We start from the raw sequence: 113418 nt of genomic DNA, 5'->3' as shown, positions 1-113418 counted from the left end.
CAGCGCACCGACTCCTTCAACATGCCCGACTCGGTGGAGGCCTCGGCCTACCAGCAGTCCGACGGCTCCGACTCCGGCGAGCAGGCCGACCCAGCGGACCTGGTGGTGGGCCTGGTCGACCCCGCGGGGTGACACCCACCGTCTGACGCCGAAGGCCGGGCACCGCGGATGCGGTGCCCGGCCTTCGTGCTGCTTCAGCAGCCTCGGCTTACTTCCTCGGCCTACTTCGAGGAGAGCCGCTTCATGATGCCGCGCGGGCGGGCGGCGATTCCGCCCTTCACATGGGCCTCGATCGCGGAAAGGCGGTCCTCCTGCTCGGAGATCTGCGTTTCCAGCTTCTTGATGCGGGCGGCCTGGGCGGCAGCCTTCTTCTCCGCCTTGGCCGTCGAGTCCACGAGCTGTTCCCGAAGCAGCGTCATACGGAAGAACAGATCGGCCTCGTCGTGGTGCTCGGTGCGCCGGTACGGCTCGGTGAACCGCGTGGCGGCGACCTTCCGGTCGTATTCCGCGCCGCCGTCGCCGTGCTCGTAGGCGTTCTGGAAACCGTTCTTCGTCAGGAAGGCGAGCAGCCGCTGGAAACCCTCGTCATAGTGCTCGTTGAACGCCGAGTAGTCGGTCTCGGCGTAGAGCTTCGCGACATTGACGTCGGCGGGGATGTCGGTGAGGACCTTGTGCGGGATGTGGTGGTACCGGGCCAGCTCAAGGGTCCGCGAGTCATGGGCGAACACATACGCCGGAGTTCCGGCGGCCAGCGCGGCGATATTGCCGTGAATTCGCGTGCCGACGGCGAAGTCGTACTCCTTCAGCACGTCGATCCAACTGTGCGGCTCCAGCGGCAGGCACACGTCCGCCGAGCGCATCAGCGGGTGGGAGGCGAAGTCGGGCATGGGCGCGTGCCGCCCGCCGACCACCGAGGTGTCGCCCCAGTACAGGGTGTTGAGGTCCCGGCTCTCCTGCGCGAAGTACGTCAGGTCGGGGTGCTGCTCCAGGATGGCGGCGTTGATCGCCGCCGCGTGCTCGGCGTTGGCGAGCCGCAGGGCGGTGGACAGCCCGATCCTGGCGTTCTCGGGCAGCGCCCGGCCGACGGGATTCTCCATCCGGAACTTCGGGCCGCGGAAGTACACCGACGGGCAGCCGATGACGTCGACGTCCTTGAAGCCCAGTTCGCCGAGGTAACGCTTGGTGAACTCACCGCGAACACCGATTGACGCGGAATGGTCCAGGACGGCGCCGATGAACCGCTTCACGGCGGAGTTGACGGGCGCGAGGAATTCGGTGTCGTAGCTCAGGGTCGCCTGGGCGCCGACGCCGATCACGACCACCGGCACCTTGAGCTTCTTGATGAGGTCGGCCAGGATGCCGAGGTGCCGGACGAACTTCTTCTTGAAGGCGTTCGCCATGGGAATGACGAAGATGTCGCACTCGGCGTTGATTCGACCGGCGTCCGCGACCGAGAGTTCGGCGAAGGGTGTGGTGTCGATCTGGATCGTCGTCTTGCCCGGCACATAAAGGTGCTTGTAAGCGGCATTCGTGTACATCAGGTTGCCGACGTTGCCCCGGATGTGGTTGCGCACCAGGGTGCTTTCGAGCGTGGGTACGCTGAAGGGGTCGTTACCCGCCTGTATGAGAATGCGCTTCATGTTCTGTCCTCTGCTTTGACGGAGAAAAGCAGTCGCAACGGAGCAGAGGTTAAACTCATGTGTTGGCAGTCGCATTGAAACAGCCCAACATTCCTCAACTACTGCGACCAGCACGCGGGATCCTAGCACGCACGCGCGTGCGAGCCTGTTTGTGGAATTCCGCCCCGAACACTTCCGCCAAGATCAAAGCCGGTCGCGGTGGCCGCCCTGCGTCGCGTAGATTGCCCGCAGGGTCAGCCGGAGCGACGCGAGGGGACGAAGAGCCAGTGGCAGGGGCAAGGCAGGCCGTGAGCGAGGCCCGCAGGATCGTCGTCAAGGTGGGGTCCTCGTCGCTGACCACCGCGTCCGGCGGCCTGGACGCCGACCGCGTCGACGCGCTCGTGGACGTGCTGGCCAAGAGCCGCAGCGGCGGCGAGCGGGAGATCGTGCTGGTCTCCTCCGGTGCCATCGCCGCCGGACTCGCCCCGCTCGGGCTGCGCCGCCGCCCCCGGGACCTCGCCCGCCAGCAGGCCGCCGCCAGCGTCGGCCAGGGCCTGCTCGTCGCCCGCTACACCGCCTCCTTCGCCCGCTACGGCGTCCGCGTCGGCCAGGTCCTGCTCACCAGCGACGACATGAGCCGCCGCGCCCACCACCGCAACGCCTCCCGCACCCTCGACAAGCTCCTCGCGATGGGCGCCCTGCCCGTCGTCAACGAGAACGACACCGTCGCCACCGACGAGATCCGCTTCGGCGACAACGACCGGCTCGCCGCCCTCGTCGCCCACCTCGTCCGCGCCGACCTCCTGGTGCTGCTCTCCGACGTCGACGGCGTCTACGACGGCGACCCCAGCCAGCCCGGCACCTCCCGCATCGCCGAGGTGCGCGCCCCCGCCGACCTCGACCACGTGGAGATCGGCAGCGCGGGCAAGGCGGGCGTCGGCACCGGCGGCATGGTCACCAAGGTCGAGGCCGCCCGGATCGCCGCCGCCGCCGGTATCCCCGTGGTGCTCACCAGCGCCGTGCACGCCGCCGACGCGCTGACCGGCAAGGACACCGGCACCTACTTCCACCCCACCGGCAAGCGCTCCGCCGACCGCCTGCTCTGGCTCCAGCACGCCTCCGCCCCGCAGGGCGCGCTCACCCTGGACGACGGCGCGGTGCGCGCGGTCGTCGAGCGCCGCACCTCACTGCTCCCGGCCGGGATCGCCGCCGTCGAGGGCGACTTCAGCGCGGGCGACCCCGTCGAACTGCGCGACGGGCACGGGCACGCCGTCGCGCGCGGGCTGGTCAACTTCGACGCCCGGGAGATCCCCCGGCTGCTCGGCCGCTCCACCCGCGAACTCGCCCGTGAGCTGGGACCGGCGTACGAGCGGGAGGTCGTCCACCGGGATGACCTGGTGATCCTGCACGGCTGAGGCGTACGCGGCCCTGCCCCGGCCTGCGCGGCCGTCGCCCGTCCTGCGCGGCCGTCGCCCTGCCACCGGCCGAAAACAGGGAGAACGGCCCGTAAAGGGACCCGCCCTGAGGTGGACGTTCCGCGAAAGTGCCCCGCGAGCCCTTGCGGCCTGCTCAACTTTGTCTCAGGGACACATTCCGCCGACGTCCCGCGGACACCGCGGGACACCGCACGAAGGAGGCCGCCGTGAGACGAGTGCGCCCGGGGGCAGCGGCCTCCCGTGGCGGTGCCGGAGGGGGCCTCGGCCGCGCGCGCGGTGAGGAGCGCGCCCTGACCAGTGTCGCCGCGGGCGACCGGTACGACGGCGGGGGCACGGGCGGCTCGGACGGCTCCGGCGGCACGGGCGGCCCCGGTGGCTCGGGCGGCGAGCGGCCCGAGGACACCCCGCGCCTGTGGCACGTCACCCTCAGCGTCTCCGGCGAGGCCGCCCCGCTTCCCGAGGTCCGCCGGGCCCTCGAACAGCTCGCCCACGACCACCCCTTCCTGCTGACCAGCCGCTACGCCCGCGACCACGCCGAGATCCGCTACTGGGAGGAGGCCCGCGACCTGCACGACGCCGCCGCCGTCGCGCTGCGGCTGTGGGGCGAGCACCGGCAGACCGCGGGGCTGCCGCCGTGGGAGATCGTCGGCCTGGAGGTCATCGACCGCGCGACCTACCACCAGCGCGTCGCCGAGGGCTACGGCCCACCCCCGGCGTCCCCGGTCGGCGTACACCCGTTCTAGGGCGTTCCCCGAGGTGCCCCAGGCTGTCCCGGGGTGTCTCGGGGTTTGGGATGGGCCGGAATCGGCCCGTATCGGCGCACTACCCTTCCCCCATGACCACGCTCTCGCCGTACGACTCCATGTCCCCGGTCACCCAGGCCGCCTACCGGGCCAAGGGCGCCGCCGCCGACCTCGCCCCGCTGCCGCGGGCCGCGAAGGACGACGCGTTGCTCGCCATCGCGGACGCGCTGGAGGTCCGTACCAGCGAGGTGGTCGAGGCCAACGCCAAGGACGTGGCCAGGGCCCGCGAGGCCGGGACCAGCGAGGCGATCGTCGACCGGCTCACCCTGACGCCGGAGCGGATGCGCGCCATCGCCTCCGACGTCCGCGACGTCGTCGCGCTGCCCGACCCGGTCGGCGAGGTGGTGCGCGGCTCCACGCTGCCCAACGGCATCGACCTGCGCCAGGTCCGCGTCCCGCTCGGTGTCGTCGGCATCATCTACGAGGCCCGCCCCAACGTCACCGTCGACGCCGCCGCGCTCTGCCTGAAGTCCGGCAACGCCGTCCTGCTGCGCGGCTCCGCCTCCGCCTACGAGTCGAACACCGCCCTCGTCCGGGTGATCCGGGACGCCGTGGGCGGCGCCGGGCTGCCCGCCGACGCCGTGCAGCTCGTGCCCGGCGAGAGCCGGGACAGCGTGCGCGAGCTGATGCGCGCCCGCGGCCTGGTCGACGTACTGATCCCGCGCGGCGGCGCCTCCCTGATCCGCACCGTCGTCAGCGAGTCCACCGTCCCGGTGATCGAGACCGGCACCGGCAACTGCCACGTCTACGTCGACGCGCACGCCGACCTCGACATGGCCGTCGACATCCTGATCAACTCCAAGGCCCAGCGGGTGAGCGTCTGCAACGCCGCCGAGACGCTCCTGGTCCACCAGGACATCGCCGCCGAGTTCCTGCCCCGCGCGCTGGACGCCCTCGCCGACGCCGGGGTGACCGTGCACGCCGACGAGCGGGTGCTGGCGTACGCGAAGGACTCCCGGGCGACCGTCGTGGAGGCGACCGCCGAGGACTGGGAGACGGAGTACCTCTCCCACGACCTCGCCGCCGCCGTCGTCGACTCCCTCGACCGGGCCGTGGAGCACATCCGGCTGTGGACCTCCGGTCACACCGAGGCGATCGTCACCACCTCGCAGCAGGCGGCCCGCCGGTTCACCCAGCTGGTCGACTCCACCACGGTCGCCGTGAACGCCTCCACCCGGTTCACCGACGGCGGCCAGTTCGGCTTCGGCGCGGAGATCGGCATCTCCACCCAGAAGCTGCACGCCCGTGGCCCGATGGGCCTGCCGGAGCTGACCAGCACCAAGTACATCGTCACCGGCGACGGGCACGTACGCCGCTGAACCGGGGCCGGGCATATGCGCTCGGCACGTGGATGAATTTCCATACGGTCTGCCCAAATTGACCCCCCAGGTCTACTCTGGACCCGTGCCGGAGGACGTGGGGGGCACGCCGTCTCCTGACGGCTGGATGCCCGACGACGACCACGACCGCGGGGTGTCGGACGAAGAGTTCGCCTCCGTGGTCTTCGACGAGGACTTCGTACGCGCGGCGGCCGTCCACGAGCCGACCGCCGTCGAACGCCTCCTGGCCGCGGCCGAGGCGAGAGCCGAGGCCACCGAGGCCGAATCCCGCCGTGGCCGCCTCAGAGGCGAGCACTACGACGACGTCTACGGCCCGAGCGGTTTCGGCCATGATCCGGAGTACGACCCGGACGACCCCGACCTCTTCGAGGACGGCCACTACGGGCCCGGCCGCTTCGGCCCCTACGGCAAGCACGCGCGCTGGCACCGCCCCGTCGCCTGGGTCCTCGCCCTGGTCATGGGCGTCGGCATGGTCGTGCTGGCGTTCGCCGCGGTCTACCGCGGCGCCTCCGCCAGCCGGGACGAGCAGCCCAGCCCGCCGCCCGCCTCGACCGGCCCGGAACAGGGCGGCGCGGTCGCGCCCTCCGTCCCGGCCGAACACTCCCAGCCACCCGTCTCCGCGGTGCCCCGCACGCCCTGACCGGCCCGGTCGGACACGGCGCGCGGAAAGCGACCGGAACCCGCCACAAGTTGGCGCGTAGCCAGGCGTTTACCGTGCGCTCCGCAGACCTACCCTGAAGGTATGGGTGGGCCTGGAGACCAGCCTGAGGGGACGCCCGACGGGGTACCCCCAGGCACGGAGGACGAGTACCGATCCGTCGTCTTCGACGAGTCGTTCGTCCGCGCTGCCCGCCTCCAGGAGTTCTCCGCGCACGAGCGGACCACCGAGCACGCCCCGGCCGTCGCCCTGCGCAGCCGCGCGCACGTGCACCGCAGCCTGTCCCGGCAGGCGCTGATCCTGGTGCTGATGATCGCCATCGCCCTCAGCGCCGCCCTCTACATGGGCGTCCGCAACCCCTACGGCAACCCCGAGACCGCCCGCACCCCCGTGGAGCCGCTGCGCTCCACCGTCGTGCCGCTGGCGCCCCGGGGCGAGGTGCCCGGCACCGCCGACGTGGATCGGCTGTTCGCCAGCAGCCCCGCCGCGCAGTTCCGGCTCGGCGCCGGGGGCATAACGCTGCCCGCCTCGCGGCGCACCGCGAACTTCTCCGAGGGGCAGGTCGTCAACGCGCTGACCACCGCCAAGGACTACATCGTGCGCTCCTCGCTCTACCCGGAGGTGCTCTCCGGGGAGCAGGTGCGGCCCGTGCGGATCCTCGTCGACGGGGACCAGCTCGACCAGTTCGACCGCAGCTTCCAGCACCCGACCGCCGACGGGCGGCACGCGCCGACCGGCTGGCTGGTCCGCTTCGACCCCGCCCTCGCCGAGCTGGCCGACGACGAGATCCGGGTGCGCGGCAGCCTGCGGGTGAGCGAGGCCGACTCCGCCACGCTGGAGGTCGTCTCGGACCACACCTTCGTCTACGCGCTGCGGCCCGCGGGTGCCGACGCGGACGCCGAGGCGTCCCTGTTCACCGTCCGGCGTGAGCTGCACTTCCGCTTCGACCGCGACGACCTGCGTCTGCACCAGACCCAGCTCGTCGGCTCCGCCACCCAGGCCGGGCCGCTGGCCTGCGCCGCCGACTCCGCCGACCACCTGCGCCCGCTGCTCGCGGGCGAGAAGGCGACCGGCGGCGCCCCGGCGGGCACGGACCCGTACGCCACCGGCGGCACGACGGCGCTGTGCGGGACGCTGGCGGACCAGGCCCAGCCGAAGGTCTGAGGGCCGCGGACCAGCGGCGGATCTACTGAGGGACCCACAAGCGGCCGGACACGGGGGTCACTGCTCGTCGCGCGGCGGCTCGTCGTCCCTGGGCGGGGCCTCCGTCGTGCCGGTCCTGCCCGTGCTGCCGCTCGTGCCCGTGGCGCCGCCGGAGCCCGTCGAGCCGGTGCCGGTGAAGCCGCCGAAGCCGCGCCGCACCCGGCTGCCCAGGTCTCCGGCGCCGCCCGCGATGTCGGTGACCAGCTTCATCAGCGGGTCCTTGGAGTTGCGGACGTGACCGGCGTAGTGCGCGGCGGACTCCCGGAAGGAGTCGGAGACCTTGGCGTCCTTGTCCTCATCACGGCGCGGGTAGTGGCCGTCCATGATCCGCTGGTAGTCGCGGGAGGCCGCCCACTTCTTCAGCTCGGCCGCGCGGACCGTGGTGAAGGGGTGGGAGCGGGGCAGCACGTTCAGGATCTTCAGTACGGAGTCGCGCAGGTCGCCGCCCGCCTCGTACTCCTCGGCCTGCTCCAGGAACGCGTCCACGTTCATCTCGTGCAGGTGGTTGCCGCCCGCGATCTTCATCAGGCCGCGCATCGACGCCTGGAGGTCCTGGCCGACCAGCAGCCCGGCGCGGTCGGCGGACAGCTCCGACTTGCGGAACCACTCCCGCAGCGCGGTCACGATCGCCATGATCGCGACGCTGCCCAGCGGGATCCACGCCACGCGCACGGCGAGGCTGGTGAGGAAGAGCAGGATGGTGCGGTAGACGGAGTGCCCGGACAGCGCGTGGCCGACCTCATGGCCGATGACCGCCCGCATCTCCTCCTCGTCGAGCAGCTCGACCAGGCCGGTGGTGACGACGATGATCGGCTCGTCCAGACCGATGCACATCGCGTTGGGCTGCGGGTCCTGGTTGACGTACATCGGCGGGACCTTCTCCAGGTCCAGGATGTAGCAGGCGTCCCGCAGCATGTCGTTGAGGTGGGCGAACTGCCGGTCCGAGACGCGGACCGAGTCGGAGAGGAACAGCAGCCGCAGGCTGCGCTCCGGCAGCAGGCCGCTGAGCGCCTTGAACACGGTGTCGAAGCCGCTCAGCTTGCGCAGGGCGACCAGGGCGGAACGGTCGGCGGGATGCTCGTAGGCGCGCGAGGAGATTCCGGGGAAGCGCCTGCGCTGCCTGCTCGGCACGTGCTCGTGCCCGTCCTGCTGGTGGCCGTCGTCGGACATGTCTTCCCCCAAGCGTCTCAAGTGCTCTGGCTGCCCCCGAGGCAGTGCCCAGCCTAGGCGGAGTTACCGTGGACGGGCACCACACCGAAGGAGCCCGCGCCATGGACCACACCCCCGCCGCCGCCTGGCTCGCCCAGGCCGCGAACGCCGCTGAGCAGCAGGGGGCCGGAAATCTGCTCCGGGTCGTGCTCGTCGTGATGGTGCTGGGCTGTGCGCTGACCGCGTGGTTCCTGCTGCGGGGCTACAAGCAGAAGGACGACTGAGCCGACGCGAAGGTTCCCCACGCCCGGCACGACGTCCCGGTGGCACCCCGCCGACGTCCCGGCGCCGATGGCGGAGTCGCCGTGATCGCCGCCGTGGCCGACGCTTACGATGAGCCGACGTCTTTATCCCGCCCACACCGGATAGGTCCTGCCGAAGATGAGCTTCTACAGCCACGCTGCCCAGTTGGTCACCCTCGCCGCCGAGGGCGAGGAGCACGGGGGCAACCACGAGAGCCTCAGCCCCCTGGTCACCGGCGGCGGCGCCTTCCTCGCCCTGATGCTCCTGCTGTGGATCACCACCCTCTTCAACCGCGACCGCTGACCGGCAGCCAGCCCGTCCGGGCCCCCACAGGCCGGGCCGGTAGTGTCTGCACGCATGGGAGAGCAGGACATGCCTACCGGTCCGGCGAGTGACACGAGTGGCGGGAAGCGTCGTCTCGGTGTCATGGGCGGAACGTTTGACCCGATCCACCACGGGCACCTGGTGGCGGCCAGCGAGGTGGCGGCGCAGTTCCACCTCGACGAGGTGGTGTTCGTCCCCACCGGCCAGCCGTGGCAGAAGAGCCACCGCACGGTCTCCCCGGCCGAGGACCGCTACCTGATGACGGTCATCGCGACCGCCGAGAACCCGCAGTTCTCGGTGAGCCGCATCGACATCGACCGCGGCGGCCCCACCTACACCGTGGACACCCTGCGGGACCTGCGGGTACTCAACCCCGACACGGACCTGTTCTTCATCACGGGCGCCGACGCCCTCGCCCAGATCATCACCTGGCGGGACTCGCCCGAACTGTTCTCCCTCGCGCACTTCATCGGCGTCACCCGGCCCGGCCACCACCTCAACGACGCCGGGCTCCCCGAGGGCGGGGTCTCGCTGGTCGAGGTCCCCGCGCTCGCCATCTCCTCCACCGACTGCCGTGCGAGAGTCGCCAAGGGCGACCCCATCTGGTATCTGGTGCCGGACGGAGTCGTGCGCTACATCGCCAAACGTGAGCTGTACCGCGGCGAATGAGCCGAGAGGGGCACCGGTGAACGACCGATACGACGCTGGTTACGGGGGCGACCAGTACGAACTCGTCGGCTACGACGAGTACGGGCAACCCGTGTACCGGCAGGTACCGGCCCAGCAGACCCCGCAGCAGGCGTACGACCCCTACGCCCAGCAGCAGGGCTACGGCTACGACCCGTACACCTCCGGCGGCGGAACGGGGTACGACCCCTACGGCACCGGGCAGCAGCCGCCCGTGCCGCCGTCGTACGGCACCCCAGACCCGTACGACCCCTACGGGCAGGCCGCGGGCACCGGCCAGCAGCCCCGGGTCGCCGAGCAGACCGCCTACATCCCCCAGCAGGCGGGACCGGAGCAGGACTACCCGCGGTACGCGTCCGGGCCGGGCGAGGACCCCGACGACCACCGCGACGGTCAGGACGACCGCGACTACCGCACCGAGCAGTTCGCGTTCGTCGAGGAGCCCGACGGCGACTCCGAGGACGTCATCGACTGGCTGAAGTTCACCGAGAACCGCACCGAGCGCCGCGAGGAGGCCAGGCGCCGCGCCCGCAGCCGCGTCGTCGCCCTCGTCGTCGTCCTCGCGCTGGCCGCCGTCGGCGGCGTCGGCTACCTCTGGTACGCCGGGAAGCTGCCCGGCGTGTCCTCCTCCGACGACAAGACCGGCACGACCACCGCCACCGGCGCCCAGAAGCGGGACGTGATCGTCGTCCACCTGCACGACACCAAGAAGGGCGGCACCTCCACCGCGCTGCTCGTCGACAACACCACCACGAAGCAGGCGACCACCGTCCTGCTGCCCAACTCCCTCGCCCTGACCGGCGAGGACGGCACCACGACCACCCTCGCCAAGTCCGTCGAGGACGACGGCTCCTCCGGCACGCGCGAGGCCCTCGACTCCGCCCTCGGCACCGACATCGAGGGCACCTGGCGCCTCGACACCCCCTACCTCCAGAACCTCGTCGACCTCGTCGGCAACATCGACATCGACACCAACGCCGACGTCCCCGACCCGGCCGCCAAGAAGAAGGGCACCTCGCCGCTGGTCAGCAAGGGCGAGGACCAGACCCTCAGCGGCAAGATGGCCGTCGCCTACGCCACCTACCGCGCCTCCGGCGAGGCCCAGAACGCCCAGCTCGAGCGGTTCGGGCAGGTCATGCAGGGCGTGCTGCGCAAGCTGTCCTCGGACCAGCAGGTCGCGACGGTCACCGTGCAGACGCTGGCGCAGATCCTCGACCCGTCCCTCACCGACAAGGACCTCGGCGCCTTCCTCGCCAAGATGTCCGAGCTGGCCAAGGGCGGCGACCACAAGACGGCGCTGCTGCCCGTCCAGGACGACGGCACCCTCAGTGCCGAGGCCAGCGACAGCGTCGTCAAGGACGTCCTCGGCGGCACCGCCAAGAGCCCCGACCAGGGCGCGGCCGTGCGGGTCTCGGTGCGCAACGCCAGCGGTGAGAAGGACAACACCGAGAACGCGCGCGTGGTCCTGCTCAACGGCGGCTTCACCTTCCTCGGCGGCACCACCGAGGAGACCACGCAGGCCACCTCCAAGGTGCTCTACGCCGACGCCGCCGACAAGGCCGACGCCGAGGAGGTCGCCAAGACGCTGAACCTGCCCGACAGCGCCGTGGCCAAGGGCGACGTCGCCGCGAACGCGAGCGTCTCCGTCGTCCTCGGGCAGGACTACGACCCGGCGTCGTAGTACCCGCCGGTCAGGGGCGCCCCGGAATACCCGGGGCGCCCCTCGCCGTCCGTGAGACCCTTGGTGTCAAGTGACCACCGACGGAAAGCCATGCAGTGACCGCTACCGACCGCTCCCTGAACCTCATCAGCACCGCCGCCCAGGCAGCCGCTGACAAACTGGCGCACGACGTCATCGCCTACGACGTCAGCGACGTCCTGTCGATCACGGACGCCTTCCTGCTGGCCTCCGCGCCCAACGACCGCCAGGTCAAGTCGATCGTCGACGAGATCGAGGAGCGCCTCCAGAAGGAACTCGGCGCCAAGCCGGTGCGCCGTGAGGGCGACCGCGACTCCCGCTGGATCCTGCTCGACTACGTCGACATCGTCGTCCACGTCCAGCACAGCGAGGAGCGCGTCTTCTACGCCCTGGAGCGGCTGTGGAAGGACTGCCCCGAGCTGGACCTGCCCGCCGACGCCAAGGCCACCCGCGGCAAGGCCCAGGAGCACGCCAAGCTCCAGGCCGCCGAGGAGGCCGCCGAGACGGGCGGTGAGTGGCGATGAGCACCACCGGAGGGGCCGCCGGGGCCACGGGGTCCGCAGGGTCCACTGAGTCCCGGCCCTCCGGCCGGGGCCGCCGCGTCATCCTGTGGCGGCACGGGCAGACGTCCTGGAACGTCGACCGCCGCTTCCAGGGCACCACCGACGTCGAACTCACCGAGACCGGCGTCGCCCAGGCCCGCCGCGCCGCCCGGCTGCTCGCCTCGCTGCGGCCGGACGCGATCGTCGCCTCCGACCTCCAGCGGGCCGCGGACACCGCCGCCGAGCTGGCCGCCCTCACCGGCCTCGACGTCACCCACGAGGAGGGCCTGCGGGAGACCTACGCGGGCGTCTGGCAGGGCCTCACGCACGACGAGATCATCGCCCGGTACGGCGAGGAGTACGCCGCCTGGAAGCGCGGTGAGCCGGTGCGCCGCGGCGGCGGCGAACTGGAGACCGAGGTCGCCGAGCGCGCCGCCCCCGTGGTGCTCCGGCACGCCGAGAAGCTCCCCGAGGACGGCACCCTGGTCGTCGTCAGTCACGGCGGCACCATCCGCACCACCATCGGCCGTCTGCTCGGCCTGGACTCCCGGCACTGGGAGAGCCTCGGCGGCCTGTCCAACTGCTGCTGGTCCGTCCTCGGCGAGGGCGCCCGCGGCTGGCGGCTCCTCGAACACAACGCGGGCACGCTGCCGGAGCCGGTGCTGGGCGACGACGACTGAGCCCTGGACAGGCACCGGGCCCGGGACCCGGATTTCACTTTCCGGCAGGTCGCAGGCTAAAGTTCTTCTTGTTCGCCCGGCCGACCGGGGAGCACCCGGGGCTATAGCTCAGTTGGTAGAGCGCCTGCATGGCATGCAGGAGGTCAGGAGTTCAATTCTCCTTAGCTCCACACCCGGTGAAGATCCCGTCCCCGCAGGGGGCGGGATCTTTCGTTTCCCGTTGAGCACGTGGGCCGTGAGAGGCGTATACCTCTGTGCGGGCGCTCCCGGTGGCTGCCGTGTCCGGACTGGAACCCAGGCGTCGCTGACCGTGTTGGTCCGCTCGTGGCAGAATCAAACGGCCGGAAGGGGACGCGGCCCGACGGGAGGGAGTAGCGATGCCTGCGAGCATCCTCGGGGAGGTCGGCCACCTCCCTGGCGAAGCGGCGTTGACGCGGAGCACGGCCACCCGGCTCCGCTGCCCTTCCTGCGGTTCCGCCCATGTCGCCCAGGTCCTCGGCGACAACGGTGGGATCTCCTACGTGTGCACGGCCTGCGGCCACTGCTGGAGCTGATCGATGGGTGCACACAGGCGGAAGTGCGACTGGTGCGGCAGCGGTACGCCGATCGTCCGCGACATGGAGCCGGTCAACCCCGACTACCAGTACTGGTGCGAGGAGTGCGCGCGGGCGCTGATCATAAAAGGCGACCCGATCGAGACCTACCGCGAACTGGAGGGAGAGCCGATCTACGGGCGGCTCCTGGAGGAGCACTGCACGCTCAAGCGGTTCTACTCGTTCGTGACGGCCTGACGGCCTGACGGCCTGACGGACCCGACGGAAACGATTTGGTGCTCCACCGGGGGGACCTGTAGTGTTGGCGTCGCCGCCGGGGAGACCGGGCGGAACAGCAAGGGGCTATAGCTCAGTTGGTAGAGCGCCTGCATGGCATGCAGGAGGTCAGGAGTTCAATTCTCCTTAGCTCCACAGGACAGCAGGAAGATCCCGCCGGATCAGTACGATCCGGCGGGATCTTTCACGTTGCGGACCCTCCCGGGCCCTCCCGTTCAGCGGCCGAGCGCGCGGCGGCCCCGCCCCTGCGAGAGCACCGGCAGGTTGTTGCGGGTGGCCTCCTGCGCGCGCGTGTCCTCCTCGATGCGCAGGGCGAGGGCCGGGCAGCGGCGCACCGCGCGCATCGCCTTGGCCTCCGCGTAGCGCGGGACGGACGCCTGCGCCACCGTGGGGAAGCCGTCCGCGCCCAGTTCGAAGACCTCCGGCAGGATGTCCGCGCACAGCCCGTGGCCCCGGCACAGCGTCCAGTCGACGTGGATCTTCTGACGGCTGGGGCCGTTGTCCTGGGACTCGCCGCCGCCCGGGATGCCCGTGGGGGCCCTGCCGCCCTCGAACAGCGGCAGGACGCCCGCCACGCGCCGTCCGCAGCCGTTGCCGAGGACATGGGCGGCCAGGTCGTCGGTGAACGCCTTCAGCGTCGACTCCAGGAACATCGCGGAGCCGTCCGGGTGGGAGCAGGCGCCCCGCCGCTTGACGTTCCTCGCGACCTGCTTGACCGCCTCCAGGGCGGCCGGGCCGCCGCCGTTGAGGATGTCCTCCAGCCCGCGGGCGGCGGCGGGCAGGCCGAGGTAGCAGGGGCCGCACTGGCCCGAGCTCTCCTCCGCCAGCCACTGGGCGACCCGCAGCGACTCGCCCAGCGGACAGGTGTCCTGGCTGATCGGCAGGATCGCTCCCGCGCCCAGCGAACCGCCCACGGCGTCCAGGGAGTTGCGGGAGACGATCGCCTCGTTGACGGTCGCCGCGTCGATCCACTTGCCGTGGTAGCCGCCGGTGAGCACGCCCTGCGGCACCGGCGGCGCGCCGGCGAGCTGGAGGACGTAGCGCAGCGGCACCCCCGTGGGCACCTCCAGGACCATGGGGCGGGCGACCGCGCCGGAGACCGTGAGCATGACGGTGCCCGGCTCGTCGTACAGGCCCGTGTTGCCGTAGCGCTCGGGGCCGATGCGGGCGGCGATGGCGAGCTGGGCGAAGGTCTCGGCGTTGGACAGCAGGGTGGGCGCGCCGCCGACGCCGCTCTTGGAAGCGCTGATCTTGCGGCCCGGCGGGATGGCCGGGCCGCCGTCGATCGAGCGGATGAGGGAGGCGGCGGCGCCGGTGACCATCCGTACCGGATTGCGCTGCACGCGCGCGCGGAGGGCCGATCGGCGGCCGTTGCTGAGGCCGCGTTCGGCGAGCGCGGCCTCCATGGAGCGCTGGGTGGACTCCCGGGTGACCCCCACCACGAGCGTGCGGGCGCCCAGGGCCTCGGCGCACAGCAGCGCGCCGTCCAGGATGAGGTGCGGGGCACGGTTGATGAGCACCGTGTCCTTGCGGCAGGCCGGTTCGTCCTCACTGCCGTTGACGACCACGACCGGCCGGACGCCGCGCTTGATCGCCGACTCGGCGACCGCGCGCAGCTTCTTGTGGAAGGGGAAGCCCGCGCCGCCGCGGCCCTTCAGGTTGATGTTCTCGGCGAGCTTCGCGAGTTGTTCGCCGCCCATCGGTTCGAGCGGCCCGTGCACCTTGAGGTGCATGGGCAGGTCGAGTCGTTCCACAAGGTCGAAGCCCGACGTGAGCTGAGGAAGGCCGACCACGCGGACTTCTGGGACGTCGGGCAGGGCCTCGTTCACTAAAAGCCTCCGGACGGGGTGTTCCATGGTTCGCCCGAACCCGGTGCGTCGAAGTCGTAGGACGCACCGGTGGGGAGTGTTTCTGTGGCGGGACCGCTGTTGTCGTACGTGTCGCTGGGGATGTACGTGCCGTAGAGGGTGTTCGTCTCACCGGTGTCGTACACATCACTCGACGCGTAGCCCGTGGTGCCCGGATTGTCGTAGGTCGGGATGTTGTATCCGGTGTCCTGGAGCGGGTCGTAGGCCGAGGGCGGGGCCTCGCCGACCGGTGGCGGGGAGGGCACCGGCCAGGAACCGGTGGCGCCGCCCTGCTCGACGCGCGGCACGGTCTGGGTGGGCTGGAGGTCGGGCAGCGGCAGGGGCGCCGTCTGGTCGGCGGGACCGGCGGCGAAGGGCTCGCGCGCGCGGGAGGGCCGGGAGACGGCCCGGTAGGCGGCGGCGAAGCCGTGGGCGGGCTCGGGGGGCGGCTGCCGGGGCGCTCCGGCGCGCTGGTCGCCGTAGCCAGCGGGGGTGCTGTCGTAGCCGGAGGGGGTCTTGTCGTAGCCGGGCCGGGTGCCTTCGTGGCCGGGGAGCGCGGTGGCGTCGGCGGTCGCGCGGGTGCGGCTGGCGTCCAGGTCGTCGCGGGCGGGCTGCTGCTCGGCGTCGAACAGGGCGGTGATCTTGTCGGCCACCCGGCGCTTGACCGGGCGGGGCGCGGCGCGCAGGGCGAGCGCGCCGCCGACGAACACCACGGACAGCGCGTACAGGGTCATGAACAGCGGTGCGGCGGCTCGACCCGCGTAGAGCCCGTGGACCAGACCGGCGCACCAGGCCGGATAGGCCAGCATGTGCATCGCCCGCCAGCGGGCCGCGACGGGCGCCGGGGAGGCGAACCGGTTGCGGACCAGGCCGGTGACGGCGACGAAGGCCATGAGCAGGGCGGCCAGGGTGCCGAGGCCGATGAGGAAGGTCCGGCCGGTGGCCACCTCGTCGTCGGTGAACGCCAGCCCGAACGGGATGAACGCGGCGATCAGCGAGGTGTGGTCGAGCATCAGCTTGACCACGATGTGGATCACCAGGAAGACGAGCGAGGCGAGCGCGGTGGTCCGGTGCACCGCCTGCGCCAGGATGCGTCGCCGGGCGTCCAGCAGGATCCGGTCCTGTGCGACCAGGCCCCAGATCACCGAGCAGCTCAGGCAGACGAGCGACAGGACGCCCGCGCCGAAGTTGAGGTACTCCACTATCCGGTCGTCGACCGTGCTGTCCGTCGTCATGACGTGCCTCCCCGGCTGACGACGGGCGAGGTGCCCCGTTGGGGGAGGGGGCGGGTACTACGAGGAGGGTTCATGGGGGCAACTCCGAGCGGTATCGGGAAAGCGGTCCCGCTGCCGCACTCTAGGTCGCGCCGTACCGATGGGTACGAGGTTTGAGTTATTGCGTTGTTATCAAGGGGTGATCGGGTTGTGGTGATGTGCGGGTGTGGGGTGTTACGCGAAGTAATATTTGACTTCCGTTCAGCGTCCGGTGCCGTCGCGGGCGCCTCGACGGCTGCGGTACCCTGACGCCATGCGTGCCGTACGCCTTCTGCTTAGCGAGCCGCGCTGACCAGCACCGGCCACCGTCGGAACGAGTGGCCGGACTCGGCGCGGCGTCCCCTCCTATGCGAGGGGATTTTTCGTTTCCGGACCCCTCCGGACAACCGCAGCAGTTGGCGAAGACGATCGATGGAGCTTTGAGGACGATGAGCGAGACGAACCCCGCTGTCACCGCAGAGGTGGCCGCGCCGCACCGCTACACGGCCGCCGTCGCGGCCGAGATCGAGGCACGCTGGCAGGACTTCTGGGACGCCGAGGGCACCTACGCCGCGCCCAATCCGAGCGGCGACCTGGCGGGCGACCCGGAGCTGGCCGCCAAGCCCAAGAAGTTCATCATGGACATGTTCCCGTACCCCTCGGGTGCGGGCCTGCACGTCGGCCACCCCCTGGGGTACATCGCCACCGACGTCTTCGCCCGGTTCCAGCGCATGACCGGCCACAACGTCCTGCACACCCTGGGCTTCGACGCCTTCGGCCTGCCCGCCGAGCAGTACGCCGTGCAGACGGGCACGCACCCGCGCGTGTCCACCGAGGCCAACATGGAGAACATGAAGGCCCAGTTGCGCCGCCTGGGCCTGGGGCACGACAAGCGCCGGTCGTTCGCCACGATCGACCCGGACTACTACAAGTGGACCCAGTGGATCTTCATCCAGATCTTCAACTCCTGGTACGACCCCGAGGCGAGGAAGGCCCGCCCGATCTCCGAGCTGGTCGCCCAGTTCGAGTCCGGTGAGCGCGCGGTGCCCGGCGGGCGCTCCTGGGGCGCGCTGAGCGCCGCCGAACGCGCCGACGTCCTGGGCGAGTACCGGCTGGCCTACGCCTCCGACGCGCCCGTCAACTGGTGCCCCGGGCTGGGCACCGTCCTGGCCAACGAGGAGGTTACCGCCGACGGCCGCTCCGAGCGCGGCAACTTCCCCGTCTTCAAGGCCAAGCTGCGCCAGTGGAACATGCGCATCACCGCCTACGCCGACCGGCTGCTGGACGACCTGGAGGAGCTGGACTGGCCCGAGGCCATCAAGCTGCAGCAGCGCAACTGGATCGGCCGCTCCGAGGGCGCCCGCGTCGACTTCCCCATCGACGGTGAGCGCATCACCATCTTCACCACCCGCCAGGACACCCTGTTCGGCGCCACCTACATGGTGCTGGCGCCCGAGCACCCGCTGGTGGAGAAGTTCACCCCCGACCAGTGGCCCGAGGGCACCCACGAGGTGTGGACCGGCGGCCACGCCACGCCCGCCGAGGCCGTCGCCGCCTACCGCGCGCAGGCCGCCTCCAAGTCCGACGTGGAGCGGCAGGCCGAGGCCAAGGACAAGACCGGCGTCTTCACCGGCGCCTACGCCACCAACCCGGTCAACGGCGAGAAGATCCCCGTCTTCATCGCCGACTACGTCCTGATGGGCTACGGCACCGGCGCCATCATGGCCGTCCCCGCGCACGACACGCGTGACTTCGCCTTCGCCCGCGCCTTCGAACTGCCGGTGCGCTGCGTCGTCGAGCCCACCGACGGCCGGGGCACCGACACGTCCGCGTGGGACGACGCCTTCGTCTCCTACGACGCCACGATCGTCAACTCCGCCGGTGCGGACGTCTCCCTGGACGGCCTGGGCGTCGTCGAGGCCAAGGCCCGCATCACCGAGTGGCTGGAGCGCTCCGGCATCGGCGAGGGCACCGTCAACTTCCGGCTGCGCGACTGGCTGTTCAGCCGCCAGCGCTACTGGGGCGAACCCTTCCCCATCGTCTACGACGAGGACGGCACCGCCCACGCCCTGCCCGAGTCGATGCTGCCGCTGGAACTGCCCGAGGTCGAGGACTACTCGCCGCGCACCTTCGACCCGGACGACGCCGACACCCAGCCCGAGACGCCGCTGTCGCGCAACGCGGACTGGGTCAACGTCACCCTGGACCTGGGCGACGGCCCGAAGAAGTACCGCCGCGAGACCAACACCATGCCCAACTGGGCCGGTTCCTGCTGGTACGAGCTGCGCTACCTGGACCCGCACAACAGCGAGAAGCTGGTCGACCCGGAGATCGAGCGGTACTGGATGGGCCCGCGCGAGGGCCAGCCGCACGGCGGCGTCGACCTGTACGTGGGCGGCGCCGAACACGCCGTACTGCACCTGCTGTACGCCCGCTTCTGGTCCAAGGTGCTGTACGACCTGGGGCACATCTCGTCCGCCGAGCCGTTCCACAAGCTGTTCAACCAGGGCATGATCCAGGCGTACGTCTACCGCGACAGCCGTGGCATCGCCGTACCGGCCGCCGAGGTGGAGGAGCGCGACGGCGCCTACTACTACCAGGGCGAGCAGGTCTCCCGGCTGCTGGGCAAGATGGGCAAGTCCCTGAAGAACGCGGTCACGCCCGACGAGATCTGCGCCGAGTACGGCGCCGACACCCTGCGCCTGTACGAGATGGCGATGGGCCCCCTGGACGTCTCCCGGCCGTGGGACACGCGCGCGGTGGTCGGCCAGTTCCGGCTGCTGCAGCGGCTGTGGCGCAACGTCGTCGACGAGGCGACCGGCGCCGTCACGGTGGTGGACGCGGAGCCCGACGAGGACACCCTGCGCGCGCTGCACAAGGCGATCGACGGGGTGCGCGGCGACCTGGAGGGGATGCGGTTCAACACCGCCATCGCCAAGGTCACCGAGCTGAACAACCACCTGACCAAGGTGGGCGGCCCGCTGTCGCGGTCCGTCGCCGAGGCGCTGGTGCTGCTGGTCGCGCCGCTGGCCCCGCACATCGCCGAGGAGCTGTGGCGCAGGCTGGGCCACACCGACTCGGTCGTCCACCAGGACTTCCCGGTCGCCGACCCGGCGTACGTCGTCGACGAGACCGTCACCTGTGTGGTGCAGGTCAAGGGCAAGGTCAAGGCGCGCCTGGAGGTGCCGCCGGGGATCTCCGAGGCGGAGCTGGAGAAGGTCGCCCTGGCGGACGAGAAGGTCGTCGCGGCGCTGGGCGGGGCCGGGATCCGGAAGGTGATCGTGCGGGCGCCGAAGCTGGTGAACATCGTTCCGGCGTAGGTGCCAAGCCTTCGAGGGGACTCGGGGTAGTCCCCTACGGGCAGGTTCGGGGTTTTTCTGGAACTCCGGGCCTGCCCGTTCCGTTTACCGTTGAGAAGTGGCGCGGTTGACGCCAGGGCCGGTCGGAGGAGGAGCACCGTGGAAGCAGTGATCGCCGTCTTCGCCCTGCTCTTCGTGATGTTCATGGTGCTCGGCGCCTACGCCACGGTGAAGGCCGTCGGCGCCGCCAAGCGCGGCGTGGACCGCACCCTCACCCAGGCCCGCCGCACCGTCGAGGACCACACCCTGCGCGCCAAGTCCTTCGCCCAGCCCGGCCCGGTGGGCGAGCTGGCCCAGTTGCGGCTGAGCCTGCGCACCTCGATGCGGGCCACCAAGGAGGCCCTCCAGACGGGCGCCGCCGAGGACGAGTCGCTGAAGGAGGCCCTCAGCCTCTTCCAGCGCCTCAGCGCCCACGGGCACGAACTGGACGACGAGCTGCGGCGCCTGGAGTCCGAACCGGACCGCGCCACCCTCACCGAGCGGCTCCCCGCCCTGCGCGAGCGCACCCGCCGCATCACACACTCCGCCGACTCCCTGCGCTGGGCCGCCCGCGACCGGGCCCGCCACTTCGCCGAGGACGACCTGGACTCGCTCAGCGCCCAGATAGACATGGAGAGCGGCGCCCTGCGGCACTGGACGACCACGGACACCCCGACGACGACTTCGGCCACACCTCCGCGGCAGGAGGCCGCCGACGCCGGTACGGCGGCCCGCCAGACCGGGGCGGAGACACCGCGCGCACGCGCCGCCGAGGAGCCGACGCGCCCCGCGATCACCCCGCCGGGCCCTCGCCTCACCTACCCCTGGCAGAAGAAGACCCGCCCCGAGAGCACCACCTGATCCCGCCACCGCGCTCCGGGCGGACCGGCCCGGACTGCCGCGCGGGCACTACGGCAGGTAACCTCCAGCTCATGTCCCGCCATGTCGCGATCGTCACCGATTCAACGGCCTACCTGCCGCCACGGACGATGGAGCGGCACGGCATCACGGCGGTCCCCCTGACCGTCGTCCTCGGCGACCGGGCGCTCGAAGAGGGCACCGAGATCTCGACCCGCTCCCTGGCCCAGGCGCTCCACAAGCGACGCCCGGTCACCACCTCGCGCCCCAGCCCCCAGCTCTTCGCCGAGCACTACCGCAAGGTCGCGGAGTCGGGCGCCAGCGCCATCGTCTCCCTGCACCTGTCCGCCGAGCTGTCCGGCACCCATGACGCGGCCCTGCTCGCCGCCCGCGAGGCGCCCGTGCCGGTACGGGTCGTCGACACCGGCATGATCGCGATGGCGCTCGGCTTCTGCGCGCTGGCCGCCGCCGAGACCGCGGAGGCGGGCGGCACGGCGGACGAGGCGGTCACCGCCGCGGAGAAGCGGGCGTCCGGCACCTCCGCCTACTTCTACGTCGACACCCTCGACTATCTGCGCCGGGGCGGCCGGATCGGCGCCGCGCAGGCCCTCTTCGGCTCCGCGCTCGCGGTGAAGCCGCTGCTCCAACTGGCGGGCGGCCGGATCGAACCGCTGGAGAAGGTGCGCACCGCGTCCAAGGCCATCGCCCGCCTTGAGGAGATCGCGGCCGACCGGGCGGGCAACGCCGAGGTCGACATCGCCGTCCACCACCTCGCCGCCGCCGACCGGGCGTCCGCGCTGGCGGACCGGCTGCGGGCCCGGGTGCCGAGGCTGGCGGACCTGCATGTGAGCGAGGTGGGGGCGGTGATCGGGGCGCATACGGGGCCTGGGTTGTTGGGGGTTGTGGTGTCGCCGCGGTGACGGTGCGTCACGCGTTTCCGGTGCTTCACGTGCTTTACGTGCTTCACGCGTGTGGGTGACGGTGTTGTCCACAACCGGGCGGTAGTCCACGGAACTTGGGTGAGGCCGTCGCGGGTGGGGGTGGGCGGGTGATGCTCGGTGCATGGAACTTCGATCACTTTCAGGTACGCCTGCCGGGACTCGTGTGCGGCGCGCTGCCGCGGCTTGTGGTCCGGGGCGGGGGCCCGCGTCTGATGGGCGGGTGCGGCACAGGTGGGTACCGGCTTCGGCTTCGGCTACGACGTCGGTTACGGCTGCGGTTACGCCTTCCGCTACGACTTCGGCCGCTGAGGAGACGCGGCGGCGCGCTGAGGCGATGTTCGCGCAACGGGCCGGGGAGCGGCGGGAGTCGGGGAGCGGGCCGCCCGAGCCGGAGCCGAGGTCTGGGCCCGCGTCGGCGCGGGTGGGGCTGGCCGTGCGGGAGCGGATGCCGGTGTGGCTTCAGGCGCGGTGCGGCCTGCGGCCGAGGAGCGTCGTCGCGCTGACCGTGCTGCTGGTCGCGGCGGCCGTCCTCGCCGTGCAGCACTTCTGGACCGGGCGGACCCAGCCCGTGCGGGCGCCGGAGGTGGTGCGGGCGGCGGAGCCGTTCGAGTCGGGGGTGCCGAGGGCGGTCAGCTCTGCGGGTGCGTCCGGTGCGTCCGGTGCGTCCGCGGGCGAGATCGTTGTCGACGTCAGCGGCAAGGTGCGGGAGCCCGGGGTGCACCGGCTGCCGCCCGGTTCACGGGTGATGGACGCCTTGGAGGCGGCCGGAGGGGTCCGGCCGGGTACGGCCACCGAGGGGCTCAACCGGGCGCGGTTCCTGGTGGACGGCGAGCAGGTGGTCGTCGGGGGGCCCACGCCCGCTCCGGGGGTCGCCGGGACTGGGGGCGGCGCTGCCTCTCCGGGAGCCGCGCCCGTCGCCCCGGTGTCCCTGAACACGGCCACCGCGGAGCAGCTCGACACCCTGCCGGGCGTCGGCCCCGTGCTGGCCCAGCACATCATCGACTACCGCACCCAGCACGGCGGCTTCCGCTCGGTGGACGAACTGCGGGAGGTCAAGGGCATCGGCGACGGGCGGTACGCCGACCTGCGGGACCTCGTACGGCCATGAGCCCCCACGAGCGGGTGCTCGCGCCTCCCGCCCGCCAGCCGGTGCACGCGGCCTCGGGCAAGCGGCTCGGCGCCGCCAACCCCAGGCAGGAGGGCCCGACCGACCTGCGTCTCGTGCCGCCCGCGCTCGCCGCCTGGGCCACGGCGGCGCTCACCCTGCACGCACCACCGGGCAGGGTGGCCGGTGCCGTCGCCGTCTGCGTACTGGTGGCGGTGGCGGTGCTGCTGTGGGTACGGCGCCGACGCCGGTACGGGACGCCCGGCGCGGACGGCGGCTCGATCGCCGTCGCGGTGGGGGCGACGTTGCTCAGTGTCGCCGCGGCTGCCGCGTCGGCCGGGCTGCACGGTGCCGATCTGCGCCGGGGACCCGTGCCGGGGCTGGCGGCCCGGTACGCCACGGTGACCGCGGAGGTCGAGGTCACCTCCGACCCCCGACTCTCCCGGCCCCGGGTCACGGGCGACCGGATGCCGGAGCGCAGGGTGCTGGTCGGCGCGCGGGTACGGGGTGTGGCGGTCTCGGGCGGGGCGATGACGAGTGGGGCCATGGCGGTGACGCGGACGCCGGTGTTGCTGATCGTCGACGCGGACGCCCGCCTCTCAGACGGCGGCGGGTCGGCGCGGGCGGCCTGGCTCGGGCTGCTGCCGTCGACCCGGGTGCGGGTCACGGGGCGGCTGGCGCCACCGCTGACGGGCGGCGACCGGATCGCGGCGGTGCTGCGGGTCGGCGAGCGGACGGCACCCCGGGTGACGGGGGAGCCGTCGGGGCCGCAGCGGCTGGCGGGACGGTTGCGGGCCGGGCTGCGGGCGGCCACCGACGGGCTGCCCCCGGACGCGCGGGCGCTGCTGCCGGGGCTGGTGGTCGGGGACACCTCGCGGATCACGCCCGAGCTGGACGAGGCGTTCAAGGAGACCGACCTCGCCCACACGCTCGCCGTGTCCGGCAGCAACCTGACGATCGTCCTCGCCCTGCTGCTGGGACCGCCTGGCCTGGCGCAGCGCAGTGAGCGCCGGGGGCTGGCGCCACGGCTCGGCGTCTCCCTGCGGACGACGGCACTGCTCGGCGGCGTGCTCACGCTGGCCTTCGTCGTGGTGTGCCGACCGGACCCGAGCGTGCTGCGGGCGGCGGCCTGCGGGACCGTGGTGCTGCTCGCCCTGGCGACCGGACGGCGCAGGTCGCTGATCCCGGCGCTGGCGACGGCGGTCCTGCTGCTGGTGCTGTACGACCCGTGGCTGGCCCGGAGCTACGGGTTCCTGCTCTCGGTGCTGGCCACCGGCGCCCTGCTCACCCTCGCCCCGCGCTGGAGCGCCGCCCTGCGACGGCGTCGGGTGCCGCCGAGGCTGGCGGAGGCGGTGGCGGCGGCTGCCGCGGCGCAGGCGCTGTGCGCGCCGGTCGTGGTGATGCTGTCGGGGCGGGTGAGCCTGGTGGCGGTGCCGTGCAACCTGCTGGCGGAGTTCGCGTTGGCACCGGCCACGGTGCTGGGCTTCGCGGCGCTGGCGGCGGCACCGCTCGCGATGCCGGTCGCCAAGGCGGCGGCGTGGCTGGCGGGTTGGCCCACGGAGTGGCTCGCCCAGGTGGCGCGCACCGGGGCGGCGCTGCCGGGCGCGGGCGTCGACTGGCCGGGCGACTGGACGGGGGCGGCGCTGCTGGGGCTGGTGGTCGCCGTGGCCGTGCTGGTCGGACGGCGGCTGTCACGGCACCCCTGGCTGTGCGGTGTCTGCGGGCTGCTGCTGGTGCTGGCGGTGGTGCGGCCACCCCCGCTGACCAGGGCGCTCACGGGCTGGCCGCCGCCGGGCTGGCGGCTGGTGATGTGCGACGTGGGGCAGGGCGACGCGGTGGTGCTGGCGGCCGGGGGCGGCGCCGGGGTGGTCGTGGACGCCGGGCCCGACCCGGGCCTGGTGGACGGCTGCCTGCGGGACCTGGGCATCACCAGCGTCCCGCTGGTCCTGCTCACGCACTTCCACGCCGACCATGTGGCGGGGCTGCCGGGGGTGCTGCGAGGCCGTTCGGTGGGGGTGATCGAGACGACGGGACTGGCGGAGCCGGCGGACCAGGCGGGGTTCGTACGACGGGAGGCCAGCGCGCGTGGTGTGCCGGTCAGGACGGCCGTCGCGGGGGATCGGCGGCGCGCGGGGGTCCTCTCCTGGGAGGTGCTGTGGCCACCGCGGCAGATGGACTCGATGAGCGGCCCGCACGACCTTGACGGACCCAACGACGCCAGTGTCACCCTCCTGGTCAGTACGGCAGGACTGCGGATCCTGCTCCTCGGGGACCTCGAACCCCCGGGCCAGCGGGCGCTGTTGCGGAGCCCGGCGGCTGCGGCGCTGGACGGGGTGGATGTCGTGAAGGTCGCGCATCACGGCTCGGCGTACCAGGACCCGGAGCTGATACGCGCGGTGGCGCCGCGGTTGGCGTTGGTCTCCGCGGGCGCGGACAACCCGTACGGGCATCCGGCTCCGGCGACGGTCGCGGCGTTGCGGGCGGGCGGGGCGTGGGTTGCGCGGACGGACCGGGACGGGGCGGTGGCGGTGGCGACGGAGAAGGGAGAACTGCGGGTGGCGGACGACGGAGACTGGGGTCATGAATTCCGCGCAGACTGACGCCTACCTCGACCGGCTCGGGGCCGAACGCCCCGCCCGGCCCACCGCCGACGCCCTCCGCACCCTGCATCTGCGGCACCTGGAGACCGTGCCCTTCGAGAACCTGTCGATCCACCTCGGTGAGGAGATCGTGCTGACGGAGGAGCGGCTGCTGGGCAAGGTGCTGGGCGGGCGCCGGGGAGGGTTCTGTTACGAGCTGAACGGGGCGTTCGCGGCGCTGCTCACCGCGCTGGGCTTCGAGGTCACGCTGCTGGCGGCGCGGGTGCACGTACCGGGCGGCGGGCTCGGCGTCCCGTACGACCACCTCGCGCTGCGGGTGGGCACGGTGGACGGCGGGGAGTGGCTCGCGGACGTCGGGTTCGGTGGGCTCAGCAACGGGCCGTTGGCGTGGCGGGAGCGCGGGGAGCAGGTGGACGCGGCCGGGGTGTTCCGGCTGGTGGACGTGGCGGAGGGGGACGTGGACGTGGTGAAGGACGGTACGGCCCAGTACCGGCTGGAGGTACGGCCACGGGCGCTGGGTGACTTCGTCGCCGGGGCGTGGTGGCACCGGACCTCGCCTGAGTCGCACTTCACGCGGTCCCTGGTGTGCTCCCGGCTCACCGAGGACGGTGGGCGGGTCACGCTGAGCGGGCGGAAGCTGAAGGTGACGGGCGTGGACGGGGCGGTGTCGGAGGCGCGGGAGCTGGGTGACGACGGGGAGGTGCTGGCGGCGTACCGGGAGTGGTTCGGGATGGAGCTGGCGCGGGTGCCGCGGGTGCGGGGGACGGAGAATGGCGGGCGTGAGTGATGTGAGACATGTGCTGGTGCTGCCCGACCGTGACGCCGCGGAGGAGGTGGCCGAGGCGCTCGCTGAGCGGTTCGGGGTGACGGAGGAACCGCGCCTGGTGCGGGACGCGCTGGCCGGTGAGGACGACGCCGAGGACGCGCAGTGGCTGGTGCTGCTGCGGGACGAGGGGGGTCGGCTGGACGCCGGGAAGCTGGACGAGTTCGCGGGGGAGTGGGAGGGCTGGCGGGAGGAACCGTAGGCGACCGCGCCCGCCCGGCGCTCCGCCGTGGTCGTCCGCGCCCGCCCGGCGCTCCGCCGTGGTCGACCGCGCCCGCCCGCCGCTCCCGCTCGCACGACCATGGTTCCGCGTTGGCCCACTCCAGGTGACCCCGGCCGCCTCCGCCGGGGGCGTTGTCGGTGGGGCGTGGGATGCTGGGCGCGATGGCCAGGAAGACTGTGAATGACGATCCCCTCGCGTCGGTGACTCTTGCCGTGGGGCAGGAGGAGCTGCTGCTCGACCGTGCCGTGCGGGAGGTGGTGGCCGCCGCGAGGGCCGCCGACGCGGACACGGACGTGCGGGAGCTGACGCCGGAGCAGTTGCAGCCGGGGACGCTCGCGGAGCTGACCAGCCCGTCGCTCTTCGCGGAGCGCAAGGTCGTGGTGGTGCGCAACGCGCAGGACCTGTCGGCCGACACGGTCAAGGACGTGAAGGCGTATCTGGCGGCGCCCGCCGAGGAGATCACGCTGGTGCTGCTGCACGCGGGCGGCGCCAAGGGCAAGGGGCTGCTGGACGCGGCGCGTAAGGCGGGGGCGCGGGAGGTGGCCTGCCCGAAGATGACCAAGCCCGCGGACCGGCTGGCCTTCGTGCGGCAGGAGTTCCGGGTGCTCGGCCGGTCCGCGACGCCGGAGGCGTGCCAGGCGCTCGTGGACGCGATCGGCAGTGACCTGCGGGAGCTGGCGTCGGCGGTGTCGCAGTTGGTCGCGGATGTCGAGGGCACCATCGACGAGGCGGTCGTCGGGCGGTACTACACGGGGCGGGCCGAGGCGTCGAGCTTCACCGTCGCGGACCGGGCGGTGGAGGGGCGGGCGGCGGAGGCGCTGGAGGCGCTGCGGTGGTCGCTCGCGACCGGCGTGGCCCCGGTGCTGATCACCAGCGCCCTCGCGCAGGGCGTCCGCGCGATCGGCAAGCTGTCCTCCGCCCGTGGCGGACGCCCCGCCGACCTCGCCCGTGAGCTGGGTATGCCCCCGTGGAAGATCGACCGGGTCCGCCAGCAGATGCGCGGCTGGACCCCGGACGGCGTCGCCCTGGCCCTCCGCGCGGTGGCCGAGGCGGACGCCGGGGTGAAGGGCGGCGGCGACGACCCCGAGTACGCCCTGGAGAAGGCGGTCGTCACCATCGCGAGGGCGGCACGCTCCCGGGGCCGTACCTAGCTCCAGCGGCGGCATCTCCCGGCCCGGAGGAGAATCGGACACATCAGCCAAAATCGCCGAGTCAATGGAGAGGTGGCGGTTCCGGTGGCTGAACATGTGCACGCTCAACTCGTCCGCAAGGGCTACGACGCCTTCGTACGCGGGGACATGGACACCCTGCGCGGGCTGCTCGCGGCGGACTGTACGCATCATGTGCCCGGCAGCCATCCGCTGGCCGGGGACTTCAAGGGGCAGGACGCGATCATCGACATGTACGGCAGGCTCGCCGAGGAGACCGCCGGGACGATGCGGGTCGAGATGCTCAACGTGATGGTCGACGGCCGGGGGCACGCCGTCGCCCTGCACCGCTTCCAGGCCGAGCGGGGCGGCCGGAGCTACGACGAGACGGGATGCCTGATCTTCCGGATCGTCGGTGAGAAGGTCACCGACATCGACGAGTGCGTCACCGACATCGACGCGGCCGACGAGTTCTGGGCGTGAGGCCCATGCCGGAGGCCCCGGTGCCCGCCCTGGGGAAGGGCGCGGCACCGGGGCCTCCGGGTGAAGCGGTAGAGCCGCCCCCGCGTGGCGAACGCAGGCCGCGGGCGGCTCGGAGGTGCCGGTGGGGAGCGGATGAGAGAGGGCCCGCCCTATGTCCCGCCGACGGTCAGATCAAAGGAGGTTTCAGCCCTTGAGGGACGCGACCTTGTTGGCCAGCGCCGACTTCTTGTTGGCGGCCTGGTTCTTGTGGATGACGCCCTTGGAGACGGCCTTGTCGAGCTGACGCGCGGCAGCGCGCTGGTACTCGGTGGCCTTCTCGACGTCACCCGCGGCAGCGGCCTCACGGGCCTTGCGGATCGCGGTCTTCAGAGAGGACTTGACGGCCTTGTTGCGCAGCCGGGCCTTCTCGTTGGTCTTGTTCCGCTTGATCTGGGACTTGATGTTCGCCACGAATGAGCCTTTTCAGGTTCAGGTACGGAGGCGCCGGGCAACCCCGTGCGTCCCGTACCAGGTGATTTTCGAAGACGTGCCTCGCGCTGAGAGGGCATGAGACACAGCCCCCCACACTACCAGCGGCCCGTTGAGTGGCCCAAACCCGCTCCCGGTCGCCGCCCGTGGGACCATGGAAGCTACGTATCGATCCGACCCGAGGCATAAGGCGCCTCAAGAGACAGGACCCTGCGTGCCCGCGACCCCTAACAATGTGCCCGAGCCGAGCCGTACCGACCCGGCTCTGATCCGCAACTTCTGCATCATCGCGCACATCGACCACGGCAAGTCCACGCTCGCCGACCGGATGCTCCAACTGACCGGGGTGGTCGAGCAGCGGCAGATGCGCGCTCAGTACCTCGACCGCATGGACATCGAGCGCGAGCGCGGCATCACGATCAAGTCCCAGGCGGTGCGTTTGCCGTGGGCCCCGACCCATGACAAGGGCAACACGCACATCCTCAACATGATCGACACCCCGGGGCACGTCGACTTCACCTACGAGGTCTCGCGGTCCCTGGCCGCCTGTGAGGGGACCATCCTCCTCGTCGACGCCGCCCAGGGCATCGAGGCCCAGACCCTCGCCAACCTCTACCTGGCGATGGAGAACGACCTCACGATCATCCCCGTACTCAACAAGATCGACCTCCCGGCCGCGCAGCCGGAGAAGTTCGCCGAGGAGCTGGCGAACCTGGTCGGCTGTGAGCCGGACGACGTGCTGAAGGTCTCCGCCAAGACCGGGCTCGGGGTCGAGGCGCTGCTCGACAAGGTCGTCCAGGAGATCCCCGCGCCGGTCGGTGTCAAGGACGCCCCCGCCCGCGCCATGATCTTCGACTCGGTCTACGACTCCTACCGCGGTGTCGTGACGTACGTCCGTGTCATCGACGGCCAGCTCAACAAGCGTGAGCGGATCAGGATGATGTCGACCGGCGCCACGCACGAGCTGCTGGAGATCGGCACGAACTCGCCCGAGATGCTCCCGGCCGACGGCCTCGGCGTCGGTGAGGTGGGCTATCTGATCACCGGGGTGAAGGACGTCCGCCAGTCGAAGGTCGGTGACACCGTCACCAGCCAGCACAAGGGCGCCACGGAGGCGCTCGGCGGGTACAAGGACCCCAAGCCGATGGTCTTCTCCGGCCTGTATCCGCTGGACGGCTCCGACTACCCGGAGCTGCGCGAGGCCCTCGACAAGCTCCAGCTCAACGACGCCGCCCTGGTCTACGAGCCGGAGACCTCCGCCGCCCTCGGCTTCGGCTTCCGCGTCGGCTTCCTCGGCCTGCTGCACCTCGACGTGATCCGCGAGCGGCTGGAGCGCGAGTTCGGCCTCGACCTGATCGCCACCGCGCCGAACGTGGTCTACCGCGTGATCATGGAGGACGGCGAGGAGCACACGGTCACCAACCCGAGCGAGTTCCCCGAGGGGAAGATCGCGGAGGTCTTCGAGCCGGTCGTGCGGGCGACGATCCTCGCGCCCACCGAGTTCATCGGCGCGATCATGGAGCTGTGCCAGACCCGGCGCGGCACGCTGCTCGGCATGGACTACCTCTCCGAGGACCGCGTCGAGATCCGCTACACGCTCCCCCTCGCGGAGATCGTCTTCGACTTCTTCGACCAGCTCAAGTCCAAGACGCGTGGCTACGCCTCGCTGGACTACGAGCCCACCGGCGAGCAGTCCAGCTCCCTCGTCAAGGTCGACATCCTGCTGCACGGCGACAAGGTGGACGCCTTCTCCGCGATCACCCACAAGGACCAGGCGTACGCGTACGGCGTGCGGCTCGTCGCCAAGCTGAAGGAGCTCATCCCGCGGCAGAACTTCGAGGTGCCGGTGCAGGCCGCCATCGGCTCCCGGGTGATCGCCCGCGAGACCATCCGCGCCATCCGCAAGGACGTCCTCGCCAAGTGCTACGGCGGTGACATCTCCCGTAAGCGGAAGCTGCTGGAGAAGCAGAAGGAAGGCAAGAAGCGGATGAAGATGGTGGGTTCCGTGGAGGTTCCGCAGGAGGCGTTCATCGCGGTGCTCTCCAGCGATGACAGCGCGGGGTCGGGCAAGGCCAAGAAGTAACCGGGCCGCCCCACGGCAAAACGGGCGCAACAGGGGCCCGTCGTACGAAAGTGCGGCGGGCCCCTGGTCACGTCCATGGCGCCGTCCGGAGGAAGTCACAGGGCGCGGGCCCTTACGTCACGGCCGGTCGGGCCTTACCCTGATCTCCACTCGCAGGTTACTCGTGAGTTAAACAAGTGCCCTGAGAGTGCTACGAGCCCACTGATCCAGCCGCACCGTCGCGGGCCCCGGAGGATGTCGTGAGCGACACACAGACCCTGATCGAGAACCGTCCGCCGTCCGTGGCCGGCCTCTTCCTGGAGCGGGTGGCGGCCACCCCGGACGCCGAGGCCTACCGCTACCCGGTGCCCGCGGCCTCCGGCGAGGGTCCCGACGACTGGAAGTCGCTGAGCTGGGCGCAGGCCGCCGAACGGGTGTTCAACATCGCGGCCGGACTGATCGAGCTGGGCGTCGAGCCGGAGCAGCGGGTCGCGCTCGCCTCCGGCACCCGCCTGGAGTGGATCCTCGCCGACCTCGGCATCATGTGCGCGGGCGCCGCGACGACCACCGTCTACCCGCAGACCAACGCCGACGAATCGGCGTACATCCTCTCCGACTCCGAGAGCCGGGTGCTGATCGCGGAGAACGCCGAGCAGCTCGCCAAGGCGGTCGAGAAGCGCGCCGAGCTGCCCGAGCTGACGCACGTCGTGGTCGTCGACGGCGACGGCGTGGAGAGCGGCGACTGGATCCTGACCCTCGCCGAGCTGGAGAGCCGGGGCGCCGCCCGCCTGGAGAAGGACCCCGACCTGGTCAGGGACCGGGTCGGCGCGATCACCAAGGACCAGCTCGCCACCCTCATCTACACCTCCGGCACCACCGGCCGACCCAAGGGCGTACGGCTGCCGCACGACAACTGGTCGTACATGGCGAAGGCGATCGCCGCGACCGGGCTGGTCGGCCCGGACGACGTGCAGTACCTGTGGCTGCCGCTCGCGCACGTCTTCGGCAAGGTGCTCACCTCCGGCCAGATCGAGGTCGGCCACGTCACCGCCGTGGACGGCCGGGTCGACAAGATCATCGAGAACCTGCCGGTGGTGCAGCCGACGTACATGGCGGCCGTGCCGCGCATCTTCGAGAAGGTCTACAACGGCGTCGCGGCGAAGGCCCGCGCGGGCGGCGGCGCCAAGTACAGGATCTTCCAGTGGGCGGCCGAGGTCGCCCGCGAGTACGCCAAGGTCAGCCAGGACAACTTCCGCCGCACGGGCACGGCGTCCGTCCCCTTCGGGCTGCGCGCCAAGCACGGCGTCGCCGACAAGCTCGTCTACGCCAAGATCCGCGAGGCGTTCGGCGGGCGGCTGCGCGCCTGTGTCTCGGGCAGCGCCGCCCTCGCGCCCGACATCGGCTACTTCTTCTCCGGCGCGGGCATCCACATCCTGGAGGGCTACGGCCTCACCGAGTCCTCCGCCGCGTCCTTCGTCAACCCCGGCGAGGCCTACCGCACCGGCACCGTCGGCAAGCCGCTGCCCGGCACCGAGGTCCGCATCGCCGACGACGGCGAGATCCTCATGCGCGGCCCCGGCATCATGCAGGGCTACCACAAGCTGCCCGAGAAGACCGCCGAGGTGCTGGAGCCGGACGGCTGGTTCCACACCGGCGACATCGGCGAGCTGTCGCCCGACGGCTACCTGCGCATCACCGACCGCAAGAAGGACCTCATCAAGACCTCCGGCGGCAAGTACATCGCCCCGGCGGAGGTCGAGGGGCAGTTCAAGGCGGTGTGCCCGTACGTCTCCAACATCCTCGTGCACGGCGCCGACCGGAACTTCTGCACCGCGCTGATCGCGCTCGACGAGCCGTCGATCCTCCAGTGGGCCGGGGAGAACGGCCTGGCGGGGAAGTCGTACGCGGAGGTCGTCGCGGCGCCCGCCACGGTGGAGCTGATCGACGGGTACGTGCGGGAGCTGAACCAGGGGCTCCAGCGCTGGCAGACCATCAAGAAGTTCCGGCTGCTGCCGCGGGACCTCGACGTGGAGCACGGTGAGCTGACGCCGAGCCTGAAGCTGAAGCGGCCGGTGGTGGAGCGGGAGTACGGGCACCTGATCGAGGAGATGTACGCCGGGGCGCGCGAGGCGTAGGGGCGGGCGCGGGGGCGCGAGCGTCGGTCCTCGTGCCCCTTCCGATCAGAATCGGCCAGCTTAGGACTCGTGTACTACAGCTCCCTCACCCCCGTTGGCTCACTTCGGTAACTCCGTGCGTATGGGCGCCGTCTTTCTGTCACCCTGTCGGCATTGACTGAGGTCTGTCCGTCCGAGTGTCCGGGGAGCCGTCCATGGGGGCCATTCCCACGCAACGGGAGACCGTCTCCCTGGCCGCCGAGGGGCCCGCGGACACGGCCACCGCGGCACACCTGCGCGCCACCCTGTCCGGCGGTCCCCTCGCCCCCGGCACCGCGCGCGGGCTGGTCCGCGCCGCGCTCGGGGAGTGGACCGACCGCGGCCTGCCCGGCACCGAGAAGATCAGCGGGCGGCTCGCGCACGACGCCATGGTGGCCGTCAGCGAGCTGGTCACCAACGCCGTCGTGCACGCCGGGACCGACGTGGTGCTCGCCTGCCGCCTGGAGCCCGGCACCGGTGCGCTGGTCGTGGAGGTCACCGACCGGCACCCCGCACGCCCGCCCCGCGAGGCGCCGGAACACGGGCGCGGGCTGCGGCTGGTCGCCGCCCTCGCGGACGCCTGGGGCGTCAGCTACCAGCGCGACGCCAAGACCGTGTGGGCCCGGCTCCCGGCCGAGGAACGCGACGGGACCGTCGGGACGGCCGACCTCGGCCTGCGCGTCGCCGAACTGCTCGCGCCCGAGCCGCGCGCCTCGGGCGCCGACCGGGACTGGCTGGGCCGGGGCGCCCTGTCCTTCCTCGCCGAGGCCTCCGACCTGCTCGCCGGACAACTCGACGAGAACCTGGTCGCCGCGCTCACCGGCCAGCTCATCGTGCCCCGGCTGGCCGACTGGTGCGCCGTCTGGCTGGAGGACGAGGCGATGGGCCGGGGAGGCGGCTGGGGCAGCGGCGGCGGCGACGGCGGCGGACCGACCGGTGCCCGGCTGTCCGGCGCCCGGCTCGCCCGCGTCTGGCACCGCAGCGAGGAGCACCTGGAGGAACTCCGCCGCGTCCTGGAGAAGGACCCGCCGCAGCCGCCCGACGCCCTGCGCTCCGGACCCGTCCCCTACCCGTGGCCCGGCTCCGCGCTCGGCCCGCGCGGGACGCACGGCGCCGCCCTCGCCTACCGCCTCGCCGCGGGCGGACGTCCCCTCGGCACCCTCGTCATCGGCCGGGCCGGGCTGCCCCGCTTCCCCGACGAGATCACCGGCCTCGTCGAGGACCTCAGCCGCCGGGTCGCGCTCGCCATCGGCGCCGCCCGCCAGTACGCCCGGCAGGCCACCATCAGCGCCGTGCTCCAGCGCGGACTGCTGCCCGGCGCGGTCGCGGAGATCCCCGGCGTGCGCAGCGCCCTCGTCTACGAACCCTGCGACCAGGGCGGACCCAGCGGCGACTTCTACGACCTGTTCCCGGCCGGGGACGGCCGCTGGTGCTTCGCCATCGGGGACGTCCAGGGCAAGGGGCCCGAGGCCGCCGTCGTCATCGGCCTCGCCCGGCCCTGGCTGCGGCTGCTGGCCCGCGAGGGCTACCGCGTCGCGGACGTCCTGGACCGCCTCAACCAGCTCCTCCTGGACGACGCCACCGAGGCCGCCGACGCCGCCGCCCGCGCCCTGGTCGGCCCCGTCCCGCCCGGCGAGGGCCCGCAGACCCGCTTCCTCTCCCTGCTCTACGGCGAACTGGTGCCCCTCGACGTCGGCGGCGTCCGCCTCACCCTCGCCTCCGCGGGCCACCCGCTGCCGCTGGTGCTCCGCCCCGACGGCACCGTGCGCACCGCCGCCCGCCCGCAGACCCTGCTCGGCGTCGTCGAGGACGAGACGTACACCAGCGAGACGGTCGAGCTGGCGCCCGGCGACAGCCTGCTCTGCGTCACCGACGGGGTCACCGAGCGGCGCAGCGGCTCCCGCCAGTTCGACGACGAGGACGGCCTCGCGACCGCGCTCGCCGGATGCGCCGGGCTCGGCGCCGACCTGATCGCGGAACGCATCCGGCGCCTGGTCCACGACTTCGGCGGACGGCCGCCCGAGGACGACCTCGCGCTGCTGGTCCTACAGGCGGAGTAGCGTCCGGCGCCGATGCCGGACAATGGGGTACATGCCTTCCGCACTCCCCGACGGCGAGCCCGTCCCCGCCGACGGCGCGCTGCCCGCGTCCGCGCTCGCCGGGGCGGCGACCCGCCCCCTCGGGTTCTACCTGCACGTCCCGTACTGCGCGACCCGCTGCGGCTACTGCGACTTCAACACCTACACCGCGACCGAGCTGCGGGGCACCGGCGGTGTCCTCGCCTCCCGCGACAACTACGCCGCCACCCTCACCGACGAGGTCCGCCTCGCCCGCAAGGTCCTCGGCGACGACCCGCGCGAGGTGCGCACGGTGTTCGTCGGGGGCGGTACGCCGACGCTGCTGGCCGCCGACGACCTCGTACGGATGCTGGGGGCGATCCGTGACGAGTTCGGGCTCGCGGCGGACGCGGAGGTCACGACGGAGGCGAACCCGGAGTCGGTGGACCCGGCGTACCTCGCGGCGCTCCGCGAGGGCGGCTTCAACCGGATCTCCTTCGGTATGCAGAGCGCCCGGCGGCACGTCCTGAAGGTCCTCGACCGCACCCACACCCCCGGCCGCCCCGAGGCGTGCGTCGCGGAGGCCCGCGCGGCGGGCTTCGACCACGTCAACCTGGACCTGATCTACGGCACCCCGGGCGAGTCCGACGACGACTGGCGGGCGTCCCTGGACGCGGCGCTCGGCGCCGGGCCCGACCACGTCTCGGCGTACGCGCTGATCGTCGAGGAGGGCACGCAGCTCGCCCGCCGCATCCGCCGCGGCGAGGTCCCCATGACCGACGACGACGTGCACGCGGACCGGTACCTGATCGCGGACGAGGTGCTGTCGGGGGCGGGCCTCGACTGGTACGAGGTCTCCAACTGGGCGACCTCCGCCTCCGCCCGCTGCCTCCACAACGAGCTGTACTGGCGCGGCGCCGACTGGTGGGGCGCGGGCCCCGGCGCCCACTCCCACGTCGGCGGCGTGCGCTGGTGGAACGTCAAGCACCCGGGGGCGTACGCGGCGGCGCTGGCGGACGGGCGGTCACCGGGCGCGGGCCGCGAACTGCTGTCCGACGAGGACCGCCGCGTCGAGCGCGTCCTGCTGGAGCTGCGGCTCCGGGAGGGCGTACCCCTGTCGCTGCTGCGGGAGGCGGGGCTCGCGGCGGCGGGGCGCGCGCTGGCGGAGGGCCTGCTCCAGCAGGGCCCCTACGACGAGGGGCGGGCCGTGCTGACGCTGCGCGGGCGGCTCCTGGCGGACGCGGTGGTGCGGGACCTGGTGGACTGAGGGGTCACCCCCGCTTCGGCGGGGAGCAGGAACTGCTCGGCCGTGTGGACGAGCTGATCGACGGACCACCTCCGCAGCGGCGGAGAGCAGCCCACCAGGCCCGGTCTGTCAACGGCCGGACGACGTTCAGGACACGGTCACGTGATCGATGAGCCGTTCCACGCTGCCCAGCAGCTCCGGCTCCAGGTCCTTGTAGGACGTCACCCGCTTCAGGATCTGCTGCCACACCGCGCCCGTGTTGTCCGACGGCCAGCCCAGCGCCCGGCACACCCCCGTCTTCCAGTCCTGGCCGTGCGGCACCCGCGGCCAGGCCGGGATGCCGAGCGACGACGGCTTCACCGCCTCCCAGACGTCGATGTACGGGTGGCCGACGACGAGGGCGTGCTCGCTCGTCACCGCTTCCGCGATGCGCCACTCCTTCGAGCCCGGTACGAGGTGGTCGACCAGGACGCCCAGGCGGGCGTCCGGGCCGGGGGCGAAGTCCTCGACGATCCCCGGCAGGTCGTCGACGCCCTCCAGGTACTCCACGACCACGCCCTCCACGCGCAGGTCGTCGCCCCAGACCTTCTCCACCAGCTCGGCGTCATGGCGGCCCTCGACGTAGATCCGCCCGGCGCGGGCGACGCGCGCGCGGGCGCCGGGGACGGCGACCGAGCCGGAGGCGGTGCGGGTGGGCCGTACCGGACCGTTCGCCGGTCGCACCAGGGTCACCGGCTCGCCCTCCAGCAGGAACCCGCGCGGCTCCAGCGGGAACACCCGGTGCTTGCCGAAGCGGTCCTCCAGGGTCACCGTGCCCGCCTCGCAGCGGACCACCGCGCCGCAGAAGCCGGTGCGCGGCTCCTCCACCACCAGACCGGGGTCGGCCGGGACCTCGGGCACCGGGCGGGGCTTCTTCCAGGGTGGGGTCAGGTCGGCGGAGTACTGGCGCATTCGGATGACGATATGGACGCCCCCGCGCGCCCTCAGCGCGACACGCCGAAACGCGCCGCCAGCGCGTTCCGCTGCGCCCGCACGAACGCCGCGTCCACCACCGCCCCGTGACCGGGCACGTACACCGCGTCCTCACCGCCGAGGGACAGCAGCCGGTCCAGCGCCTCCGGCCACCTCGCCGGTACGGCGTCGGGTCCCGCCTGCGGTTCCCCCGACTCCTCGACCAGGTCGCCGCAGAACACCACCTCCGGGTCGCCCGGCACCAGCACCGCGAGGTCGTACGCCGTGTGGCCGGGCCCCACGTTGGCGAGCAGCACCTGCCGTCCGCTGCCCAGGTCGAGCGTCCACTCGCCGGAGACGTGGTGGCGGGGCACGGGCAGGATCTCGGCGGCCTCCGTGGCCAGGGGCTCGGCGAGGCCGTGCCGTACGGCGTCCGCGCGCAGCTCGGCGCGGCCCGACCGGGAGCCGAGGACCGCGTCCACGCCGACCGCGCCGTACACCTGCGCGCCCGCGAACGCCGCCGCGCCGAGGACGTGGTCGAAGTGGGGATGGGTGAGCGCGAGATGGGTCACACGGTGACCGGCGAGCGCCTGCGCCCGCGTACGCGACCTGGCGCCCTCCGCGAGGCTCGACCCCGCGTCGACCATCAGGGCCGCGCCCGCCCCGACCACCAGCCCCACCGTGCAGTCCCACCCCGGCAACCGGCACCGCCCGACCCCCGGCGCCAGCCGCTCCCACCCCAGCTCTTCCCAAGTCACCGTCATAACCGCGACGCTAGCTGTAACGCCCGTTCACGCACGCCGTCGTGGTACCGGCCTTGCCGGGGGCGTACCCGACCGCCGTACACTGGGCCGGGTAAGGCTGGCACTCGTAGGCCGCGAGTGCCAGGGGGAGCGTCAAGGGGACGACCGCTGGAGGTGTGCGCGATGCTCAGTGAACGAAGGCTCCAGGTGCTGCGCGCCATCGTCCAGGACTACGTCGGCACCGAGGAGCCCGTCGGTTCCAAGGCGCTCACCGAGCGGCACGGCCTCGGGGTCTCCCCGGCCACCGTGCGCAACGACATGGCCGCCCTGGAGGACGAGGGGTACATCGCCCAGCCGCACACCAGCGCCGGGCGCATCCCCACCGACAAGGGCTACCGGCTCTTCGTCGACAAGCTGGCCGAGGTGAAGCCGCTGACCGCGCCCGAGCGGCGCGCGATCCAGAACTTCCTCGACGGCGCGGTCGACCTCGACGACGTCGTGGCGCGCACGGTGCGGCTGCTGGCGCAGCTCACCCGGCAGGTCGCCGTCGTGCAGTACCCGTCGCTGACCCGGTCCACGGTGCGGCACGTGGAACTGCTGGCGCTGGCCCCGGCGCGGCTGATGCTGGTGCTGATCACGGACACCGGGCGGGTCGAGCAGCGGATGGTCGACTGCCCGGCGCCGTTCGGTGAGACGTCGCTGGCGGACCTGCGGGCGCGGCTGAACAGCCGGGTCGCGGGCCGCCGCTTCACCGACGTGCCCACCCTCGTCGAGGACCTGCCCGAAGCCTTCGACGTCGAGGACCGCGGCACGGTCTCGACGGTGCTCTCCACCCTGCTGGAGACCCTCGTCGAGGAGAACGAGGAGCGGCTGATGATCGGCGGCACCGCCAATCTCACCCGCTTCGGACATGACTTCCCCCTCGTGATCCGGCCCGTCCTGGAGGCCCTGGAGGAGCAGGTCGTGCTCCTCAAGCTCCTGGGCGAGGCGAAGGATCCGGGCATGACCGTCCGTATCGGTCACGAGAACGCCCACGAGGGGCTCAACTCCACGTCGGTGGTGTCGGTCGGCTACGGTTCGGGCGGCAGGGCAGTAGCCAAACTCGGCGTGGTCGGACCGACCCGCATGGATTACCCGGGAACGATGGGAGCGGTACGAGCGGTGGCACGGTACGTCGGACAGATCCTGGCGGAGTCGTAGGTGGCCACGGACTATTACGCCGTTCTCGGCGTGCGTCGCGACGCGTCGCAGGAAGAGATCAAGAAGGCCTTCCGGCGGCTCGCGCGCGAGCTGCACCCGGACGTCAACCCCGATCCGAAGACGCAGGAGCGGTTCAAGGAGATCAACGCCGCTTACGAGGTGCTGTCGGACCCGCAGAAGAAGCAGGTCTACGACCTCGGCGGCGACCCGCTGTCCCAGGCGGGCGGCGGTGGCGCGGGCGGCTTCGGCGCGGGCGGCTTCGGGAACTTCTCGGACATCATGGACGCGTTCTTCGGCACGGCGTCGCAGCGCGGACCGCGCTCGCGCACCCGCCGCGGCCAGGACGCGATGATCCGCATCGAGGTCGAGCTGGACGAGGCGGCCTTCGGGACCACCAAGGACATCCAGGTCGACACGGCCATCGTCTGCTCCACCTGCAACGGCGAGGGCGCCGCGCCGGGCACCAGCGCGCAGACCTGTGACATGTGCCGGGGCCGCGGTGAGGTCTCCCAGGTCACCCGGTCCTTCCTGGGCCAGGTCATGACCTCGCGGCCGTGCCCGCAGTGCCAGGGCTTCGGCACCGTCGTGCCGACCCCGTGCCCGGAGTGCGCCGGTGACGGCCGGGTCCGCTCGCGGCGGACGCTGACCGTGAAGATCCCCGCCGGTGTCGACAACGGCACCCGCATCCAGCTCGCCGGTGAGGGCGAGGTCGGCCCCGGCGGCGGCCCCGCCGGTGACCTGTACGTGGAGATCCACGAGCTGCCGCACCCCACCTTCCAGCGCCGCGGCGACGACCTGCACTGCACGGTCACCCTCCCGATGACGGCGGCGGCCCTCGGCACGAAGGTGCCGCTGGAGACGCTCGACGGCATGGAGGAGGTCGACATCCGCCCCGGCACCCAGTCCGGGCAGTCGATCCCGCTGCACGGGCGCGGTGTGACGCACCTGCGTGGCGGCGGGCGCGGTGACCTCATCGTGCACGTCGAGGTGCAGACGCCGTCCAAGCTGGACGTCGAGCAGGAGCGGCTGCTGCGCGAACTGGCCAAGCTGCGCGGCGAGGAGCGCCCGCAGGGGCAGTTCCAGCCCGGCCAGCAGGGCCTGTTCTCCCGGCTGAAGGACGCCTTCAACGGTCGCTGAGGGACACCTTCGGCGGTCGCTGAGGGACACGTTCGACGGTCGCTGAAAGGCGCCCCTGACGGCCGCTGGGCCCGCTGCTGGCGCCTCGCTGACGTGCGGGGTCTTCCCTAGGCATATGCCTGCGGAAGACCCGATTCGGACTGCCGCGGAGGACGTGACAACATGCGGTCATGTCCTCCGCACTGACCGATCTCCTCGCCCTTCCGATCGTGCAGGCCCCCATGGCGGGCGGCGTCTCCGTGCCGCGCCTCGCCGCAGCCGTGTCCGAGGCGGGCGGGCTCGGCTTCCTCGCCGCCGGGTACAAGACCGCCGACGGGATGTACCAGGAGATCAAGCAACTGCGGAGCCTCACCCAGCACCCCTTCGGCGTCAACCTCTTCATGCCGCAGCCCGAGTATGCCGAGGCCGCCGCCGTCGACGTCTACGCCCATCAGCTCGCCGGTGAGGCCGTCTGGTACGAGACCGAGCTGGGCGACCCCGACAGCGGCCGGGACGACGGCTACGAGACCAAGCTCGCCGTGCTCCTGGACAACCCGGTGCCGGTGGTGTCGTTCCACTTCGGCGTGCCCGCCCCCGACGTGCTGGCCGCCCTGCGCCGCGCCGGGACCGTCACCCTGGTCACCGCCACCACCGTCGACGAGGCCGTCGCCGTCGAGCAGGCCGGGGCGGACGCGGTGATCGTGCAGGGCGTCGAGGCGGGCGGCCACCAGGGCACCCACCGTGACCTGCCCGAGCGGGACGGCGCCGGGATCGGGCTGCTGTCCCTGCTCGCCCAGGTGCGGGAGGCGGTCAGCGTGCCGCTCGTCGCCGCCGGGGGCATCATGCGCGGCAGCCAGATCGCCGCCGTGCTCGGCGCCGGGGCGAGCGCCGCGCAGCTCGGCACCGCGTTCCTCGCCACCGACGAGTCCGGCGCCCACGCCGTGCACAAGGAGGCGCTGACCAACCCGCTGTTCGTGCGCACCGAGTTGACCCGGGCGTTCTCCGGTCGGCCCGCGCGCGGCCTGGTCAACCGGTTCCTGCGGGAGCACGGGCCGTATGCGCCCGCCGCCTACCCGGAGGTGCACCACCTGACCTCGCCGCTGCGGAAGGCGGCGGCGCGGGCCGGGGACGCGCAGGGCATGGCGCTGTGGGCGGGGCAGGGCCACCGGATGGCCCGGCAACTGCCCGCCGGGCAGCTCGTGGAGGTCCTCGCCGCCGAACTCGACGCGGCGCGGACGGCGCTGTCGACGGGAGGGCGGGGCTGATGACCGCGCCGGTGTTCGTGGCCGACCAGCTCGACGCGGTCGGCGCCGAGTTCGTCCTCGACGGGCCCGAGGGCAGGCACGCGGTCTCCGTGAAGCGGCTGCGGCCCGGTGAGGCCGTCGTCCTCACCGACGGGCGCGGACGGTTCACCGAGGGCGTCGTCAAGGCCGCCGAGGGCAAGGACCGGCTCGTCGTGGCGGAGTTGACGGCGGTGCGGGAGGAGCCCGAGGAGGGGCCCCGGATCACGGTCGTGCAGGCGTTGCCCAAGGGCGACCGGGGCGAACTCGCCGTGGAGACCATGACCGAGGTCGGTGTCGACGCGATCGTGCCGTGGGCGGCGGCCCGCTGCGTCACCCAGTGGAAGGGCGAGCGCGGCGCGAAGGCGCTCGGCAAGTGGCGGGCCACCGCCCGCGAGGCGGGCAAGCAGTCCCGCCGGGTCCGCTTCCCCGACGTCGCGGACGCGGCGACGAGCAGGCAGGTTGCCTCACTTCTGGCCGACGCGGACTTCGCCGCCGTACTCCACGAGAGCGGTGACGCGCCGCTGGCCACCGCCGAACTGCCCACCGAGGGTGACATCGTGCTCGTCGTCGGCCCCGAAGGGGGCGTGTCACCGGACGAGTTGGCGCTGTTCACGGCGGCCGGGGCGCGGCCCTACCGGCTGGGCCGCAGCGTGCTGCGCACCTCGACGGCGGGCACGGCGGCGACCGCGCTGCTGCTGGGTCGCACCGGCCGCTGGGACTGACGGGCCGTCTCCCGGTGGCCCTCAGGCCAGCGCCTCCCGGCCCCGTACCACCGCCCGGAACAGCTCCCAGCCGTCCACCTCCACCGTCCCCGCGCCCGGCTCCGCCAGCAGCCCCCGCCGGTCCGCCTCGTCCACGAACGCCCGCACCACGCCCGGCTCGTGCAGGTTCAGCAGGTTGCCCCGGCCGTCGGTGACGGAGCCCGAGTACCAGTACCCCTCGGCGACGTAGCGGCCCTCCCCGGAGCCGAAGACGATCCGGGTGACCGTGCGCGGGTCCCGGTAGAGCGTCAGTGTCTCCCGGCAGCCGCCGTCGGGGGCGTGCGAGTGCCGCAACGTCCAGTCGTACGCCGTGTGCTCGTCGACGACGAGCCTCCTCAGCCTGTGGTCGTTCCCCATGACGGTCACGCTATGACGTCGAACGTCCGTTTCGCTCGGGATTTCACGGTGTCCGTATGCGCCCTTCCGTGACCGGCGTGACGGTGGCACGCTGCCTGCCATGGGGGTGTCGCGACGGATGGCAGGGATGGTGGGGCTCGCGGTCGTCGCCGTGGGCGGTCTGGTGGCCTGTGAGCCGGGCCAGCTCAGTTCGACGTCGGTGGCGTTCACGACCGACGAGCTGATGACCCGGGAGCTGGAGCGGCGGGACACCGGCGTGCAGTGGCTCAACTGCACCGCCAGCTTCGGCAACGGCGACAACACCACGCCGACCGCCAGCGAGGACACCGTCGCGGACGTCGACTGCCAGGGCCGCACCGACAGCGGCAAGGAGATCACCGTCGACGGCAACGTGACCCGCGCCGTCAACAACGCCTGCGTACGCGGCCAGCTCACCGTCAAGGTCGACGGCAGGGAGCGGTTCCGCGTCACCGGTCTCGGTGACTGCGACGCCGCGCCGAGCACCCCGCCCGTGGGGAACCCCGGCGGGCAGCAGCCGGGGCCGACGGTCACCGTGACCGTCACGAAGACCGTCTACTGCCAGCAGGCCCCGCGGTGCTGGCCCGACGGCAAGTGACGGAGCGGCGAGTGGTGGGGCGGCAAGTGATCGAAACCGCTGTTCGCGGACACCTCACCTGCATAGGGTTGCTCGGGTGACTCAGTCAGCAGCGTCCGCCGCACCGGCGTACCTCCGCTTCCCGCATCCGCACGGCGAGTTGGTCGCGTTCACCGCCGAGGACGACGTCTGGCTCGCGCCCCTCGACGGCGGCCGTGCCTGGCGCGTGAGCGCCGACAACGTGCCGGTGAACCACCCGCGCATCTCGCCCGACGGCACCACCGTCGCCTGGACCTCCACCCGCGACGGCGCCCCCGAGGCGCACATCGCGCCCGTCGACGGCGGCCCCGCCCGCCGCCTCACGCACTGGGGCAGTTGGAAGACCCAGGTCCGCGGCTGGACCCCGGACGGCGAGGTCCTCGCCCTCACCACCCACGGCCAGGCCAGCCTGCGCCGCTCCTGGGCGCACGCCGTCCCCCTCGACGGCGGCCCGGCGACCCGGCTGCCGTACGGGCCGGTCGGTGAGGTGGCGTACGGCCCGGCCACCGTGCTGCTGTCGGCGCCGATGGGCCGCGAGGCCGCCTGGTGGAAGCGGTACCGGGGCGGTACGGCGGGCAAGCTGTGGATCGACCGGGACGGCGACGGCGAGTTCGTCCGGCTCCACGAGGACCTGGACGGCAACCTGGAGTACCCGTTCTGGGTGGGGGAGCGGATCGCGTTCCTCTCCGACCACGAGGGCACCGGCGCCCTGTACTCCTCCCTCGCCGACGGCTCCGACCTGCGGCGGCACACCCCCCTCGGCGGCTTCTACGCCCGGCACGCCGCGACCGACGGCACCCGCGTGACGTACGCCAGCGCCGGGGAGCTGTGGCTCCTCGACGACCTCGACGGCGCCGAGCCGCGCCGCCTCGACATCCGGCTCGGCGGGCAGCGCGCCGACCAGCAGCCCTACCCGGTCAGCACCGCCCGCTGGTTCGGCTCCGCCTTCCCGGACCACACCGCGCGGGGCAGCGCGGTCGCCGTGCGCGGCGCCGTGCACTGGGTCACCCACCGCTCGGGACCGGCCCGCGCGCTCGCCGCCGAACCGGGGGTGCGGGCCCGGCTGCCGCGCACGTTCCGCGTGGACGGCGAGGAGTGGGTGGTGTGGGTGACGGACGCCGAGGGCGACGACGCCCTGGAGTTCGCGCCCGCCACCGGCCTCGCCCCGGGCGCCACCCCGCGCCGCCTCGCCGCCGGACAACTCGGCCGGGTGCTCGACCTGGCGATGGCGCCGGACGGCAGCCGGGCCGCCGTCGCCGCGCACGACGGGCGGGTCCTGCTCGTGGAGCGCGACTCCGGGGAGATCCGCGAACTCGACCGCAGCGAGGACGGCGACGCCACCGGCCTGGTGTTCTCCCCGGACTCCACCTGGCTGGCCTGGTCGCACCCGGGCCCGCGCCCGCTGTGCCAGCTCAAGCTGGCCAACACCACCGACCTGTCCGTCACCGAGGCGACCCCGCTGCGCTTCCAGGACTACAGCCCCGCCTTCACCCCGGACGGCAAGCACCTCGCCTTCCTCTCCAACCGCTCCTTCGACCCGGTCTACGACGAGCACGTCTTCGACCTGGCGTTCGTCGTCGGGGACCGGCCGCACCTGATCACCCTCGCGGCGACCACGCCGTCCCCGTTCGGCCCGCAACGGCACGGCCGCCCCTTCGAGAACGCCGACAAGGACGAGACCCCCGACGGCGAGGGCGCCCCGGCCACCCGCATCGACCTCGAAGGGCTCGCGGACCGGATCGTGCCGTTCCCGGTGGAGGCGGGCCGCTACTCCAACCTGCGTGCCGCCAAGGACGGCGTGCTGTGGCTGCGGCACCCGGTGCGCGGCGTCCTCGGCGTCTCCCGGGCCACCCCGGACGACCCCGACCCCAAGAGCGAGCTGGAGCGCTACGACCTCGCCCAGCACCGCCTGGAACACCTCGCCGCCGACGCCGACCACTTCGAGGTCAGCGGCGACGGCAAGCGCGTCCTGCTGTGGAGCGACGGCCGCCTCAAGGTCGTCCCCAGCGACCGGCGCGCCGCCCACGACGACGACGGCGACACCCACATCACCGTCGACCTCAGCCGGGTACGGCAGTTCGTCGACCCGGCCGCCGAGTGGCGGCAGATGTTCGAGGAGACCGGCCGGATCATGCGGGACCACTTCTGGCGGCCCGACATGAACGGCGTCGACTGGGACGGCGTCCTCGACCGCTACCGCCCCGTCCTGGACCGCCTCGCCACCCACGACGACCTCGTCGACCTGCTCTGGGAGGTCCAGGGCGAGCTGGGCACCTCACACGCCTACGTCATCCCGCGCGGCGGCTTCGGGGACGGCGCCCGGCAGGGCCTGCTCGGCGCCGACCTCACCCGGGACGCCGACGGCGTGTGGCGCATCGCGCGCATCCTGCCCTCGGAGACCTCCGACCCCGACGGCCGCTCCCCGCTCGCCGCGCCCGGTGTCGCCGTCCGTCCCGGGGACGCCATCGTCGCGGTCGCCGGACGCCCCGTCGACCCGGTCACCGGCCCCGGACCGCTGCTCGTCGGCACCGCGGGCAAACCCGTCGAGCTGACCATCTCGCCGTCCGGCGGCGGCGACGTACGGCACGCCGTCGTCGTCCCGCTCGCCGACGAGGAGCCGCTGCGCTACCACGCCTGGGTCGCCGACCGGCGCGCCCACGTCCACGAGAAGTCCGGTGGCCGACTCGGCTACCTGCACGTCCCCGACATGCTGGCCCCCGGCTGGGCGCAGATCCACCGCGACCTGCGTGTGGAGGTCGCCCGCGAGGGACTCGTCGTCGACGTCCGGGAGAACCGCGGCGGGCACACCTCCCAGCTCGTCGTGGAGAAGCTGGCCCGCCGGATCGTCGGCTGGGCGGTGCCGCGCGGGATGCGGCCGTACAGCTACCCGGAGGACGCCCCGCGCGGGCCGGTCGTCGCCGTCGCCAACGAGTTCTCCGGCTCGGACGGCGACATCGTCAACGCCGCCGTCAAGGCGCTCGGCCTCGGACCCGTCGTCGGCACCCGCACCTGGGGCGGCGTCATCGGCATCGACAGCCGCTACCGGCTCGTCGACGGCACCCTGATCACCCAGCCCAAGTACGCGATCTGGCTGGAGAACTACGCGTGGGGCGTGGAGAACCACGGCGTCGACCCCGACGTCGAGGTCCCGCAGCGCCCGCAGGACCACGCCGCGGGCCGCGACCCGCAGCTCGACGAGGCGGTCCGGATCGCGCTGGCCGCGCTGGAGGGCAACCCGGCGAAGACCCCGCCCGCCCTGCCCGACCTCGACCGCGGATAAACACGCGACACCGCTCGCTACGATGCCGAGGTCAGTGGATCACCGGCGTGAGGAGGCACGAAACGCATGGCAGGCGAAGCACAACAGGACTGCTTGTTCTGCAAGATCGTCGAGGGGCAGATCCCGGCGACCGTCGTCCGGGAGACGGACACCACCGTCGCGTTCCGCGACATCAACCCGCAGGCGCCCACCCACGTCCTGGTGATCCCCAAGGCGCACTACCCGAACGCCGCCGCGCTCGCCGCCGGGGCCCCGGAACTCGCCGCCGACGTGCTGCGCGAGACCCAGGCCGTCGCCGACGACGAGAAGCTGGACAGCTACCGCGTCGTGTTCAACACCGGCGGCGGCGCCGGACAGACCGTCTTCCACGCCCACGCCCACGTCCTGGGCGGCCGGGGCCTGCAGTGGCCCCCCGGGTGAGCCGACGTGTCCGTACGTGAACTCGTCGTCCTCGGCACCGCCAGCCAGGTCCCGACCCGGCACCGCAACCACAACGGCTACCTGCTGCGCTGGGACGGCGAGGGCATCCTGTTCGACCCCGGCGAGGGCACCCAGCGGCAGATGCTGCGCGCCGGGGTCGCCGCCCACGACATCAACCGGATCTGCGTCACCCACTTCCACGGCGACCACTGCCTCGGCCTCGCCGGGGTGATCCAGCGCATCAACCTCGACCAGGTGCCGCACCCGGTCACCGCCCACTACCCGCGCTCCGGGCAGCGCTTCTTCGACCGGCTCCGGTACGCCACCGCCTACCGCGAGACCGTCGACCTCACCGAGGCCCCCGTCGACACCGACGGCGACCTGGCGACGACCCGCGCCTACCGCCTCCAGGCCCGCAAGCTGTCCCACCCGGTCGAGTCCTACGGCTACCGGCTCGTCGAACCCGACGGCCGCCGGATGCTGCCCGACCGGCTCGCCGCGCACGGCGTCAAGGGCCCCGACATCGGCCGCATCCAGCGCGAGGGCGTCCTCGCCGGGGTCACCCTGGACGAGGTGAGCGAGGCCCGGCGCGGGCAGCGGTTCGCGTTCATCATGGACACCCGGCTGTGCGACGGCGTGTACGCCCTCGCCGAGGGCTGCGACCTGCTCGTCATCGAGTCGACCTTCCTCGACGACGACGAACGCCTCGCCGTCGAGCACGGCCACCTCACCGCGGGACAGGCCGCCCGCGTGGCCCGGGAGTCGGGCGTACGGCACCTGGTCCTCACCCACTTCAGCCAGCGCTACTCCGACCCCGACGACTTCGAACGCCAGGCGCGGGCCGCCGGATACGAGGGCGAGCTGACCGTGGCCCATGACCTGCTCACGGTGCCCGTTCCGAAGCGCAGGTGAAACGGCCGTACGATTCCCTGATGCCCCTGCCCAAAGCTGAGCTGCACCTGCACATCGAAGGCACCCTGGAGCCGGAGCTGGCGTTCGCGCTGGCCGCCCGCAACGGGGTCGAGCTGCCGTACGCCGACACGGACGCGATCCGCGCGGCGTACGACTTCGACGACCTCCAGTCCTTCCTGAACCTGTACTACGAGCTGATGGCGGTGCTGCGCACCGAGCGGGACTTCGCGGACCTCGCCGACGCCTACCTCGCCCGCGCCGCCGCGCAGGGCGTCCGGCACGCGGAGGTCTTCTTCGACCCGCAGGCCCACCTCGCACGCGGCGTCTCCATGGAGACGGTCGTCGAGGGCCTGTGGCGCGCCCTGGGGGAGAGCGAGACACGGCACGGCGTCTCCACCCGGCTGATCATGTGCTTCCTGCGGGACGAGTCCGCCGAGTCGGCCATGGACACCCTGATGGCCGCGAAGCCCTACCTCGACCGCATCACCGGCGTCGGCCTCGACTCCGCCGAGGTCGGGCACCCGCCGGTGAAGTTCCGCGAGGTGTACGAGACCGCCGCCGCGCTCGGCCTGCGCCGGGTGGCCCACGCGGGCGAGGAGGGGCCGCCGGAGTACGTCACCGAGGCCCTGGACGTCCTCGGCGTCGAGCGCGTCGACCACGGCCTGCGCTGCCTGGAGGACCCGGCGCTGGTCGCCCGCCTGGTCCGGGACCGCATACCCCTGACGGTGTGCCCCCTGTCCAACGTCCGCCTGCGCGCCGTCCCGGACCTGGCCGCCCACCCGCTGCCCGCGATGCTGGACGCGGGCCTGCTGTGCACCGTCAACTCCGACGACCCGGCGTACTTCGGCGGCTACGTGGACGACAACTTCCGCGCCCTGAACCTCCCGGAGGAACGCCAGCGGGAACTGGCCCGCAACTCCTTCCTCGCCTCGTTCCTGGAGGACGACGAGGAGAAGCGGGCACGCTATCTGGCGGAGGTAGACGCCTACGCGTGGTGACGCGCCCCTTAAGGGGCGCGGGGAACTGCGCGACAAGCCCTCACCGGCCCGCAGCCGCGATCACGCAGCCGTGGCAGCCTCGTACGCGCCTTGCTTCTCTCCGCCAACCTCCACCGGAACCACCGGCACCGAAGCCCGCCCCACCCGCAGCGCGACCACCGTCATCGGCACGGCGACGACGAACAGCCCACCCGCCAGCACCAACCCCATCCCCGGAAACCCGAACCCCGCCGCCAGCGCACCCCCGGTGACCGGCCCCGCCGCCGTCCCCAGCGACGACGCCGACCCCACGAGCACGGCCCACCGCCCGCCCCCGTCGAGGGACGCGGCGAGTCCGATGACGTACGACAGGACGATCGGGTAGAGCGCGTTCCACGCGATCTCACCGGCGGCGAACGTCACCAGGTCCGTCGCCGCCGCGCTCACCGCGACGCACGCGCCGATGACCGCCGTACCCCCGCCTATCGGCACGGCGAGCCCGAGCCGCGGCCCCAGCGCCCCCGCCAGGACCACGCCCACGAGCCCGGCGCCCAGGGCGACGGCGAAGACCGCGCCGACGGTGACCTCGCTGAGGTGGGCCTGGGTGAGGCCGATGCGTCCGCTGACGCCCCACAGGGAGTTCTGGGCGAGGGACCAGCACAGCAGGGTCCCGGCGAGGACCAGCCCGGCGCGCCGCTGGGGCAGGCCGGTGGCGGGGTGGCCGTCGGGGCGGCGCCGCGGGGCGGGCCGGGCGGTGCCGAGGCGGCCGGTCAGCGGCCAGACGGCCAGCGCCGTCAGCGCGATCGCCGCCAGCGGCAGGCCGTGCCCGGGGCCGAGGTGCGGGACCGTGAGGTAGACGGCGCCCGCGAGGGCGGAGACGCCGAGCAGGCCGAGCGTGGTGGTGCGGTGCGGGTCGGGCCGCCCGGCGATCAGGGTGGCGGCGACCGCGGTGGCCGTACCGGAGCCGAAGCCGCCGACCATCGCGCCCCCGACGACCGCGGGCAGCCAGCCGGTGAGCGCGGCCCCGCCGTAGCCGACGACGGCGAGCGCCAGGCCGAGGCGGGCCAGCGCACGGGGGCCGAGGCGGTGGACGCGGGAGGCGAGCAGCAGCCCGGCCGACGCCGAGCTCAGCAGCAGCGCGCTGCCGACGGCGCCGGACTGGGTGGCGGTGAGCGGCAGCCCCGAGTCCAACCGGCCGACGACGGTCGGCAGCAGGTAGGGGGCGAGGTACCCGGCCGTGAAGAGGGCGACGAGGGGCCGGGGTGTGGGGGTGGTGCGGGCGGACACGGGCGTTCCCAGGACATGCGAAAGAAGCGGCACAAAAGGGGGGATTGGGCGACGACCGTCGACAGACAGGAACGCGCGGGCAATTTGTATCAAGCGGGGGTGCGGGGGAAGAAGGCGTGACGGGGGTGCACGGGTGTGATCTGGGACACCTTCTGTTTGGGGTGGTGAGGGCCGGGTAGGAGCGGCGCAGTTCTAGTTCGAGTACATGGCCTTTGTTCTCATATGTGAACATCGAAGGGTTGGCCCGTGAACCTCACCCTCACCGACGTCCGGCTGACGCCGATCCTGGTCGCCGACCCCCCGCTGCTCAACACGCAGGGCGTGCACCAGCCGTACACGCCCCGGCTGATCGTGGAGGTGGAGACCGCCGACGGGGTCACCGGCGTCGGGGAGACGTACGGCGACGGCAAGTACCTGGAGCTGGCCCGGCCGTTCGCGGAGAAGCTGAAAGGGCGGTCGGTCAGCGACCTGAACGGGCTGTTCGCCGTCGCGGACGAGGTGGCGGTGGACTCCGCGCGGGTGCGGAACCAGGTCGACGTCGGCGGGCTGCGCGGCGTCCAGACCGCCGACAAGCTGCGGCTGTCCGTCGTCTCGGCGTTCGAGGTGGCCTGCCTGGACGCCCTCGGCAAGGCGCTCGGGCTGCCCGTGCACGCGCTGCTCGGCGGCAAGGTGCGCGACGCGGTCGAGTACAGCGCCTACCTGTTCTACAAGTGGGAGGGGCACCCGGCCGGGGTCGCGGCGGAGCGGGACGACTGGGGCGCCGCCCTGGACCCGGCGGGGATCGTCGCCCAGGCCCGGACGTTCACCGAGCGGTACGGCTTCACGTCGTTCAAGCTCAAGGGCGGCGTCTTCCCGCCGGACGAGGAGGTCGCCGCCGTGCGCGCGCTCGCGGAGGCGTTCCCCGGGCACCCGCTGCGGCTCGACCCCAACGGGGCGTGGAGCGTGGCGACCTCGCTGCGGGTCGCCGCGGAACTCGGTGACGTCCTGGAGTACCTGGAGGACCCGGCCCTCGGCACGCCCGCGATGGCCGAGGTCGCCGCGGGGACCGGCGTGCCGCTGGCGACCAACATGTGCGTGACGACGTTCGCGGAGATCGCGGAGGCGTTCACGCGGGGCGCCGTGCAGGTCGTGCTCTCCGACCACCACTACTGGGGCGGGCTGCGCAACACCCAGCAGCTCGCCGCGATCTGCCGGACCTTCGGCGTCGGCGTGTCCATGCACTCCAACACCCACCTGGGCATCTCCCTGGCCGCGATGACCCACGTCGCGGCCACCGTGCCGAACCTCCACCACGCCTGCGACTCCCACTACCCCTGGCAGTCCGAGGACGTGCTCACCCGGCGGCTCACCTTCGAGGGCGGCCGGGTCGCCGTCCCCGACGCCCCCGGCCTCGGCGTCGAACTCGACCACGCCGAGCTACGGCGCCTGCACCGCCGTTGGCTGGACGACGACGGTGCGCTGCGGGACCGCGACGACGCGGCGGCGATGCGGGTCGCGGACCCGGCGTGGGTGACGCCCTCGGTGCCGCGCTGGTGACGGGCCCCGGTGGCGGCTGACGGCCGAAGGCGCAGGCCAGCCGGGAGGGGCGGCGGGTTGTCAGTGGGGTGGTGCAGACTGGCCTGATCCGCACCATCTCAGGAGCGCACCGTGACCGCGACCAACCCATCCGCCGTCACCGTCACCGGCAGGAAGCCGCCCGCCCCCGCCGAGGGGCCGCGCCAGCGGGCCCACGTGGACCCGCTGGCCCCACTGCGCGCGCCGCAGGACCCGCCCTGGGACGTGTACCTCACGGGCACCGTCTTCCTCGACATCATCTTCACCGGCCTCGACTCCGCCCCGGTGCGCGGCACCGAGTCCTGGGCGCGCGGCATGGGGTCGAGCCCCGGCGGGGTCGCCAACATGGCCGCCGCGCTGTCCCGCCTCGGCCTGCGGACGTGCCTGGCCGCCGCGTTCGGCGACGACCACTACGGCGACTACTGCTGGGACGCCCTGGAGCGCGGCGAGGGCATCGACCTCGGCCCGTCGCGCACGGTCCCCGGCTGGCACTCGCCGGTCACGGTGTCCATGGCGTACGAGGGCGAGCGCACCATGGTCTCGCACGGCCACGAGCCCCCGCCCGAGGAGCCCGCCCCCGACTGCCCGCCGTACGCGCGGGCGGCCGTCGCCGCGCTGGCCCCCGGCAAGCGCGCCCCCTGGATCGCGCAGGCCGCCGCCAAGGGCACCCGGATCTTCGCCGACGTCGGCTGGGACGACACCGGCGCCTGGGACCTGGCGGGCCTCACCGACCTCGCGCACTGCGAGGCGTTCCTGCCGAACGCCGAGGAGGCGATGCGCTACACCCGCACGAACTGCCCGCGCGCCGCCGCCCATGCCCTCACCGACCACGTGCCGGTCGCCGTCGTCACCCTCGGCGCGGACGGCGCCTACGCCGTGGACCGCCGCACCGGCGAGACCGCCGAGGTCCCCGCCATCGAGGTGGAGGCCCTGGACCCGACCGGCGCGGGGGACGTGTTCGTCGCCGGGTTCGTCACCGGCAGCCTCGCGGGCTGGCCGCTGGCCGACCGGCTGGCCTTCGCCGGGCTCACGGCGGCCCTGTCGGTGCAGGAGTTCGGCGGCTCCCTGTCGGCGCCGGGCTGGACGGAGGTCGCGGCCTGGTGGCGCCGGGTGCAGTCGGTGGCCGACCAGGACCCGGCGGCCCTGCGGCGGTACGCGTTCCTGGCGGAGCTGGTCCCCGCGACGGCCCGCCCGTGGCCGCTGCGCCGCGCGGTGCCGACGATCGGCTTCCGCCGCTCGGCGTGAGCCGGACGCCCCGGTCGCCGCGCACCCTCCGCGGTCGCCCCCGCACGGACCGATCATCCGAGGAAAAGCCCTACGGCGTTGTCAGTCCCCCGGCGTACCCTGGAAGTCGCCAGGCCGCCCTCGTGGCGGGCGAGTCGTATCGAGGAGGACGTGCAGGCCATCTGGCCAGCCCATGACTCAGACACCCACAGCTCACACCCCCGCGCAGGGGCAGGCGCGAGTGCAGCTCACCGTCCCCGCGGCGCACCCCATGGTGACCGTCCTGGGTTCCGGCGACGCCCTCCTGCGCGTGATCGAGAGGGCCTTCCCGGCGGTCGACATCCATGTCCGGGGCAATGAGATCAGCGCGGTCGGCGACTCGGCGGAAGTCGCCCTCGTCTCGCGCGTGTTCGACGAGATGATGCTCGTGCTCCGCACCGGGCAGCCGATGACGGAGGACGCAGTGGAACGCTCGATCGCCATGCTCAGGGCGAGCGAGAACGGGGAGAGCGACGGCCCGGAGACCCCGGCGCAGGTGCTCACGCAGAACATCCTGTCCTCGCGCGGCCGTACGATCCGCCCCAAGACCCTCAACCAGAAGCGGTACGTCGACGCGATCGACCAGCACACGATCGTCTTCGGCATCGGCCCCGCGGGCACCGGCAAGACCTACCTGGCCATGGCCAAGGCGGTCCAGGCCCTCCAGTCCAAGCAGGTCAACCGCATCATCCTGACCCGCCCCGCGGTGGAGGCGGGCGAACGCCTCGGCTTCCTGCCCGGCACCCTCTACGAGAAGATCGACCCGTACCTGCGCCCGCTCTACGACGCGCTGCACGACATGCTCGACCCCGACTCCATCCCCCGCCTGATGGCGGCCGGGACGATCGAGGTCGCGCCGCTGGCGTACATGCGCGGCAGGGCTCAGCCGGTCTTCACCAACGTCCTGACGCCGGATGGCTGGCGCCCCATCGGGGACCTCGAGGTCGGTGATCTCGTCATCGGCTCGAACGGCGAGCCGACACCGGTCCTCGGCGTCTACCCGCAGGGTGAGAAGGACGTCTACCGCGTCACGGCACAGGACGGTTCCTGGACCCTGTGCTGCGGCGAACACCTGTGGACCGTCCGTACGGCCTCCGACCGGCGGCGCGACAAGCCGTGGCGGGTCCTGGAGACCCAGGAGATGATCGGCAACCTCCGCGCGGCGCACGCCCGCCGCTACGAGCTGCCGCTGCTCACGGCACCGGTCTGTCTCCCCGAGCGTGAGGTCCCCATGGACCCGTACGCGTTGGGGCTGCTCCTCGGAGACGGTTGCCTGACCGGTTCCACGACGCCGTCCTTCGCCACGGAGGACCCGGAACTGGCGGTGGCGCTGCAGGCCGCGCTCCCCGGCGTCACCGTGCGGCACCGGGGCGGCCCGGACTACGTGCTCAACAGGATCAAGTCCCCCGGGGACCTGATGACCAAGGAGAACCCGGTCACCGGCGCCCTGCGCGCACTTGACCCGCTCCGCACCCGCTCGCACTCCAAGTTCGTCCCGGATGACTACCTGAACAACTCGGCCGAGGTGCGACTGGCTGTCCTGCAGGGACTCCTCGACTCCGACGGAGGCCCGGTCGCACAGAAGGACCGGACCTGCCGGATCCAGTACACGACGACATCGATCCTGCTACGCGACGATGTGATCTCACTCGTCCAGTCCCTGGGCGGTGTGGCCCACACGCGCCGCCGGGCCGCCGAGGGGCGCAAGCCGGGCAGTGCCAAGGGCCGTGAGGTCGCCCACCGCCATGACGCCCATGTCGTCGACATCCGTCTCCCGGAAGGCGTCGAACCCTTCCGTCTCGCCCGTAAGGCCGAGAAGTACCACGCGGCCGGAGGAGGCGGACGCCCGATGCGGTTCATCGACAGCATCGAGCCCGCGGGCCGGGAGGAGACCGTCTGCATCCAGGTGGCCGCCGAGGACTCCCTCTACGTCACCCAGGACTACCTGCTGACGCACAACACGCTCAACGACGCCTTCATCATCCTGGACGAGGCCCAGAACACGAGCCCCGAGCAGATGAAGATGTTCCTCACCCGGCTCGGCTTCGACTCGAAGATCGTGATCACGGGTGACGTGACCCAGGTCGACCTGCCCGACGGCACCAAGTCCGGCCTGCGGCAGGTCCAGGACATCCTGGACGGCGTCGAGGACGTGCACTTCTCGCGGCTGTCGTCGCACGACGTCGTACGGCACAAGCTGGTGGGCCGTATCGTCGACGCCTACGAGAAGTACGACACCAAGCACGGCACCGAGAACGGCGCCCACAAGGGCGGCCGGGGCAAGTCCGCGCACAAGGGGAAGTAGACAAGCACCGCACCATGTCGATCGACGTCAACAACGAGTCCGGCACCGAGGTCGACGAGCAGGCGATCCTCGACATCGCCCGCTACGCGCTCGCGCGGATGCGCATCCACCCGCTGTCCGAGCTGTCGGTGATCGTCGTGGACGCCGACGCCATGGAGCAACTGCACATCCAGTGGATGGACCTGCCCGGACCCACCGATGTCATGTCCTTCCCGATGGACGAGCTGCGCCCGCCGTCCAAGGACGACGACGAGCCCCCGCAGGGCCTGCTCGGTGACATCGTGCTCTGCCCCGAGGTCGCCGCGAAGCAGGGCGCGGAGGCGCCCACGCAGCACACCATGGACGAGGAGCTGCAACTGCTCACCGTCCACGGTGTGCTGCACCTGCTCGGCTACGACCACGAGGAGCCGGACGAGAAGGCCGAGATGTTCGGCCTCCAGGCCGCCATCGTGGACGGCTGGCGCGGCGAGCGGGGCATGACCGGTCCGTCGCCCGCGCCGACCGTGTCATGAGCCCGCAACTCGTCCTCGGCGCGATCGCCCTGGTGGTCGTCGCCTGGCTCGCCGCCTGCGCGGAGGCGGGCCTCGCGCGGGTCTCCAGCTTCCGCGCCGACGAGGCGGTCCGCTCCGGGCGGCGCGGCAGCGCCCGGCTCGCCAAGGTCGCCGCCGACCCCACCCGCTACCTCAACGTGGCGCTGCTGGTCCGCGTCGCCTGCGAGATGGCCGCCGCGGCGCTCGTCACCTACCTGTGCCTGCGCGAGTTCGACGGCACCACCGAGGCGCTGCTCGTCGCGATCGCGGTGATGGTGCTGGTGTCGTACGTCGCCGTCGGGGTCTCCCCGCGCACCATCGGCCGCCAGCACCCGCTGAACACGGCCACCGCGGCGGCGTACGTCCTCGTCCCGCTGGCCAGGATCATGGGTCCGGTCCCGTCGCTGCTGATCCTCATCGGCAACGCCCTCACCCCCGGCAAGGGCTTCCGGCGCGGCCCGTTCGCCTCCGAGGCGGAGCTGCGGGCGCTGGTCGACCTGGCGGAGAAGGAGTCCCTCATCGAGGACGAGGAGCGCCGCATGGTGCACTCCGTCTTCGAACTCGGTGACACCCTCGTCCGCGAGGTGATGGTGCCGCGCACCGACCTGGTCGCCATCGAGCGCTACAAGACCATCCGGCAGGCCCTCACCCTCGCCCTGCGCTCCGGCTTCTCCCGCATCCCGGTCACCGGCGAGAGCGAGGACGACGTCGTCGGGATCGTGTACCTGAAGGACCTCGCCCGCAAGACGCACATCAGCCGGGACGCGGAGAGCGAGCTGGTGTCCACGGCGATGCGCCCGGCGTTCTTCGTGCCCGACACCAAGAACGCGGGCGACCTGCTGCGCGAGATGCAGAAGGAGCGCAACCACGTCGCCGTCGTCATCGACGAGTACGGCGGCACGGCCGGGATCGTCACCATCGAGGACATCCTGGAGGAGATCGTCGGTGAGATCACCGACGAGTACGACCGCGAACTGCCGCCCGTGGAGCCCCTCGGCGACGACCGCTTCCGCGTCACCGCCCGCCTCGACATCGGGGACCTCGGCGAGCTGTACGGCCTGGAGGCGTTCGACGACGAGGACGTGGAGACCGTCGGCGGGCTGATGGCCAAGGCGCTGGGCCGGGTGCCGATCGCCGGGGCGTCCTCGGTCGTGGCACTCCCCGACGGCCGGGAGCTGCGGCTGACCGCGGAGGCCGCCGCGGGCCGCCGGAACAAGATCGTGACGGTGCTGGCGGAGCCGGTGTCCCCGGCCCAGGTGCCGTCCGGGGAAGGGGAGGCACCGGAGTGAGCCCGGAGGACCTGCGCGCGTTCTGCCTCTCCTTCAACGCCGCAGTGGAGGAGTTCCCCTTCAACCCCGACACGTCGGTGTTCAAGGTGTGCGGCAAGATGTTCGCCCTCACCGACCTGGGCGGGCGGCCCCTGACGGTCAACCTCAAGTGCGACCCGGAGGACGCCCCGCGGCTGCGCGCCGACCACGAGGGCCTGATCGTGCCCGGCTACCACATGAACAAGCGGCACTGGAACACCGTCACCGCCGACGGCTCCCTCCCCGACGCGTTCCTGCGGGAACTCGTCGAGGACTCCTACGACCTGGTGGTGGCGGGCCTGCCGCGGGCGGACCGCCTGCGCCTGGACCGGCCCTGACCCTTCCGTATGCTCACCCCATGACCGACAGCAGCGCGCTCGACCCCGAGGACCGCAAGATCGTGACCCTGGCCCGTTCCGCGCGGGCCCGCAACGGCGTCCCGGAGGGCGCCGCCGTCCGCGACGAGACGGGCAGGACGTACGTCGCCGGGACCGTCGCCCTGGACTCCCTCAAGCTCAGCGCCCTCCAGACGGCGGTGGCGATGGCGGTGGCGTCCGGCGCGAGGTCGCTGGAGGCGGCGGCGGTGGTGACGGAGGCCGCGGCGGCCTCGGCGGACGACCTGGCGGCCGTCCGGGACCTGGGCGGGGCTGGCACCCCGGTCCTGGTGGCGGGTCCGGACGGAGCGGTCCGGGAGACCGTCCCCGCGAGCTGACCACCGGCTCCCCGGCGCCGGGCGCCCGCCTACAGGGCGTCCGGCCCGCGCTCACCCGTCCGCACCCGTACGACGGTGTCCACGGGCAGCGCCCACACCTTGCCGTCACCGATCTTCCCGGTCTGCGCGGCCTTCACGATGGTGTCGATCACGGTGTCCGACTCCGCGTCCTCCACCACGACCTCGATCCGGATCTTCGGCACCAGGTCGATCTGGTACTCGGCGCCGCGGTACACCTCGGTGTGGCCGCGCTGCCGCCCGTAACCGCTGGCCTCGGAGACCGTCAGGCCCTGGATGCCGATCTCCTGGAGCGCCTTCTTGACCTCGTCGAGACGGTACGGCTTGACGATCGCGGTGATGAGTTTCATGCGTTAGACCTTGGTCTTCTGGGCGGGGGAGCCGACGGGGGAGGAGGTGACCGGGGCGCCGTGCCCCAGGACCCCGTGATCGTAGGCCGTCTCGGCGTGCACCGTAAGGTCCAGGCCGGTGTGCTCCTGCTCCTCACTCGCGCGGAAGCCCATCGCCCGGTCGATCACCTTGCCGACGGCGTACGTCACGGCGAAGGCGTACACCGCCACCGCGACGATCGCCACGAGCTGCTTGCCGAGCTGCGCCAGCCCGCCGCCGTACAGCAGCCCCTCGGTGCCGCCGGTCATCGAGTCGACGGCGAAGACGCCGATGAGCAGGGTGCCGATGACACCGCCGACCAGGTGCACCCCGACGACGTCGAGGGAGTCGTCGTAGCCGAGGCGGAACTTCCAGCTCACCGCGTACGAGCAGACCACGCCCGCGGCGAGGCCGATGACGAGGGCGCCGAGCAGGGAGACCGAGCCGCAGGACGGGGTGATGGCGACCAGGCCCGCGACCACGCCGGACGCGGCGCCGAGGGTGGTGGGGTGGCCGTCGCGGAGCTGCTCGACGAAGAGCCAGCCGAGGAGCCCGGTGCACCCGGCGGCGAAGGTGTTGAGGAACGCGGCGGCGGCGAGCCCGTTGGCGCCGAGCGCGGAGCCCGCGTTGAACCCGAACCAGCCGAACCAGAGCAGACCGGCGCCGAGCATCACCATGGGCAGGTTGTGCGGGCGCATCGCGTCCTTCCTGAACCCCAGCCGCGGGCCCAGGACCAGCGCCAGCGCCAGCCCGGACGCGCCGGAGGTGATCTCGACGGGCAGTCCGCCCGCGAAGTCCAGGGCGCCGAGGTGCTCCAGGATCCAGCCGCCGGGACCCCAGGTCCAGTGCGCCACCGGAACGTATACCAGCAGCGTCCACACCGGCACGAAGACCAGCCACGCCCCGAACTTCGCCCGGTCCGCGATCGCCCCGCTGACCAGCGCCGCGGTGATGATCGCGAAGGTGAGCTGGAAGGTGGCGAACAGCAGCGTCGGCACCGTGCCCTGGACACTGTCCGGGCCGAGGCCCGCCATGCCGAGGTGCTCCAGGCCGCCGAGCAGGCCCGCGCCGCCCGCGTCCGCGTCGAACACCAGCGAGTAACCGGCGGCCAGCCACACCACGGTGACCAGCGCGATCGACACGAAGCTCATCATCAGCATGTTGAGGACGCTCTTCGTGCGGACCATGCCGCCGTAGAACAGGGCGAGGCCCGGGGTCATCAGCAGCACCAGGGCGGTCGCGGCGAGGAGCCAGGCGGTGTCGCCGGTGTCGAGGGGGGACGCGGCCAGGGTCACGGTGGTCTCCAACGGGGTTGGGGTCCGCAAGAGACTCACCGCGCCGGGTTTCCGGTCGCGTACGGCGGTGTTTCCGCCGTGTTTCATTGCGTGCGGGTTTCCGCATCCTCACCGTGGGTGAGCGGTGCGGCGGGGCTCCGACGATCAGGGAGAATGGGCGCCATGAGCGTTCGTATGCCGTCCTCCGCAGAGCCCGCCGAGACCGCGCACCGGGCTGGCTTCGCCTGCTTCGTGGGCCGTCCCAACGCGGGCAAGTCCACCCTCACGAACGCCCTGGTCGGCCAGAAGGTGGCCATCACCGCCAACCAGCCGCAGACCACCCGGCACACCGTGCGCGGCATCGTGCACCGGCCGGACGCGCAGCTCATCCTGGTGGACACCCCCGGCCTGCACAAGCCGCGCACCCTGCTCGGCGAGCGCCTCAACGACGTCGTGCGCACCACCTGGGCCGAGGTCGACGTGATCGGCTTCTGCCTGCCCGCCAACGAGAGGATCGGGCCCGGCGACCGCTTCATCGCCAAGGAACTGGCGTCGATCAAGAAGACCCCGAAGATCGCGATCGTCACCAAGACCGACCTCGTCGACAGCAAGACCCTCGCGGAACAGCTCATCGCCATCGACCAGCTCGGCAAGGAGCTGGGCTTCGAGTGGGCGGAGATCGTGCCGGTCTCCGCGGTCGGCGACCAGCAGGTGGGCCTGCTCGCCGACCTCCTCGTCCCGCTGCTCCCCGAGGGCCCCGCCCTCTACCCCGAGGGCGACCTCACCGACGAGCCCGAGCAGATCATGATCGCGGAGCTGATCCGGGAGGCCGCCCTGGAGGGCGTACGCGACGAGCTGCCGCACTCCATCGCCGTCGTCGTGGAGGAGATGCTGCCGCGCGAGGACCGCCCCGCGGACCGGCCGCTGCTCGACATCCACGCCAACGTCTACATCGAGCGCCCCAGCCAGAAGGGCATCATCATCGGCCCCAAGGGCAAGCGCCTGAAGGAGGTCGGCATCAAGTCCCGCCGCCAGATCGAGGCCCTCCTCGGCACGCCCGTCTACCTCGACCTGCACGTCAAGGTCGCCAAGGACTGGCAGCGCGACCCCAAGCAGCTCCGCAAGCTGGGCTTCTGACGGCCCCCGGGGGCCGCACCCGTCACCGCTGCCCGCGCAGCGCCTCCCGGTACCAGGCGTACGACGCCTTCGGGGTGCGCTCGAGGGTCCCGGTCTCGAAGTCGACGTGCACCAGGCCGAACCGCTGGCCGTACCCCTCCGCCCACTCGAAGTTGTCCAGCAGCGACCACACGAAGTACCCGCGCACGTCGACGCCCGCCGCCAGCGCCTCGTGCAGGGCGCGGACGTGGGCGTCCAGGTAGGCGATCCGGTCCTGGTCGTCGAGCCCCTGGTAGGAGCAGCCGTTCTCGGTGATCACGACCGGGGGCAGCCGGTCGCCGTAGCGGTCGCGGAAGCCGGTGAGGAGTTCGGTCAGCGCCCCGGGCACCACCGGCCACCCGAAGTCCGTCGTCGGGAAGCCCTCGATCTCCCGCACCGAGAAGGGGAGTTCGGCGGGCATCCGCACCCCGCCGAAGTCGATCTCCGTGCCCTGCGGGGCGCCCACCTTCGTCGGCGCGTAGTAGTTGACGCCGTACCAGTCGACCGGCCCGGCGATCACCTCCAGGTCGGCGGCCACGTCGCCGCCCGGCATCAGCTCGCCCAGGCCGGACGGGTAGGCGCCCAGCAGCACCGGCTCCGCGAACAGACGGTTCAGGAGGACGTCGTAGAAGTCCGCCGCCTCCGTGTCCGCGGCCCCGGACGACGCGGGCCACACCGGGCCGTGCGAGTTGGCGATCCCGACGTCCGTCGCGCCCGCCGCGCGCAGCGCCCGCACCGCGAGACCGTGGGCGAGGAGCTGGTGGTGGGCCACCGGCAGCGCGTCGAACAGCAGCCGTCGGCCGGGGGCGTGGGTGCCCAGGGCGTGCCCGAGCAGGGTGTGCTCGGCGGGCTCGTTCAGGGTGATCCACTTGCCCACCCGGTCACCGAGCCGGTCCGCCACCTCCGCGGCGTAGTCGGCCAGCCGGTAGGCGGTGTCCCGGTCCAGCCAGTCCAGGCCCTCCGGCAGGTCCCAGTGGAACAGCGTGGGCACCGGGCGCACGCCCGCCGCGCACAGGTCGTCCACCAGGGCGTCGTAGAAGTCGAGCCCCTTCGGCGAGCGCACCCGGGGCCAGGAGACCGAGAAGCGGTACGCGTCCACGCCGAGGTCCGCGAGGAGCGCCACGTCCTCGCGGTGGCGGTGGTAGTGGTCGCAGGCGACGGCGGCGGTGGAGCCGTCCCGCACCCGGCCGGGTTCCGCGGTGAAGGTGTCCCAGACCGAGGGCTGGCGCAGGTCGGCCGCGCCCTCGATCTGGTGGGCCGACGTGGACACGCCCCACAGGAACTCCGCCGGGAAGCGCGGCAGGGGCGGGCGGGGGCGCGGACGCGGTGCGGTGGCCATGGTCCCGGATCATCCGTCCGCCGCCCCAACGCCGCAACCCCCGCCGGGAGTTACGCGCCTTCCTTCAGCACCCGGCTGATCAGCCGCCGCTGCTCGTCGGTCAGCCGCGGGTCCGCGCAGTACACCGTGCGGCCGTCCACGGTGATCTGGTAGCTGAACCCGTCCGGCACCCCGACCGGGGGCGTGCCCCGGCCGGACGCCACCGCCTGCTCGGCCAGGGCCTGCCACTCCGCCGCGTCGGGCCGCCCCGAGGTGTCCACCTCGGCCTGGCGCTCGATGCCCGCGAACCCTCCCGTGCGCCGTACCTGAATACGCATGGCTGTATGTCTAGTACGGAACTACCGCGTGGGCACCCCCACCCGCTCCCACGCCTTCGTCACGGCGTCCAGCTCGTCCCCGCCGCCGAACCGGGCGCGGGCCGCGCGGACGGTGAGCGTGGCGAACTCCGCGAACGAGGCGTCCTCCTTCAACTCGCCGCCGGTCAGCACGTCGTACCAGACCTGCCCCGCCTTCTCCCAGGCGTTGCCGCCGAGCGCGGTCGCGGCGAGGTAGAAGGCGTGGTTGGGGATGCCGGAGTTGATGTGCACGCCGCCGTTGTCGCGGCCGGTGCGCACGTAGTCGTCCATCGTCGCGGGCTGCGGGTCCTTGCCGAGGACGTCGTCGTCGTACGCCGTGCCCGGCGCCTTCATCGAGCGCAGCGCCTCACCGGTGACGCGCGGGGCGAGCAGGCCCGCGCCGATCAGCCAGTCCGCGTCGGCGGCGCTCTGCCCGAGCGTGTACTGCTTGACCAGCGCCCCGAAGACGTCCGACACCGACTCGTTCAGCGCGCCCGGCTGTCCGAAGTAGGTGAGGTTCGCGGTGTGCTGGGTGACGCCGTGGGCCAGCTCGTGGCCGATGACGTCGACGGCGATCGTGAAGTCGAGGAAGATCTCGCCGTCGCCGTCCCCGAACACCATCTGCTCGCCGTTCCAGAAGGCGTTGTTGTAGTCCCGGTCGTAGTGCACGGTCGCGTTGAGCGGCAGGCCCGCGCCGTCGATGGAGTCGCGGGCGTAGGCGGTCATCAGCAGCTCGAAGGTGGCGCCGAGACCGGCGTAGGCGCGGTTGACCGTGGCGTCCCGGCCGGGCGCGTCGCCCTCGCCGCGGACCTTCTCACCGGGCAGGCCGGTGCGGTGCCGGGCGTCGTAGATCGTGCGGTGCGGGGTTCCGGACTCGGCGGCCTCGGGGACGGGGACGGCGGGCGCGCCCAGCACCGTGGTCAGTCGGCGCTGGGTGCGCTCGTAGGCGTCGCGTTGCAGGGTGCGGCGGGCGGGACCGGAGAGTGCGGGGTCCTCGGCCTGGGCGAGCTTGTCGAGGACGTGGGGCGGGACGATCGTGCAGAAGACGGGCCTGCGGCCCCCGGTTGTGGTCATGGCGGCACCATGGCACCGCGTGTACGGGCTGTCACTAGGCGCCACCATGATTGGTGAATTATGGGGGTGTGGGCGGCGGAAACGGTCGCTCTGTGCTACCGGATGCGCCGAGCGGTCCCGCATACTGGAACGCGACCCCGCGCTTCGGACCGGCTCGGCTAACATGCTGCGCATCATGCGTTTCGGGCTGCTTCTCCTTAGCTGCCGCGGCGAGGGCCTGTAGTCGAGGCCGACCCCCTCCCCGCGGAGCTTGGCGTTGCGTCGTCGGCCGTCCTTCCGGACACCCTGAGGAGCCCCGCAGACATGGCCAACCGCCAGCAGCCCAGCCCCATGCCGATCCACAAGTACGGCCGGTACGAGCAGGTCGACATCCCCGACCGCACCTGGCCGGAGCAGCGCGTCACCGTCGCCCCCCGCTGGCTCTCCACCGACCTGCGCGACGGCAACCAGGCCCTGATCGACCCGATGTCCCCGGTGCGCAAGCGGGCCATGTTCGACCTGCTGGTCAAGATGGGCTACAAGGAGATCGAGGTCGGGTTCCCGGCCTCCGGGCAGACCGACTTCGACTTCGTACGGTCGATCATCGAGGAGCCGGGGGCGATCCCGGAGGACGTGACGATCTCCGTGCTGACCCAGGCCCGCGAGGACCTGATCGAGCGGACCGTGGAGTCCCTGCGCGGCGCGCACCGGGCCACGGTGCACCTGTACAACGCGACCGCGCCGGTGTTCCGCCGGGTCGTCTTCCGCGGCTCGAAGGACGACATCAAGCAGATCGCCGTGGACGGCACCCGCCTGGTGATGGAGTACGCGGAGAAGCTGCTGGGCGAGGAGACGCACTTCGGCTACCAGTACAGCCCGGAGATCTTCACCGACACCGAGCTGGACTTCGCGCTGGAGGTCTGCGAGGGCGTCATGGACGTCTGGCAGCCCGGCCCGGACCGCGAGATCATCCTGAACCTGCCCGCGACGGTGGAGCGCTCCACGCCGTCCACGCACGCCGACCGGTTCGAGTGGATGGGCCGCAACCTGTCCCGCCGTGAGTTCGTGTGCCTGTCGATCCACCCGCACAACGACCGCGGTACGGCGGTGGCGGCGGCCGAGCTGGCGCTGATGGCCGGGGCCGACCGGGTCGAGGGCTGCCTGTTCGGGCAGGGCGAGCGCACCGGCAACGTCGACCTGGTCACGCTGGGCATGAACCTGTTCTCGCAGGGCGTGGACCCGCAGATCGACTTCTCCGACATCGACGAGATCCGTCGTACGTGGGAGTACTGCAACCAGATGGAGGTCCACCCGCGCCACCCGTACGTGGGCGACCTGGTCTACACGTCCTTCTCCGGCTCCCACCAGGACGCCATCAAGAAGGGCTTCGACGCGATGGAGGCCGACGCGAAGGCCAAGGGCGTCACGGTCGACGACATCGAGTGGGCGGTGCCGTACCTGCCCATCGACCCGAAGGACGTGGGCCGGTCCTACGAGGCCGTCATCCGCGTGAACTCGCAGTCCGGCAAGGGCGGCGTCGCGTACGTCCTGAAGAACGACCACAAGCTGGACCTGCCCCGCCGGATGCAGATCGAGTTCTCCAAGATCATCCAGGCGAAGACGGACGCCGAGGGCGGCGAGGTCACGCCGAAGGACATCTGGGCGGTCTTCCAGGACGAGTACCTGCCCAACCCCGGCAACCCCTGGGGCCGGATCCAGCTCAGGAACGGCCAGTCCACCACCGACAAGGACGGCGTGGACACCCTCACCGTCGAGGCCGAGGTCGACGGCGCCGAGGTCACCCTGGTCGGCACCGGCAACGGTCCGATCTCCGCGTTCTTCCACGCCCTGCAGGGCATCGGCGTCGACGCCCGGCTCCTGGACTACCAGGAGCACACGATGAGCGAGGGCGCCTCCGCGCAGGCCGCCTCGTACATCGAGTGCGCGATCGACGACAAGGTCCTGTGGGGCATCGGCATCGACGCGAACACGACACGTGCCTCGCTGAAGGCGGTCGTCTCCGCCGTCAACCGAGCGGCTCGCTGAACCCCTCTGACCGGGGGTTTCGGGGTCCCGTCCACCGTCGACCGGGGGGCGGGACCCCGTCGTATACCGGCCATGCGACCGTGCAGGTCACGGAGAGGTCTCGTCCGGGGGCTGACTGCGCGTCGCTGATGTGGCTAACATCACGCCAGCGCGGCGATGTTGCCGCGGGGTTACGGAGGTGCTGCGACGTGCTGCCTGAACGGGGACAGAATGGCCGTGCGTTCCGTTTCGCGCGCGTCCTGGGCACCCGCACCGCGTGGACGCCGGTCGGCGACGGGCAGTTCTTCTGCCCCGGCTGCGGCGGCGACCGCAACTACCAGCGGCTGACCGGGCACCGGCGCTTCACCCTGCTGGGCCTGCCCGTGCTGCCGCGCGGCGAGGCCGGACCGGTCGTGGAGTGCGCCGCCTGCCGCCGCCACTTCGGCACCGACGTCCTCGACCACCCCACCACCATCCGCTTCTCCGCGATGCTCCGGGACGCCGTGCACACCGTCGCCCTCGCCGTGCTCGCCGCCGGGAACACCCGCACCCACACCTCCCTGTCCGCCGCCGCGGGCGCCGTGCGCGCCGCCGGGTTCCAGGACTGCACGGAGGAGCAGCTCAACGCCCTCGTCGAGGCGCTCGCCGCGGACACCGGGCGGATCTTCGGGGAGCCCTGCGGTCCCGGACTCGCCATAGAGCTGCACGAGGCCCTCGACCCGCTCGCCCCGCACCTCGCGCCCCCCGGACGCGAGTCGATCCTCCTCCAGGGCGCCCGCATCGCCCTCGCCGACGGCCCCTACACCGCCGCCGAACGCGAGGTCCTCGCCACCGTCGGCGCCGCCCTCACCCTGAGCACGGCGGACGTGGAGCGGCTGCTGACGGCGGCGGGGACGCCGTCGTAGCGCCTCGGCCGTAGGCCGCCCCGTACTCCCCGGGGAGTAAGCCGCCCCGCCTGTCACCCCTCGCCGTACCCGGGAAGTCGCCCCCGCGTCCGACGTGTCGGCCGCCGTGTGCCGGGAGTCTGGTGTCGATCCAGACACCGAGCGGAGGGAGACCCACCCGATGGGGGGACCCAAGACAGCGACGACAGAGAGCGCCCGGCGGCGGCGCCTGGTGCCGTGGGCGGTGGTCGGGCTGTGGCTGGCCCTGCTCGTGCTCGCCGGGCCGCTCGCGGGCAAGTTCAGCGACGTGCAGCAGAACCGCGCCGTCGACTACCTCCCGGACAGCGCCGACTCCACCCAGGTCGCCCGCGTCGAGGACAGGCTGCCCGGCGGCGAGTCCACCGACCTAGTGCTCGTGTACCACCGCGACGGCGGCCTCACCGACGCCGACCGGGAGACCGCCGCCCGGCAGCTCACCGAGGTGGGCGACGCCTACGAGCTGACGGCCGCGCCCCAGGCGATCCCGTCCGCCGACGGCGCCACCCTCATGTACCCGGTCTCCAGCACCCAGCCGGGCCAGGACGAGGAGGCCCGCAACGCCTTCGTGGACGGCGTGCGCGAGATCACCGACGGCGGGGGCGGGCTCACCGTCGAGGTCGGCGGCCCCGGCGCCCTCCAGACCGACATGAGCAAGGTGTTCGAGACCATCGACGGCACCCTGCTGCTGGCCACCCTCGGCGTCGTCACCGTGCTGCTGATCCTGATCTACCGCAGCCCCTTCCTGTGGCTGGTGCCGCTCGCCGTCGCGGGCGTCGCCGCGTCCATGGCGATGGCCGCCGCCTACGGGATGCACGAACTCTTCGACGTCACCATCACCGGCCAGAGCGGCGGCGTGATGACCGTCCTCGTCCTCGGCGCGGGCACCGACTACGCCCTGCTGCTCATCTCCCGCTACCGCGAGGAGCTACGCCGCCACGAACGCCCCTACGACGCCATGCGCGCCGCCCTGCGCGGCTGCGGACCGGCGATCCTCGCCTCCTCCGGCACCGTCGCCGCCGGACTGCTGTGCCTGCTCGCCGCCGACCTCAACAGCAGCAGCGGCATGGGCCCGGTCGGCACGGTCGGCGTGCTCGCCGCGCTGGTCGCGATGACGACACTGCTGCCCGCCGTGCTGGTACTGCTCGGACGGCGCGTGTTCTGGCCGCTGGTGCCCGCCTTCGGCAGCACCGCCAAGGCCCGCCGCTCCCTGTTCGCGGCGATGGGCACCTCCGCCACCCGCCGTCCCGGCGTCGTCCTCGCCGGGGGCGCGGTCCTGCTCGGCGCGCTCGCGCTGGGCGTCCTCAACCAGCCCGGCGGCCTGAAGCAGGAGGACTCCTTCACCGACCGGCCCGAGTCCATCACCGCGGGCCAGACCCTCGCCGCCGCCTACCCCGAGCGCGGCAGCCAGCCCATCACCGTGATCGCCCCCGCCGACCGGGCCGACGCCGTCCTGGACGACGTACGCGCCACCGACGGGGTCGCCGAGGCGGCGGCCGGACGCAGCGGCGCGGGCTGGACCGAGATCACCGTGTACGCCAGCGCCGCCCCCGAGTCCGCCGCCGAGACCCGCACCATCGAGGCCCTGCGCACCGCCCTCGACGACGCCGACGGCGCCTACGTCGGCGGGCCCAGCGCCCAGCAGATCGACCTCGCCGACAGCCAGGCCCGGGACCGCAGGGTGATCGTGCCGCTGGTGCTGGCCGCCGTCTTCGTGATCCTCGTCGGCCTGCTGCGCAGCCTCGTCGCGCCGCTGCTGCTGCTCACCGCGGTCGTCGCGGTGTGGGGCGCCGCCCTCGGCATCGGCGGCCTCGTCTTCGGCCCGCTGTTCGACTTCCAGGGCACCGACACCGGCCTCGGACTGCTCTCCTTCGTCTTCCTCGTCGCCCTGGGCGTCGACTACGGCATCTTCCTGATGCACCGGATGCGCGAGGAGTCCCTCGCGGGCACCGAACCGCAGGCCGCCGCGCTCACCGCGCTGCGCACCACCGGCGGCGTCATCGCCTCCGCGGGCGTCGTCCTCGCCGCCACCTTCGCCGTGCTCACCACGCTGCCCCTGGTCGCGCTGGTCGAACTCGGCTTCGTCATCGCGGTGGGCGTCCTGCTGGACACCTTCCTGGTGCGGACCTACCTGGTGACCACCGCCAGCGTGCTGCTGCGGCGCCGGGTGTGGTGGCCGGGACGGCTGTCGAGGGAACCCGAGCCGGTCACCCCGCAGCGGCAGCCCGAGCCGGTGTGACGTACGTCCCCGAGGGCGCCCCTCCGCACCGGAGGGGCGCCCTCCTCCCGGAAGATGAACCCGTGCAGGCAACCACCACAGCGGCCCCGAGGCCCGGCCCGGCGGCTCCCCGGCCCGGCGTCGGCGAGCGGATCATGGCCGTCGTCAACCGCGACCCGCGCACCGCCCCGCACGGCCTGCGCAACGACGTCCTGCTCGCCGTCGCCAGCGCCGTCATCGCCGTCTGCGTCGCCCTGTTCACCGACGAGGGCCGCCGCCCAAGCACCGTCGGCTGGGTGCTGCTCATGGCCGCGCAGGTGCCGCTGGTGTGGCGGCGCCGCCGACCGCTGCTGGTGCTCGCCGCGGAGGTGTGCCTCGTCGGCCCGTACCACGGCCTCGACTACAACCACGCCGCCCCGACGCCCGCCGCGTACGTCGCCCTCTACACCGTCGCCGTCACCGGCCGCCCGCTGCGCACCCTGATCACCGGGGTGACCGTCCTCGCCTTCGTCTTCACCGTGATGTCGACCTTCGGCGAGTCCAAGCAGGCCATCGAACTGCTGCGGATCTCCGGCTGGGTGATCTCGGTGCTGCTGGGCGGCATCGCCGTGCGCCACTACCGGCAGTACGTCGCCGCGATCGTGGAGCGCGCCGAACGCGCCGAACGCACCCGCGAGGAGGAGGCCAGGCGCCGGGTCGCGGAGGAGCGGCTGCGGGTCGCCCGCGACCTGCACGACCTGCTCGCCCACAGCATCACCCTGATCGGCGTGCAGACCTCCGTCGCCGCGCACGTCCTGGCCGCCGACCCCGAGCGCCTGGACCGCGCCGCCGTCGCCCGCGCCCTCGACGACATCGCCGAGACCTGCCGCACCGCACGCGGGGAGCTGCGCACCACCCTGGAGGTGCTGCGCGAGCACAACACGCCCGACGTGCGCGGCCCGCTGCCCGACCTGAAGGGGCTGGCCGACCTCGCGGACACCGCGCGCGCCGCGGGCGCCGAGGTGGAACTGTCCGTGCGCGCCGACGACGTGCCGCCCGCGGTCGGCGCCGCCGCCTACCGGATCGTGCAGGAGGCGCTGACCAACGCGGTCCGGCACGGCGGGCGCGACGACCTCACCGTCCGGGTGCGGGTGTACGAGGAGACGGGCGCCCTGCGCGTCACGGTCACCGACGACGGCAGGGGTCAGGGCAGCGCGTCCCCGGGGTTCGGCCTGATCGGCATGAGGGAACGCGCCCGCAGCGTCGGCGGCACGCTGGACGCCGGGCCGGGCGCGGCGCGGGGCTTCGAGGTGACCGCCGTACTGCCGCTCGGCGGCGAAGGGGAGGGACAGGGATGATCCGCGTACTGCTCGCCGACGACCAGACGCTGGTGCGGGCGGCGTTCACGATGCTCGTGGAGTCGGCCCGGGACATGGCCGTCGTCGGCCAGGCCGGGACCGGCCGGGAGGCGGTGCGCCTCGCCCGCAGCGAGCGCGCCGACCTGGTCGTGATGGACCTGCGGATGCCCGACCTCGACGGCATCGAGGCCACCCGGCTGATCGCCGCCGACGAGGACCTCGCGGGCGTGAAGGTGCTCGTCCTGACGACGTACGACACGGACGACAACATCGTGGAGGCGCTGCGCGCCGGAGCCTCCGGGTTCCTGGTGAAGGACACCCGTCCGGCCGAACTCCTCGACGCGATCCGCACCGTCGCCGCCGGGGAGGCGCTGCTGTCGCCGGGGCCCACCGCACGGCTGATCGAGCGGTTTCTGCGCAGCCCCTCGATGCCCGTCTCGGGCGGCCCCGACCGCCTCTCCGAGCGGGAGCGCGAGGTGCTCACGCTGGTCGCGCGGGGCCTGAACAACACCGAGATAGCGGAGTCCCTGGGGCTGAGCCCGCTCACCGCGAAGACCCACGTCAGCCGGATCATGGGCAAGCTCGGCGCGCGGGACCGGGCCCAGTTGGTGATCGTGGCCTACGAGTCGGGGCTGGTCACTCCGGGGAGCATGTGATCAACACCGTCCGACGAGCCGTCAGGGACAGGGATGACACTGCTGAGCCGCACCCTCCTCACCACCGCCGTACTCCTCACCCCGCTCGCGACCCCCACCCCCGCCCACGCCGCCGCCCCCGGCTGCGCCTCCTCGGTGCCGTACACCTCGGGCCGCGGCGGCTACGACACCTACCGCATCCCCGCCGCCGTCACGACCCGACAGGGCACCGTCCTCGCCTTCGCCGAGGGCCGCAGGGACGGCGCCGCCGACAGCGGTGACATCGACGTCGTCGTCCGCCGCTCCACCGACGGCGGCTGCACCTGGGAGCCGCTGGCCGTGGTCGCCGCCGGGAACGGCGACACCCGCGGCAACCCGGCGCCCGTCGTCGACCCGCGCACCGGCGCCGTCGTGCTGGTCACCTCGTACAACAGCGGCGACGTCACCGAGGCGCAGATCATGCGCGGCGAGGCCACGCCCTCCGAGAGCCGCCGGGTGTTCGTGCAGCGCTCCTCCGACGACGGCCGCTCCTTCACCGCGCCGAAGGAGATCACCGCCACCGTCAAACCGGCCCACTGGCGCTGGTACGCCACCGGACCCGGGCACGCCGTCGCCCTGGCCCGGGGCCCGCACGCGGGCCGCCTCGTCGTCCCCGCCAACCACTCCACCGCCCCGCCCGCCGGGTCCTCCGACACCGGCCAGGAGTTCCGCTACTACGGCGCCCACGCCCTCTACAGCGACGACAGCGGCCACACCTGGCACCTCGGCTTCGTCGACGACACCTACGACGGGGCCCACAACGCCAACGAGTCCACCGCCGCCGAACTCCCCGACGGCAGGGTGTACTTCTCCGCCCGCGACCAGCACGGCACCGAACCCGGCAACCGCCTCGACACCCACTCGAGCGACGGCGCCCAGACCCTCGACCGGCCCTACGCCACCCAGCCGACGCTGGGCGCGGTGCCGGTGGTGCAGGCCAGCGCCCTCCAGTTGAGTATGCCGGGCGCGCCGCTGCTGCTGTCCGCGCCGTCGGTGCCGACCGCGCGCCGGTCGATGGCGGTGTGGCGCAGCACCGACGGCGGCACCACCTTCACCCGCGCGCTCACCCTCTCCGAACTGCGCGCCGCCTACTCCGACCTGGTGGAGGTCGACCCGGTGACCGTGGGGGTGCTCTACGAGACGGGGGAGTCGGGCTCGTACGAGACGATCGAGTTCCGCAGACTCGCCCTGAGCGGCCTGGCCGACGTCAACGAGCCCTAGAGCAGCCCGGCCGCCGCCAGGTACTTGCCCACCTGGGCCACCTCGTCCGCGGACAGGGGCACCTGCGGTTCGGCCGTCGTCGGGGAGGCGATGACGCCCCGCAGGTGCAGGGCCGCCTTGAAGGCGCCCAGCGCCGCCGAACTCCCGCCCATCCGGGTGCCGTCACCGACGCCGACCAGGCCGAGCAGGGCGCACAGCCGCTCCTGTTCGGCGCGGGCCAGGTCCGCGTCGCCCGCCCGGTGCAGCCGGTACAGGCGGACGTAGCCGTGCGGGTCGACGTTGGCGAGGCCGGGCACCGCCCCGTCGGCGCCCATCGCGAGCGCCGCGTCGACGAGCGCCTCGGAGCCGGTCAGCACCGAGAAACCGGTGAGCGCGGGGTGTGTGCGGGCGCCGGTCACCACCCGGCGGAACCCGGCCTGGTCGCCGCTGGAGTCCTTCAGCCCCGCCAGCACCCCCTCCGCCGCCAGTTCGAGCACCAGCTCCGACGGCAGCTTCGAGTGCACGGCGGCCGGGATGTCGTAGGCGATGACCGGGACCGGGCTGGCGGCGGCCACCAGGCGGAAGTGGCGGGCGATCTCGGCCGGGTGGGTGCGGGTGTAGAACGGCGCCGTCACCACCACCGCGTCCGCGCCCGCCGCCGTCACCCGGGCGACCTGGTCCAGGACGCGCGGCGTGGTCAGGTCGATCGCCCCGGCCAGCACCGGCAGCCGCCCGCCCACCTGCCGCACGGTCTCCGTCACCACCAGCGCCCGCTGCCGGTCCGTCAGGTACGCCGTCTCGGACGTCGACCCGAGCACGAACAGCCCGTGCACCCCGCCGCCCACCAGATGGTCGATGAGCGCGTGCAGCGACGCCACGTCCACCTCACCGTCCGGCGTCAGGGGCGTGCACACGGGAGGGACGACACCGGTCAGCGGCGCGGGGAAGGTCATACGGGCTCCGTCGGGGGTGCGGCCTGGGCGACCAGCTCACGGGTCGGCTGGTCCTCCGGCACCGGATGGTGGCAACGGTAGCGGTGCCCGGGGCCGGACGCTTCGGTGAACGGCGGCATCGACTCGGCGCACACCTCCGTCGCCCGCCAGCACCGGGTGCGGAACGGGCAGCCGCTCGGCGGACGCACCGCCGACGGCACCGGACCGGTCAGCGGGATCGGGTCGAGCGGTTCGAGCAGGCCGGGCGTGGCGGAGAACAGGGCCCGGGTGTACGGGTGGCAGGCCCGGTCGCCGACCCGGTCGGCCGGGGCCTCCTCGACGATCCGGCCCAGGTACATGGTGATCACCCGGTCGCTCATCCGCCGCACGGTCTGGATGTCGTGCGACACGAACACCAGCGCGAGACCCAGCCGCTCCTTCAGGTCGAGCAGCAGGTTCAGGATCTGCGCCCGCACCGACACGTCCAGCGCGCTGGTCGGCTCGTCCGCGACCACCAGGTCCGGGTCCAGGGCCAGCGCGCGGGCGATCGCGACGCGCTGCCGCTGCCCCCCGGAGAGCTGCCCCGGCAGCGCGTCCGCGAGCGCCGGGGGCAGCCCGACCAGCGCCATCAGCTCCCGCACCCGCTCCTCCCGCTGCGGCGCGCTGCCGCGCCGGTGCACGTCCAGCGGGTCGCGCAGGATGCGCCGTACCGGCAGCCGCCGGTTCAGGGCCGTCGACGGGTCCTGGAAGACCATCCCGGTGCCCGCGCCGACGGTCCGGCGCCGCTCGGCGGGCGGCATCGCCCACAGGTCGCGCCCCCGGTACGACACCGTCCCCCACGTCGGCCGCTCCACGCCGACCAGCACCTTCGCCAGCGTCGACTTGCCGCACCCGGACTCGCCCACCACGCCGACCGTCTCGCCGGGGGAGAGGGTGAGGTCGGCGCCGGTCAGGGCGTACACCCGGTCCCGGCCGAACACCCCGCCGCTGCGGGCGCGGTGCACGACGTGCGCGTCGGTCAGCTCCATCAGCGGTGGCATGGAGTGCAGGGTGCGCACCAGATCGGTCATGAGACGACCTCGCTCTCGGCCTCGCCCGCGTCGTCCGGGTCGGCGCCCACGGTCAGATCGACGGCGGGATGGTGGCAGGCGGCCCGGTGCGTGGCGCCGCCCAGCAGGTCGGGCGCGGTGGTCCGGCACACCTCGGTCGCCCGGGGGCAGCGGTCCGCGAAGCGGCAGCCCGCCGGGAAGTCGGCCGGGGACGGTACGACACCCCGGATCTGCGTCATCCGCTCCGCGCCGCCCTCCAGCGACAGCACGCTGCCGAGCAGGCCGCGCGTGTAGTGGTGCGCCGGGGCCGCCACCAGGTCGGCGGTCACCCCGCTCTCCACGATCTGCCCGCCGTACATCACCACCACCCGGTCGGTGACGTCCGACACCAGCGCCAGGTCATGGCTGACCAGGACCAGCGCGAACCCCAGCTCGGCGCGCAGCCGCAGCAGCAGCGCCATCACCTGCGCCTGCACGGTCACGTCCAGGGCGGTGGTCGGCTCGTCGGCGACGATCAGCTTCGGGTCCCGGGACAGCGCCAGCGCGATCAGCACCCGCTGCCGCTGCCCGCCGGACAGTTCGTGCGGGTAGGAGCGCAGGGTCCGCTCCGGGTCCAGGCCGACCAGGGCGAGCAGCTCGGCGGGCGTGCGGTGGCCGCCGCGCCGGACGACCTGCCTGAGCTGCGCCCGGATCGTCATCGCCGGGTTCAGCGACGACAGGGCGTCCTGGTACACCATCGCCATCTCGTGCCCGAGGAGCGCCCGCCGCGCGCGCGGCGGCTCGGTCAGCAGATCGCGTTCCCGGAACCGCACCCGGCCCCGCACCCGCGCCCCCTTCGGCTGGAGCCCCATCACCGTCAGCGCGGTCAGCGACTTCCCGCACCCGGACTCCCCGACCAGCCCCAGCACCTCCCCTGGCCGCACCTCAAGGCTGATGCCGTCGACGATGTCGACGCCCCCGTGCCGGTCGTCGAAGCCGATGGCGAGGTCCTCCACCGCGAGCACCGGCGCCCCGGTGGGCAGCGGCCGGGCACGGGCGCGCAGCCGCGCCGCCGTCGCCCCGAGCCCCGGCAGCGCCACGACCTCCCCGCCCCCGGCCTCGGCCCGGTCCTCGCCCTTGGCCGTCGCCACCTCCCGGGCCGCGGGGGCCGCCCAGGCGTCCGAGACGCCCTCGGACAGCACGTTCAGCGCCAGCACGGTGAACAGCATCAGCAGCCCCGGGAACACGGTCGCCCACCAGCCCCCGGTGAGCACCATGTTCTTGCCGTCCGCGATGACGCTGCCCCACGACGGGTCCGGGGGCCGCACCCCCGCCCCGATGAACGACAGCGACGCCTCGAACACGATCGCCTCCGCCACCTGCACCGTGCAGAACACCAGTACCGGCGCCGCGCAGTTCACGGCGACGTGCCGCAGGACGATGTGCGGGGTGCGGGCGCCGATGACCCGCTCGGCGGTGACGTAGTCCTCCCCGTACTGGTCGAGGATGTTCGCCCGCACCACCCGCGCGACGGGCGGTGTGAACAGGAACGCGATCGCGCAGATCAGCACGGTGATGCCACCGCCGAACACGGCGACGAGGACGGCCGCGAGAGCGATCCCGGGGAACGCCATCACGACGTCCAGGCAGCGCATCAACGTCTCGTCGACCGCCTTGCGCGAGGTCGCCGCGACCGCCCCGACCAGCGCCCCCGCGACCAGCGCCAGCGAGGTCGCCCCGAGCCCGATCGCCAGCGACCACCTCGCCCCGTACATCAGTCGGCTGAGGATGTCCCGGCCGAGGCTGTCCTGCCCCATCCAGTGCGCGGCGGACGGGTGCCCGGTGCCGTCCACCGGCGGCTGCTGCGCCAGCGGGTCGTACGGTGCCAGCAGTGGCGCGAGGACGGCGACCAGCACCACCACGGCCAGGAAGCAGACGGCCGCCTTCGACAGCGTCGGCAGCCGCCGCCAGCCGCGCAGCCGGACGCCGGGCCGGGCGAGGACCTGCGCGAGCGTCTTGCGGCGAAGGGTCACGCCGCCTCCCTCAGTCGGGGGTTGACCAGCAGATACAGGATGTCGATCACGAGGTTGACGACGACGAACCCGGTGGCGGTGGTCAGCACCACGCCCTGCACGACGGCCGGGTCGCCGTTCTTCACGGCGTCGATCATCAGCTTGCCCATGCCGGGCAGCGAGAAGATCGTCTCGATGACGACCGCGCCGCCGAGCAGGTAGCCGACCCGCAGCCCGAGCACCGTCAGCGGGTTGATCAGCGCGTTGCGCAGCACGTTCCGCCCGACGACCACGTGCGGCGGCAGCCCGCTGCCGATCGCGGTGCGCACGTAGTCCCTGTCCAGCTCCTCCACCACGGACGTCCGCACGATCCGTGTGAGCTGCGCCGCCACCGGCAGCGACAGCGCCAGCGCGGGCAGCGTCATCGTCCACAGCCAGCCGGTGACGGAGTCGGCCGGGTTGATGTAGCCGCCGGTCGGGAACCAGCCCGCGTCCACCGCCAGGTACTGGATCATCAGCAGCGCCAGCCAGAACCCGGGCGCGGCGACGCCGGTCAGCGACACCACCCGCACCAACTGGTCCGGCAGCCGGTCCCGGTAGATCGCCGCCGTCACCCCCAGCAGCAGCGACAGCACGACCGCGATGCCGAGCCCGAGGAACGTCAGTTGGAGGGTGAGCGGCAGCGCGGTGAGGATCTGGTCGGCCACCGGCGCCCGGGTCAGCGCGCTGATCCCCAGGTCGCCGTGGAGCAGGTCGCCCACGAAGTGCGCGTACCGCACCGGGAACGGGTCGAGCAGCCCGTGCTCCTCGCGGAAGTCGTGCAGTTGCTGCGGGGTCGGGTTGGCGCCCTGGAAGAACGCGGACGCCGGGTCGGCGTCGGAGAACCGCATCACCACGAACACGAACAGCACGATGCCCAGCAGCAGCGGTACGAGCAGGGCGATCCGGCGCAACAGGATCCTGGCGACGACGGCCACGCGGTGCTCCCTCTGCGGTGGTCAGGCGGTGGTCAGGCGTTGGGACAGGCGTTGGTCAGGCCCACGCGGCCTGGAGGAGGTTGATCCCGGGGTACGGCTGGGCGCGCAGCCCGGTCAGCGCGCGCGGGTCCCACGCCGTCATCAGCTCGTTGTGGACGACCGGGTAGAGCACCGCCTGCTCGGCGACGACGTCGATGTAGTCCTGGATCATCGTGCGCTTGCGCGCCGGGTCCGCCTCGCGCGTCGCCCGCTCCATGTCCCGGAACAGCCGCCGGGCCACGGGGTCGTCCGCCCACCGCGTGTACCCCATCCACAGGTTCTCGGGGCCGTAGTTGTAGTGCATGATCAGGTCGGCGTCGAGGCCGAACTGGTTGGGGTTGGAGGCGGCGGCGACGACCTGGTAGTCCCGCTTCTGGTCCAGCTTGGTGAAGACGGCGGTGGTCTCCTGCGGGGAGAGCGTGGTGCGCACCCCGACCGCGTCCCAGGACTCCTTGATCGTCGGCAGGCAGTCCACGATCCAGCTCACGTTCACCGCGAGCAGGTCCACCCGCAGCCCGCTCACCCCGGCCGCCCGCAGCAGCGCGCGGGCCCGGTCGGGATCGTGGTCGTAGACGGTGCGGGCCCGCCGGTAGGACGGGTTGGCCTCGTCGAGGAAGGACGAGGCGGGCGTGCCGTGCCCCCGCAGCGCCACCTCCACCAACTGCTCGGTGTCGATGGCGTACCGCAGCGCCTGCCGCACCCGCACGTCGTCGAACGGCCGGTGGGCGGTGTTGAACATCAGGAACAGGTTGTTCATCCCGGCCCCGCCCGCCACCGTCATCCCCGCGCTCTCCAACTGCCCGATGTTGGCGTACGGGATGTTGTCGGCGACCTGCGCGCCCGCGCCCCCGCCGCCGGAGACGGTGGCGACCCGGGGCGCGGCGTCCACGATGGTCAGCCAGTTCATCTTCCTGAAGGCGGGCGGCCGGGGCCCGTTGTACGCCTCGAACGCCTCGAACGTGGTGTTGGACTTCGGGTGGTGCGCCGTCATCCGGTACGGCCCCGAGCCCACCGCGAGCCCGGTGATCGCCTTGTCCCAGCCGCCCGGCTGGCCGAACACGTGCTTCGGCATGACCTTCGCCAGCGTCAGCCGCGCCAGGCCCTCCGGGAACGGGAACTTGAGCACCAGCTCCACGGTCCGCGCGTCGACCTCGCGCACGTCCTTCAGCCAGGTCGCGAAGAAGCTCTTGGCGAGGGTGTGGGTGTCCGGGTCGAGGATGCGGTCGTAGACGAAGACGACGTCGTCGGCGGTGACGGGGGCGCCGTCGTGGAAGGTGGCCCCCTCGCGGAGCGTGAAACGCCAGGTCGTGGCGCGCGGGTCGGCCGGGAGCGCGGTGGCGAGCGCGGCGTACGGCTCACGGGAGATCGGGTCGGTGTCGAGGAGACCCTCGTAGATGTGGTTGTTGCCCGCCATGCAGAACGCGGACGCCGTCTGCGTCGGGTCCCAGGTGCCGTCGTTGCCGTAGCCGATCACGGCGGTCAGGGTGCGGTCGGCGCCGCCGCTGCCGCCGAAGCTGGTGGTGGACGCGGGCCCCACACGGCAGGCCGCCGTCAGCGCACCGAGACCGAGCGCGCCCACGCCGCCCCTGAGGAGCGACCGGCGGGCGGGGGGCGCGTGGCGCACGGTTCCTCCACGGGGCATTCCCGGATATGTCGGGCAGTCAGCGCGACCATAGGAGGGCCCGTGGGGGTGGTCAAGGACGGCGCGCGTGGCACGGGAGGGGCGCTTGGGGGCGTCCCTCCCGTGCCACACGTGGTTCCCCTAGGGGAGGAGGGCGTCGTAGGTGGGGTCCTCGTCGGAGTCGTAGACCAGCTCGCCGCCCGCGTCGTACCCCTTCACCCGGGGTGCCTCCGTGACCTGCCGGTCCAGCTCACCGGTGGCCACGAACCAGCCGTCGTCGAGGACGGCCTCGCTGGTCTCCCCGCCGTACTCGACGGTCACCCGCTTCACGGAGTCCTCGACGGTGCCGATGTCCGCCCAGCGGAAGGGGAGCGTCCAGTTGCCCTTGTCGAGGAAGGACTGCGCGTAGAGCTTCTGCGCGTTGATGTCCGGCACGACGGGACCGGCGTCCGGACCGGCCACGTCACCGCCGCCGAAGTTGCGCCCGGGCCCGTCGTCACCGTCCTTGACGTTGCAGATCAGCCGCGTCGTCGCCGTGTCGTCCACGGCGACGACGAAGCGGCCGTCGCCGGGGGTGTTGGAGTCGCCGGTGCTGCGCATGGCGAGCAGCAGGCGGTAGTCGGCGGGGTCGCCGTAGTCGTCGTTCGGGCCCTGGGGCCACTCGAACTCGACGCAGTACTCCAGGTCCTCCAGGGCCTGCGCGTACGTGATCCCGTCCAGCAGCACCCCGCGCGGGGCCGCCGCCGTGGTGGTCGGCGTCGGGGTCGGCGTCGGCGTGGCCGACACGGCGGCGCTGGCGGAGGCCGCCGGACCGGCGCCCCCGCCGGAACCGCCCGACCCGCCGAGGGCGTACGCCCCCACCGGCACCGCGGCCAACGTGACCAGGGCCGCCCCGGTCGCCGCGACCCGGCGCCGCCGCCAGGCCACGCCCCGGCGCCGGATGTCCGGGTAGGGCGCGGCGGAGGGACTGATCATGTGGGCGTCCTCGGCGAGCAGCTCCCGCACCCGCTCCTCGAACCCGTGGTCGTTCATGCCCGGCTCTCCTCTCCCTCGCGCGTCACGCCGTGCGCGGGCCCGTCCATGGCCCGGGCCAGCCCCGGATACGTACGCAGCTTCGCCAGGCCCTTGGACGCCTGGCTCTTGACGGTCCCCGGCGAGCAGCCGAGCGTGTCGGCGACCTCCGCCTCGGACAGGTCCTCCCAGTAGCGCAGGACGACCACGGCCCGCTGCCGCTTGGGCAACTGGGCCAGCGCGGCGAGCAGGGCGCCGCGCTCGTCGACCCGGGCCACCGACTCGTCCCGCCCGGCCCGCTCCGGTGGCGCCGCGGTCAGGGCCTCGGTGACCCGCCGCTTGCGGAAGCGGTCCCGGTTGCAGGTGACGAGCATCCGGCGGACGTACGCCTCCGGATGGTCGGCGCGGGAGACCCGCCGCCAGGAGCGGTACGCCTTCGCCAGCGCCGTCTGCGTCAGGTCCTCCGCGTGGTGCGCGTCCCCGGTGAGCAGATAGGCGGTACGCACCAGATGGGTCCATCTGGCCCTGACGAACTCCTGGAACCGATCCTCTAGTTCGGCTTGCATCAAGCACCCTCCTCGCCCACCAGACCACCTGTTCGGTCGATTCGGTTGCCCGGCACCCGGCGGCTGCTGGGAGGCTGGCCCCGAGACGCTGAGGAGGCGGTCAGGTGGGCGAGGTATGGGACGAGCGGGACACGGGCGTACTGAGACTCCCGTCCGGGCGGCTGATCAGGGGCAGGGGCCTGCGGCACCCCCTGCCCCCCGCGGCACCGCCGCCCTCGTACGGCCTCTACCTCCTCGGGGACCCGCCGCCCGCCATGCCCTGGGAGGCCCGCTGGCTGCGCTGGCGTGACTTCTGGCTCCCCGCCGACCCCGCCACCGCCCGCGCCGAACTGACCGAGGTGTGGGAGCGGGCGGTGCGGGAGCGGGTCGAGGTCGCCTGCCACGGCGGCCGGGGCCGCACGGGTACGGCGCTGGCCTGTCTGGCGGTCCTGGACGGCGTGCCCGCGGCGGACGCCGTGGGCTACGTCCGCGCCCACTACCACCGCAGGGCGGTGGAGACGCCGTGGCAGCGGTCGTACGTGCGGCGGTTCGCTCAGCGGCAGTAGAGGTCGGCGGCGGGCCGCTCACCGGTGGCCAGGAAGCGGGAGACCGCGCGGTCGCCGCAGGCGTTGCCGTTGCCGAGGTAGGCGTCGTGGCCGGTGGAGTCCATGGTGACCATGACGGCCCGCTGGCCGAGCGCCGCGCGCAGCTTCAGGGCGCCGCTGAGCGGGGTGGCGACGTCACGGGCGTTCTGTATGAGCAGCACGTTGGACGGCCCCCGGTCCGTGATCCGCGTCGGCGGCTCCTTCGGCGGGTACGGCCAGGCCGCGCACACCATCGCGTTGTGCGGCATCCCCGCGGTGAGCGGGTGGGCGGCCCGGCTCGCGGTGACGTCGGCCTGGTAGTCGGCGGCCGTACGCGGCCAGGCGGCGTCGTTGCAGATGGTCCCGGCACCGGCCGCGGTGACGTTCTGGAGCAGCTCCTCGGGCGGCGCGGGTGGCGCGGCGGGGGCGGTGCCCCGCTGGGCGGCGCGGATGGTCCGGGCCAGCTCCGGGTAACCGGCTGGTTCGTACAGGCTGTTCAGCATCACCTGCCGTAGTTCGTTGCCGTCGAGGACGGGCGGGTTGTGTCCGGGCCAGGGGAGCGGCTCCCGGTCCAGCCGCTCGGCCAGCCGCAGGACCAGCGGACGCACCTGGTCAGCGGACCGGGCGACCCGGTCGGGGTTGCCGGGCGCCGCGGCCCAGCGGGCGAAGTCGGGGAACACGTCCTCGACGCCGGTGGCGAAGGCGGCGAGCCAACTGCGCTGCACGCCCACGGGGTCGGGGTAGGGGTTGCTGTCCAGGACGACGCGGTCGGTGCGCCGCGGGAACATCTCGCCGTACACGGCGCCGACGTACGAGCCGTACGACACCCCCCACGCGGACAGCTTGCGCTCGCCGAGCGCGATCCGGACGCGGTCGATGTCGCGGGCCTCGTTGCGGGTGCTGATGTGCCGGATCAGCTCACCGCCGTTCCGCGCGCAGGCGTCGGACATGCGGCGGGCCGTCTCCAGGTTGCCCGTGACGCTCCCGTCGGGGGCGGGCCAGGGCCGCAGCCGGGAGGCCGCCAGGTCGGCGGGGTCGAGCCCGCAGTCGACCGGCGTGGACGGCGCGTTGCCGCGGGGCGCGAACCCGACGAGGTCGTAGGCGTCCCGCACCTCCTGCGGCAGCCGCTGCCCCTTGCCCGACGGGTCGTCCATGCTGGTGCCGCCCGGCCCGCCCGGGATCAGCAGCAGCACCCCGCGCCGGGCCTCGGGCCTCTCGCTGCGGATGCGGGAGACGGCGACCTCGATGCGCGGCCCGCCGGGCCGGGCGTAGTCCAGGGGCACGGAGACGCTCGCGCACTCCTGCCGTGGGTCGAGCCCGGCACCCTCGCACCTGCTCCACTTCAGGGTGTCGGACGGGCCACCGGGGGCGGCGGCGGACGCGGTGACCGGCGCCACGAGGGCGACGAGGCCCGCGGCTACGGCGAGTAAGGCGGTGCTCTTCGCGATCTGCTTCATACCCAGCAGCCTCGCGGACGGTGACACCGCGTCACATCCGGGCAACACCCCTATCTCACCTGGGGATTACCCCACCCGAGAGATCAGGGTCAGCCCCGCCTGCGGCGCGCTCCCCCGTCACGCACAGTCTCCTGCCGAGTGTAGGTGTACCAGGCCACCTGGACGAGGAAATGGGTGAAATCCGAAGGGGGCGGGGAGGCAATGACGGCACCGGCAGGAAAGAGGACGGGGAACCAATGCAGGTACCGCTGGGGGCGTATGTGATCGACACCCGTACCGGAAGACTCGGCATCGTCATGGGGCACGAAGGCCCGTACGTGCAGCTCAGACCCTACGGCGGCGGCAAGGAGTGGGACGCCGAGCCCGAGGCCGTACGGCAGGCCACGCCCGCCGAGCGGCTCAGCGCGGCGACCGCGTACGCCAACGCCCGCAGCCGGGGTGAGGTGCCTTGACACCCTGACGTTAGGGTGCGGGCGCATGGGCTTCTGGAAGTGGAGAGGTAAGAGCAGGGGGCGCGGGGCCAAGGTCACCCGGCGCTACCCCGTCCCGCTGACCGCGCACCAGCTCTGGATGGTGTCGCTGAGCGCGCCGGTGAGCCGGGACCGCACGGCATCGGGGACGACGCTGTACCCGTTCACCCGCGTCGACGACGACCGCGCCCGGTCCTGGCTGGCCGACCAGTGGGAGATCACCACGCGCGCGGAACTGGTCGACCGCCTGGACGACCTCGCCCGCACCGGCTACCGGGCCCGGGCCCACCGGCTCACCGGCGTCGCGCCGCTCGCCTGGGACGCCGCGCTGTACGTCGACATCACCCGGCGTGGTTTCGCCTGCGGGATGATCGCCGAGGGCGACGCCTGGACCGCGCTGAAGAACATCGTGCCCGCGGTGGCGGGGACGTACGGCTCCTGGCGGGAGTACGCCGACCACTACCTGCTGGGGCGGCAGGTCTGGCGGGACGGACTGCGCGGCACACCCGACGCGGACTTCCCCGCGCCGCAGGCGGTGGCGGACGCGCACCTGCGGGCGCTGCTCGACCCGGCGAACCGGTCCAGCCCCTGGAACCTCGCCCCCTGGGACGCCATACGCCAGCCCGACCAGCCCGCCGCCCGCGCCCGCTGAGCCGTTGCCCGCCTGTTACGCGGGCCGTGCCCGGCCGCTCCAGCCGTACGCGAGAATGGGCCCATGAGTCTGTTCCGCGACGACGGCATCGTGCTGCGCACCCAGAAGCTGGGTGAGGCGGACCGGATCATCACGCTGCTCACCCGCGGTCACGGCCGGGTACGCGCCGTGGCGCGCGGGGTGCGGCGCACCAAGTCGAAGTTCGGGGCGCGGCTCGAACCCTTCTCCCACGTCGACGTGCAGTTCTTCGCGCGGGGGAGCGAGCTGGTCGGACGCGGGCTGCCGCTGTGCACCCAGAGCGAGACCATCGCGCCGTACGGCGGCGGCATCGTCACCGACTACGCGCGGTACACCGCCGGGACGGCCATGCTGGAGACGGCGGAGCGGTTCACCGACCACGAGGGTGAGCCCGCCGTCCAGCAGTACCTGCTCCTCGTCGGCGCGCTGCGCACGCTCGCGCGCGGGGAGCACGCCCCGCACCTCGTCCTCGACGCCTTCCTGCTGCGCTCCCTCGCCGTGAACGGCTACGCGCCCAGCTTCACGGACTGCGCGAGGTGCGGGATGCCCGGCCCGAACCGGTTCTTCTCGGTGGCGTCGGGCGGCACGGTCTGCGGGGACTGCCGGGTGCCCGGCAGTGTCGTACCCTCCCCGGGCACGCTCGAACTGCTCGGCGCGCTCCTCACGGGCGACTGGGAGACGGCGGACGCCTGCGAGGCGCGCTACGTCCGGGAGGGCAGTGGGCTGGTGTCCGCGTATCTGCACTGGCACCTGGAGCGCGGGCTGCGGTCGCTGCGCTACGTCGAGAAGTAAGTCCGCCAGGCCGAGAAACACGTTCACCAGGCCGAGAAACAAGTTCGCCAGAGAGAAGCAAGAGAGAAGAGAAGCACATGGTCGTACGCGGGTTTCTGGGACGCCAGCGCCGCGAGTACCGGACGCCGGACCAGCATCCGTCCGGTGCCCGGCCGCCGAAGCTGCCCGGGGAGCTGGTGCCCAACCATGTGGCGATCATCATGGACGGCAACGGGCGGTGGGCGAAGGAGCGGGGCCTGCCGCGCACCGAGGGGCACAAGGTGGGCGCGGAGTGCGTGCTCGACGTGCTCCAGGGGGCCATCGAGATGGACGTGAAGGCCATCTCGCTGTACGCGTTCTCCACCGAGAACTGGAAGCGGTCGCCGGACGAGGTGCGCTTCCTGATGAACTTCAACCGCGACTTCATCCGCAAGACCCGCGACCAGCTCGACGAGCTGGGGGTGCGGGTGCGCTGGGTCGGGCGGATGCCCAAGCTGTGGAAGTCGGTCGCGAAGGAGCTCCAGGTCGCCCAGGAGCAGACCAGGGACAACGACCGGCTGACGCTGTACTTCTGCATGAACTACGGCGGGCGCGCGGAGATCGCGGACGCCGCGCAGGCGATGGCGGAGGACGTGCGGGCGGGGCGGCTGGAGCCGTCGAAGGTGACCGAGAAGACGTTCGCCCGGTACCTGTACTACCCGGACATGCCGGACGTCGACCTGTTCCTGCGGCCCAGCGGCGAGCAGCGCGTCTCCAACTACCTCATCTGGCAGAGCGCGTACGCCGAGATGGTGTTCCAGGACGTGCTGTGGCCGGACTTCGACCGCCGCGACCTGTGGCGGGCGTGCGTCGAGTTCGCCTCCCGCGACCGCCGCTTCGGCGGGGCGATCCCGAACGAGGAGCTGCTGGCCATGGAGGGCAGGCAGGGTTGAGCCAGGCGGTCCCGCCACGGCTGGTGGGCGGGTGCGCGGCGTCCGTGTGGGGGGGTCGCCGCGCTCCGGCCGTGAGCCGCGGGGACGACGCTCCCACACCTGCTACCGGACGCCCTGGGGGTCAGTCCTCGGGGCTCGCGACGGCGCACTCCGCGCAGGTGCCGAAGATCTCCACCGTGTGGGCGACGTTGACGAAGCCGTGTTCCGCGGCGATGGCCTCGGCCCACTTCTCCACCGCGGGGCCCTCGACCTCGACCGCCTTGCCGCAGCCGCGGCAGACGAGGTGGTGGTGGTGTTCGCCGGTGGAGCAGCGGCGGTAGACGGACTCGCCGTCGGAGGTGCGCAGGACGTCGACCTCACCGGCCTCGGCGAGGGACTGGAGGGTGCGGTAGACGGTGGTGAGCCCGACGGAGTCGCCCTTGTGCTTGAGCATGTCGTGCAGGTCCTGCGCGCTGCGGAACTCCTCGACCTCTTCCAGGGCTGCCGCCACGGCGGCGCGCTGCCGGGTGGCGCGGCCCTTCACGGGCGGTCCAGCGGTGGTCACCGGTTGCCTCCTCACATCTGGCGTCTGCCGGGCCATTGTGCCAGCCCGGTCTGTGCGCGGTCAGACGCCGACCTCGTCGCCCGCCCCCCGGCTGGCCGGAATCGCGCACTCCGCCGGGTCGCCGGTGGGGTGCGCCGCGGCCAGCGCCCGCGCGCGGCGCCGGGCCAGCGGGGCGGCCAGGACGGTCAGCAGGATGAACGCGCCGATGGTGAGCAGCACGATCGTCGCGCCGGGCGGCACGTCCTGGTAGTACGAGGTGACCGTGCCGCCGATGGTCACGCTCACGCCGATCGCCACCGCGATCGCGAACGTCGCCGCGAAGCTGCGGCTGAGCTGCTGCGCCGCCGCCACCGGCACCACCATCAGCGCCGACACCAGCAGCAGGCCGACGACGCGCATGGCGACGGTCACCGTGACGGCCGCCGTCACCGCCGTCAGCAGGTTCAGCGCGCGCACCGGCAGCCCGGTGACCCGCGCGAACTCCTCGTCCTGGCTGACCGCGAAGAGTTGGCGGCGCAGGCCCAGCGTGACCAGCACCACGAACGCGGCCAGCAGGCAGATCGCCGTCACGTCGGACTCGGAGACCGTGGAGAGGGAGCCGAAGAGGTACGACGTCAGGTTGGCGTTGGACCCGGTGGGGGCGAGGTTGATGAACATCACGCCGCCCGCCATGCCGCCGTAGAAGAGCATCGCGAGGGCGATGTCGCCGCGGGTCCTGCCGTACCAGCGGATCAGCTCCATCATCACGGCGCCGAGGACGGAGACGAGGGTCGCCATCCACACCGGGGACCAGGAGAGCAGGAAGCCCAGGCCGACGCCGGTCATGGCGACGTGGCCGATGCCGTCGCCCATCAGGGCCTGGCGGCGCTGGACCAGGTAGATGCCGACCGCGGGGGCGGTGATGCCGACCAGGACAGCGGCGAGGAGCGCCCGCTGCATGAAGGCGTAGTTCAGGATTTCCATCAGCTCAGCAGTCCGGTGCGGAGGGGCTCGGCGCCCTCGGGGGCGTGCGGGTGGACGTGGTCGTGGCCGGGCAGGGCGTGCTGGCCGACCGCCTTGGGCGGCGGGCCGTCGTGCAGGACGCAGCCGTCGCGCAGGACCACGGCGCGGTCGATCAGCGGCTCCAGCGGGCCCAGTTCGTGCAGGACGAGGAGGACGGAGACGCCGCGGGCGACCTGCTCGCGCAGGGTCGCGGCGAGCACCTCCTGGCTGGCGAGGTCCACGCCCGCCATCGGCTCGTCCATGATCAGCAGCTCCGGTTCCGCGGCCAGCGCGCGGGCGATCAGCACCCGCTGGTGCTGGCCGCCGGAGAGCGCGCTGACGGAGTCCTTGGCCCGGTCCGCCATGCCGACCAGCTCCAGGGCGTGCCGTACGGCGGTGTGGTCGGCCTTGCGGAGGAAGCCGAAGCGGGCCCGCGACAGGCGCCCGGAGGCGACGACCTCCGTCACGGTGGCGGGCACGCCGCCCGCGGCGGTGGTGCGCTGGGGGACGTACCCCACCCGCCCCCAGTCGCGGAACCGGTGCCGCGCGGTGCCGAACAGCTCCACCTCGCCCGCGCTGACCGGGACCTGCCCGATGACGGCGCGCACGGCGGTCGACTTGCCCGAGCCGTTGGCGCCGAGCAGGGCGACGACCTCACCGTGGCGCACGGTGAGGTCGATGCCGCGCAGGACGGGACGTGCGCCCAGTTCCGCGCGGACCCCGCGCAGGGATATGACGGGCGAACCCGTGGCGGCCGTCTCGCCCATGGCGTCCTCCGTAAAGATCATTTGCTGCCCAGGGCGGTTTCCAGCGCCTTGAGGTTGGCTTCCATGACCTGCAAGTAGTCGTCGCCGCGGGACTGGTCGGTGATGCCCTCCAGCGGATCGAGGACGTCCGTCTTCAGGCCCGCGTCCTTGGCGAGGGTCTTCGCGGTCTTGTCGGAGACCAGTGTCTCGTAGAAGACGGTGGTGACGCCGTCGGCCTTGGCCTCCTCCTGGAGTTCCCTGATCCGGGCGGGGCTCGGCTCGCTCTCCGGGTCGAGGCCGGAGATGGCCTCCTGGGTGAGGCCGTAGCGCTCGGCGAGGTAGCCGAAGGCGGCGTGGTTGGTGAAGAAGACCTTGGTGGCGGTGTCCTTCAGGCCGTCTTCAAAGCTGGTGTTGAGGGCTTCGAGCTTCTCGACGAGGGCGGCGGTGTTCTTCTTGTAGTCGGCCGCGTGGTCCGGGTCGGCCTTCTCGAAGGCCGCGCCGACGCCCTTGGCGACCTCGGCGTACTTCACCGGGTCCAGCCAGATGTGTGGGTCGCGGGCGTGCTCCTCCTCCTCGGACTCGCCGCCCTCCTCCGCGCCGTGGTCGTGCTCGACGCCGCCGTGGTCCTCCAGCGTGGTGAGGCTGGCGGCGTCGATCTTGGTCTTGACGCCGGACTGGTCGATGGCCTCGTCCACGGCGGGCTGGAGGGTCTTCAGGTAGAGCACCGCGTCGGACTCGCCGAGCTGCGCGGTCTGCCGGGCGCTCAGCTCCAGGTCGTGCGGCTCCTGGCCGGGCTCGGTGAGGGTGGTGACGTTGGCGTGCTCGCCGCCGATCTGCTCGGCGAGGAACTGCATCGGGTAGAACGACGCGACGACGTCGAACTTGTCGGTGTTGCCCGCGGCGGCGCTGTCGGAGGAGCAGGCGGTGAGGGTGGTCAGGCCGAGGGTGGCCGCCGCCGCGACCGCGATGCCGGATATGTGTCGTCGTCGTACGTTCATGACACTCATTTTCAGTGAACGTGGAAACGATTGTCAATAAACGTGGTGGAGCCCATAGGACGGGACCGATTTGGTCGAGTGGCCGTCCCCGCCGGTAACCTGAAGCATTCGCTGGAAGCATCTCGCTTCGTCGCCCGTCGTCGTAATGAAGAGAGCACCGTGGCCGCCGACAAGATCGACACCATCGTCAGCCTGAGCAAGCGCCGTGGCTTTGTTTTCCCCTGTAGTGAGATCTACGGCGGTCAGCGGGCCGCCTGGGACTACGGGCCGCTCGGTGTCGAGCTGAAGGAGAACCTCAAGCGCCAGTGGTGGCGCTACATGGTGACGTCGCGCGAGGACGTGGTCGGTATCGACTCGTCCGTCATCCTCGCCCCCGAGGTGTGGGTCGCCTCCGGTCACGTCGCCACCTTCACCGACCCCCTCACCGAGTGCACCGCCTGCCACAAGCGGTTCCGCGCGGACCACCTGGAAGAGGCGTACGAGGAGAAGAAGGGCCGCGCCCCGGAGAACGGCCTCGCCGACATCAACTGCCCCAACTGCGGCAACAAGGGCCAGTTCACCGAGCCCAAGCAGTTCTCGGGCCTGCTCTCCACCCACCTCGGCCCGACCCAGGACTCCGGCTCCATCGCCTACCTGCGTCCGGAGACCGCCCAGGGCATCTTCACCAACTTCGCCCAGGTGCAGACCACTTCGCGCCGCAAGCCGCCGTTCGGCATCGCCCAGATGGGCAAGTCCTTCCGCAACGAGATCACGCCCGGCAACTTCATCTTCCGCACCCGCGAGTTCGAGCAGATGGAGATGGAGTTCTTCGTCAAGCCGGGCGAGGACGAGAAGTGGCAGGAGTACTGGATGGAGCAGCGCTGGAACTGGTACACCGGCCTCGGTATGCGCGAGGAGAACATGCGGTGGTACGAGCACCCACAGGAGAAGCTCTCCCACTACTCCAAGCGCACCGCCGACATCGAGTACCGCTTCCAGTTCGGCGGCAGCGAGTGGGGCGAGCTTGAGGGCGTCGCCAACCGCACCGACTACGACCTCGGCGCCCACTCCAAGGCCTCCGGCCAGGACCTGTCCTACTTCGACCAGGAGGCCGGGGAGCGCTGGACGCCGTACGTCATCGAGCCCGCGGCCGGTGTCGGGCGCGCGATGCTCGCCTTCCTGCTCGACGCGTACGTCGAGGACGAGGCGCCCAACGCCAAGGGCAAGATGGAGAAGCGGGCCGTGCTGCGGCTCGACCACCGGCTCGCGCCGGTCAAGGTCGCCGTCCTGCCGCTGTCCCGCAACCCCGAGCTGTCGCCGAAGGCGAAGGGGCTCGCGCAGGCGCTGCGGCAGCACTGGAACATCGAGTTCGACGACGCGGGCGCGATCGGGCGCCGGTACCGGCGCCAGGACGAGATCGGGACGCCGTACTGCGTGACCGTGGACTTCGACACGCTGGACGACAACGCGGTGACGGTGCGGGAGCGGGACTCCATGAAGCAGGAGCGGGTGTCTCTCGACCAGATCGAGGGGTACCTCGCCAGTCGGCTGATCGGTAGCTGACCGGGGTGGCGGAGCGCCGTTGCCGGGTGCGGGGCGTGCGTGGCTGATCGCGCAGTTCCCCGCGCCCCTTGGGTGCGCTGCCCCTAGGGAGTGCTCCAGCTCCGTATTGGCCCTCGATACCGGCCCCCCAGTGGACCTGTATCGGGGGCCTTCGCGCGTTCAGGGTGGGGGCATGACCCTTACGTTTCTGTTGACCACCTTGGTCGTCGTCGTCACGCCCGGGACCGGGCTCGTCTACACGCTCGCCGCGGGGCTCGGGCGGGGGCGGGGGGCCGCCGTGTGGGCGGCGGTGGGGTGCACGCTCGCGATCGTGCCGCACGTGCTGGCGACGGTCACCGGGCTCGCGGCGCTGCTGCACGCGAGCGCGACCGCGTTCCAGGTCCTCAAGTACGCGGGCGTCGGCTACCTGCTCTACATGGCCTGGGCCACCGTGCGGGACAAGGAGGCGCTGACCGTGGGGGACGGGCCCGTCGCGCCGATGTCCTCGCGGCAGGTGGTGACGCGGGCCGTGCTGATCAACCTGCTCAACCCCAAGGTGACGATCTTCTTCCTGGCGTTCCTGCCGCAGTTCGTCAGCCCCGGGCAGCCGCACGCCGCGCCCCGGATGCTGTTCCTCGGCGGGGTGTTCATGCTGGTCACCTTTGTCGTCTTCGCCGTGTTCGGGGTGCTGGCGGCGGCGGTGCGCAGCCAGGTGATCTCCCGGCCGCGGGTGATGGCGTGGCTGCGGCGCACCTTCGCCGGGTCGTTCGTGGTGCTGGGCGCGAAGCTGGCGGTGACGGGGATGGAGTGACCGTCGGGGTGACCACCCCTTCGCGTGCGGGACAATGGAGGAATGTCCGCGCCCACCAGCCCCCTCCAGATCGGCCCGCACACCGTCACCCCGCCCGTGGTCCTCGCCCCCATGGCCGGGATCACCAACGCGCCCTTCCGCACCCTGTGCCGGGAGTTCAGCGGCGGCAAGGGCCTCTTCGTCAGCGAGATGATCACGACGCGGGCGCTGGTCGAGCGCAACGAGAAGACCATGCAACTGGTCCACTTCGACGCCAGGGAGAAGCCCCGCTCCATCCAGCTCTACGGCGTCGACCCCGCCACCGTCGGCAAGGCCGTCCGCATGATCGCGGAGGAGGACCTGGCCGACCACATCGACCTCAACTTCGGCTGCCCGGTGCCGAAGGTCACCCGCAAGGGCGGCGGCTCCGCGCTGCCGTACAAGCGGAACCTGCTGCGCGCCATCCTGCGTGAGGCCGTCAGCGGCGCCGGTGAGCTGCCCGTCACCATGAAGATGCGCATCGGCATCGACGACGACCACGTCACCTACCTCGACGCCGGGCGGATCGCCGTCGAGGAGGGCGTCACCGCCATCGCCCTGCACGGCCGCACCGCCGCCCAGCACTACGGCGGCACCGCCGACTGGAGCGCCATCGCCCGGCTGAAGGAGCACGTCCCGGAGATCCCCGTCCTCGGCAACGGCGACATCTGGTCCGCGGAGGACGCGGTGCGCATGGTGCGGGAGACCGGCTGCGACGGCGTCGTCGTCGGGCGCGGCTGCCTGGGGCGGCCCTGGCTGTTCGCGGACCTGGTGGCCGCGTTCGAGGGCCGGGACGCCGACATCGCGCGGCCCGCCCTGCGCGAGGTCGCGGACGTCATGGTCCGGCACGCCACCCTGCTCGGGGAGTGGATCGGCGACGAGTCCCGGGGCGTCATCGACTTCCGCAAGCACGTCGCCTGGTACCTGAAGGGCTTCGCGGTCGGCTCCGAGATGCGCAAGCGGCTCGCGATCACCTCCTCGCTGGCCGAGCTGCGCGCCGGGCTCGACGAACTCGACCTCGACCAGCCCTGGCCCACCGGCGCCGACGGCCCGCGCGGGCGCACCTCCGGCAACAACCGCGTCGTCCTGCCCGACGGCTGGCTGAAGGACCCCTACGACTGCGCGGGCGTCGGTGAGGACGCCGAGCTGGACACCTCGGGCGGCTGACGGTCACTTCCCGGCGGTGTGCGGCGTGGAGCCGTACGCCGTCAGGAAGCGGTCGCGGAAGGTGTCCATCCTCCACACCGGGGTGTCCGCCCTCGGCGCGAGGCCGTCCGCCCAGCCCCAGTCAGCGATCTTCTCCAGCACCTTCGGGTCCTTCGCCACGATCGACACCGGCACGTCCCGGCTGGCGTTCTCGCCGCTGACCCGGGGGATGGGCTGGTGGTCGCCGAGGAAGACCAGGACGGTGTCCTCGTCGCCGTACCGCTCCAGCCACTCGGTCAGGCTGGTCACCGAGTACGCGATCGACTTGCCGTACTCCCGCCTGGAGCGGTCGGAGTCGGGGACGACCTCCTTGGGGTCGGCGCCCGCCGCCTCGATGCCCTCGAAGATCCGGCCGTCCCCGAGGTCGTCCCAGTCGACCATGGTCGGGATCGGCGCCCAGGGCTGGTGGCTGGAGGTCAGGATGATCTCCGCCATGAGCGGCTTGTCGTGCTCCCTGCCGTGCTCCAGGCGCTGGAACGCCTCCAGCGCGTACTGGTCGGGCATCGTCGACCAACTGAACTTCGGGCCCTGGTAGCCGAGGTGGAACGCGTCGTAGACGTGGTCCAGGCCGAAGAACTCCGCCTCCGGCCAGCCCTTCTGCACGCCCGGCACGATGCCGACCGAGCGCCAGGCGCCCGTCTTCTGGAAGACCTTGGTGAGGGTGAGGTGGTCGCTCGCGGTCACCGTGCGGTACCGCTGCTGGTTGTCGATCCACAGGCCCGACAGGAACGTGGAGTGGCCGAGCCAACTGCTGCCGCCGTACGTCGCGGACGTCAGCCAGCCGCTCTTGGCGTGGAACCCCGCCTCCTCCAGCGCCTCCGTCCGGGTGTCCAGGGTGCCGGTCACGCGCGGCGCGATCAGCGGGTCCTCCAGGGCGCTGCGGCCGTAGCTCTCGATGAACGTGAACAGCACGTCCTTGCCGCGCAGGTCCGGCACCAGCTCGGCGGGCGGGGTCGCCCCGAAGGCGTCCTCCCCGGCCTCCTTCGCGAACGCCGCCTCGTCCCGCAGGGTCGCCTTCACCCGCCGGGACTGCGTGGTCACCGTGTCGGCCACCCGGTCGGCGGCCAGCGGCACCCCGGCGACCTGGAGGCCGAGGGTGGAGCAGGTGATCCACACCGTGCCCGCGATCAGCGTGCCCTTCGTCGCCGCCGTCCGGTGGCGGACCAGCAGCCCGCTCAGCCGCAGCGACGCCAGCACCAGCGCCGCGAAGAGCAGCAGCAGCGCGACCACGACGCCGACCGTCGCGGCGGTCGTCGCCGTGCCGCCCATGGTGTCCTTCTGGTACGCCCGCGCGTCGTCAAGCAGCTCCCAGTCCAGGACGAGGTTGAAGCCCCGGCCCAGGTACTCCATGAACCCGATGTCCAGCAGGTTCAGCACCGTCAGCGCGCCGAGCCCGACGCCGGTGAGCACCGCCATCGCCGTACGCGACCGGCGCCCCGGCAGCGCCAGCAGCACCGCCACGCCGACGACCGCCTCCGCCGGGAGGCGCGCGAAGTGCCGGGCGTCCACGGCGGCGGGCGCGTTCGGCAGCAGCAGGGCGGCGAGGACCAGCGCGGCGGACAGGGCGGTGAGCGTGTGCCGCAGCGCCCGGACGGCCCCCGGGTGCCCGGCCCGCACGGCCCGCACCCGGTCCCTCAGCCCTCTGCTGGGCGCCGCCTCCTCCTCGCCGCCCTCAGCCGTGTCCGTGTCCGGGTCCTGGGCGAGGTGACGTGTGCGTGTGAAGACAGGCACCCGAGGGTCCTTCCGTGCGTAGCGGGTCCACCGTCAACCCGTACGGCCCGGTCCCGCGCCGCGTTCACCCCGCCCGCGTCCTTTGCCTCCCCTTCAAGCACCGCCCACCGCGGTCAGCAGCGCCAGCGGCGCCGCGGCCGACCGGGACTCGCGCACGCACGCGTGCGGGTACGGCACCGGCTCCGCGTGCGTGTCCCGGCCGTACCCGGCGAGCACCTCGGGCAGCCGGTGCCCGGTCGCGGTCGCCGCGTCCACCAGGGCGTGCGCGACCGTGCGGGCCTCGTCGTGCAGGCCGTAGCGGGACAGGCCCAGCGTGATCAGCGCGTTGTCGTGCGGCCACACCGAACCGCGGTGGTACGACAGCGGGTGGTACGCCGGTTGCCCCGCGGCCAGCGTGCGCACGCCCCAGCCGGAGAAGAAGTCCGGCTCCAGCAGCCGCCGTCCGACCAGTTCGCCGTACTCCTTGTCGAGCAGCCCCGACCACAGCAGGTGCCCCGCGTCCGAGGCGAGCGCGTCGACCTGGCGGCCCTCCCCGTCCAGGGCGAGCGCCGGGAAGGAGTGCTCCGGCATCCAGAAGTCCCGCTGGAAGCGGTCCCGCAGGTCACCGGCGGCCTGTTCGAGGAGGGCGGCGTACGTCTCGTCGTCCCACACCGTGCGCGCCAGCCACGCCGTGCGGCGCAGCGCGTCGTACGCGTAGCCCTGGGCGCCCGCCGCCATCACCGGCCCGTTCGGCCTGCTGCCGTCCGCCGAGCAGATGGCGCCGGGGGAGTCCTTCCAGTTCTGGTTGGCCAGGCCGCCCTGGTCGGCGCGGTACACGAGGTAGCCGCGCGAGGTCAGCCCGCCGTGGTCCAGCATCCAGCCGACGGCGGCGCGGGCGTGCGGCTGGAGGCGCCGGGCGAGCGCGGTGTCGCCGGTCCGCTCGGTGTAGGCGCCGAGCAGGACGAGGAAGAGCGGGGTGGCGTCCACCGAGCCGTAGTAGCGGCCGTACGGCACCTGCCCGAAGTGGGCCAGCTCGCCGTGCCGCACCTCGTGCACGATCTTGCCGGGCTGGGCGACCGAGCCGGGGTCGGTGCCGGTGGCCTGGGCGGCGGCGAGCGCGGGCAGCGTGGCGGCGGCCAGCCCCGGCCGGTAGGGCAGCGCGAACAGGGAGGTGAGCAGGGCGTCGCGGCCCAGCAGGGTGAGGAACCAGGGGGCTCCGGCGGCCGGGACGCGCAGCTCCTCGCCGTCCGGTCCGGTCGCCGGTACCTGGAGCGCGGCCAGGTCCGCGAGGCCGCGCGCACAGGCCGCGGCCAGCTCGGGCCAGCCGGTGGGGAAGGCGACGCCCTCGACGAACTCGCCCTCCTTCGCCAGCAGTTGCGCGGTGACGGCGGCGGGGGAGCGGGGCACCCGCAGCGCCCGCTTCTCGCCGTGCGGGCGGGCGATCACGCGCAGGGTCAGCTCGGTGGTGCCGTGCGGCTCCAGCTCCAGCGTCCACACCAGTCGGCGGGCGCCGGTGCCGGTCTCCTCCACGCCGTCCGGCGCGGGGTCGGCGGTGACCGTCGTACGGGACTCCCACTCGCCGCGCCGGTAGCTGAACTCCACGCCGTCGTCGAGGACGTGGCGGCGGCGGACGGCGCCGGTCTTGGCGTAGGTGCGGTGGTCGGAGCGCAGCTCGAACTGGTCGGCGAAGTCGGCGTCCACGGTGAGCGCGAGCCGCACGGTGGTGGGCACCGGCCGGTTCCCGCTGACCCGGATCAACTCCACGAACGAGCCGTCCCCGACCGCCTGCTCCCGGAACAGCGTGTACGCGGGCGGCTCCTGGCGCCCCCCGCGGGGTACGAGCACACAGCGGGCGGTGTCCCCGTCGGCGACCGGCGTCAGCGCCTCCGGCACCGCGCCGTCGACGGTGAGCTGCCAGCGGCTCAGATGCCGGGCGTCCCGCACGAACATGCCGTCGGGCAGCCCGTCCGGGGCGCTGGCGCCGCGCACCCCGGCGATGTCCCCACGGCCGCCCACGGCGGCGAACGTCCCCCCGTACACGAGCAGATGATGCCGGTCCGTCATCGCCGGTCCCCTCCCTTGAACGCGGTGGCCGCGCCCTTGTCCCAGGCGGGCTGGTCGTGCAGCAGATCGAGGGCGAGCGCCGCAGTCCAGCCGAAGTCGGTGGTGCCGCAGGACTCGCCGGTGTACGGGTCGACGTACTCCGCGAAGCCCGAGGTGTCGGCGGTGTGCAGCACCGCCCGGCGCAGCGCGTCGGCCCGGCCGCGCTCGCCGTGCAGCCGCAGCCCGCGCTCCAGCAGCCAGGCCGTGTTGAACCAGGCCGGGCCCCGCCAGTAGCGGTGCGGGTCGAACGCCTCGCCGCGCAGGTCGTAGCTGGGCACCAGGCGGGTGAGCCCGCCGAGCCCGAAGTGCGGGCCGCACATCGTGCGCACCAGCGTGGCGGCGGTCTCGCGCGGGAGCGTCGGCAGCAGCAGCGGCACCAGGCCGGAGACGCCGCGCTCGGGCACCAGGCCGCCGCCGACCACGTCCCGGCAGAGGAACATGCCGTGCGCCGGGTCCCACAGCCGCTCGATGAGCACCTCCGTCAGCCGCTCCGCGCGCGCGTGCCGGGCGGTGCCGGTGGCGCCCAGCTCGTGGGCGATGGCGGCGAGGGCGTGCTCGGAGGCGATGAGGAGGGCGTTGAAGGCGGGGTCTTCCACGGCGAAGGCGTGCGCCTGGGCCTGGTGCGGGTGCCCGTGGGTCCCGTCGTCGTACCCCCGGTCGCGGTAGTCCGCCGCGAGGCGCACGTACCGCCCGTAGTCCAGGTCCGTCGGCCGGTCCTCGGGGGAGCCGTGGTCGAGGTCGGCGCGGCGGAAGGAGCGGGCCGGGGCCGGGGTGACGCGGGCGAGCGGGGCGTCCCAGCAGGGGCTGTTGTCCATGCCCTGCTCCCACGGGTGCACGACGGACGCCAGCCCGCCGCCCCCCAGGTCACGCCGGTGCAGCAGATAGCGGTGCCAGGCCGCCAGCCGGGGATACACCGTGGAGAGGAACCCGCGCGCCCGCGACAGCCCCGGATCGGCGCGGTGCACCAGCCAGGCCGCGAGCGCGTGCACGGGTGGCTGCACGATCCCGGAGGTCTGTACGGTGCGCGGGGCGCCCGCAGCGCGCCCCGCGGTCGAGGAGCGCCAGAAGTCGGGGCTCGGGAAGTACGCGTCGAGCGGGACGGAGGGGTTGAAGACGATGTGCGGGACGCGTCCGTCGCGCCACTGGGCCGCCAGCAGCGTCTCCAGCTCCGTCTGCGCCCGTAACGGCGACAGGTGCCGCAGCCCGATCGCGATGAACGCCGAGTCCCAGGACCACTGGTGCGGGTACAGGCCCCGTGAGGGGACGGTGGAGGTACCGGTCCAGTTGCCCTCCAGCACGCGGGCCGCCCTGCGGTGCAGGGAATCGGCCGCGGTGTCCGGATCGTATGCAACAGCGCGGTCCGGGGGGCGGGTGATGACTGGTGCTGGACGATCCACTCGGGACTCCCCGAAGACGCGTACGGCTGATGGGTTCGGCAGCGGCTACCGTAGGGTTACGTCTATTTAACACGCAAAACTCAATATGTAATGCAGGCTTGAGAAACACAAGGGGGTGCGCGGATGTCCGTACGCAGTGCTCGTGGCGGCCGAGGTCAGGGCAGCTCCGGTGAGCTGCTCGAACTGGTGCGCAGTGGCCGCGCCACCACGCGCGGCGCGCTCCAGCAGGCCACCGGGCTGTCCCGGGCCACCGTGGGCCAGCGCCTGGACCGCCTCTTCCGCGCGGGCTGGCTGCGCGAGGGCGCGGGCGGCCCGGTCGACTCCCCGCTGGGCGGGCGCCCCTCGATCACCCTGGAGTTCGACGACGAGCACGCGGTCGTCCTCGCGGCGGACCTGGACACCCGGCACGCGCGCGCGGCCGTCCTCACCCTGACCGGCGAGATCCTCGCCGAGCACGGCGGCACGCTGGTCATCGAGGACGGCCCGGAGGCCGTCCTCGGCGAACTCGGCCGCTGGTTCGCCGAGCTGCTGGCGAAGACGGGCCACCGCGCCGCCGAGGTCTGCGGCATCGGCCTCGCGGTGCCAGGCCCGGTGGACACCGACACCGGCAGGGTGGTGCAGCCGCCGATCATGCCGGGCTGGGACGGCTACGACATTCGCGGCCGGTTGGCTCGCGCGTTCACGGAGTACACGGGCGCCGCGGGTGCCGTCCCCGCCGTGCCGGTCCTGGTCGACAACGACGCCAACCTGATGGCGTACGGCGAACAGCGCACCGGCTACCCCGACTGCTCGGCGTTCGTGCTGGTCAAGGTCTCCACGGGCATCGGCGCCGGGGTGGTGGTCGACGGCTCGGTCTACCGCGGCATCGACGGCGGTGCCGGGGACATCGGGCACATCCGGGTGCCCGAGGGCGCGGAGGTGCTCTGCCGCTGCGGGTCGTACGGCTGTCTGGCCGCCATCGCCAGCGGTGGCGCCGTGGCGCGGCGGCTGGTGGCGTCCGGGGTTCCGGCGGCGTCCGGCTCGGACGTGCGGGACCTGCTGGCGGCGGGGCACCCGGAGGCGGTGGGGCTGGCGCGGGAGGCGGGGCGCCGGGTCGGGGACGTGCTGGCGACGGTGGTGACGCTGCTGAACCCCGGTGTGCTGATGATCGCCGGGGACTTGTCCGGAACGGCGTTCGTGACGGGCGTACGGGAGCTGCTGTACCAGCGGGCGCTGTCGCGCTCCACGGCCCACCTGGACGTCGTGACCTCGCGGCTGGGGGAGCGGGCGGGGCTGGTCGGGGCCGGGGCGCTGGTGGTGGAGCACCTGTACGCGCCGGAGCGGGCGGAGGAGCGGCTGCGGGCGCTGGGGGTGTGACGCCCGTGTTTCCGTCCGGAGGACCGGTCCGCATGGTGGGATCGCGGTCCATGTGGCAGCGTGATTCTCGCCACCCCTGATAAGGGGTACGCTCAGATGAGCGGATCTTGGGCGACTGCACTTCTCCAAGGGGTGGCACTGAGTGCCACCCCTTGATCGTTCATCGATCGAAATCAAACGTGCCGCACGCCGCTCATCAGAGCGCGGTGCGGCCAATATGAGGGCTGAGTCGTTCAAGAAGTGAAAACAAGAACCCGTAACTGCTTACCAACCCTTGACTTTCGATCCACTGGCTGACGACGGGTTACAGGCGCATGACGCACGAGTGGACGTACCCAGACGCCTTTGATCTGGGTATGTTCCTCGCCGTCAGGGCAGCCACCGCGTCTTCGAGGAGTCGAGACCCGTGTCGGAAAACAAAGATCTTCAGGTAGCCGAGCACGGCGCCAGCGTTGAGGGCGTGAAGTTCGTCTACGACTTCACCGAGGGCAACAAGGACCTCAAGGACCTGCTCGGTGGCAAGGGTGCCAACCTCGCCGAGATGACCAACCTGGGTCTCCCCGTGCCACCCGGCTTCACCATCACCACGGAAGCCTGCAAGGTCTACCTCGACAGCGGTGAGGAGCCCGTGGCACTGCGTGACGAGGTGAGTGCGCACCTCGACGCGCTGGAGCGGCGCATGGGCAAGAAGCTGGGCCAGCCCGACAACCCCCTGCTGGTCTCGGTCCGTTCGGGCGCCAAGTTCTCCATGCCCGGCATGATGGACACCGTCCTCAACATCGGCCTCTCCGACAAGTCGGTGCAGGGCCTGGCCAAGCAGGCCGGGGACGACCGGTTCGCGTGGGACTCCTACCGCCGCCTCATCCAGATGTTCGGCAAGACGGTCCTCGGCGTGGACGGCGAACTCTTCGAGGACGCCCTCGACAAGGCCAAGGAGGCCAAGAAGGTCACGGTCGACACCGAGTTGGAGGCCGCGGACCTGAAGAAGCTGGTCACCGCCTTCAAGAAGATCGTGAAGAAGGAGGCGGGCCGGGACTTCCCGCAGGACCCGCGCGAGCAGATGGACCTCGCCATCAAGGCGGTCTTCGACTCCTGGAACGGCGACCGCGCCAAGCTCTACCGCCGCCAGGAGCGCATCCCGCACGACCTCGGCACCGCGGTCAACGTCTGCTCGATGGTCTTCGGCAACCTGGGCCCGGACTCCGGCACCGGCGTCGCCTTCACCCGCGACCCCGCCTCCGGCCACCAGGGCGTGTACGGCGACTACCTCCAGAACGCCCAGGGCGAGGACGTCGTGGCGGGCATCCGCAACACGGTCCCGCTCGCGGAGCTGGAGTCGATCGACAAGAAGTCGTACGACCAGCTCATGCAGATCATGGAGACCCTGGAGAACCACTACAAGGACCTCTGCGACATCGAGTTCACCATCGAGCGCGGCCAGCTCTGGATGCTCCAGACCCGCGTCGGCAAGCGCACGGCGGGCGCGGCGTTCCGCATCGCCACGCAACTCGTCGACCAGGGCCTGATCGACGAGGCGGAGGCGCTCCAGCGCGTCAACGGCGCCCAGCTCGCCCAGCTCATGTTCCCCCGCTTCGACGACGAGGCGAAGGTCGAGCAGATCGGCCGGGGCATCGCGGCGTCGCCGGGCGCGGCGGTCGGCAAGGCGGTCTTCGACTCGTACACCGCGGTGAAGTGGTCCCGCTCGGGCGAGCAGGTCATCCTGATCCGCCGCGAGACCAACCCCGACGACCTCGACGGCATGATCGCCGCGGAGGGCATCCTCACCTCCCGGGGCGGCAAGACCTCCCACGCGGCGGTGGTGGCGCGCGGCATGGGCAAGACGTGCGTGTGCGGCGCGGAGGAGCTGGAGGTCGACACCAAGCGCCGCCGGATGACGGTGCCCGGCGGCCATGTGGTCGAGGAGGGCGACGTCATCTCCATCGACGGCTCCTCGGGCAAAGTGTACCTGGGCGAGGTGCCGGTGGTCCCCTCCCCGGTCGTCGAGTACTTCGAGGGCCGGATGCACGCGGGCGCGGACGACGCGGACGAGCTGGTGGAGGCCGTCCACCGCATCATGGCCTTCGCGGACCGCAAGCGCCGCCTGCGGGTGCGCGCCAACGCGGACAACGCCGAGGACGCGCTGCGGGCGCGGCGCTTCGGCGCGCAGGGGATCGGCCTGTGCCGCACGGAGCACATGTTCCTCGGTGACCGCCGTGAGCTGGTGGAACGCCTGATCCTGGCGGACACGCAGCAGGAGCGCGAGGAGTCCCTGAAGGAGCTACTGCCGCTCCAGAAGCGCGACTTCGTCGAACTCTTCGAGGCGATGGACGGCCTCCCGGTCACGATCCGCCTCCTGGACCCGCCGTTGCACGAGTTCCTCCCCGACATCACGGAACTCTCGGTCCGCGTGGCCCTGGCCGAATCCCGCCAGGAGCCCCACGAGAACGAACTCCGCCTCCTCCAGGCGGTCCACCGCCTGCACGAGCAGAACCCGATGCTGGGCCTGCGCGGCGTGCGCCTGGGCCTGGTCATCCCCGGCCTGTTCACGATGCAGGTACGGGCGATCGCGGAGGCGGCGGCCGAACGCAAGGCGGCGAAGGGCGACCCGCGCGCCGAGATCATGATCCCGCTGGTGGGCACGGTCCAGGAGCTGGAGATCGTCCGCGAGGAGGCGGACAAGGTCATCGCGGAGGTGGAGGCGGCGACGGGCACGCGCCTGAAGCTCTCCATCGGCACGATGATCGAACTCCCGCGCGCCGCGCTGACGGCGGGCCAGATCGCCGAGGCCGCCCAGTTCTTCAGCTTCGGCACGAACGACCTGACGCAGACGGTGTGGGGCTTCAGCCGCGACGACGTGGAAGCCTCCTTCTTCACCGCCTACCTGGAGAAGGGCATCTTCGGCGTCTCCCCGTTCGAGACGATCGACAAGGACGGCGTCGGCTCCCTGGTCGCCGCGGCGGCCAAGGCGGGCCGCGCGACCCGCCCCGACCTGAAGCTCGGCGTCTGCGGCGAACACGGCGGCGACCCGGAGTCCGTCCACTTCTTCCACGAGGTCGGCCTGGACTACGTCTCCTGCTCCCCGTTCCGCATCCCGGTGGCCCGCCTGGAAGCGGGCCGCGCGGCGTCCCAGTCAACGGGCAGCGACCACCGCTGACGCCCTCCGGGCCCGTCGCTGCTCCCTCAACCCTCACCGACCAGCGACGGCCCCGGACCGCGGGGAGGGGGCGGCACCCTTGTGCGGGGGTGCCGCCCCCTCCGTCTCACGGGGTGCTGAAGAGCTGCTCGGCGTGCTCGACGGTGATGGGGCGTTGACGCTCCCGAGGTCGGCGGGAAATGGACGATGCGTCGGAAGCGCCTGCGCGGTGCCCCGTAGAGTGCGGCGGCGTGACTCTGGCCCCCGATCGTTCGGTGCTCTGGCGGAATCAACAGTTCCTGGTCCTTGCCTCGGCCAGGACCATCTCCGTACTGGGGAACGGCTTCGCGAGGGTGGCGCTCGGCTTCGCCGTGCTCGCCCTGCCGGGCGCCACGCCGGGTCGGCTCTCGCTGGTTCTGGCGTGCCAGGCGCTGCCGCAGCTCGTGTTCATCCTCGCTGGCGGAGTGATCGCGGACCGGGTGTCACGGGTCCGGCTGATGGTGGCAGCCGATGCCGTCGGCGCGGCTGCCTACGCGGGGTTGGCGGCCCTGGCGCTGTCCGGCGACGCACCGCTCATCCTCATGTGCGCGCTGGCCGTGGTGGCCGGTACCGCGACGGCGTTGTTCTCCCCGGCGATGGACGGGCTCGTGCCGCTGGTCGTGCCGACGGCCCGGCTCCAGCAGGCCAACGGGATGCTGCGGGTGGGCACCAACACCGCCCTGCTGCTCGGGCTCGCCCTGTCGGGAGTCACGGTGGCGCTGGTCGGCGCCGGTTGGGCGCTCGCGCTCAACGCCGCGTCGTTCGTCGTCAGCGCCGTCCTCACGGCCCGGCTACGGATCCCCGGCCGCCCGGCGAAGTCGTCGTCGGGGTGGGATGACCTGAAAGAGGGTTGGCGGGAGTTCTCGTCCCGGCAGTGGCTGTGGGTGGTGGTCGCCCAGTACACCGTCGTCGTGGCCGCGCTCAACGCCAACGTCGGGGTGCTGGGACCGTTGACGGCCACGGAGCACCTCGGCGGCGCTCGCGCCTGGTCCGTCATCGTCGCCGCCCAGGCCCTGGGCACCATCGCCGGTGCGGGGCTTGCGGCCCGCGTCCGGGTACGGCGCCCGGTCCTCGTCGCGGTGCTGGCCACCTTCCCGGCGGCCGTACCGATCGCCCTGCTCGCGGCGTCCGCTCCCGTCTGGCTGATCGCCGCGGCGATGTTCTGCGCGGGTGTCGCCGGGGACGTCTTCGCCGTCCTGTGGTCCACCACGATCCAGCGACAGATCCCCGAAGAGGCCCTCTCCAGGGTCAGTTCCTACGAATGGTTCGGCTCCCTGGCTCTCGCCCCGCTGGGCCTCCTGGCGGCGGGACCCATCGCGGATGCGGTGGGCACGGAGACGGCGCTGGCCGGATGCGCGGCCCTGATCGTCCTCGCCACGGGCGCGGCGCTGCTGTCCCCGCAGGTCCGGAGGACGACGCTGACCGGGCGGCCGGAGGCTGGCCGCCCGGCTCCGAAACGGGATGATCCGGGGGTGGCACGGCGTCAGTAGACGGCCCCAAGCGGGGCCGCCACTGCCACCTCACGGCGCGCTGAACAGTTCCTCCGCCTGCTCGACGGTGATCGCGCGTACGAGGAGGTCGTCGAGGGCGGTGAGGTCGGTACAGGCGGTGACGCGGTCGCGTACGGCGTCAGGGACGGGGAGGCCGCGGGCTTCGAGGACGCGTAGAACGTCTTCCGCCTTGCCTGCGACCTTCCCCTTGACCTCGCCCTTGAGGTACGTCTCTTCGATGAGGGTGCCCCTGCCGGGGAAGTAACTGGCGACCATGTTCTGCAGCTCTCTCCATGTCTCGCGGGCCGGAGTGTTCTCCAGGCCGACTTCCAGCAGTTCGGACCAGTAGGTGGCCGTGTCCTTGTCGAACGACCTCATGCCGCGGGCCAGTAGGTTCAGTATGGCCTCGATGCCCCGGCTCTCGCTGTGAATGATGGCGCTGAACGTCGCCAGGGCGGGTTGGCGCGCCACCACCGCCTCGTCGGTGATCTCGGGAACGGAACCCGGGCCGAGCACGAACGGACGCGTGACCTGACTGAGCCACGGCCCGACGCGGTTCTCGAAGGGCCCCTCCGCCCACTTGGCGGTGGACGACTTCCGGCAGACGGCGACGAGCAGCACCGGCAGGTGGTACCTCGCGGTCAGATAGGCCATGTAGTAAGGCCAGTTGACCGCCTTGTCGGACGCTTTCCTGGTCTGCGCCTCGATGGCGAGCAGGAAGCCGTCGCCGTCCGCGGGGTCGACTCTGAGGACCGTGTCCACGCGGCGCTCAAGGGGCTTCAGCTCCGTGGCGTCCGGGGTGATCGCCTCGATGTCCGCCTTCACGGGCGGCGGCAGCCCCAACGCCTCGAAGATCGGGGCGAGTACCTCGGGGTGATCCTGGAAGATCCGGTGCGAGGTCTCGTGGGTGGATGTGACCATGGGCGCCACTTTCCTGGTCTGATGTCCGGCAGATCCGACGAACGCGGAGGCGTTCACTCTTTCGAGCGGCGGCGAAACGTTCACGCCGCCGACGTCAGCTCGCACCAGACGTACTTGCCCCGGTTCCCGTCCCTGGCCAGCGGCTGCCACCCCCACACGTCGGCGCAGGCGCGTACGAGCGCCAGCCCGCGTCCGCCCTCGGCGTCCCCGCTCCGCTCGAACGGCACCGGCGGTTGGGGCGGTTCGGGGTCGGTGTCCCACGCCCCGATCCGCAGCACGCCCGCCGCCCAGCGCACCCGTAGGGCGGCGGGCCCTTTCGTGTGCAGTACGGCGTTGGACACCAGCTCCGCCGCGAGGAGTTCGGCCACGTCCACGAAGCGGATCAGTCCGTGCATGGTGAGGATGAGGCGGAGGGTACGGCGGCTGATGGGGACGGCGCGGGGGTCGTTCGGGATGTAGAGGGAGTACTCCCAGGAGTCGTATTCGGACATGCGTCAGCTCCGGTTCGGTAGTGGGGGGTGGCGGTGTCATTGCCGCAGCCGTCATGGCAGGACGGAGCGGTGCGCTTCCGCAGCGTGCTCGTCGCATCACCGACGGTAGGGGTTACAGTTTCGGTCGCGCAAGCTGATCGCATAGCCTGACTCCGAACGAGCCGACCTGGAGGCGCGTTTGAACCAGGGAGTAGTCGATGACGACAAGGCGCGAACCCACGGCACGTCAGGTGCGTCTGGGGGCGGAACTCCGCAAGCTCCGCGACGCGGCCGGGCTCGCTGCACGCGCGGCGGCGGCGCTACTGGGGGTGAGTCACGTCCAGATCAGTCACATCGAGTCAGGGCTCTCCGGTGTGAGCGAGGAGCGGCTTCGCCAGCTTGCTGCCAACTACGCCTGTGATGACGATGAGTTGATTGAAGCGCTGGTATCCCTCGCCACCGACCGGACGCGTGGTTGGTGGGAAGAGTACCGAGGCGTACTCCCGTCCGCTTACCAGGACCTCGCGGAGTTGGAGCATCACGCCACGTTCCGACGCGACGTCGCAGTCCTTCATGTACCCGGGCTTTTCCAGACGGAGGCGTACGCCCAGGCGCTGTTCGCCTACATGAATCCGGAGTTTCCGGCGCGGGAGGTGGAGCGGCGGGTGGAACACCGTATGCGGCGAAAGGTCATCATCGAAGGCCCTGACGCCATTCCCTACGAGACCGTGATCCACGAGGCCGCGCTCCGTATCAAGGTGGCGGGACGTGCCGCCAGCCAGGCGCAGCTCGCCCGCATCCTGGAGATGTCACAGGCGCCCCACGTCACCGTACGGGTCATTCCCTTCACCCTGGATGACTTCCCAGGTGCGGGAAGCACCATGGTGTACCTGGGCGGTGCGATCGCTCGACTGGACACCGTCGTACGCGACGCTCCGCATGGCACCGCCTTCCTGGACTCCGAGGCGCAACTGAGGCACTTCCGGGAGCTGTTCCGTAGGGTGAAGGAGAGTGCTCTCCCTCCGGAGAAGTCACGTGACCTCATCTGTCGAATGGCCAAGGAGCTGTGAGCGAGACATGACCACTCTCTCGCCGTGGAAGAAGTCGTCCTTCTCCGGTGGTGGGGAGGGGAACGACTGTGTGGAGATAGCGGACTTCCCCAACGGTGTGGCCATACGAGATTCAAAGGGCCCGGCGTACGGAATGCTCACCTTTTCGCCCGGCGCCTTCGCGTCGTTCCTCAATACCCTCAAGCCGCCGCCCCGTTCTCAGCGCGGGTCGCGGCGGCGGGCCGTCAGGTAGACCGTGCCCCCGCCGACGAGCAGGACCGCCGTGCCGACGGCGAGGTAGAGGGTGATGCCGTCACCGCCGGTCTCCGCGAGGTCGGCGCCTTCCGGCTCCGCCTCGGACCCCGCGGGGACGAAGTCCGCGGGCGGCTGGTCGCAGCCGACGCCGTCGCCGTCGCGGTCGAGGTGCCTGCCGTAGTGCTCGTCGGTCTCGGGGATGTTGGCGTGCCCGTTCTCGTACGCCTCGGTGCAGTTGGCGAACGGGTGCGTGCCGTCGTGGGCGACGGCGGTGGTCGGTGCCGCCGCCAAGGTCAGCGCGGCGATGGTCAGGGCAGCAGGCTTGCGGAACGACTTCATGGTGAGCCCCCCGGCTTCATATCCCTACGGATGGTGAGGGATTGGAGGTATGGGAGGGCCTGTTGGCAACTGCGGCGAAATAAACGACCCGTGATACGAACGTGACGTGACCGGATGGTAGCTCTCCGCTTGGATGGGCGGTGAACGTCTGGCCCTTTTGACCCACAAGCGCCGTTGGTTCTGGTGGGGAGCGCCTGGCGCGGCATGAGCCAAAGGCGCCAATCGCTCCCCCCTCGGCGTCTCGGGGGGGGCGTCACCCGGCCCCCGCACGCTACGTCCCCTATCCCCTCCCCCTACGACCTGAAGGGGCCCGTCACCTCGTACGTGATGCCGCCCGAGGAGGAACCCGTCGTGCCGCGCTGGCTGGAGAAGTACAGGCGCCTGCCGTCGGGGGAGAACGCCGGGCCCGTGATCTCCGAGGAGGACTGGCCGTCGACGCGGAGGAACGGGGCGATCACGTCGTCCGGTGTGATCACGCAGATCTCCATGTTGCCGCCGTCCTCCGCCACGAACAGGTCACCGGAGGACGCGCCGGTGATGTTGTCCACGCCGGTGAGGGGGGCCGTGCCCGAGGTGACCAACGAGTCGTCGTAGGCCAACTCGTAGGTGTTGGAGGTCAGGTTCAGCTGCCAGACCCTGTTGTCGCCCTTCGTCGTGAACCACACCTTGTCGTCGGCGTAGTAGCAGCCCTCGCCGCCGTTGAAGGACTTCGAGCCGGAGACCTGGGTGCGGGTGGTGGTGGGGGAGCCGTCGGGGTCGGGGATGTCCGTCCAGGTGAAGGAGCCCGACGTGGCGGTGCCCGCGACCATCACCTGGAGCTTGCCGGAGGACAGGTCGCCCCAGGTGGTCGGGACGAAGCGGTAGAAGCGGCCGTTCGTCTCGTCCTCGGTCAGGTAGATCACCTTGCGCACCGGGTCGGCCGCCGCCGCCTCGTGCTTGAAGCGGCCCATGGCGTCCCGGCGCACCGCCGCGTTCACGCCCCACGGGTCGGTCTCGTAGACGTAGCCGAGGGAGACCTCCTCGCAGGACAGCCAGGTGTTCCACGGGGTCTTGCCGCCCGCGCAGTTCTGCCGGGTGTCGGACAGGACGCGGTACGCGCCCGTGATCGCGCCGGTCGCGGAGAACTTCACCGCGCTCGCGCCGCCGCCCGGGTTGATCTCCGAGTTGGAGACGTAGATCCAGCCGGTGCCGTCGGCGTAGCAGGCGCCGCCGTCGGGGGCGTTGTGCCAGGTGTACGAGGTGCCGGAGACCTTCTGACCGGAACGGGCGATGACGCGGCTGGTGAAGCCGCTGGGGAGCCTGATGCCGTTGGCGTCGGGGGAGCCGAGCGCCCCGTAGGGGCCCGTGCCGGGCTGTGCGGGCGCGGCGTAGGCGGCGCCCCGCCACAGGCTTCCGCCCAGGGCTGCCGTGGAACCGCCGAGGACGGCGGCGCGCAGGAGGCTACGACGTTCCACTCTCACTCCAGAGGGGTCGTGACCGGCCCCGTCGCCGGGCGGCGGCGGGGTGGTGTGGTGCGGTGCGGTCTCGGAATCTAGGGGCGGGGAGTGGACGGGGTGTGGACATGTGCATGGCGGGAGTGTGTCGGGCCGGATACGGATGCGGGCCTCTCCGTCCCCCTGCGCGTAGATTGCCTCCGGTGGGGGAGCCGAGCCGTGCGGGGGGCCAGGAGGAGGAAGGAGTCTCGGTCGTGGCGTGGAACGCAGCGCGGATTCCCGACCAGGGTGGGCGGGTCGCCGTCGTCACCGGTGCCAACAGCGGGCTCGGGTACGTCGTCGCGCGGGAGTTGGCCCGTAAGGGGGCGCACGTGGTGCTCGCGTGCCGGAGCGAGGTGCGCGGGCGGGCCGCCGAGCGGCGGATCGCGAGCGAAGTGGGCGGTGCCGATGTGGAGTTCGTACGGCTTGATCTCGGCGACCTCGGGTCCGTGCGGGAGTTCGCGGCGGCCTACCGGCACGAGCGGCTCGACCTGCTCGTCAACAACGCGGGCGTGATGGCGTTGCCGTACGGGACGACCGTCGACGGGTTCGAGACGCAGTTCGGCGTCAACCACCTCGGGCACTTCGCGCTCACCGGGCTGCTGCTGCCCGCGCTGCTGGCCACGCCGGACGCCCGGGTCGTCACCGTCTCCAGCATGATGCACGCGCTCGCCACCATCGACCCGCGGGACCTCAACAGCGAGCGGGGGCGGTACCGGCGCTGGGTCGCCTACGCGCGGTCCAAGTCGGCCAACCTGCTGTTCACCCATGAGCTGGCCCGGCGGCTGGAAGCCGCGTTCGCGGAGGTGACCGCCGTGGCGGCGCACCCCGGGTACGCCGCCACCAACCTCCAGACCACCGGGCCCCGGGCCGCCGGGCGCCGGGTGTCGGAGTGGGTGGCGGAGTTGGGCAACCGGGTCGTCGCGCAGTCGGCGGAGGGCGGCGCGCTGCCGGTGCTGTACGCGGCGACCGCGCCGGACGTGCGGCCCGACTCCTTCACCGGGCCGTCCTTCGCCGCCTGGCGCGGGAACGGCACGCCCGCCCCGTCACCGCGGGCCCCGTGGACCCTCGACGACCGGGCGGGCGAGCTGCTGTGGGAGGCGTCGGAGCGGATGACCCAGGTGGCCTACGGCCCCCTGAAACGGGTCGGTTAGGCCGCCCGCACCTCGTACGTCACGATCCGCACCCCGTCCTCGTCCAGGCACTCCCCGGTCCGCAGGTCGAACCGCTGCTTCAGCAGGGGCGAGGCGACGAACGTGCGGCCCTGGTGGCTGCCGAGCAGGCCGCGGGAGAGGACCGCCGCGCCGCCGAACGGGTCACGGTTGTCGATGGCGTACAGCTCGCCCTTGCGGTCGCGGAACAGCGCCGCCTGGCTGCCGTCCGGCAACAGGACCGCCACCCCGCGGCCGGGGAGCAACTGGCTCAGGTCGCAGGCCGTGAACCAGTCGTCCTCGCCCAGCCGGAGCTGGATCTTGAGGTCGGTCGTCTCGGGTGCCAGGGTCATCGCTGGGCGCTTCCTTCCAGGACGTCCGCGGTGGGCTCCGCGGGGCGGATGCCGATGGACAGCAGCGGCAGGTCGGGCTTGATCTGGTCGCGCTCGGGGACGAAGCCCACGACCGGGTCGGGGGTGTCCGGCGCGTTGACGAAGGAGACGAACCGGGCCAGCTTCTCCGGGTCGTTGATGGTCTCGGCCCACTCGTCGCGGTAGGCGGAGACATGGGCCGCCATGAGCGACTCGAGCTCCTCGCAGATGCCGAGGGAGTCCTCCACGACCACGTCGCGCACGTGGTCCAGGCCGCCGGGGATGCGGTCCAGCCAGGTGGAGGTGCGCTCCAGGCGGTCGGCGGTGCGGATGTAGTACATCAGGAACCGGTCGATCAGCCGGATCAGCTCCGCGTCCGACAGGTCCTGCGCGAGCAGGTCCGCGTGGCGCGGGGTGGCGCCGCCGTTGCCGCCGACGTAGAGGTTCCAGCCGTTGGAGGTGGCGATCACGCCGAAGTCCTTCGACTGGGCCTCGGCGCACTCGCGGGCGCAGCCCGACACCGCCGACTTCAGCTTGTGCGGGGAGCGCAGTCCCCGGTACCGCAGCTCCAGGTCGATCGCCATCCGGACGGAGTCCTGGACGCCGTAGCGGCACCAGGTCTGGCCCACGCAGGACTTCACCGTGCGCAGCGACTTGCCGTAGGCGTGGCCGGACTCGAAGCCCGCGTCCACCAGCCGGGTCCAGATCACCGGGAGCTGCTCCACCCGGGCGCCGAACATGTCGATCCGCTGACCGCCGGTGATCTTCGTGTAGAGCCCGAAGTCCCGGGCGATCTCACCGATCACGATCAGCTTCTCCGGGGTGATCTCACCGCCGGGGATGCGCGGTACGACGGAGTAGGAGCCGTTCTTCTGGAGGTTGGCGAGGAAGTGGTCGTTGCTGTCCTGGAGGGCGGCCTGCTCACCGTCGAGGACGTACGGGCTCGCGCCGATCACCGGGGCGAGGGAGGCGATGATCGAGCCGACCGTCGGCTTGCAGACCTCGCAGCCCTCGCCACCCCTGGCCTCCTCGCGGCCGTAGCGGTCCAGGAGGTCCTGGAAGGAGTTGATGCGCAGGGCGAGGACGATCTCGTACAGCTCCTCGCGGGTCTGCGAGAAGCAGGCGCACAGGCCCTTGTCGACCTCGACGCCGCTGGCCTCCAGCTCCGCGGTGAGCAACTGGCCGAGCACCTTCACACAGGAACCGCAGCCCGTACCGGCCTTGGTGCACTTCTTCACCTCGGGCACGGTGGTGCACTGGTGGTCGGTGACCGCGGCGCGGATGGCGCCCTTGGAGACGTTGTGGCAGGAGCAGACGATCGCCTCGTCCGGCAGCGCCGACGGGCCGAGCTGCGTCGGGGCGCCCACCCCCGCGGGCAGCACCAGCGACTCCGGCTTGACCGGCGGGACCGAGCCGGTGAACGCCCGCAGGGTGCCGTAGTCGTCGGCGTCACCGACGAGGATGCCGCCGAGCAGGGTGCCGTCGCGGGCGACGACCAGCTTCTTGTACAGGCCCGCGCGGGAGTCGGAGTAGACGACGTCCAGGCAGTCCTCGGTCGTGCCGTGCGCGTCGCCGAAGGACGCCACGTCCACGCCGAGCAGCTTCAGCTTGGTCGACAGGTCGGCGCCGGTGAACGCGGCCTCCTCGGCGGCGATCGTCGCGGCGGCCGTCTCGGCCTGCTCGTTGCCGGGCGCCACCAGGCCGTACACCCGGCCGTCGGCCGCGAGCGCGCACTCACCGATCGCGAAGACGTGCGGGTCGGAGACGCTCCGGCACTGCTCGTCCACCGCGATGCCGCCGCGCTCCCCGACCGTCAGACCGCAGTCGCGGGCGAGCTGGTCGCGGGGGCGGACACCGGCGGAGAACACCACCATGTCGGTGTCGAGGACCGAGCCGTCCGACAGCTTCATGCCGGTCACCGCGCCGGAGTCGTCCACGACGATCTCCTGCGTGCCGACGCCCGTGTGGACGCCCAGGCCCATCTCCTCGATGGTGCGCAGGAGCGCGGCGCCGCCGCCCTCGTCGACCTGCACCGGCATCAGCCGCGGCGCGAACTCCACGATGTGCGAGGTCAGTCCGAGGCCCTTCAGCGCGCCCGCCGCCTCCAGGCCGAGCAGCCCGCCGCCGACCACGGCGCCGACCTTCGCCCGGGTCTTGGCGTACTCCTCGATCGCGAGCAGGTCCTCGATCGTGCGGTACACGAAGCAGCCGGTGGCGTCCTTGTTCGGGACCGGCGGGACGAAGGGGTAGGAGCCGGTGGCCAGCACCAGGATGTCGTAGCCGACGGTGAACCCGGAGCGGGCCGTCACCGTCCGCGTCTCGCGGTCGACCGTCTCGGCCGGGTCGCCGATCCGCAGCTCGATCCCGTGCCTCTCGATGAACTCCATGTCGGTCATCGACAGCTCCTCGGGGGTCTTCCCCGAGAAGTACGAGGTCAGCGCGACGCGGTCGTAGGCGGGACGCGGCTCCTCGCACAGCACGACCACGCGGTGCGTGGCGGTCAGGCCGCGCTCGGCGAGCGCCTCAAGGAAGCGCTGGCCGACCATGCCGTGGCCGACGAGCACGATCGTGGGGTTGGCCCCCAGGGTGGCGGTCATCAGGAGCCTCCATCGTTGGTAAGCAGGTGGAGCAGGGGCGCGCCGTCCGCGGGGAGCGGCTCTGCTCCCTCCCAGGCGCGCGCGAGCGCGCCGACGGTGCCGAGTTCACCGACGAGGACCCCGCCGACCACGCGGTCGTCGCGGACGACGACCTTGCGGTAGGTGCCTCGGGTGGCGTCGGTGAGCTGGACGACGTCGTCGCCCGGGAGCGCCTCGGTCTCGCCGAACGCGGCGAGGTCGAAAGACGTGTGGCCGTAAGACGCGCGGCCGGAAGGTGTGCGGCCGGAAGGTGTGCGGCCGTTCAGGCTCAGCCGGGTCAGGGCCCGGGTGCCGGTGTAGCGGGCGGTGCCGTCGCCGGCGAGCGCCCGCGCCAGCACCTCGGCCTGTTCCAGCGCCGGGGTGGCCAGCCCGTACAGCGTGTCGGCGTGCTGCGCGCAGTCGCCGATGGCCCGGATGTGCGGGTCGGAGGTGCGCAGCTCGTCGTCGACGACGACGCCCTTGCGGACCTCAAGGCCCGCGGCCTGGGCTAGGCCGACGCGCGGGTGGACGCCGCAGGCGAGGACGACGAGGTCGGCGTCGAGGGCGTACCCGTCGGCCATCTCCACCGAGCGGACCGCGCCGCCGACGCAGCGCACGTCCCGCACCCGGCACTCGGTGTGCACCTCGACGCCGAGGTCCCTCAGGTGCCGCAGCACCAGCTTGGAGGCGCCCGGGTCGAGCTGGCGCTCCATCAGCCGCTCCGCCTGCTGGGCGAGCATGACCTGCGCGCCGCGCATCGCCAGCGCCCGCGCCGCCGACACCCCGAGGAGCCCGCCGCCGATGACGACCGCCCGCACGCCGGGGCGCACCGCCTTGGACAGGCCGAGGCAGTCGTCCATGGTGCGGAAGGCGTGCACGCCCTCGGGGAGTTCGGGGGTGCCGGTGAACAGGCCGCGCAGCGGCGGCAGCACCGGGTTGGAGCCGGTGGCCAGCACCAGCGTGTCGTATGCGATCAGCGAGCCGTCGGCGCACTCCACGGTCCGCGCGGCCCGGTCGATGCCGGTGACCCGGGCGCGGGTCAGCTCCGCGGGGGCGGGCAGGGCTATCACCTCGGGGGCGTACCGCCCGGCCAGCACCTCGGCGAGCAGCACCCGGTTGTACGGCCGGTGCTCCTCGTCGCCGACGAGCAGCGCGGGCGTGCCCAGCTCACCGAGCCGCTTGGCGAGCTGTACGCCCGCGAGGCCGGCGCCGATCACCACCACACGCGTATTCGAGGTCATGCTCTTGAGCGTGCGGTGCCGGTGTTACCCGACCGAATCACCGTTGTTTCCCGTGGGGAACGCTGCCCTCAGCGGGGGCGGGGGGTGGGTGTGAGGGGGCCGCGGGAGGCGCCCTGACCTCAAATGACCCTCAAGTCGTTGGACTGCACACCTACCCCGTCCATAGGGTCGCCACTCGTGCCCGACATATCGCTGACCACGCTCGCCCTGCTCTGCCTCGCCGCGCTCGCGGCAGGCTGGATCGACGCCGTGGTCGGCGGGGGCGGGCTGCTGCTCCTGCCCGCGCTGTTGCTCGGGCTCCCGTCGAGCACCCCGGCCGCGTACGCGCTCGGCACCAACAAGGCGGTCGCGATCGTCGGCACGGGCGGGGCCGCGGTGACGTACGTCCGCAAGGCGCCCGTCGACGTGCGGCTCGCCGTGCGCATCGGGCTCGCGGCGCTCGCCGGGTCGTCGGGCGGGGCGTTCTTCGCGGCGGGGATGAGCACCGAGGTGCTGAAGCCGGTGATCATGGTGGTGCTGCTCGGCGTCGCCGCCTTCGTCATCCTGCGCCCCGCCTTCGGCACCGCCCCCGCGCCGGGCCCGGTCAGCCGCCGCCGCACCCTCGCCGCGATCGGCCTGGCGGGCCTGGGCATCGGGTTCTACGACGGTCTCATCGGCCCCGGCACCGGGACGTTCCTGGTGCTGGCCCTGACCGCCGTGCTCCACCTCGACCTGGTGACCGCCTCCGCCACCGCGAAGATCGTCAACTGCTGCACCAACGCGGGCGCGCTGGCCACCTTCGCCTGGCAGGGCACGGTGCTGTGGCAGCTCGCCGCGCTGATGGCGGTGTTCAACCTGGCGGGCGGCACGCTGGGGGCGCGCACGGCGCTGAAGCAGGGCAGCGGGTTCGTCCGGATCGTGCTGCTGACGGTGGTGTTCGCGCTGGTGGCGAACCTGGCGTACGAGCAGTGGCTGGCGTGAGCGCCCGGCTGCTCGGACTCCTTGTCAGCCGCCGGTGAGGTGGGCGAAGACGACCACGTTGCCCCGGTAGCCGGTGGCCCGGGAG

102 protein-coding genes and 2 tRNA genes (2 of these 104 cut by a window edge) are annotated in these 113418 nt (G+C 72.4%); 67 read left to right on the top strand and 37 right to left on the bottom strand.

Annotated features, from left to right (window positions below):
• On the top strand, positions 1 to 132 hold the 3' end of the coding sequence (locus ACFQZ6_RS12160; RefSeq protein WP_381607566.1) for a CDP-glycerol glycerophosphotransferase family protein. The gene continues 1992 nt to the left of window position 1, outside the view; only the last 132 of its 2124 coding nucleotides appear in the window; its start codon lies beyond the left edge, outside the window; it ends in the stop codon at positions 130 to 132.
• 89 nt (positions 133 to 221) lie between these two features.
• On the opposite strand, the gene ACFQZ6_RS12155 is transcribed toward ACFQZ6_RS12160, so the two are convergent.
• Entirely contained in the window at positions 222 to 1640 is a 1419-nt protein-coding gene (locus tag ACFQZ6_RS12155; RefSeq protein ID WP_381607564.1) for a polysaccharide pyruvyl transferase family protein, read from the bottom strand.
• A 287-nt stretch (positions 1641 to 1927) separates the two neighbouring features.
• Between ACFQZ6_RS12155 and proB the strand changes: the two genes are divergently transcribed.
• The 5 genes from proB (at position 1928) to ACFQZ6_RS12130 (ending at position 7020) form a co-directional block, all read left to right on the top strand.
• Positions 1928 to 3034: a glutamate 5-kinase gene (gene proB / locus ACFQZ6_RS12150; RefSeq protein WP_381607562.1), complete on the top strand. Its 1107-nt coding sequence runs from the start codon at positions 1928 to 1930 to the stop codon at positions 3032 to 3034.
• A gap of 227 nt (positions 3035 to 3261) precedes the next feature.
• On the top strand, positions 3262 to 3798 hold the full coding sequence (locus ACFQZ6_RS12145; protein WP_381607560.1) for a hypothetical protein: 537 nt from the start codon (positions 3262 to 3264) through the stop codon (positions 3796 to 3798).
• A 92-nt stretch (positions 3799 to 3890) separates the two neighbouring features.
• The gene (locus tag ACFQZ6_RS12140; protein WP_381607558.1) at positions 3891 to 5177 is read left to right on the top strand and encodes a glutamate-5-semialdehyde dehydrogenase; all 1287 of its coding nucleotides are present in this window, start codon (positions 3891 to 3893) and stop codon (positions 5175 to 5177) included.
• Positions 5178 to 5262: 85 nt separating this feature from the next.
• A complete protein-coding gene (locus tag ACFQZ6_RS12135; RefSeq protein ID WP_449334074.1) occupies positions 5263 to 5838 on the top strand; it encodes an SCO2584 family spore wall biosynthesis protein in 576 nt (191 codons plus the stop codon).
• A 102-nt stretch (positions 5839 to 5940) separates the two neighbouring features.
• Complete coding sequence (locus tag ACFQZ6_RS12130) at positions 5941 to 7020, top strand: SCO2583 family membrane protein (RefSeq protein ID WP_381607554.1); 1080 nt, start codon at positions 5941 to 5943, stop codon at positions 7018 to 7020.
• 57 nt (positions 7021 to 7077) lie between these two features.
• Here ACFQZ6_RS12130 and ACFQZ6_RS12125 read toward each other — a convergent pair whose 3' ends face one another.
• The gene (locus tag ACFQZ6_RS12125) at positions 7078 to 8229 is read right to left on the bottom strand and encodes a M48 family metallopeptidase (RefSeq protein ID WP_381607552.1); all 1152 of its coding nucleotides are present in this window, start codon (positions 8227 to 8229) and stop codon (positions 7078 to 7080) included.
• 101 nt (positions 8230 to 8330) lie between these two features.
• Between ACFQZ6_RS12125 and ACFQZ6_RS12120 the strand changes: the two genes are divergently transcribed.
• The 10 genes from ACFQZ6_RS12120 (at position 8331) to ACFQZ6_RS12075 (ending at position 13408) form a co-directional block, all read left to right on the top strand.
• Positions 8331 to 8492 carry a hypothetical protein gene (locus ACFQZ6_RS12120; RefSeq protein ID WP_381607550.1) on the top strand — a complete coding sequence of 54 codons (162 nt, stop codon included), beginning with the start codon at positions 8331 to 8333 and terminating at the stop codon, positions 8490 to 8492.
• 157 nt (positions 8493 to 8649) lie between these two features.
• Positions 8650 to 8814 (top strand): hypothetical protein, encoded by a 165-nt coding sequence (locus ACFQZ6_RS12115; RefSeq protein ID WP_381607548.1) that lies wholly within the window; start codon positions 8650 to 8652, stop codon positions 8812 to 8814.
• 54 nt (positions 8815 to 8868) lie between these two features.
• Positions 8869 to 9504 (top strand): nicotinate-nucleotide adenylyltransferase, encoded by a 636-nt coding sequence (gene nadD, locus ACFQZ6_RS12110; RefSeq protein WP_381607545.1) that lies wholly within the window; start codon positions 8869 to 8871, stop codon positions 9502 to 9504.
• Between the two features lie 16 nt (positions 9505 to 9520).
• Positions 9521 to 11203, top strand: a complete 1683-nt coding sequence (locus ACFQZ6_RS12105; protein ID WP_381607543.1) for a LytR C-terminal domain-containing protein — start codon at positions 9521 to 9523, stop codon at positions 11201 to 11203.
• A 95-nt stretch (positions 11204 to 11298) separates the two neighbouring features.
• Complete coding sequence (rsfS, locus tag ACFQZ6_RS12100) at positions 11299 to 11745, top strand: ribosome silencing factor (protein WP_381607541.1); 447 nt, start codon at positions 11299 to 11301, stop codon at positions 11743 to 11745.
• A complete protein-coding gene (locus ACFQZ6_RS12095; protein WP_381607539.1) occupies positions 11742 to 12443 on the top strand; it encodes a histidine phosphatase family protein in 702 nt (233 codons plus the stop codon). The genes rsfS and ACFQZ6_RS12095 overlap by 4 nt, the downstream gene beginning before the upstream one ends.
• 97 nt (positions 12444 to 12540) lie before the next feature.
• Positions 12541 to 12613, top strand: a tRNA-Ala gene (locus tag ACFQZ6_RS12090).
• A gap of 207 nt (positions 12614 to 12820) precedes the next feature.
• Entirely contained in the window at positions 12821 to 12997 is a 177-nt protein-coding gene (locus tag ACFQZ6_RS12085; RefSeq protein ID WP_381607537.1) for a hypothetical protein, read from the top strand.
• 3 nt (positions 12998 to 13000) lie between these two features.
• Positions 13001 to 13234 carry a hypothetical protein gene (locus tag ACFQZ6_RS12080; protein WP_003976229.1) on the top strand — a complete coding sequence of 78 codons (234 nt, stop codon included), beginning with the start codon at positions 13001 to 13003 and terminating at the stop codon, positions 13232 to 13234.
• Between the two features lie 101 nt (positions 13235 to 13335).
• Positions 13336 to 13408: transfer RNA gene (locus tag ACFQZ6_RS12075), tRNA-Ala, on the top strand.
• A gap of 80 nt (positions 13409 to 13488) precedes the next feature.
• On the opposite strand, the gene ACFQZ6_RS12070 is transcribed toward ACFQZ6_RS12075, so the two are convergent.
• A complete protein-coding gene (locus ACFQZ6_RS12070; protein WP_381607534.1) occupies positions 13489 to 15102 on the bottom strand; it encodes an NADH-ubiquinone oxidoreductase-F iron-sulfur binding region domain-containing protein in 1614 nt (537 codons plus the stop codon).
• Positions 15102 to 16355 (bottom strand): cytochrome b/b6 domain-containing protein, encoded by a 1254-nt coding sequence (locus ACFQZ6_RS12065; RefSeq protein ID WP_381607532.1) that lies wholly within the window; start codon positions 16353 to 16355, stop codon positions 15102 to 15104. The genes ACFQZ6_RS12070 and ACFQZ6_RS12065 overlap by 1 nt, the downstream gene beginning before the upstream one ends.
• 467 nt (positions 16356 to 16822) lie before the next feature.
• Between ACFQZ6_RS12065 and leuS the strand changes: the two genes are divergently transcribed.
• From leuS to ACFQZ6_RS12020, 9 genes are all read left to right on the top strand, one after another.
• Positions 16823 to 19693: a leucine--tRNA ligase gene (gene leuS / locus ACFQZ6_RS12060; RefSeq protein WP_381607530.1), complete on the top strand. Its 2871-nt coding sequence runs from the start codon at positions 16823 to 16825 to the stop codon at positions 19691 to 19693.
• Between the two features lie 138 nt (positions 19694 to 19831).
• Entirely contained in the window at positions 19832 to 20572 is a 741-nt protein-coding gene (locus tag ACFQZ6_RS12055; RefSeq protein WP_381607528.1) for a hypothetical protein, read from the top strand.
• Positions 20573 to 20643: 71 nt separating this feature from the next.
• Entirely contained in the window at positions 20644 to 21489 is an 846-nt protein-coding gene (locus ACFQZ6_RS12050) for a DegV family protein (RefSeq protein ID WP_381607526.1), read from the top strand.
• 142 nt (positions 21490 to 21631) lie between these two features.
• Complete coding sequence (locus tag ACFQZ6_RS12045) at positions 21632 to 22618, top strand: helix-hairpin-helix domain-containing protein (protein ID WP_381607524.1); 987 nt, start codon at positions 21632 to 21634, stop codon at positions 22616 to 22618.
• The gene (locus ACFQZ6_RS12040) at positions 22615 to 25215 is read left to right on the top strand and encodes a ComEC/Rec2 family competence protein (RefSeq protein ID WP_381607522.1); all 2601 of its coding nucleotides are present in this window, start codon (positions 22615 to 22617) and stop codon (positions 25213 to 25215) included. Before ACFQZ6_RS12045 ends, ACFQZ6_RS12040 begins: the two co-directional genes overlap by 4 nt.
• The gene (locus ACFQZ6_RS12035; RefSeq protein WP_381607521.1) at positions 25196 to 26002 is read left to right on the top strand and encodes an arylamine N-acetyltransferase family protein; all 807 of its coding nucleotides are present in this window, start codon (positions 25196 to 25198) and stop codon (positions 26000 to 26002) included. Before ACFQZ6_RS12040 ends, ACFQZ6_RS12035 begins: the two co-directional genes overlap by 20 nt.
• Positions 25995 to 26240, top strand: coding sequence for a hypothetical protein (locus ACFQZ6_RS12030; RefSeq protein ID WP_381607520.1), 246 nt, complete (start codon positions 25995 to 25997; stop codon positions 26238 to 26240). Before ACFQZ6_RS12035 ends, ACFQZ6_RS12030 begins: the two co-directional genes overlap by 8 nt.
• 182 nt (positions 26241 to 26422) lie before the next feature.
• Positions 26423 to 27412 carry a DNA polymerase III subunit delta gene (holA, locus tag ACFQZ6_RS12025; protein WP_381607519.1) on the top strand — a complete coding sequence of 330 codons (990 nt, stop codon included), beginning with the start codon at positions 26423 to 26425 and terminating at the stop codon, positions 27410 to 27412.
• Positions 27413 to 27496: 84 nt separating this feature from the next.
• Positions 27497 to 27892, top strand: coding sequence for a nuclear transport factor 2 family protein (locus ACFQZ6_RS12020; protein ID WP_381607517.1), 396 nt, complete (start codon positions 27497 to 27499; stop codon positions 27890 to 27892).
• Between the two features lie 183 nt (positions 27893 to 28075).
• Here ACFQZ6_RS12020 and rpsT read toward each other — a convergent pair whose 3' ends face one another.
• The gene (rpsT, locus tag ACFQZ6_RS12015) at positions 28076 to 28342 is read right to left on the bottom strand and encodes a 30S ribosomal protein S20 (RefSeq protein ID WP_381607515.1); all 267 of its coding nucleotides are present in this window, start codon (positions 28340 to 28342) and stop codon (positions 28076 to 28078) included.
• Positions 28343 to 28574: 232 nt separating this feature from the next.
• On the opposite strand from rpsT, the gene lepA reads away from it, so the two are divergent.
• The 4 genes from lepA (at position 28575) to hemW (ending at position 35899) form a co-directional block, all read left to right on the top strand.
• Positions 28575 to 30443, top strand: a complete 1869-nt coding sequence (gene lepA / locus ACFQZ6_RS12010) for a translation elongation factor 4 (RefSeq protein ID WP_381607512.1) — start codon at positions 28575 to 28577, stop codon at positions 30441 to 30443.
• Between the two features lie 239 nt (positions 30444 to 30682).
• Entirely contained in the window at positions 30683 to 32557 is a 1875-nt protein-coding gene (locus tag ACFQZ6_RS12005; RefSeq protein WP_381607510.1) for an AMP-dependent synthetase/ligase, read from the top strand.
• Positions 32558 to 32751: 194 nt separating this feature from the next.
• Positions 32752 to 34635 (top strand): SpoIIE family protein phosphatase, encoded by a 1884-nt coding sequence (locus ACFQZ6_RS12000; RefSeq protein ID WP_381607507.1) that lies wholly within the window; start codon positions 32752 to 32754, stop codon positions 34633 to 34635.
• Positions 34636 to 34666: 31 nt separating this feature from the next.
• Positions 34667 to 35899, top strand: a complete 1233-nt coding sequence (gene hemW, locus ACFQZ6_RS11995; protein WP_381607505.1) for a radical SAM family heme chaperone HemW — start codon at positions 34667 to 34669, stop codon at positions 35897 to 35899.
• A gap of 126 nt (positions 35900 to 36025) precedes the next feature.
• Here the strand turns inward: hemW and ACFQZ6_RS11990 are convergent, their stop codons facing one another.
• Both ACFQZ6_RS11990 and ACFQZ6_RS11985 read right to left on the bottom strand, forming a co-directional pair.
• Positions 36026 to 36829: a DUF3097 domain-containing protein gene (locus tag ACFQZ6_RS11990; RefSeq protein WP_381607503.1), complete on the bottom strand. Its 804-nt coding sequence runs from the start codon at positions 36827 to 36829 to the stop codon at positions 36026 to 36028.
• 32 nt (positions 36830 to 36861) lie between these two features.
• Positions 36862 to 37593: an MBL fold metallo-hydrolase gene (locus ACFQZ6_RS11985; protein WP_381607501.1), complete on the bottom strand. Its 732-nt coding sequence runs from the start codon at positions 37591 to 37593 to the stop codon at positions 36862 to 36864.
• Between the two features lie 162 nt (positions 37594 to 37755).
• Between ACFQZ6_RS11985 and hrcA the strand changes: the two genes are divergently transcribed.
• The 4 genes from hrcA (at position 37756) to ACFQZ6_RS11965 (ending at position 41893) form a co-directional block, all read left to right on the top strand.
• Complete coding sequence (gene hrcA, locus ACFQZ6_RS11980; protein WP_210919332.1) at positions 37756 to 38772, top strand: heat-inducible transcriptional repressor HrcA; 1017 nt, start codon at positions 37756 to 37758, stop codon at positions 38770 to 38772.
• Positions 38773 to 39909, top strand: coding sequence for a molecular chaperone DnaJ (gene dnaJ, locus ACFQZ6_RS11975; protein ID WP_381607498.1), 1137 nt, complete (start codon positions 38773 to 38775; stop codon positions 39907 to 39909). It abuts the gene before it with no gap.
• A 170-nt stretch (positions 39910 to 40079) separates the two neighbouring features.
• Positions 40080 to 41153 (top strand): nitronate monooxygenase, encoded by a 1074-nt coding sequence (locus tag ACFQZ6_RS11970; RefSeq protein ID WP_381607496.1) that lies wholly within the window; start codon positions 40080 to 40082, stop codon positions 41151 to 41153.
• Positions 41153 to 41893: a 16S rRNA (uracil(1498)-N(3))-methyltransferase gene (locus tag ACFQZ6_RS11965; RefSeq protein ID WP_381607493.1), complete on the top strand. Its 741-nt coding sequence runs from the start codon at positions 41153 to 41155 to the stop codon at positions 41891 to 41893. The genes ACFQZ6_RS11970 and ACFQZ6_RS11965 overlap by 1 nt, the downstream gene beginning before the upstream one ends.
• A 21-nt stretch (positions 41894 to 41914) precedes the next feature.
• Here ACFQZ6_RS11965 and ACFQZ6_RS11960 read toward each other — a convergent pair whose 3' ends face one another.
• Positions 41915 to 42289: a hypothetical protein gene (locus ACFQZ6_RS11960; protein WP_381607491.1), complete on the bottom strand. Its 375-nt coding sequence runs from the start codon at positions 42287 to 42289 to the stop codon at positions 41915 to 41917.
• 118 nt (positions 42290 to 42407) lie between these two features.
• Between ACFQZ6_RS11960 and ACFQZ6_RS11955 the strand changes: the two genes are divergently transcribed.
• The 5 genes from ACFQZ6_RS11955 to ACFQZ6_RS11935 all read left to right on the top strand — a co-directional run bounded on the left by ACFQZ6_RS11955 (position 42408) and on the right by ACFQZ6_RS11935 (position 48533).
• The gene (locus ACFQZ6_RS11955; RefSeq protein ID WP_381607489.1) at positions 42408 to 42905 is read left to right on the top strand and encodes a hypothetical protein; all 498 of its coding nucleotides are present in this window, start codon (positions 42408 to 42410) and stop codon (positions 42903 to 42905) included.
• 76 nt (positions 42906 to 42981) lie between these two features.
• A complete protein-coding gene (locus ACFQZ6_RS11950; RefSeq protein WP_381607487.1) occupies positions 42982 to 46203 on the top strand; it encodes a S41 family peptidase in 3222 nt (1073 codons plus the stop codon).
• Between the two features lie 66 nt (positions 46204 to 46269).
• A complete protein-coding gene (locus tag ACFQZ6_RS11945) occupies positions 46270 to 46623 on the top strand; it encodes a histidine triad nucleotide-binding protein (RefSeq protein ID WP_381607484.1) in 354 nt (117 codons plus the stop codon).
• A gap of 6 nt (positions 46624 to 46629) precedes the next feature.
• Positions 46630 to 47535 carry a ribonuclease Z gene (locus ACFQZ6_RS11940; protein ID WP_381607482.1) on the top strand — a complete coding sequence of 302 codons (906 nt, stop codon included), beginning with the start codon at positions 46630 to 46632 and terminating at the stop codon, positions 47533 to 47535.
• 20 nt (positions 47536 to 47555) lie between these two features.
• A complete protein-coding gene (locus ACFQZ6_RS11935; protein ID WP_381607480.1) occupies positions 47556 to 48533 on the top strand; it encodes an adenosine deaminase in 978 nt (325 codons plus the stop codon).
• A gap of 60 nt (positions 48534 to 48593) precedes the next feature.
• On the opposite strand, the gene ACFQZ6_RS11930 is transcribed toward ACFQZ6_RS11935, so the two are convergent.
• Positions 48594 to 49799, bottom strand: a complete 1206-nt coding sequence (locus tag ACFQZ6_RS11930; protein ID WP_381607478.1) for an MFS transporter — start codon at positions 49797 to 49799, stop codon at positions 48594 to 48596.
• 246 nt (positions 49800 to 50045) lie between these two features.
• Between ACFQZ6_RS11930 and ACFQZ6_RS11925 the strand changes: the two genes are divergently transcribed.
• From ACFQZ6_RS11925 to ACFQZ6_RS11895, 7 genes are all read left to right on the top strand, one after another.
• Positions 50046 to 51335, top strand: coding sequence for a glucarate dehydratase family protein (locus ACFQZ6_RS11925; protein WP_381607476.1), 1290 nt, complete (start codon positions 50046 to 50048; stop codon positions 51333 to 51335).
• A 195-nt stretch (positions 51336 to 51530) separates the two neighbouring features.
• A complete protein-coding gene (locus ACFQZ6_RS11920) occupies positions 51531 to 52598 on the top strand; it encodes a carbohydrate kinase family protein (protein ID WP_381618240.1) in 1068 nt (355 codons plus the stop codon).
• Between the two features lie 172 nt (positions 52599 to 52770).
• Entirely contained in the window at positions 52771 to 54921 is a 2151-nt protein-coding gene (locus ACFQZ6_RS11915; RefSeq protein ID WP_381607474.1) for a PhoH family protein, read from the top strand.
• A 14-nt stretch (positions 54922 to 54935) separates the two neighbouring features.
• Entirely contained in the window at positions 54936 to 55433 is a 498-nt protein-coding gene (ybeY, locus tag ACFQZ6_RS11910; RefSeq protein WP_381607472.1) for an rRNA maturation RNase YbeY, read from the top strand.
• Positions 55430 to 56740 carry a hemolysin family protein gene (locus ACFQZ6_RS11905; RefSeq protein ID WP_381607470.1) on the top strand — a complete coding sequence of 437 codons (1311 nt, stop codon included), beginning with the start codon at positions 55430 to 55432 and terminating at the stop codon, positions 56738 to 56740. The genes ybeY and ACFQZ6_RS11905 overlap by 4 nt, the downstream gene beginning before the upstream one ends.
• Complete coding sequence (locus ACFQZ6_RS11900; protein WP_381607468.1) at positions 56737 to 57096, top strand: MmcQ/YjbR family DNA-binding protein; 360 nt, start codon at positions 56737 to 56739, stop codon at positions 57094 to 57096. The genes ACFQZ6_RS11905 and ACFQZ6_RS11900 overlap by 4 nt, the downstream gene beginning before the upstream one ends.
• Positions 57097 to 57116: 20 nt before the next feature.
• Entirely contained in the window at positions 57117 to 57470 is a 354-nt protein-coding gene (locus ACFQZ6_RS11895) for a cytidine deaminase (RefSeq protein WP_381607466.1), read from the top strand.
• Positions 57471 to 57499: 29 nt separating this feature from the next.
• On the opposite strand, the gene ACFQZ6_RS11890 is transcribed toward ACFQZ6_RS11895, so the two are convergent.
• Entirely contained in the window at positions 57500 to 57838 is a 339-nt protein-coding gene (locus ACFQZ6_RS11890; RefSeq protein WP_381607464.1) for a P-II family nitrogen regulator, read from the bottom strand.
• Between the two features lie 3 nt (positions 57839 to 57841).
• Positions 57842 to 59152: an ammonium transporter gene (locus ACFQZ6_RS11885; RefSeq protein WP_381607462.1), complete on the bottom strand. Its 1311-nt coding sequence runs from the start codon at positions 59150 to 59152 to the stop codon at positions 57842 to 57844.
• A 162-nt stretch (positions 59153 to 59314) separates the two neighbouring features.
• Between ACFQZ6_RS11885 and era the strand changes: the two genes are divergently transcribed.
• On the top strand, positions 59315 to 60268 hold the full coding sequence (gene era, locus ACFQZ6_RS11880; protein ID WP_381607460.1) for a GTPase Era: 954 nt from the start codon (positions 59315 to 59317) through the stop codon (positions 60266 to 60268).
• A 22-nt stretch (positions 60269 to 60290) separates the two neighbouring features.
• Here the strand turns inward: era and ACFQZ6_RS11875 are convergent, their stop codons facing one another.
• From ACFQZ6_RS11875 to ACFQZ6_RS11865, 3 genes are read right to left on the bottom strand one after another with little or no spacing between them, the layout of a single operon-like run.
• Positions 60291 to 61625, bottom strand: a complete 1335-nt coding sequence (locus ACFQZ6_RS11875) for a GH1 family beta-glucosidase (protein ID WP_381607458.1) — start codon at positions 61623 to 61625, stop codon at positions 60291 to 60293.
• A 50-nt stretch (positions 61626 to 61675) separates the two neighbouring features.
• Positions 61676 to 61942 carry a protealysin inhibitor emfourin gene (locus ACFQZ6_RS11870; RefSeq protein ID WP_381607456.1) on the bottom strand — a complete coding sequence of 89 codons (267 nt, stop codon included), beginning with the start codon at positions 61940 to 61942 and terminating at the stop codon, positions 61676 to 61678.
• 21 nt (positions 61943 to 61963) lie between these two features.
• Entirely contained in the window at positions 61964 to 63034 is a 1071-nt protein-coding gene (locus tag ACFQZ6_RS11865) for a M4 family metallopeptidase (protein WP_381607453.1), read from the bottom strand.
• Positions 63035 to 63337: 303 nt separating this feature from the next.
• Between ACFQZ6_RS11865 and leuA the strand changes: the two genes are divergently transcribed.
• The 6 genes from leuA (at position 63338) to ACFQZ6_RS11835 (ending at position 71408) form a co-directional block, all read left to right on the top strand.
• Positions 63338 to 65059, top strand: a complete 1722-nt coding sequence (leuA, locus tag ACFQZ6_RS11860; RefSeq protein ID WP_381607451.1) for a 2-isopropylmalate synthase — start codon at positions 63338 to 63340, stop codon at positions 65057 to 65059.
• A 188-nt stretch (positions 65060 to 65247) separates the two neighbouring features.
• On the top strand, positions 65248 to 65943 hold the full coding sequence (locus tag ACFQZ6_RS11855) for a TerB family tellurite resistance protein (RefSeq protein WP_381607449.1): 696 nt from the start codon (positions 65248 to 65250) through the stop codon (positions 65941 to 65943).
• 160 nt (positions 65944 to 66103) lie between these two features.
• Positions 66104 to 68197 carry an MMPL family transporter gene (locus tag ACFQZ6_RS11850; protein WP_381607447.1) on the top strand — a complete coding sequence of 698 codons (2094 nt, stop codon included), beginning with the start codon at positions 66104 to 66106 and terminating at the stop codon, positions 68195 to 68197.
• A gap of 62 nt (positions 68198 to 68259) precedes the next feature.
• Positions 68260 to 69513, top strand: coding sequence for a histidine kinase (locus ACFQZ6_RS11845; RefSeq protein WP_381607444.1), 1254 nt, complete (start codon positions 68260 to 68262; stop codon positions 69511 to 69513).
• A complete protein-coding gene (locus ACFQZ6_RS11840; protein ID WP_381607442.1) occupies positions 69510 to 70169 on the top strand; it encodes a response regulator in 660 nt (219 codons plus the stop codon). Before ACFQZ6_RS11845 ends, ACFQZ6_RS11840 begins: the two co-directional genes overlap by 4 nt.
• A gap of 33 nt (positions 70170 to 70202) precedes the next feature.
• A complete protein-coding gene (locus ACFQZ6_RS11835; protein WP_381607440.1) occupies positions 70203 to 71408 on the top strand; it encodes a sialidase family protein in 1206 nt (401 codons plus the stop codon).
• On the opposite strand, the gene ACFQZ6_RS11830 is transcribed toward ACFQZ6_RS11835, so the two are convergent.
• The 7 genes from ACFQZ6_RS11830 to ACFQZ6_RS11800 form a co-directional block, all read right to left on the bottom strand.
• A complete protein-coding gene (locus ACFQZ6_RS11830; protein ID WP_381607438.1) occupies positions 71405 to 72340 on the bottom strand; it encodes a dihydrodipicolinate synthase family protein in 936 nt (311 codons plus the stop codon). The two genes, ACFQZ6_RS11835 and ACFQZ6_RS11830, sit on opposite strands and share 4 nt — an antisense overlap.
• Complete coding sequence (locus ACFQZ6_RS11825) at positions 72337 to 73389, bottom strand: oligopeptide/dipeptide ABC transporter ATP-binding protein (RefSeq protein ID WP_381607436.1); 1053 nt, start codon at positions 73387 to 73389, stop codon at positions 72337 to 72339. Before ACFQZ6_RS11825 ends, ACFQZ6_RS11830 begins: the two co-directional genes overlap by 4 nt.
• Positions 73386 to 75380: a dipeptide/oligopeptide/nickel ABC transporter permease/ATP-binding protein gene (locus ACFQZ6_RS11820; protein WP_381607434.1), complete on the bottom strand. Its 1995-nt coding sequence runs from the start codon at positions 75378 to 75380 to the stop codon at positions 73386 to 73388. Before ACFQZ6_RS11820 ends, ACFQZ6_RS11825 begins: the two co-directional genes overlap by 4 nt.
• Complete coding sequence (locus tag ACFQZ6_RS11815; RefSeq protein ID WP_381607432.1) at positions 75377 to 76336, bottom strand: ABC transporter permease; 960 nt, start codon at positions 76334 to 76336, stop codon at positions 75377 to 75379. Before ACFQZ6_RS11815 ends, ACFQZ6_RS11820 begins: the two co-directional genes overlap by 4 nt.
• A 55-nt stretch (positions 76337 to 76391) precedes the next feature.
• Positions 76392 to 77999 (bottom strand): ABC transporter substrate-binding protein, encoded by a 1608-nt coding sequence (locus ACFQZ6_RS11810; RefSeq protein ID WP_381607430.1) that lies wholly within the window; start codon positions 77997 to 77999, stop codon positions 76392 to 76394.
• Between the two features lie 138 nt (positions 78000 to 78137).
• On the bottom strand, positions 78138 to 79028 hold the full coding sequence (locus tag ACFQZ6_RS11805; protein WP_381607428.1) for a hypothetical protein: 891 nt from the start codon (positions 79026 to 79028) through the stop codon (positions 78138 to 78140).
• The gene (locus ACFQZ6_RS11800; RefSeq protein ID WP_381607427.1) at positions 79025 to 79573 is read right to left on the bottom strand and encodes a SigE family RNA polymerase sigma factor; all 549 of its coding nucleotides are present in this window, start codon (positions 79571 to 79573) and stop codon (positions 79025 to 79027) included. Before ACFQZ6_RS11800 ends, ACFQZ6_RS11805 begins: the two co-directional genes overlap by 4 nt.
• 104 nt (positions 79574 to 79677) lie before the next feature.
• On the opposite strand from ACFQZ6_RS11800, the gene ACFQZ6_RS11795 reads away from it, so the two are divergent.
• Positions 79678 to 80118 (top strand): protein-tyrosine phosphatase family protein, encoded by a 441-nt coding sequence (locus tag ACFQZ6_RS11795; protein ID WP_381607425.1) that lies wholly within the window; start codon positions 79678 to 79680, stop codon positions 80116 to 80118.
• Here the strand turns inward: ACFQZ6_RS11795 and ACFQZ6_RS11790 are convergent.
• The gene (locus ACFQZ6_RS11790; RefSeq protein WP_381607423.1) at positions 80106 to 81593 is read right to left on the bottom strand and encodes an alpha/beta hydrolase; all 1488 of its coding nucleotides are present in this window, start codon (positions 81591 to 81593) and stop codon (positions 80106 to 80108) included. The genes ACFQZ6_RS11795 and ACFQZ6_RS11790 overlap by 13 nt on opposite strands.
• A 236-nt stretch (positions 81594 to 81829) precedes the next feature.
• Between ACFQZ6_RS11790 and ACFQZ6_RS11785 the strand changes: the two genes are divergently transcribed.
• The 4 genes from ACFQZ6_RS11785 (at position 81830) to ACFQZ6_RS11770 (ending at position 84436) form a co-directional block, all read left to right on the top strand.
• Positions 81830 to 82045 (top strand): hypothetical protein, encoded by a 216-nt coding sequence (locus ACFQZ6_RS11785; RefSeq protein WP_381607421.1) that lies wholly within the window; start codon positions 81830 to 81832, stop codon positions 82043 to 82045.
• Between the two features lie 25 nt (positions 82046 to 82070).
• A complete protein-coding gene (locus tag ACFQZ6_RS11780; RefSeq protein ID WP_381607419.1) occupies positions 82071 to 82715 on the top strand; it encodes a DUF1266 domain-containing protein in 645 nt (214 codons plus the stop codon).
• A gap of 63 nt (positions 82716 to 82778) precedes the next feature.
• The gene (gene recO / locus ACFQZ6_RS11775) at positions 82779 to 83525 is read left to right on the top strand and encodes a DNA repair protein RecO (RefSeq protein ID WP_381607417.1); all 747 of its coding nucleotides are present in this window, start codon (positions 82779 to 82781) and stop codon (positions 83523 to 83525) included.
• 77 nt (positions 83526 to 83602) lie between these two features.
• Positions 83603 to 84436 carry an isoprenyl transferase gene (locus ACFQZ6_RS11770; protein ID WP_381607415.1) on the top strand — a complete coding sequence of 278 codons (834 nt, stop codon included), beginning with the start codon at positions 83603 to 83605 and terminating at the stop codon, positions 84434 to 84436.
• 121 nt (positions 84437 to 84557) lie between these two features.
• Here the strand turns inward: ACFQZ6_RS11770 and ACFQZ6_RS11765 are convergent, their stop codons facing one another.
• The 4 genes from ACFQZ6_RS11765 to ACFQZ6_RS11750 are packed head-to-tail and all read right to left on the bottom strand — an operon-like array spanning position 84558 to position 87705.
• Positions 84558 to 84980 (bottom strand): Fur family transcriptional regulator, encoded by a 423-nt coding sequence (locus tag ACFQZ6_RS11765; RefSeq protein ID WP_381607413.1) that lies wholly within the window; start codon positions 84978 to 84980, stop codon positions 84558 to 84560.
• Between the two features lie 60 nt (positions 84981 to 85040).
• A complete protein-coding gene (locus ACFQZ6_RS11760; RefSeq protein ID WP_381607411.1) occupies positions 85041 to 85943 on the bottom strand; it encodes a metal ABC transporter permease in 903 nt (300 codons plus the stop codon).
• Positions 85943 to 86728 (bottom strand): metal ABC transporter ATP-binding protein, encoded by a 786-nt coding sequence (locus ACFQZ6_RS11755; protein ID WP_381607409.1) that lies wholly within the window; start codon positions 86726 to 86728, stop codon positions 85943 to 85945. Before ACFQZ6_RS11755 ends, ACFQZ6_RS11760 begins: the two co-directional genes overlap by 1 nt.
• A 17-nt stretch (positions 86729 to 86745) precedes the next feature.
• Positions 86746 to 87705 carry a metal ABC transporter substrate-binding protein gene (locus ACFQZ6_RS11750; RefSeq protein ID WP_381607407.1) on the bottom strand — a complete coding sequence of 320 codons (960 nt, stop codon included), beginning with the start codon at positions 87703 to 87705 and terminating at the stop codon, positions 86746 to 86748.
• Between the two features lie 159 nt (positions 87706 to 87864).
• On the opposite strand from ACFQZ6_RS11750, the gene ACFQZ6_RS11745 reads away from it, so the two are divergent.
• The 3 genes from ACFQZ6_RS11745 (at position 87865) to dusB (ending at position 91222) form a co-directional block, all read left to right on the top strand.
• Positions 87865 to 89247, top strand: coding sequence for a glycine--tRNA ligase (locus tag ACFQZ6_RS11745; protein WP_381607405.1), 1383 nt, complete (start codon positions 87865 to 87867; stop codon positions 89245 to 89247).
• A 172-nt stretch (positions 89248 to 89419) separates the two neighbouring features.
• Positions 89420 to 90037 carry a LysE family translocator gene (locus tag ACFQZ6_RS11740; RefSeq protein WP_381607403.1) on the top strand — a complete coding sequence of 206 codons (618 nt, stop codon included), beginning with the start codon at positions 89420 to 89422 and terminating at the stop codon, positions 90035 to 90037.
• A 42-nt stretch (positions 90038 to 90079) separates the two neighbouring features.
• Positions 90080 to 91222: a tRNA dihydrouridine synthase DusB gene (gene dusB / locus ACFQZ6_RS11735; RefSeq protein ID WP_381607401.1), complete on the top strand. Its 1143-nt coding sequence runs from the start codon at positions 90080 to 90082 to the stop codon at positions 91220 to 91222.
• 3 nt (positions 91223 to 91225) lie between these two features.
• On the opposite strand, the gene ACFQZ6_RS11730 is transcribed toward dusB, so the two are convergent.
• The 3 genes from ACFQZ6_RS11730 to ACFQZ6_RS11720 form a co-directional block, all read right to left on the bottom strand.
• Positions 91226 to 92992: a CDP-alcohol phosphatidyltransferase gene (locus tag ACFQZ6_RS11730; RefSeq protein ID WP_381607400.1), complete on the bottom strand. Its 1767-nt coding sequence runs from the start codon at positions 92990 to 92992 to the stop codon at positions 91226 to 91228.
• A gap of 93 nt (positions 92993 to 93085) precedes the next feature.
• Positions 93086 to 95035: an amylo-alpha-1,6-glucosidase gene (locus tag ACFQZ6_RS11725; RefSeq protein ID WP_381607398.1), complete on the bottom strand. Its 1950-nt coding sequence runs from the start codon at positions 95033 to 95035 to the stop codon at positions 93086 to 93088.
• A complete protein-coding gene (locus ACFQZ6_RS11720; RefSeq protein WP_381607396.1) occupies positions 95032 to 96471 on the bottom strand; it encodes an MGH1-like glycoside hydrolase domain-containing protein in 1440 nt (479 codons plus the stop codon). The genes ACFQZ6_RS11725 and ACFQZ6_RS11720 overlap by 4 nt, the downstream gene beginning before the upstream one ends.
• A gap of 123 nt (positions 96472 to 96594) precedes the next feature.
• Here ACFQZ6_RS11720 and ACFQZ6_RS11715 point away from each other — a divergent pair, with 123 nt between their 5' ends.
• From ACFQZ6_RS11715 to ACFQZ6_RS11705, 3 genes are all read left to right on the top strand, one after another.
• Positions 96595 to 97827, top strand: coding sequence for an ROK family protein (locus ACFQZ6_RS11715; protein ID WP_381607394.1), 1233 nt, complete (start codon positions 96595 to 96597; stop codon positions 97825 to 97827).
• A gap of 406 nt (positions 97828 to 98233) precedes the next feature.
• Entirely contained in the window at positions 98234 to 100981 is a 2748-nt protein-coding gene (gene ppdK, locus ACFQZ6_RS11710; protein WP_381607392.1) for a pyruvate, phosphate dikinase, read from the top strand.
• A 230-nt stretch (positions 100982 to 101211) separates the two neighbouring features.
• Positions 101212 to 102489 (top strand): MFS transporter, encoded by a 1278-nt coding sequence (locus tag ACFQZ6_RS11705; protein WP_381607390.1) that lies wholly within the window; start codon positions 101212 to 101214, stop codon positions 102487 to 102489.
• Between the two features lie 30 nt (positions 102490 to 102519).
• Here the strand turns inward: ACFQZ6_RS11705 and ACFQZ6_RS11700 are convergent, their stop codons facing one another.
• Entirely contained in the window at positions 102520 to 103410 is an 891-nt protein-coding gene (locus ACFQZ6_RS11700; protein ID WP_381607388.1) for a hypothetical protein, read from the bottom strand.
• An 80-nt stretch (positions 103411 to 103490) separates the two neighbouring features.
• A complete protein-coding gene (locus ACFQZ6_RS11695) occupies positions 103491 to 103901 on the bottom strand; it encodes an ATP-binding protein (RefSeq protein WP_381607386.1) in 411 nt (136 codons plus the stop codon).
• 197 nt (positions 103902 to 104098) lie between these two features.
• Between ACFQZ6_RS11695 and ACFQZ6_RS11690 the strand changes: the two genes are divergently transcribed.
• Together ACFQZ6_RS11690 and ACFQZ6_RS11685 are read left to right on the top strand one after the other, a co-directional pair.
• On the top strand, positions 104099 to 104950 hold the full coding sequence (locus ACFQZ6_RS11690) for a DUF5753 domain-containing protein (protein ID WP_381607384.1): 852 nt from the start codon (positions 104099 to 104101) through the stop codon (positions 104948 to 104950).
• A 7-nt stretch (positions 104951 to 104957) separates the two neighbouring features.
• Positions 104958 to 105182: a DUF397 domain-containing protein gene (locus ACFQZ6_RS11685; RefSeq protein ID WP_381607382.1), complete on the top strand. Its 225-nt coding sequence runs from the start codon at positions 104958 to 104960 to the stop codon at positions 105180 to 105182.
• Here ACFQZ6_RS11685 and ACFQZ6_RS11680 read toward each other — a convergent pair.
• Positions 105149 to 105523 (bottom strand): excalibur calcium-binding domain-containing protein, encoded by a 375-nt coding sequence (locus tag ACFQZ6_RS11680; RefSeq protein ID WP_381607380.1) that lies wholly within the window; start codon positions 105521 to 105523, stop codon positions 105149 to 105151. The two genes, ACFQZ6_RS11685 and ACFQZ6_RS11680, sit on opposite strands and share 34 nt — an antisense overlap.
• 293 nt (positions 105524 to 105816) lie before the next feature.
• Complete coding sequence (locus ACFQZ6_RS11675) at positions 105817 to 106977, bottom strand: alkaline phosphatase PhoX (protein WP_381607378.1); 1161 nt, start codon at positions 106975 to 106977, stop codon at positions 105817 to 105819.
• A gap of 233 nt (positions 106978 to 107210) precedes the next feature.
• On the opposite strand from ACFQZ6_RS11675, the gene ACFQZ6_RS11670 reads away from it, so the two are divergent.
• Positions 107211 to 108149, top strand: coding sequence for an oxidoreductase (locus ACFQZ6_RS11670; RefSeq protein WP_381607376.1), 939 nt, complete (start codon positions 107211 to 107213; stop codon positions 108147 to 108149).
• Here the strand turns inward: ACFQZ6_RS11670 and nirD are convergent.
• Genes nirD through ACFQZ6_RS11655 form a run of 3 tightly spaced genes read right to left on the bottom strand, consistent with a single transcriptional unit; the run spans position 108146 to position 112373 of the window.
• A complete protein-coding gene (gene nirD, locus ACFQZ6_RS11665) occupies positions 108146 to 108499 on the bottom strand; it encodes a nitrite reductase small subunit NirD (protein ID WP_381607374.1) in 354 nt (117 codons plus the stop codon). The genes ACFQZ6_RS11670 and nirD overlap by 4 nt on opposite strands.
• Positions 108496 to 111114, bottom strand: a complete 2619-nt coding sequence (gene nirB, locus ACFQZ6_RS11660) for a nitrite reductase large subunit NirB (RefSeq protein ID WP_381607372.1) — start codon at positions 111112 to 111114, stop codon at positions 108496 to 108498. The genes nirD and nirB overlap by 4 nt, the downstream gene beginning before the upstream one ends.
• On the bottom strand, positions 111114 to 112373 hold the full coding sequence (locus ACFQZ6_RS11655) for an NAD(P)/FAD-dependent oxidoreductase (protein ID WP_381607370.1): 1260 nt from the start codon (positions 112371 to 112373) through the stop codon (positions 111114 to 111116). The genes nirB and ACFQZ6_RS11655 overlap by 1 nt, the downstream gene beginning before the upstream one ends.
• A 177-nt stretch (positions 112374 to 112550) precedes the next feature.
• Here ACFQZ6_RS11655 and ACFQZ6_RS11650 point away from each other — a divergent pair, with 177 nt between their 5' ends.
• Complete coding sequence (locus tag ACFQZ6_RS11650) at positions 112551 to 113333, top strand: sulfite exporter TauE/SafE family protein (RefSeq protein WP_381607368.1); 783 nt, start codon at positions 112551 to 112553, stop codon at positions 113331 to 113333.
• A 24-nt stretch (positions 113334 to 113357) separates the two neighbouring features.
• On the opposite strand, the gene ACFQZ6_RS11645 is transcribed toward ACFQZ6_RS11650, so the two are convergent.
• Positions 113358 to 113418: the final stretch of a class F sortase gene (locus ACFQZ6_RS11645; RefSeq protein ID WP_381607366.1), read on the bottom strand. It continues 560 nt past the right edge of the window; 61 of the gene's 621 nt are visible here — the last part of the coding sequence; the start codon falls outside the window, past its right edge; it ends in the stop codon at positions 113358 to 113360.

The sequence above is a fragment of the Streptomyces flavalbus genome, from assembly GCF_042674625.1.
GTDB classification, from domain to species: Bacteria; Actinomycetota; Actinomycetes; order Streptomycetales; family Streptomycetaceae; genus Streptomyces; species Streptomyces flavalbus.
Note: the sequence above shows the minus strand (reverse complement) of the source record. Positions and strands in the feature narration are given on the sequence as shown.

Bases quoted from the DNA above. Each gene is read 5' to 3' on its own strand.
- ACFQZ6_RS11780 (WP_381607419.1), top strand. From the start codon at position 82,071: ATGGGCTTCTGGAAGTGGAGAGGTAAGAGCAGGGGGCGCGGGGCCAAG.
- ACFQZ6_RS11970 (WP_381607496.1), top strand. From the start codon at position 40,080: ATGTCCTCCGCACTGACCGATCTCCTCGCCCTTCCGATCGTGCAGGCC.
- leuA (WP_381607451.1), top strand. From the start codon at position 63,338: ATGGCCAACCGCCAGCAGCCCAGCCCCATGCCGATCCACAAGTACGGC.
- ACFQZ6_RS11890 (WP_381607464.1), bottom strand. From the start codon at position 57,838: ATGAAACTCATCACCGCGATCGTCAAGCCGTACCGTCTCGACGAGGTC.
- ACFQZ6_RS11825 (WP_381607436.1), bottom strand. From the start codon at position 73,389: ATGACCGATCTGGTGCGCACCCTGCACTCCATGCCACCGCTGATGGAG.
- ACFQZ6_RS11945 (WP_381607484.1), top strand. From the start codon at position 46,270: ATGGCAGGCGAAGCACAACAGGACTGCTTGTTCTGCAAGATCGTCGAG.
- ACFQZ6_RS11965 (WP_381607493.1), top strand. From the start codon at position 41,153: ATGACCGCGCCGGTGTTCGTGGCCGACCAGCTCGACGCGGTCGGCGCC.
- ACFQZ6_RS12120 (WP_381607550.1), top strand. From the start codon at position 8,331: ATGGACCACACCCCCGCCGCCGCCTGGCTCGCCCAGGCCGCGAACGCC.
- ACFQZ6_RS12130 (WP_381607554.1), top strand. From the start codon at position 5,941: ATGGGTGGGCCTGGAGACCAGCCTGAGGGGACGCCCGACGGGGTACCC.
- ACFQZ6_RS12035 (WP_381607521.1), top strand. From the start codon at position 25,196: ATGAATTCCGCGCAGACTGACGCCTACCTCGACCGGCTCGGGGCCGAA.
- ACFQZ6_RS12095 (WP_381607539.1), top strand. From the start codon at position 11,742: ATGAGCACCACCGGAGGGGCCGCCGGGGCCACGGGGTCCGCAGGGTCC.
- ACFQZ6_RS12115 (WP_381607548.1), top strand. From the start codon at position 8,650: ATGAGCTTCTACAGCCACGCTGCCCAGTTGGTCACCCTCGCCGCCGAG.
- ACFQZ6_RS11750 (WP_381607407.1), bottom strand. From the start codon at position 87,705: ATGAACGTACGACGACGACACATATCCGGCATCGCGGTCGCGGCGGCG.
- ACFQZ6_RS12140 (WP_381607558.1), top strand. From the start codon at position 3,891: ATGACCACGCTCTCGCCGTACGACTCCATGTCCCCGGTCACCCAGGCC.
- ACFQZ6_RS12065 (WP_381607532.1), bottom strand. From the start codon at position 16,355: ATGACGACGGACAGCACGGTCGACGACCGGATAGTGGAGTACCTCAAC.
- ACFQZ6_RS11785 (WP_381607421.1), top strand. From the start codon at position 81,830: ATGCAGGTACCGCTGGGGGCGTATGTGATCGACACCCGTACCGGAAGA.
- ACFQZ6_RS11850 (WP_381607447.1), top strand. From the start codon at position 66,104: ATGGGGGGACCCAAGACAGCGACGACAGAGAGCGCCCGGCGGCGGCGC.
- ACFQZ6_RS12000 (WP_381607507.1), top strand. From the start codon at position 32,752: ATGGGGGCCATTCCCACGCAACGGGAGACCGTCTCCCTGGCCGCCGAG.
- ACFQZ6_RS11935 (WP_381607480.1), top strand. From the start codon at position 47,556: ATGCCCCTGCCCAAAGCTGAGCTGCACCTGCACATCGAAGGCACCCTG.
- ACFQZ6_RS11760 (WP_381607411.1), bottom strand. From the start codon at position 85,943: ATGGAAATCCTGAACTACGCCTTCATGCAGCGGGCGCTCCTCGCCGCT.
- holA (WP_381607519.1), top strand. From the start codon at position 26,423: ATGGCCAGGAAGACTGTGAATGACGATCCCCTCGCGTCGGTGACTCTT.
- nirD (WP_381607374.1), bottom strand. From the start codon at position 108,499: ATGACCCTGGCACCCGAGACGACCGACCTCAAGATCCAGCTCCGGCTG.
- ACFQZ6_RS11875 (WP_381607458.1), bottom strand. From the start codon at position 61,625: ATGGCCACCGCACCGCGTCCGCGCCCCCGCCCGCCCCTGCCGCGCTTC.
- ACFQZ6_RS11915 (WP_381607474.1), top strand. From the start codon at position 52,771: ATGACTCAGACACCCACAGCTCACACCCCCGCGCAGGGGCAGGCGCGA.
- nadD (WP_381607545.1), top strand. From the start codon at position 8,869: ATGGGAGAGCAGGACATGCCTACCGGTCCGGCGAGTGACACGAGTGGC.
- ACFQZ6_RS11800 (WP_381607427.1), bottom strand. From the start codon at position 79,573: ATGCAAGCCGAACTAGAGGATCGGTTCCAGGAGTTCGTCAGGGCCAGA.
- ACFQZ6_RS11690 (WP_381607384.1), top strand. From the start codon at position 104,099: ATGACGACAAGGCGCGAACCCACGGCACGTCAGGTGCGTCTGGGGGCG.
- ACFQZ6_RS11835 (WP_381607440.1), top strand. From the start codon at position 70,203: ATGACACTGCTGAGCCGCACCCTCCTCACCACCGCCGTACTCCTCACC.
- ACFQZ6_RS11725 (WP_381607398.1), bottom strand. From the start codon at position 95,035: ATGACGGACCGGCATCATCTGCTCGTGTACGGGGGGACGTTCGCCGCC.
- ACFQZ6_RS11790 (WP_381607423.1), bottom strand. From the start codon at position 81,593: ATGAAGCAGATCGCGAAGAGCACCGCCTTACTCGCCGTAGCCGCGGGC.
- nirB (WP_381607372.1), bottom strand. From the start codon at position 111,114: ATGACCGCCACCCTGGGGGCCAACCCCACGATCGTGCTCGTCGGCCAC.
- ACFQZ6_RS11655 (WP_381607370.1), bottom strand. From the start codon at position 112,373: ATGACCTCGAATACGCGTGTGGTGGTGATCGGCGCCGGCCTCGCGGGC.
- era (WP_381607460.1), top strand. From the start codon at position 59,315: ATGAGCGTTCGTATGCCGTCCTCCGCAGAGCCCGCCGAGACCGCGCAC.
- ACFQZ6_RS11740 (WP_381607403.1), top strand. From the start codon at position 89,420: ATGACCCTTACGTTTCTGTTGACCACCTTGGTCGTCGTCGTCACGCCC.
- ACFQZ6_RS11805 (WP_381607428.1), bottom strand. From the start codon at position 79,028: ATGAACGACCACGGGTTCGAGGAGCGGGTGCGGGAGCTGCTCGCCGAG.
- ACFQZ6_RS12040 (WP_381607522.1), top strand. From the start codon at position 22,615: ATGAGCCCCCACGAGCGGGTGCTCGCGCCTCCCGCCCGCCAGCCGGTG.
- ACFQZ6_RS11715 (WP_381607394.1), top strand. From the start codon at position 96,595: ATGTCCGTACGCAGTGCTCGTGGCGGCCGAGGTCAGGGCAGCTCCGGT.
- ACFQZ6_RS11695 (WP_381607386.1), bottom strand. From the start codon at position 103,901: ATGTCCGAATACGACTCCTGGGAGTACTCCCTCTACATCCCGAACGAC.
- ACFQZ6_RS12155 (WP_381607564.1), bottom strand. From the start codon at position 1,640: ATGAAGCGCATTCTCATACAGGCGGGTAACGACCCCTTCAGCGTACCC.
- ACFQZ6_RS11905 (WP_381607470.1), top strand. From the start codon at position 55,430: ATGAGCCCGCAACTCGTCCTCGGCGCGATCGCCCTGGTGGTCGTCGCC.
- ACFQZ6_RS11985 (WP_381607501.1), bottom strand. From the start codon at position 37,593: ATGACGGTGACTTGGGAAGAGCTGGGGTGGGAGCGGCTGGCGCCGGGG.
- ACFQZ6_RS11700 (WP_381607388.1), bottom strand. From the start codon at position 103,410: ATGGTCACATCCACCCACGAGACCTCGCACCGGATCTTCCAGGATCAC.
- ACFQZ6_RS11685 (WP_381607382.1), top strand. From the start codon at position 104,958: ATGACCACTCTCTCGCCGTGGAAGAAGTCGTCCTTCTCCGGTGGTGGG.
- ACFQZ6_RS11680 (WP_381607380.1), bottom strand. From the start codon at position 105,523: ATGAAGTCGTTCCGCAAGCCTGCTGCCCTGACCATCGCCGCGCTGACC.
- ACFQZ6_RS11840 (WP_381607442.1), top strand. From the start codon at position 69,510: ATGATCCGCGTACTGCTCGCCGACGACCAGACGCTGGTGCGGGCGGCG.
- hemW (WP_381607505.1), top strand. From the start codon at position 34,667: ATGCCTTCCGCACTCCCCGACGGCGAGCCCGTCCCCGCCGACGGCGCG.
- ACFQZ6_RS11870 (WP_381607456.1), bottom strand. From the start codon at position 61,942: ATGCGTATTCAGGTACGGCGCACGGGAGGGTTCGCGGGCATCGAGCGC.
- ACFQZ6_RS11990 (WP_381607503.1), bottom strand. From the start codon at position 36,829: ATGCGCCAGTACTCCGCCGACCTGACCCCACCCTGGAAGAAGCCCCGC.
- ACFQZ6_RS11895 (WP_381607466.1), top strand. From the start codon at position 57,117: ATGACCGACAGCAGCGCGCTCGACCCCGAGGACCGCAAGATCGTGACC.
- ACFQZ6_RS11865 (WP_381607453.1), bottom strand. From the start codon at position 63,034: ATGACCACAACCGGGGGCCGCAGGCCCGTCTTCTGCACGATCGTCCCG.
- ACFQZ6_RS12085 (WP_381607537.1), top strand. From the start codon at position 12,821: ATGCCTGCGAGCATCCTCGGGGAGGTCGGCCACCTCCCTGGCGAAGCG.
- ACFQZ6_RS12050 (WP_381607526.1), top strand. From the start codon at position 20,644: ATGTCCCGCCATGTCGCGATCGTCACCGATTCAACGGCCTACCTGCCG.
- hrcA (WP_210919332.1), top strand. From the start codon at position 37,756: ATGCTCAGTGAACGAAGGCTCCAGGTGCTGCGCGCCATCGTCCAGGAC.
- ACFQZ6_RS11955 (WP_381607489.1), top strand. From the start codon at position 42,408: ATGGCAGGGATGGTGGGGCTCGCGGTCGTCGCCGTGGGCGGTCTGGTG.
- ACFQZ6_RS12125 (WP_381607552.1), bottom strand. From the start codon at position 8,229: ATGTCCGACGACGGCCACCAGCAGGACGGGCACGAGCACGTGCCGAGC.
- dusB (WP_381607401.1), top strand. From the start codon at position 90,080: ATGTCCGCGCCCACCAGCCCCCTCCAGATCGGCCCGCACACCGTCACC.
- leuS (WP_381607530.1), top strand. From the start codon at position 16,823: ATGAGCGAGACGAACCCCGCTGTCACCGCAGAGGTGGCCGCGCCGCAC.
- ybeY (WP_381607472.1), top strand. From the start codon at position 54,936: ATGTCGATCGACGTCAACAACGAGTCCGGCACCGAGGTCGACGAGCAG.
- ACFQZ6_RS12045 (WP_381607524.1), top strand. From the start codon at position 21,632: ATGGAACTTCGATCACTTTCAGGTACGCCTGCCGGGACTCGTGTGCGG.
- ACFQZ6_RS11755 (WP_381607409.1), bottom strand. From the start codon at position 86,728: ATGGGCGAGACGGCCGCCACGGGTTCGCCCGTCATATCCCTGCGCGGG.
- ACFQZ6_RS11830 (WP_381607438.1), bottom strand. From the start codon at position 72,340: ATGACCTTCCCCGCGCCGCTGACCGGTGTCGTCCCTCCCGTGTGCACG.
- ACFQZ6_RS12080 (WP_003976229.1), top strand. From the start codon at position 13,001: ATGGGTGCACACAGGCGGAAGTGCGACTGGTGCGGCAGCGGTACGCCG.
- recO (WP_381607417.1), top strand. From the start codon at position 82,779: ATGAGTCTGTTCCGCGACGACGGCATCGTGCTGCGCACCCAGAAGCTG.
- ACFQZ6_RS11770 (WP_381607415.1), top strand. From the start codon at position 83,603: ATGGTCGTACGCGGGTTTCTGGGACGCCAGCGCCGCGAGTACCGGACG.
- ACFQZ6_RS11960 (WP_381607491.1), bottom strand. From the start codon at position 42,289: ATGGGGAACGACCACAGGCTGAGGAGGCTCGTCGTCGACGAGCACACG.